Origin of the sequence: Pseudomonas sp. Irchel s3h17 (genome assembly GCF_900187505.1) — a bacterium.
Lineage (GTDB): Bacteria > Pseudomonadota > Gammaproteobacteria > Pseudomonadales > Pseudomonadaceae > Aquipseudomonas.
On sequence record NZ_FYDL01000010.1, the window covers coordinates 1 to 111,030 of the forward strand.

Sequence of the window (111,030 nt, forward strand, 5' to 3'; positions counted from 1 at the left end):
GAATTTCTTGACGACCATAGAGCATTGGAACCACCTGATCCCATCCCGAACTCAGCAGTGAAACGATGCATCGCCGATGGTAGTGTGGGGTTTCCCCATGTGAGAGTAGGTCATCGTCAAGATTAAATTCCGAAACCCCTATCTGCGTACGCAGGTAGGGGTTTTGTTTTTGTGCGCGAAAAAGTTGGCGATTACGGTTTCTATGCAACGGCCCGGGGCATGGCTATCATGCGGGCCTCATTGTGAGGCGATACGTGCATGCTGACGTTGTTGAAACTCTTGAAGGATGGTCGTTTCCACTCGGGGCAGGCGCTTGGCGCCGCTCTGGGTATCAGCCGCAGTGCTGTCTGGAAGCAACTCCAGCACCTGGAAGCAGAGTTGGGTCTGTCCATTCATAAGGTCCGGGGTCGTGGTTATCAGCTGAGCGCACCGTTGACACTCCTCGATGGCCTGGAAATTACCAGCTCTTCTGCGCAGGGCAATTGGCCGGCGCTGGTATTTGATTCGATTGACTCGACCAATGCAGAGGCGCTGCGTTCCATAGACCGCGGGGTACCGGCGCCCTTTCTCGTGCTGGCAGAGCGTCAAACGGCGGGGCGGGGTCGACGGGGTCGAAAGTGGGTGAGCCCTTTCGCGGAAAATATCTACTACAGCCTCGTCTTGCGCATAGAAGGCGGAATGCGACAGCTGGAGGGGTTGAGCCTGGTCGTCGGCCTCGCGGTGATGCAGACGCTACGCGATCTGGGTATCACTGCCGCTGGGTTGAAGTGGCCTAACGATGTCCTGGTCGGCGAGAAAAAGATTGCCGGTATATTGTTGGAGTTGGTCGGGGATCCGGCCGATGTGTGTCACGTCGTCCTGGGTGTCGGCATTAATGTGAATATGCAGGAGGCTGATGAGGTTGATCAGCAATGGACCTCCATGCGTCTCGAGGCGGGCAGGGCATTTGATCGCAACCTGTTGGTGGCGCGTTTGAACGATGTGCTGCAGGGCTATCTGGCGCGTCATCAATTGTCAGGTTTCTCGGCGCTTCAAGAAGACTGGGAGCGCGGCCACTTATGGCAGGGGCGCGCTGTTTCATTGATTGCGGGTGTGAACCGGATTGACGGTGTTGTCATGGGGATTGATGGGCAGGGTGCATTGCGCTTGAAAGTGGGTGATACCGAAAAGGTTTTCAGTGGTGGCGAGCTAAGTCTGAGGCTGCGCGATGATTCTTGAGCTCGACTGTGGTAACAGCTTTATCAAGTGGCGAGTGTTGCATGCAGATGCCGCAAAATTGTTTGCCGAAGGTGTTGTGGACTCGGATCTCGCGTTGCTGGAGAGTCTGCGTGGCTGTGTCGGGTTGAATCTCAAGCACTGCCGCCTGGTCAGTGTGAGAACCAATGACGAGACGACTGCGCTGGTGTCCATGCTGGTCGATGCGTTTGCTGTTTCGGTGTTGTGCGCAGCACCCGCTCGTGAAATGTCCGGCGTGCACAATGGCTATGACGATTTTCAGCGGTTGGGGCTTGATCGCTGGCTGGCAATGCTCGGGGCTTATCACCTGGCCTCGGGAGCATGCCTGGTTCTCGATTTCGGTACGGCACTCACTGCGGACTTTGTTGCGGCGGATGGCAGGCACCTGGGCGGCTTTATCTGTCCAGGAATGCCCTTGATGCGCCACCAGTTGCGTACCCACACGCGGCGCATTCGCTATGACGATGTCGCGGCATCCCGAGCCCTGGAAAGCTTTGAGCCGGGACGAAATACAGTAGAGGCTGTAGAGCGTGGATGTTCATTGATGCTAAGAGGGTTTGTCCTGACTCAGCTTGAGCTGGCGCGTGAGTATTGGGGGGAGGATTTCTCGGTGTTTCTCACCGGTGGCGATGCGAGCCTCGTTTCGGGCGTAGTGCCGCGGGCGAGGGTGATGCCGGATCTTGTCTTTGTAGGTTTGGCCATGGCGTGTCCATTGTCCTGAGGTCTATATGCGTTGGTTGTTTCTGCTTCTGCTCGTACTCAACGTGTTCTATTACGTCTGGCATCAACAGGAAGCCCCTTTGCGTGCCAAGGATGTCACTCCATTGAACTTGTATCGGGGCTCGCAGCAGGACATCCGGCTGTTGAGCGAAAAGCCTGAAGCCGCTGCTGCGCGGGACAAGGGGCGGTCGGCTGCGGTTGATGACAACTGCCTTTATCTCGGGGGCTTTGCTCGTCAGGAAACTGCAAGCGCATTCGAAGTGCGTTTGGCCTCGCTTGGCGTGAAGGTTCAACAGCTATCGACTTCGCTTGCCGATTCCGCGGGTTACTGGATGCGGGTGACTCCGGAAAGCCGGCGTTTGGCCGACGATTCCGTGCTACAGAACCTTGCTAATGAATTCAATGAGTTAAAACATAAAATAATGCGGTGCGAGGGGGTTGCAACTGCTCAATAGGTTGCATAGAATGGCGCCCGCTCCACAGTGAACGCCTTTAACGGCAGCCACCGCGGGACGATGTCAACGCAGCTAACCTCAGGTTTTTAATGAGAAAATGCTTGACAGAAGGCTGGCATGATGTAGAATGCCGGCTCGCTTAGGAGGGGTTCCCGAGCGGCCAAAGGGATCAGACTGTAAATCTGACGTCTACGACTTCGAAGGTTCGAATCCTTCCCCCTCCACCATTTTTAGCGTGAGCTGCAAGCTTACGCGGGTATAGTTTAGTGGTAGAACCTCAGCCTTCCAAGCTGATGATGCGGGTTCGATTCCCGCTACCCGCTCCAAGTTCGCAGGTTGTGCAAAGTGTTTCGCTCTTGTAGCTCAGTTGGTAGAGCACACCCTTGGTAAGGGTGAGGTCAGCGGTTCAAATCCGCTCAAGAGCTCCATATAACAAGGCAGATATGAAAATATCTGCCTTTGTTTTAATGGCTAGTGTGACTTGTTTAATTCTTCTCTGTAGGGGTGAATTCGATGGCTAAGGAAAAGTTCGAACGTAATAAGCCGCACGTCAACGTAGGCACCATTGGTCACGTCGACCACGGTAAAACTACTCTGACTGCTGCTCTGACTCGCGTCTGCTCCGAAGTGTTCGGTTCGGCGAAGGTTGACTTCGACAAGATCGATAGCGCCCCTGAAGAAAAAGCTCGTGGCATTACCATTAATACCGCTCACGTTGAATACGATTCGGCCGTGCGTCACTATGCACACGTTGACTGCCCCGGTCACGCCGACTACGTAAAAAACATGATTACCGGTGCTGCTCAGATGGATGGCGCGATCCTGGTTTGCTCGGCCGCTGATGGTCCGATGCCGCAAACCCGTGAGCACATCCTGTTGTCCCGCCAGGTAGGCGTTCCGTACATCGTTGTCTTCCTGAACAAGGCTGACATGGTTGACGACGCTGAGCTGCTGGAGCTGGTTGAGATGGAAGTGCGTGACTTGCTCAGCACTTACGATTTCCCGGGTGACGACACTCCGATCATCATTGGTTCGGCGCTGATGGCGCTGAATGGTCAAGACGACAACGAGATGGGCACCACTGCCGTCAAGAAGTTGGTCGAGACGCTGGACAGCTATATTCCGCAGCCTGAGCGTGCTATCGACAAGCCGTTCCTGATGCCAATTGAAGACGTATTCTCGATCTCTGGTCGTGGTACGGTAGTAACTGGTCGTGTTGAGCGTGGCATTGTTCGCATCCAGGAAGAAGTCGAGATCGTTGGTCTTCGTGACACGGTCAAGACGACTTGCACGGGTGTGGAGATGTTTCGCAAACTGCTGGACGAGGGTCGTGCTGGCGAGAACTGCGGCGTACTGCTGCGGGGGACCAAGCGTGACGACGTTGAGCGTGGTCAGGTTCTGGTCAAGCCAGGCACCGTCAAGCCGCACACCAAGTTCACTGCTGAAGTTTACGTTCTGAGCAAAGAAGAGGGCGGTCGTCATACGCCGTTCTTCAAGGGCTACCGTCCACAGTTCTACTTCCGGACCACTGACGTGACCGGTAACTGCGAACTGCCGGAAGGCGTCGAAATGGTAATGCCGGGTGACAACGTTCAGATGACGGTCACCCTGATCAAAACCATCGCGATGGAAGATGGTCTGCGTTTCGCTATCCGTGAAGGCGGTCGTACCGTCGGCGCTGGTGTCGTAGCAAAGGTTATCGAGTAAATTGTTGTAATGTCTTTTTCGGGCCGGCATAATGGTCGGCCTGATTTTGTTTTAGGTCAGTAGCTCAATTGGCAGAGCGACGGTCTCCAAAACCGTAGGTTGGGGGTTCGATTCCCTCCTGACCTGCCAGATTCACTCAGTGTGTCTGGCTTTCTTTTCACAGGATCTTCATAGATGACTCCTAAAGCTGAAGCTCAAGGCTCTCGCTTCGATCTGCTCAAGTGGCTAGTAGTAGCTGCTTTGGTGGTTGTTGGCGTTGTTGGCAATCAGTATTACTCTGCTTCGCCGATCCTGTACCGTGTACTCGCTTTGCTTGCCATTGCTGCTGTAGCTGCCTTTGTAGGCCTGCAGACGGCGAAGGGCAAGTCTTTCTTTGTACTGGTTAAGGAAGCTCGCGCCGAGATTCGTAAAGTCGTTTGGCCAACTCGCCAAGAAACCACGCAGACCACCCTGATTGTGGTGGCTGTTGTTCTGGTTATGGCGTTGCTGTTGTGGGGTCTTGATTCCCTGCTCGGCTGGCTTGTTTCCTTGATTGTCGGCTAAGGGTGTCCCGTGGCTAAGCGTTGGTATGTTGTGCATGCTTACTCGGGTTACGAGAAGCATGTGATGCGCTCGCTGGTAGAGCGCGTAAAGCTGGCAGGCATGGAAGATGGCTTCGGCGAAATTCTGGTTCCCACTGAAGAAGTGGTTGAAATGCGTAATGGCCAGAAACGCAAAAGCGAGCGCAAGTTCTTCCCTGGTTATGTGCTGGTTCAGATGGATATGAACGAGGGTACTTGGCACTTGGTCAAGGATACTCCTCGGGTAATGGGCTTTATCGGCGGTACAGCTGATAAGCCTGCGGCGATCACTGATAAAGAGGCAGAAGCGATTCTGCGTCGTGTTGCTGATGGTAGCGACAAGCCGAAGCCGAAGACGTTGTTCGAGCCAGGTGAAGTGGTTCGTGTTACCGACGGTCCGTTTGCCGATTTTAACGGCACGGTCGAAGAAGTTAATTACGAAAAGAGCCGGATCCAAGTGGCAGTGCTCATTTTCGGTCGCTCTACTCCGGTAGAGCTAGAGTTCAGCCAGGTCGAAAAGGTCTAGCCGAACAAGCATCCCAACCCCGCAGCCCTAGGCTGTGGGGTTTTGTCGTCACTGGGATAAACGCGCAAGTAACCGGGGAGCCTTTCGAGGCGTTTGAACCCGTAATTGGAGTGCCTCATGGCCAAGAAAATTACCGCTTACATCAAGCTGCAAGTGAAGGCCGCTCAGGCTAACCCAAGCCCACCTGTTGGTCCGGCCCTGGGTCAGCACGGCGTGAACATCATGGAATTCTGCAAGGCTTTCAACGCCCGTACCCAGGGTCTTGAAGCTGGTCTGCCGACTCCAGTGATCATCACTGTCTACAGCGACCGTAGCTTCACGTTCGAAACCAAGTCGACCCCGGCTTCGGTTCTGCTGAAGAAGGCTGCTGGTTTGACTAGCGGTTCCGCTCGTCCGAACACCGTTAAGGTTGGCACCGTAACTCGTGCTCAGCTGGAAGAAATCGCGAAAACCAAAAACGCGGATCTGACTGCAGCTGATATGGATGCAGCCGTGCGTACTATCGCCGGTTCTGCTCGTAGCATGGGCCTTAACGTGGAGGGTGTGTAATGGCTAAGCTGACCAAGCGCCAAAAGGCTATCGCCGGCAAAATCGAAGCGGGTAAAGCCTACAGCTTCGTTGATGCTGCAGCTCTCCTGACCGAGCTGTCGACCGTCAAGTTCAGCGAGTCGGTAGACATCGCTGTAAACCTGGGTGTTGACCCGCGTAAATCTGACCAGGTTGTTCGTAGCGCTACTGTGCTGCCACACGGCACTGGCAAGACTGTTCGCGTTGCAGTGTTCACCCAAGGCCCAGCAGCTGAAGCTGCTCTGGCCGCCGGCGCTGATCGCGTAGGCATGGACGACCTGGCTGCCGAAATGAAAGCCGGCAACCTGAACTTCGACGTAGTTATCGCATCCCCGGATGCCATGCGCGTTGTAGGTCAGTTGGGTCAGATCCTCGGTCCACGTGGTCTGATGCCTAACCCTAAAGTCGGCACCGTAACTCCAGACGTAGCTAACGCGGTTAAAAACGCCAAGGCTGGTCAGGTTCGTTATCGCACCGACAAAAACGGCATCATCCACACTTCCGTTGGCAAGGTTGGCTTCGACGCCGTCAAGCTGAAGGAAAACGTTGAAGCCCTGATCGCTGATCTGAAGCGCATCAAGCCAGCTTCCTCGAAAGGCATCTACGTCAAGCGCGTTACCCTGAGCACCACTATGGGCCCAGGTCTGGTCATCGACCAAGGCTCGCTGGACGTATAAGAAACACATTGGTGCGAGCGATCGCGCCAATTGAAAAAATTGGGGTCCCTGCCTGGCGGGGGCTATCCAAGACCGTAGGCGACGCAAGTCTTAAACCTCAAGCCTACGCAGATGGTGCTCCCGGTTCCTTACCGAATCAGACACCAAAACGACATCCGGCTTCGGCTGGATGAAACGGTAACAAGCAGGAGTTAAACCCGTGGCAATTAAACTCGAAGACAAGAAGGCCATCGTCGCTGAAGTCAACGAGGCTGCCAAAGTCGCTCTGTCCGCTGTCGTGGCTGATGCCCGTGGCGTAACAGTAAGCGCGATGACCGGACTCCGTAAAGAGGCTCGTGAAGCTGGTGTTTACGTACGTGTTGTACGTAACACCCTGCTCAAGCGCGCTGTTGCTGACACTGAATACAGTGTTCTCAACGACGTGTTCACCGGCCCGACCTTGATCGCGTTCTCCAATGAACATCCTGGCGCTGCTGCCCGTTTGTTCAAGGAATTCGCCAAAGGTCAGGATAAGTTCGAGATCAAGGCAGCTGCGTTCGAGGGCAAGTACCTCGCAGCTAATCAGATCGACGTACTGGCAAGCCTGCCGACCCGTGACGAAGCAATTTCTCAGCTGATGAGCGTGATTCAAGGCGCAACCAGCAAATTGGCTCGTACTCTGGCGGCCCTTCGCGACCAGAAAGAAGCTGTTGCAGCCTAAGGCTGAGCGACTCCTTTCAGCGTTTATTGTTTATTTCGATGGCCGCGTAGGCTGTCACCCCAATACAGGAATTTATAGTCATGTCTCTGACTAACGACCAAATCATCGAAGCAATCGGCGAAAAATCCGTTCTGGAAATCGTTGAACTGATCAAAGCAATGGAAGAGAAGTTCGGCGTTTCCGCTGCCGCTGCTTCCGCAGGTCCTGCTGCTGTTGCTGCTGTTGCTGAAGAGCAAACTGAATTCAACGTCATGCTGCTGGAAGCTGGCGAGAAGAAAGTTAACGTGATCAAGGCAGTACGTGAGCTGACCGGTCTGGGCTTGAAAGAAGCCAAGGCTGTAGTTGACGGCGCTCCTGGCATGGTTCTGGAAGCTGTTTCGAAAGACGCAGCTGACAAAGCAAAAGCCACTCTGGAAGAAGCAGGCGCTAAAGTCGAGCTGAAGTAAGCATCGACTTTGCGTCTCCAGCCCGAGCGTTAAGCGAAAGGCTGATGGCTGGTGGCTCTTGCCACCGGCCTTTTTCCGTTATTGGCAGCCGACTGGGTCGGTGCTGATAACGAGCTGTAACCACCCGATGTGGTGGCGCAAACCATGGGGTTTGCACGATTTTCTGGCTGCTCCCGTCGGGAGGGGCCAAACAAGCAGGTGACCAAGCTGGGGAACGCTGATGGCTTACTCATATACTGAGAAAAAACGTATCCGCAAGGACTTTAGCAAGTTGCCGGACGTCATGGATGTGCCGTACCTCCTGGCCATCCAGCTGGATTCGTATCGTGAATTCTTGCAAGCGGGAGCGACTAAAGATCAGTTCCGCGACGTGGGCCTGCATGCGGCCTTCAAATCCGTTTTCCCGATCATCAGCTACTCCGGCAATGCTGCGCTGGAGTACGTCGGTTATCGCCTGGGCGAACCGGCATTTGATGTCAAAGAATGCGTATTGCGCGGTGTAACTTACGCCGTACCTTTGCGGGTAAAAGTGCGCCTGATCATTTTCGACAAAGAATCGTCGAACAAAGCGATCAAGGACATCAAAGAGCAAGAAGTCTACATGGGTGAAATTCCCCTGATGACTGAAAACGGTACCTTCGTAATCAACGGTACCGAGCGTGTAATCGTTTCCCAGCTGCACCGTTCCCCGGGCGTGTTCTTCGACCACGACCGTGGCAAGACGCACAGCTCCGGTAAACTGCTGTACTCCGCGCGGATCATTCCTTACCGCGGTTCGTGGCTGGACTTCGAGTTCGACCCGAAAGACTGCGTGTTCGTGCGTATCGACCGTCGTCGCAAGCTGCCTGCATCGGTATTGCTGCGCGCGCTCGGCTATACCACTGAACAAGTCCTCGACGCGTTCTACACCACCAACGTTTTCCACGTGCAGGGCGAAAGCATCAGCCTGGAACTGGTGCCTCAGCGCCTGCGTGGTGAAATCGCTGTTATCGATATCCTCGATGACAAGGGCAAGGTTATTGTCGAACAGGGTCGTCGTATCACTGCTCGCCACATCAACCAGCTGGAAAAAGCCGGGATCAAAGAGTTGGTTATGCCCCTGGACTACGTCCTGGGTCGCACTACCGCCAAGGTCATCGTGCATCCGGCAACCGGCGAAATCCTGGCTGAGTGCAACACCGAGCTGAACACCGAGATCCTGGCGAAAATCGCCAAGTCCCAGGTTGTTCGCATCGAGACTCTGTACACCAACGATATCGACTGCGGTCCGTTCGTCTCCGACACCCTGAAGATCGACTCCACCAGCAACCAATTGGAAGCGCTGGTCGAGATCTATCGCATGATGCGTCCAGGCGAGCCGCCAACCAAAGACGCTGCCGAGACCCTGTTCAACAACCTGTTCTTCAGCCCTGAGCGCTATGACCTGTCTGCGGTCGGCCGGATGAAGTTCAACCGTCGTATCGGTCGTACCGAGATCGAAGGTTCGGGCGTGTTGTGCAAGGAAGACATCGTCGCGGTACTGAAGACCCTGGTCGACATCCGTAACGGTAAAGGCATCGTCGATGACATCGACCACCTGGGTAACCGTCGTGTTCGCTGCGTAGGCGAAATGGCCGAGAACCAGTTCCGCGTTGGCCTGGTACGTGTTGAGCGTGCGGTCAAAGAGCGTCTGTCGATGGCTGAAAGCGAAGGCCTGATGCCGCAAGACCTGATCAACGCCAAGCCAGTGGCTGCGGCGGTGAAAGAGTTCTTCGGTTCCAGCCAGCTGTCCCAGTTCATGGACCAGAACAACCCGCTGTCCGAGATCACCCACAAGCGTCGTGTTTCTGCACTCGGCCCTGGCGGTTTGACTCGTGAGCGTGCAGGCTTTGAAGTTCGAGACGTACACCCGACTCACTACGGTCGTGTATGCCCGATTGAAACGCCGGAAGGTCCGAACATCGGTCTGATCAACTCCCTGGCGGCCTATGCGCGCACCAACCAGTACGGCTTCCTCGAGAGCCCGTACCGTGTGGTGAAAGACGCCCTGGTCACCGACGAGATCGTGTTCCTGTCCGCCATCGAAGAAGCTGATCACGTGATCGCTCAGGCTTCGGCCACGATGAACGACAAGAAAGTGCTGATCGATGAACTGGTAGCTGTTCGTCACTTGAACGAGTTCACCGTCAAGGCGCCGGAAGACGTCACCTTGATGGACGTATCGCCGAAGCAGGTAGTTTCGGTTGCAGCGTCGCTGATCCCGTTCCTCGAGCACGACGACGCCAACCGTGCGTTGATGGGTTCGAACATGCAGCGTCAAGCTGTACCGACCCTGCGCGCTGACAAGCCGCTGGTAGGTACCGGCATGGAGCGTAACGTGGCTCGCGACTCCGGCGTTTGCGTCGTGGCTCGTCGTGGCGGCGTGATCGATTCCGTCGACGCCAGCCGTATCGTGGTTCGTGTTGCCGATGACGAAGTTGAAACCGGCGAAGCTGGTGTCGACATCTACAACCTGACCAAATACACCCGCTCCAACCAGAACACTTGCATCAACCAGCGTCCGCTGGTTCGCAAGGGTGATCGGGTTCAGCGCAGCGACATCATGGCTGACGGCCCGTCCACCGACATGGGTGAGCTGGCGCTGGGTCAGAACATGCGTATCGCGTTCATGGCCTGGAACGGTTACAACTTCGAAGACTCCATCTGCCTGTCCGAACGTGTTGTTCAGGAAGATCGCTTCACCACGATCCACATCCAGGAACTGACCTGTGTGGCGCGTGACACCAAGCTTGGGCCAGAGGAAATCACTGCAGACATCCCGAACGTGGGTGAAGCTGCACTGAACAAGCTGGACGAAGCCGGTATTGTTTACGTAGGTGCTGAAGTTGGCGCAGGCGACATTCTGGTCGGCAAGGTCACTCCGAAAGGCGAGACCCAGCTGACTCCGGAAGAGAAGCTGTTGCGTGCCATCTTCGGTGAAAAAGCCAGCGACGTTAAAGACACCTCCCTGCGCGTGCCTACCGGCACCAAGGGTACCGTCATCGACGTACAGGTCTTCACCCGCGACGGCGTTGAGCGTGATGCTCGTGCACTGTCGATCGAGAAGACCCAGCTCGACGAGATCCGCAAGGACCTGAACGAAGAGTTCCGTATCGTTGAAGGCGCGACTTTCGAACGTCTGCGTTCCGCTCTGGTCGGCCGTAAAGCCGAAGGCGGCGCCGGTCTGAAGAAAGGTCAGGAGATCACCGACGAAGTTCTCGACGGTCTTGAGCATGGTCAGTGGTTCAAACTGCGCATGGCTGAAGATGCTCTGAACGAGCAGCTCGAGAAGGCTCAGGCCTACATCGTTGATCGCCGCCGTCTGCTGGACGACAAGTTCGAAGACAAGAAGCGCAAACTGCAGCAGGGCGATGACCTGGCTCCAGGCGTGCTGAAAATCGTCAAGGTTTACCTGGCAATCCGTCGCCGCATCCAGCCGGGCGACAAGATGGCCGGTCGTCACGGTAACAAAGGTGTGGTCTCCGTGATCATGCCGGTTGAAGACATGCCGCACGATGCCAATGGCACCCCGGTCGACGTGGTCCTCAACCCGCTGGGCGTACCTTCGCGTATGAACGTTGGTCAGATCCTTGAAACCCACTTGGGCCTCGCGGCCAAAGGTCTGGGCGAGAAGATCAACCGTATGATCGAAGAGCAGCGCAAGGTTGCTGACCTGCGTAAGTTCCTGCACGAGATCTACAACGAGATCGGCGGTCGTAACGAAGATCTGGATAGCTTCTCCGACCAGGAAATCCTGGATCTGGCGAAGAACCTGCGCGGCGGCGTACCGATGGCCACTCCGGTGTTCGACGGTGCCAAGGAAAGCGAAATCAAGGCCATGCTGAAACTGGCAGACCTGCCGGAAAGCGGCCAGATGCAGCTGACCGATGGCCGTACCGGCAACAAGTTCGAGCGCCCGGTTACCGTTGGCTACATGTACATGCTGAAGCTGAACCACTTGGTAGACGACAAGATGCACGCTCGTTCTACCGGTTCGTACAGCCTGGTTACCCAGCAGCCGCTGGGTGGTAAGGCGCAGTTCGGTGGTCAGCGTTTCGGGGAGATGGAGGTCTGGGCACTGGAAGCATACGGTGCTGCATACACTCTGCAAGAAATGCTCACAGTGAAGTCGGACGATGTGAACGGCCGGACCAAGATGTACAAAAACATCGTGGACGGCGATCACCGTATGGAGCCGGGCATGCCCGAGTCCTTCAACGTGTTGATCAAGGAAATTCGTTCCCTCGGCATCGATATCGATCTGGAAACCGAATAACACGTGACGCGAATCGAGAGCGGGGCAGGATTGCCCGCTCTCTGCTCCGCCAGGAGGAAAGGCCTTGAAAGACCTACTGAATTTGCTGAAAAACCAGGGTCAAGTCGAAGAGTTCGACGCCATCCGTATCGGATTGGCATCGCCTGAGATGATCCGTTCGTGGTCGTTCGGTGAAGTTAAAAAGCCGGAAACCATCAACTACCGTACGTTCAAACCTGAGCGTGACGGCCTGTTCTGCGCCAAGATCTTTGGCCCGGTAAAGGATTACGAGTGCCTGTGCGGTAAGTACAAGCGCTTGAAGCACCGTGGTGTGATCTGCGAGAAGTGCGGCGTTGAAGTCGCGCTGGCCAAGGTTCGTCGTGAGCGCATGGCGCACATCGAACTGGCTTCGCCAGTTGCCCACATCTGGTTCCTGAAATCGCTGCCGTCGCGTATCGGCTTGCTGATGGACATGACCCTGCGTGATATCGAGCGCGTTCTCTACTTCGAGAGCTACGTCGTTATCGACCCAGGCATGACCACCCTTGAAAAAGGTCAGCTGCTCAACGACGAGCAGTACTTCGAAGCGCTGGAAGAGTTTGGCGACGATTTCGATGCCCGCATGGGTGCCGAAGCTGTCCGTGAACTGCTGCACGCTATCGACCTGGAGCACGAGATTGGTCGTCTGCGCGAAGAAATTCCGCAAACCAACTCCGAAACCAAGATCAAGAAGCTGTCCAAGCGTCTGAAGTTGATGGAGGCCTTCCTGGGTTCCGGCAACTTGCCAGAGTGGATGGTGCTGACCGTTCTGCCGGTTCTGCCGCCAGATCTGCGTCCACTGGTCCCGTTGGATGGCGGTCGTTTCGCGACTTCCGACCTCAACGACCTGTATCGTCGAGTGATCAACCGTAACAACCGCTTGAAGCGCCTGCTTGATCTGTCCGCTCCGGACATCATCGTGCGCAACGAAAAGCGTATGTTGCAGGAAGCTGTCGACGCCTTGCTCGACAACGGTCGTCGTGGCCGCGCTATCACCGGTTCCAACAAGCGTCCTCTGAAATCCCTGGCTGACATGATCAAGGGTAAGCAGGGTCGTTTCCGTCAGAACTTGCTCGGTAAGCGTGTTGACTACTCCGGTCGTTCGGTAATTACCGTAGGTCCGACCCTGCGTCTGCACCAGTGCGGCCTGCCGAAGAAAATGGCTCTCGAGCTGTTCAAACCGTTCATTTTCGGCAAGCTGGAAATGCGTGGTCTCGCGACCACCATCAAAGCTGCCAAGAAGATGGTCGAGCGCGAGTTGCCAGAGGTTTGGGACGTTCTCGCTGAAGTGATTCGCGAACACCCAGTGCTTCTCAACCGTGCACCGACCCTTCACCGTCTGGGTATCCAGGCGTTTGAACCGGTACTGATCGAAGGTAAGGCTATCCAGCTGCACCCGCTGGTCTGCGCTGCGTACAACGCCGACTTCGACGGCGACCAAATGGCCGTGCACGTACCGCTGACGCTGGAAGCCCAGCTGGAAGCGCGTGCGTTGATGATGTCGACCAACAACATTCTGTCGCCAGCCAACGGTGAGCCAATCATCGTTCCGTCGCAGGACGTTGTATTGGGTCTGTACTACATGACGCGTGAAGCGATCAACGCCAAGGGCGAAGGTCGTGTGTTCGCGGATCTGCAGGAAGTTGACCGTGTGTTCCGTGCCGGCGAAGCCGCACTGCACGCCAAGGTCAAAGTGCGGATCAACGAAACCGTCAACGACCGTGATGGCGGCAGTGTGAGCAACACCCGTATCGTCGACACCACTGTCGGCCGTGCACTGTTGTTCCAGGTTGTGCCAAAAGGTCTGTCGTACGACGTCGTCAACCTGCCGATGAAGAAAAAGGCGATCTCCAAGCTGATCAACCAGTGCTACCGCGTGGTTGGTCTGAAAGAGACCGTGATTTTCGCTGACCAGTTGATGTACACCGGTTTTGCCTATTCGACCATTTCCGGCGTTTCCATCGGTGTTAACGACTTCGTTATCCCGGATGAAAAAGCCCGCATCATCAGTGCTGCCACCGATGAAGTGAAAGAGATCGAAAGCCAGTACGCCTCCGGCCTGGTAACCCAGGGCGAGAAGTACAACAAAGTGATCGACCTTTGGTCCAAGGCGAACGACGAAGTGTCCAAGGCGATGATGGCCAATCTCTCGAAAGAGAAAGTCATCGACCGTCATGGCGTCGAAGTCGAGCAGGAATCCTTCAACTCGATGTACATGATGGCCGACTCGGGCGCACGGGGTTCTGCTGCGCAGATCCGTCAGCTCGCCGGTATGCGTGGCCTGATGGCCAAGCCGGACGGCTCCATCATCGAAACGCCGATTACCGCGAACTTCCGTGAAGGTTTGAGCGTACTCCAGTACTTCATCTCCACTCACGGTGCTCGTAAAGGTCTGGCGGATACCGCGTTGAAAACCGCGAACTCCGGTTACCTGACTCGTCGTCTGGTAGACGTTGCGCAAGACTTGGTTGTAACCGAAGTCGACTGCGGCACCGAACATGGTCTGCTGATGACTCCGCACATCGAAGGCGGCGACGTTGTAGAGCCGCTGGGTGAGCGCGTGCTGGGCCGTGTTATCGCTCGTGACGTGTACAAGCCGGGTACCGAGGAAATCATCGTTCCTGCGGGCACGCTGGTTGACGAGAAGTGGGTCGAGTTCATCGAACTCAACAGCATCGACGAAGTGATTGTACGTTCGCCGATCAGCTGCGAAACCCGCTATGGCATTTGCGCCAAGTGCTACGGCCGTGACTTGGCTCGTGGTCACCAGGTGAACATCGGTGAAGCTGTCGGCGTTATCGCTGCCCAGTCGATCGGTGAGCCGGGTACCCAGCTGACAATGCGTACGTTCCACATCGGTGGTGCGGCAAGCCGGACCTCCGCAGCCGACAGCGTTCAGGTGAAGAATGGCGGTACCGTCCGTCTGCACAACCTGAAACACGTTGAGCGAGTGGATGGTTGCCTGGTTGCAGTGTCCCGTTCCGGTGAGCTGGCCATCGCTGATGACTACGGTCGTGAGCGCGAGCGTTACAAGCTGCCGTACGGTGCGGTAATTTCGGTTAAAGAAGGTGACAAGGTCGACGCTGGCGCCATCGTGGCCAAGTGGGATCCGCACACTCACCCGATCGTTACCGAAATGAAAGGTACCGTGACCTACGTGGGCATGGAAGAAGGCATCACGATCAAGCGTCAGACTGACGAATTGACCGGTATGACCAACATTGAAGTACTTGACGCCAAAGACCGTCCGGCTGCCGGCAAGGACATCCGTCCTGCGGTGAAGATGGTCGACGACAACGGCAAGGATCTGTTGCTGCCAGGCACTGACGTAATCGCTCAGTACTTCCTGCCAGCCAACGCCCTGGTCGGTGTGGCGGATGGTGCGAAAATCGCGATCGGTGATGTTATCGCGCGTATTCCGCAAGAAACTTCGAAGACCCGTGACATCACCGGTGGTCTGCCGCGTGTTGCCGACTTGTTCGAAGCCCGCCGTCCGAAAGAAGCGTCGATTCTGGCTGAAGTCAGCGGCACCATCGCGTTCGGTAAAGAGACCAAAGGCAAGCGCCGTCTGGTTATCACCCCTAACGACGGTACCGATCCGTACGAAGAGCTGATTCCGAAGTGGCGTCACCTGAACGTCTTCGAAGGCGAACAGGTAAACCGCGGCGAAGTTATCTCCGACGGCCCGAGCGATCCACACGACATCCTGCGTCTGCTGGGTGTGAGTGCGCTGGCCAAGTACATCGTCAACGAGATCCAGGACGTTTACCGTCTGCAAGGCGTGAAGATCAACGATAAGCACATCGAGACCATCCTGCGTCAGATGCTGCGTAAAGTTGAAATCGCTGAATCCGGCGATTCCACTTTCATCAAGGGCGACCAGATGGAACTGACTCACGTCCTGGTAGAGAACGAGCGTTTGGCTGGCGACGACAAGTTCGTCTCCAAGTTCACCCGCGTTCTGCTGGGTATCACCAAGGCGTCGTTGTCCACCGAATCGTTCATCTCGGCGGCCTCCTTCCAGGAGACCACTCGCGTACTGACCGAAGCGGCGGTAACCGGCAAGCGGGATTACCTGCGCGGCCTGAAGGAAAACGTGGTCGTGGGTCGTCTGATCCCGGCCGGTACCGGTCTGGCTTATCACAGCGAGCGCAAGCGTCGCCGTGATGCTGACAAACCGTTGCGCGTAAGCGCCAGTGAAGTGGAAGCTGCACTGACCGAAGCGCTGAACTTGAGCGGTAACTGAGTTCTGCGATAAACAAGGGTGGGGCCCCGGCGGCCCCGCTCGTCAAATCGAGACAAAATGTCGAGGTTGGATGGGCGGGGAGGTCGGGGCCTTGTCTTGACTGGGGGCAAGATCCTCTTTAGACTCTTGTACCCCTAAATTTGGCGGGAACTCGTTCCTGCCATTTTGCTTTTCTTGCAAGACAATAGCGTCGCAAGACAACAGTGGAGCTAGTAGATGGCAACTATCAACCAGCTGGTACGTCAGCCGCGTAAGCGTATCGTCGAGAAATCCGACGTGCCTGCGCTGCAGAACTGCCCGCAACGTCGTGGCGTATGCACCCGTGTGTATACCACCACGCCGAAAAAACCTAACTCGGCACTGCGTAAAGTATGCCGTGTGCGTCTGACCAACGGTTTCGAGGTTTCCTCGTACATCGGCGGTGAAGGCCACAACCTGCAAGAGCACAGCGTGGTACTGATCCGCGGCGGTCGTGTAAAAGACTTGCCAGGTGTTCGTTACCACACCGTACGCGGCTCCTTGGATACTTCCGGCGTTAAAGGTCGTAACCAGGGTCGTTCGAAGTACGGTACCAAGAAGCCTAAGTAGTAGCGGCTTTTTGTAAAAACTGATTTTCTATTTTTCTGAGTCGATAAGAGTAAGGTCGGAGGCGTCCCGCAAGGGCACCGATTCCGAGCGAACCTGAAGACCGTTTGAGGGCTTATCCATGCCAAGAAGACGCGTAGCAGCCAAGCGCGAAGTGCTTGACGATCCAAAATACGGAAGCCAAATCCTGGCCAAGTTCATGAACCACGTGATGGAAAGCGGCAAGAAAGCCGTTGCCGAGCGTATCGTTTATGGCGCGCTGGAAAAGGTTAAAGAACGCAAGAACAGCGATCCCCTGGAAATCTTCGAGAAAGCTCTCGACGCCATCGCTCCGCTGGTCGAAGTGAAGTCGCGCCGTGTAGGCGGTGCTACTTACCAGGTTCCGGTCGAAGTTCGTCCGTCCCGTCGTAACGCCCTGGCAATGCGCTGGTTGGTAGACTTCGCCCGTAAGCGCGGCGAGAAGTCTATGGCCCTGCGTTTGGCTGGCGAACTGTTGGACGCTGCTGAAGGTAAAGGTGCTGCAGTTAAGAAGCGTGAAGACGTGCACCGTATGGCTGAAGCCAACAAGGCTTTCTCGCACTACCGCTTCTAATTTTAGCGTCAATAATTTTGCGAGGGCTTTATGGCTCGTACAACACCGATTAATCGCTACCGTAACATTGGTATCGTTGCTCACGTGGATGCTGGTAAAACCACCACCACCGAGCGCGTCCTTTTTTACACTGGCAAAAGCCACAAGATGGGCGAGGTGCATGACGGCGCCGCGACCACAGACTGGATGGTTCAGGAGCAGGAGCGTGGTATTACCATTACTTCTGCTGCTATTACCGCCTTCTGGCAGGGTTCCGAGAAGCAGCACAAAGACCAATACCGCTTCAACGTCATCGATACCCCGGGCCACGTTGACTTCACTATTGAAGTTGAACGTTCCCTGCGTGTGCTTGACGGTGCGGTCGTTGTGTTCTGCGGCACCTCGGGCGTTGAGCCTCAGTCGGAAACCGTATGGCGTCAAGCCAACAAATACGGCGTTCCGCGTCTTGTTTACGTCAACAAGATGGACCGTGCCGGTGCGAACTTCCTGCGCGTGATCGCTCAGATCAAGCAGCGTCTGGGTCACACTCCGGTGCCAATCCAGTTGGCTATCGGTTCCGAAGACAACTTCCAGGGTCAGATCGATCTGATGTCCATGGAAGCTGTTTACTGGAATGACGCTGATAAAGGCATGACTCCACGTCGCGAGCCTATCCCTGCAGAACTGCAGGAATTGGCTGACGAGTGGCGCGGCAATATGGTTGAGGCTGCGGCCGAAGCCAGCGAAGAGCTGATGAACAAGTACCTCGAAGGTGAAGAACTCACCAACGCGGAAATCAAGGCCGCTCTGCGTCAGCGTACTATCGCTGGCGAAATCGTCCTGGCTGTTTGCGGTTCTTCCTTCAAGAACAAGGGTGTTCCCCTGGTTCTCGATGCCGTTATCGATTACCTGCCGGCCCCAGTCGACATTCCAGCCATCAAGGGTACTGACCCGGATGACGAGACTAAAGAGCTGGAGCGTCATGCAGACGACAGCGAACCGTTCTCGGCGCTGGCGTTCAAGATCGCTACCGACCCATTCGTGGGTACCTTGACCTTCGTCCGCGTTTACTCGGGCGTGTTGGCCTCCGGCGACGGCGTGATCAACTCGGTTAAAGGCAAGAAAGAGCGCGTGGGTCGTATGGTGCAAATGCACGCAAACGCCCGTGAAGAAATCAAGGAAGTGCGCGCTGGTGACATCGCGGCCTTGATCGGCATGAAGGACGTCACCACTGGTGAAACTTTGTGCAACGCTGACAAGCCAATCATCCTGGTTCGCATGGACTTCCCGGAGCCGGTTATTTCGGTTGCCGTTGAGCCTAAAACCAAGGATGACCAGGAAAAAATGGGTATCGCTCTGGGCAAGCTTGCTCAGGAAGATCCATCTTTCCGCGTCAAGACTGATGAAGAGACGGGTCAAACGATCATCTCTGGTATGGGCGAATTGCACCTGGACATCCTGGTTGACCGGATGCGCCGTGAGTTCAACGTCGAAGCCAACATCGGTAAGCCTCAGGTTTCCTATCGTGAGCGCATCACGAAGAGCTGCGAAATCGAAGGCAAGTTCGTTCGTCAGTCCGGCGGTCGTGGCCAGTTCGGCCATTGCTGGATCCGTTTTGCTCCTGCTGACGAAGGTCAGGAAGGTCTGCAATTCGTGAACGAAGTGGTTGGTGGTGTGGTTCCTAAGGAATACATCCCGGCTATCCAGAAGGGTATCGAAGAGCAGATGAAGAACGGTGTTGTTGCCGGCTATCCGCTGATCGGCCTGAAGGCGACCGTGTTTGATGGTTCTTACCACGACGTCGACTCCAACGAGATGGCGTTTAAAGTGGCTGCTTCCATGGCGACCAAGCAATTGGCTACCAAAGGTGGTGGTGAGCTGCTTGAGCCGATCATGGCGGTAGAGGTTGTTACGCCTGAAGACTATATGGGTGATGTGATGGGCGACCTTAACCGTCGTCGCGGCATGATCCAGGGTATGGAAGACACAGTGTCCGGCAAGGTTATTCGTGCCGAAGTTCCGCTGGGTGAGATGTTCGGTTATGCGACCGACGTTCGCTCCATGTCCCAGGGTCGCGCAAGCTACTCTATGGAATTCAAAAAATACGATACAGCTCCGACACATATCGTCGAAACTGTTACCAAAAAACAAGGCTGATTCAGCCCTTTAGGCAAGGAGTTAATTGTCGTGGCTAAAGAAAAATTTGACCGTACCCTCCCGCACGTCAACGTTGGCACCATCGGTCACGTCGACCACGGTAAAACCACGCTGACTGCTGCTCTGACTCGCGTCTGCTCCGAAGTTTTCGGTTCGGCTGTTGTTGCTTTCGACAAGATCGACAGCGCTCCAGAAGAAAAGGCTCGTGGTATCACCATCAACACCGCGCACGTTGAATACAACTCGCTGATCCGTCACTACGCTCACGTTGACTGCCCAGGTCACGCTGACTACGTGAAGAACATGATCACCGGTGCTGCTCAGATGGACGGCGCTATCCTGGTTTGCTCGGCCGCTGATGGTCCGATGCCACAAACCCGTGAGCACATCCTGCTGTCCCGTCAGGTTGGCGTTCCGTACATCGTTGTCTTCCTGAACAAGGCTGACATGGTTGACGACGCTGAGCTGCTGGAACTGGTTGAGATGGAAGTGCGCGATCTGCTGAGCACTTACGACTTCCCAGGTGACGACACTCCGATCATCATCGGTTCGGCTCTGATGGCTCTGAACGGCCAAGACGACAACGAAATGGGCACCACTGCCGTTCGTAAACTGGTTGAGACTCTGGACAGCTACATCCCAGATCCAGTTCGTGTTATCGACAAGCCGTTCCTGATGCCAATCGAAGACGTATTCTCGATCTCCGGTCGCGGTACTGTTGTAACTGGCCGTATCGAGCGCGGTATCGTCAAGGTTCAGGATCCACTGGAAATCGTTGGTCTGCGTGACACTACCGTCACCACCTGCACCGGTGTTGAAATGTTCCGTAAGCTGCTCGACGAAGGTCGTGCTGGCGAGAACTGCGGCGTGCTGCTGCGCGGCACCAAGCGTGACGACGTTGAGCGTGGCCAGGTGCTGGTCAAGCCAGGTTCGGTTAAGCCGCACACTACCTTCGAAGCTGAAGTGTACGTGTTGAGCAAAGAAGAAGGCGGTCGCCACACTCCGTTCTTCAAAGGCTACCGTCCACAGTTCTACTTCCGGACCACTGACGTGACCGGTAACTGCGAACTGCCGGAAGGCGTTGAAATGGTAATGCCAGGCGACAACATCAAAATGGTTGTCACCCTGATCAAAACCATCGCAATGGAAGATGGTCTGCGTTTCGCTATTCGTGAAGGCGGTCGTACCGTCGGCGCTGGCGTCGTAGCCAAAATCATCGCTTAATAAGTGATGACTTGAAAAAGCCCCCGCCTAGCGGGGGCTTTTTTATTGGGTTGACACTGCAGTAGCCCGTCTATAGAATTGCGCCTCCTTTTAACGGGCGTATTGCGCTCGCTGGGAATAGCAGCCGGAGTCTGAAATCCAATGCAAAATCAGCAAATCCGTATCAGGTTGAAGGCTTTTGACCATCGCCTGATCGACCAATCCACCCAGGAAATCGTGGAAACCGCGAAACGTACTGGTGCTCAAGTGCGTGGTCCAATTCCACTGCCTACCCGTAAAGAGCGGTTCACCGTTCTGGTCTCCCCGCACGTCAACAAAGACGCGCGTGACCAGTACGAGATCCGTACTCATAAGCGTGTTCTGGACATCGTCCAGCCAACGGATAAAACCGTTGATGCTCTTATGAAGCTTGATCTTGCGGCCGGTGTGGAAGTGCAGATCAGCCTCGGCTAAGACTCGGTCTTAGTCGTGTAACGCTCTGAAATGGGCGGCCATAGCGGGTGAAAGCCCCGTACACTCATGAGGTTTACAACATGACTATTGGTGTAGTCGGTCGTAAATGCGGTATGACCCGTATTTTCACCGAAGAAGGTGTCTCCATTCCGGTCACGGTCATTGAGATCGAACCGAATCGCGTCACCCAGTTCAAAACTGAAGAGACCGATGGCTATCGTGCAGTGCAAGTCACTGTAGGCGAGCGTCGTGCTTCGCGTGTTACAGCTGCTCAAGCTGGCCACTTCGCTAAAGCGAACGTTGCCGCTGGTCGTACCGTAATGGAATTCCGTCTTGAAGAAGGCGAGTACCAGGCCGGCGATCTGATCAACGCTGAAATCTTCGCCGCTGGTCAACTGGTTGATGTAACCGGTCAGTCCAAGGGTAAAGGCTTCCAGGGTACGATCAAGCGTTGGAACTTCCGCGGGCAAGATAATACCCACGGTAACTCCGTGTCCCACCGCGTCCCAGGCTCTATCGGCCAGTGCCAGACTCCTGGTCGTGTATTCAAGGGCAAAAAAATGTCCGGTCATATGGGCGCTGAGCGCGTGACCGTGCAGTCCCTCGAAGTAGTGCGCGTGGACGCTGAACGCAATCTGTTGTTGGTCAAGGGCGCTGTTCCTGGCGCTACTGGCGGCAACTTGGTTGTACGTCCAGCAGCCAAGGCTCGCGGTTAAGGGGAAGCTGACATGCAATTAAATGTAAATGACGCTCAAGCGATCGAAGTTTCCGAACTGACATTTGGCGGCGAATTCAACGAGACGCTGGTTCACCAAGCAGTCGTGGCCTACATGGCCGGCGGCCGTCAAGGTAGCAAGCAGCAAAAGACCCGTTCCGACGTTCGTGGTGGCGGTAAGCGCCCATGGCGTCAGAAAGGTACTGGCCGTGCTCGTGCCGGTACTATCCGTAGCCCAATCTGGCGCGGCGGCGGTACCACTTTCGCAGCTCGTCCACAGGATCACACCCAGAAGCTGAACAAGAAGATGTATCGCGCAGCAATGCGTTCCATCCTTGCTGAGCTGGTGCGTACTGATCGTCTGGTCGTGGTTCAGGACTTCGCTGTTGATGCACCGAAGACCAAAGACCTGCTGAACAAACTGACCGGCATGGGCCTGACTGACGTCTTGATCGTGTCTGAAGTGGTTGATCAGAACCTGTACCTGGCTGCTCGCAACCTGCCACACGTTGATGTACGTGACGTGCAAGGTTCCGATCCAGTTAGTCTGATCGCATACGACAAGGTGTTGATCACCGTGTCGGCCGTGAAGAAATTCGAGGAGCTGCTGGGATGAACCAGGAACGCGTATTTAAAGTTCTGCTCGGCCCGCACGTTTCCGAGAAGGCTACGGTTCTGGCTGACAAGAAAGGCCAGTTCGTTTTCAAGGTTGCAACTGATGCAACCAAGCTGGAAATCAAGAAGGCCGTCGAAAGCCTGTTCAGCGTGAAAGTAGAGCGTGTTACTACCCTGAATGTTCTGGGTAAGAGCAAGCGCACTGCTCGCGGTCTGGGCAAGCGTAATGACTGGAAGAAGGCAGTTATCTCCCTTCAGCCAGGCCAAGATCTCGATTTCAGCAGCAGTGCTGAGTAAGGAAGGGGTGCATCATGGCAATCGTTAAATGCAAACCGACTTCCCCTGGCCGCCGTTTTGTGGTCAAGGTGGTCAACCAGGAGCTGCATAAAGGCGCTCCTCACGCACCGCTGCTCGAGAAAAAATCGAAGACTGGTGGTCGTAACAACAATGGCCGTATTACTACCCGTCATATCGGTGGTGGTCATAAGCAGCATTATCGTATGGTCGATTTCCGTCGCAACGACAAAGATGGCATCATCGCCACTGTCGAGCGTATCGAATACGATCCCAACCGTACTGCTCACATCGCACTGCTGTGCTACGCAGACGGCGAGCGCCGCTACATCATCGCCCCTAAAGGCGTGAGTGCTGGCGACCAGCTGATCGCAGGCGCACTGGCTCCAATCAAGCCAGGCAACGCTCTGCAACTGCGCAACATTCCAGTCGGTTCCACCGTACACGGCATCGAACTGAAGCCGGGTAAAGGCGCACAGATCGCTCGTTCCGCTGGTGCTTCGGCTCAGCTGATCGCTCGTGAAGGCGTTTACGTGACCCTGCGTCTGCGTTCCGGTGAAATGCGTAAAGTCCTGGCTGAATGCCGTGCGACCCTGGGCGAAGTCTCGAACTCCGAGCACAGCCTGCGTTCGCTGGGTAAAGCTGGTGCCAAACGCTGGCGTGGCGTTCGCCCAACCGTTCGTGGTGTTGCCATGAACCCGGTTGACCACCCACATGGTGGTGGTGAAGGTCGTACCTCTGGTGGTCGTCATCCGGTATCGCCATGGGGCTTCCCGACTAAGGGCGCGAAGACTCGTGGTAATAAGCGTACCGACAAAATGATCGTCCGTCGTCGCAAGTAAATAGAGGGATACGACAGTGCCACGTTCTCTGAAAAAAGGTCCTTTTATCGATCTTCACCTACTGAAGAAGATCGAAGTGGCGGCGGAAAAGAATGATCGCAAACCGGTGAAAACCTGGTCGCGTCGTTCGATGATCCTGCCACAAATGGTCGGTCTGACCATCGCAGTACACAACGGTCGTCAACACGTCCCAGTTCTCGTTAACGAAGACATGGTCGGCCACAAACTGGGCGAGTTCGCCGGTACCCGCACTTATCGTGGGCACGTGGCAGACAAGAAAGCCAAGCGTTAAGGGGTTAGGAAATGGAAGTAGCCGCTAAGTTGTCGGGCGCTCGAATCTCCGCCCAGAAAGCCCGCTTGGTCGCCGACCAGATCCGCGGGAAGAAGGTGGGCGAAGCGCTCAACCTGTTGGCTTTCAGCAGTAAGAAAGCCGCCGAGATCATCAAGAAAGTGCTGGAGTCGGCCGTAGCCAACGCCGAGCATAACGAAGGCGCAGACGTTGATGACCTGAAGGTCAGCACCGTTTTCGTCAACGAAGGGCGTTCGCTGAAGCGTATCATGCCACGTGCCAAAGGCCGTGCTGATCGCATCGTCAAGCGGTCTTGCCATATCACTGTCAAGGTTGCTGACAAGTAACGGAGTCGAAGAGATGGGTCAGAAAGTACATCCCATTGGCATTCGCCTGGGAATCGTCAAGGAGCACACCTCCGTCTGGTACGCAGACGGTCGGACTTATGCGGACTATTTGTTCGCTGATCTGAAGGTGCGTGAGTATCTCCAAGACAAACTAAAAAGCGCGTCCGTAAGCCGTATCGATATCCATCGTCCGGCCCAAACTGCACGTATCACCATCCACACCGCTCGTCCAGGTATCGTTATCGGGAAGAAAGGTGAAGATGTTGAGAAACTGCGTCAGGACCTGACCAAGCAAATGGGTGTGCCTGTGCACATCAATATCGAAGAGATCCGCAAGCCGGAGCTCGACGGTATGCTGGTTGCGCAGAGCGTAGCTCAGCAGCTGGAGCGTCGCGTAATGTTCCGTCGCGCTATGAAGCGCGCTGTTCAGAACGCCATGCGCATTGGTGCCAAAGGCATCAAAATCCAAGTGAGCGGTCGTCTCGGCGGTGCTGAAATCGCACGTACTGAATGGTATCGCGAAGGTCGTGTGCCACTGCACACCCTGCGTGCCGACATCGACTATGCCAACTACGAAGCTCACACCACTTATGGTGTGATCGGTGTAAAGGTTTGGATCTTCAAAGGCGAAGTAATTGGTGGTCGCCAAGAAGAACTGAAACCACAAGCACCAGCGCCTCGTAAAAAAGCTGCTAAGTAAGGGGTACGCCAAATGTTGCAACCAAAGCGTACGAAGTTCCGCAAGCAGATGACTGGCCACAACCGTGGCTTGGCTCAGCGCGGTAGCAAAGTCAGCTTCGGCGAATATGCGCTGAAGTCTGTAGCTCGTGGTCGTCTCACCGCTCGTCAGATCGAGTCAGCGCGTCGTGCACTGACCCGTCACGTAAAACGTGGCGGCAAGATCTGGATCCGTGTGTTCCCGGACAAGCCTGTCACCAAGAAGCCACTCGAAGTTCGGATGGGTAAAGGTAAGGGTAACGTGGAATATTGGGTTGCCCAGATTCAGCCAGGCAAAGTCCTGTATGAAATCGAGGGTGTTACTGAAGAGCTGGCGCGTGAGGCTTTCGCCCTGGCTGCTGCAAAGCTGCCACTCGCCACCTCCTTTGTTAAACGGACGGTGATGTGATGAAAGCGAATGAACTTCGTGAAAAATCCGCACAGCAGCTGAACGAGCAACTGCTCGGCCTGCTGCGCGACCAGTTCAATCTGCGTATGCAGAAAGCAACTGGCCAGTTGGGGCAGTCTCATCTGCTCTCGCAAGTTAAACGTGACATCGCTCGCGTGAAGACTGTGCTTAACCAGCAGGCAGGTAAGTAATCATGGCTGAAGCCGAAAAAACTGTCCGTACGCTGACTGGCCGTGTTGTCAGCGACAAGATGGACAAGACCATCACCGTTCTGATCGAGCGTCGCGTTAAGCACCCGATCTACGGTAAATACGTTAAGCGTTCGACTAAGCTGCACGCGCACGACGAAACCAATCAGTGCCACATCGGCGACAAAGTCACTATTCGTGAAACTCGTCCGCTGGCCAAGACCAAGTCTTGGGCACTGGTTGATGTTCTCGAACGCGCTGTGGAAGTCTAAGGACTAGGGGTCGGAGAAATTATATGATTCAGACTCAATCCATGCTCGATGTGGCCGATAACAGCGGCGCACGCCGCGTTATGTGCATCAAGGTGCTGGGTGGCTCCCATCGTCGTTACGCTGGTATCGGTGACATCATCAAAGTTACCGTGAAGGAAGCAATTCCTCGCGGTAAAGTGAAAAAAGGCCAGGTGATGACTGCTGTTGTAGTCCGCACTCGCCACGGCGTTCGCCGTGCTGATGGCTCCATTATCCGCTTTGATGGCAACGCTGCTGTTCTGTTGAACAACAAGCAAGAGCCGATCGGCACCCGTATCTTTGGGCCAGTGACCCGTGAACTTCGTACTGAGAAGTTCATGAAGATCGTCTCGCTCGCCCCAGAAGTGCTGTAAGGAGATCCGACATGCAAAAGATTCGTCGTGACGACGAGATCATCGTGATCGCCGGCAAAGACAAAGGTAAGCGCGGTAAGGTGCTTAAGGTTCTCGCCAACAACCGTTTGGTTATTGGTGGTCTGAACCTGGTTAAGCGTCATACCAAGCCTAACCCGATGTCGGGCGTGCAGGGCGGTATCGTCGAAAAGGAAGCTCCACTGGATGCTTCTAACGTCGCCATTTTCAACGGCGAAACCAACAAGGCTGACCGCGTTGGTTTCAAAGTAGAAGACGGCAAGAAAATTCGTGTCTTCAAGTCGACCCAAAAAGCGGTTGATGCTTGAACACTGCTAGGTAGATGAGACCATGGCACGACTAAAAGAGATTTACCGGAAGGAAATCGCACCGAAGCTTAAGGAAGAACTTAAGCTTTCGAACGTGATGGAAGTTCCGCGCGTTACCAAAATCACCCTGAACATGGGTCTGGGCGAAGCGATCGGCGACAAAAAAGTCATCGAGCACGCTGTTGCTGACCTGGAAAAGATCTGTGGCCAGAAAGTCGTTGTGACTTACGCTCGGAAATCCATCGCTGGCTTTAAAGTCCGTGAAGGTTGGCCGATCGGCGTCAAAGTGACCCTGCGCCGTGAGCGTATGTATGAATTCCTGGATCGTCTGCTGTCGATCTCCCTGCCTCGGGTTCGCGACTTCCGCGGCCTGAATGCCAAGTCCTTCGATGGTCGTGGTAACTACAGCATGGGCGTTAAAGAGCAGATCATCTTCCCGGAAATCGACTACGACAAGATCGATGCTCTCCGCGGTCTGGACATTACCCTGACCACCACTGCCAAGAACGATGATGAAGGTCGCGCGCTGCTGCGTGCTTTCAAATTCCCGTTCCGCAACTGATTGGAGTAGGAAAATGGCCAAGATGAGCATGAAAAACCGCGAGCTGAAGCGTCAGCTCACGGTTGCCAAGTACGCCAAAAAGCGTGCAGCACTGAAAGCTATCATCGTTGATCTGAACGCAAGTCCAGAAGCGCGTTGGGAAGCTACAGTAGCTCTGCAGAAGCAGCCACGTGACGCAAGCGCCTCGCGCATGCGTAACCGCTGCCGCCTGACCGGTCGTCCACACGGCGTTTACCGCAAGTTCGGCCTTGGCCGTAACAAACTGCGTGAAGCTGCAATGCGTGGTGACGTACCTGGTCTGGTTAAAGCCAGCTGGTAAGCACTGTCAAAGTCTCGGTGCCCGGGGTCGCAAGATCCTGACCGCCGGTGACCTTGAACTTGAATCAAGCCCCTTTTGGGGCTTGATTCATTTGTGGGGTGTGTCTAGAATACCCGGCTCGCCTGAGCCCGTACTTTTTACGTGCGGAGGTTCTCGGCGAAGGTAGTAGCCGCAAGGCTTATTTTTTTGTATTAGGAGCGTCTAGCCCATGAGTATGCAGGACCCGTTAGCGGACATGCTAACTCGAATCCGTAATGCCCAGATGGCTGAAAAGTCCGTCGTAAGCATGCCATCTTCCACGTTGAAGGTGGCTGTAGCCAAAGTCCTGAAGGACGAAGGTTACATCGCGGGTTATCAGATCAGCAGCGAAATCAAACCACTGCTGTCTATCGAGCTGAAATACTTCGAAGGCCGTCCGGTTATCGAAGAAGTGAAGCGCGTTAGCCGTCCAGGCCTGCGTCAGTACAAGTCCGTCGATGATCTGCCAAAAGTTCGTGGCGGTCTCGGTGTGTCTATCGTCTCCACCAACAAAGGTGTGATGACGGATCGTGCTGCGCGCGCTGCCGGTGTCGGCGGCGAAGTTCTTTGCACTGTGTTCTAAGGGGGGATAAGCATGTCTCGCGTCGCTAAGAACCCCGTTAAGCTGCCAGCCGGTGTCGAAGTAAAATTCGCAGGCCAACAGCTTTCGGTGAAGGGTGCCAAGGGTACTCTTGAACTGAACATCCATTCGTCCGTTGAGATCGTTGAAGAAGCTGGTGAGCTGCGTTTCGCTGCTCGCAATGGCGATCAACAAACTCGCGCAATGGCTGGTACCACTCGTGCGTTGGTTAACAACATGGTCCAAGGCGTAAGCCAAGGCTTCGAGCGCAAGCTCCAGCTGGTCGGTGTTGGTTACAAAGCGCAAGCAAAAGGCACAGTGCTGAACCTGGCTCTTGGCTTCTCGCACCCAGTGGATTATGAACTGCCGGAAGGCATCACCGCTGAGACTCCTAGCCAGACCGATATCCTGATCAAGGGCATCGATAAGCAGCTGGTAGGTCAAGTGGCCGCCGAGATCCGCGACTTCCGTCCACCAGAGCCGTACAAAGGCAAAGGTGTGCGCTACGCGGACGAAGTCGTCCGTCGTAAAGAAGCCAAGAAGAAGTAGGGCATAGCAAATGACCGACAAAAAAGTTACTCGACTGCGTCGCGCTCGCAAAGCACGCCTGAAAATGCACGAACTCGAAGTCGTGCGTCTCTGCGTGTTCCGCTCGTCGCAGCACATCTACGCCCAGGTCATTTCGGCCGACGGCAACAAAGTCCTGGCAAGTGCCTCGACTTTGGATAAAGAACTGCGTGATGGCGCCACTGGCAACATCGACGCGGCCACTAAGGTTGGCCAGCTGGTCGCTACGCGTGCTAAAGCCGCTGGCGTCTCGCAGGTGGCTTTCGACCGCTCTGGCTTCAAGTACCACGGCCGCGTCAAGGCGCTGGCTGATGCTGCTCGTGAAGCTGGGCTGGAGTTCTAAGTTATGTCAAATAACGACCAAAAGCGCGACGAAGGCTACATCGAGAAGCTGGTTCAAGTTAACCGCGTAGCCAAAACCGTTAAAGGCGGCCGTATCTTCACTTTCACCGCGTTGACCGTGGTGGGTGATGGTAAAGGGCGCGTTGGCTTCGGCCGTGGCAAGTCACGTGAAGTGCCTGCTGCGATCCAGAAGGCAATGGAAGCTGCTCGTCGCAACATGATCCAAGTTGATCTGAACGGCACCACGTTGCAGTACGCGATGAAGTCCGCCCATGGCGCTTCGAAGGTGTACATGCAGCCTGCTTCTGAAGGTACCGGTATCATCGCTGGCGGCGCTATGCGTGCTGTCCTCGAAGTTGCTGGCGTTCAGAACGTTCTGGCCAAGTGCTACGGCTCGACTAACCCGGTAAACGTGGTTCACGCCACTTTCAAAGGTTTGAAGGCTATGCAGTCTCCTGAATCCATTGCCGCCAAGCGTGGCAAAAGCGTCAAGGAGATCTTCTGATCATGGCTACCGTTAAAGTAACGCTGATCAAAAGCATGACCGGCCGTATCCCTAACCACAAACTGTGCGTTAAGGGTCTGGGTCTGCGTCGCATCGGTCACACTGTAGAAGTACTTGATACTCCCGAGAATCGCGGGATGATCAACAAGGCTTACTACATGCTGCGTGTCGAGGGTTAATCGATGAAACTCAATGATCTGAGTCCAGCGCCGGGTTCCCGTCGCGAAAAGCATCGTCCGGGCCGTGGTATCGGTAGTGGTTTGGGCAAGACCGGTGGCCGTGGCCACAAAGGTCAGTCCTCCCGCTCCGGTGGCACCATTGCTCCAGGCTTTGAAGGCGGCCAACAGCCGCTGCATCGTCGCCTGCCGAAGTTCGGTTTCGTTTCCCTGAAGGCCATGGATCGCGCAGAAGTGCGTCTGTCCGAGCTGGCTAAAGTGGAAGGCGACATCGTCACTGTGCAGTCCCTGAAAGATGCCAACGTGATCAACGTCAACGTACAGCGTGTGAAAATCATGCTGTCCGGTGAAGTGACTCGCGCTGTCACTATCGGCAAGGGAATCGGCGCCACCAAAGGTGCGCGTGCGGCTATCGAAGCAGCTGGCGGCAAGTTCGAGGAATAAATGGCTAAGCAAGGTGCTCTCTCTGCGCTCGGCAAAGGCGGTATGTCTGAACTCTGGGCTCGTCTGCGTTTTCTGTTCCTGGCGATTATCGTCTACCGAATAGGCGCACACATCCCGGTTCCAGGTATCAACCCGGACCGACTCGCGGACCTGTTTCGACAGAATGAGGGGACCATTCTTAGCTTGTTCAACATGTTTTCCGGCGGCGCGCTGGAACGGATGAGCATCTTTGCACTGGGGATCATGCCGTACATCTCGGCATCGATCATCATGCAACTGATGACCGCCGTCAGCCCGCAGCTGGAGCAGTTGAAGAAGGAAGGTGAAGCTGGCCGTCGCAAGATCAGCCAGTACACCCGCTACGGCACTGTCGTCCTCGCTCTTGTTCAGGCTATCGGCATGTCCGTAGGCCTGGCAGGGCAGGGCGTTGCGTTCACTGGTGACTTTGGCTTCCATTTCGTTGCGGTAACCACGTTTGTGGCGGGCGCAATGTTCATGATGTGGCTGGGTGAGCAGATTACTGAGCGTGGTGTTGGCAACGGTATCTCGATGTTGATTTTCGCGGGTATCGTGGCCGGTCTTCCGAGAGCAATCGGGCAGTCTTTCGAGTCTGCGCGTCAGGGTGATATCAACATCTTCGCCCTGGTTGCCATCGGTTTGCTGGCAGTAGCGATTATCGGTTTCGTGGTGTTCATTGAGCGTGGTCAGCGTCGTATTGCTGTTCACTACGCCAAGCGTCAGCAGGGCCGCAAGGTCTTCGCTGCGCAGACTAGCCACCTGCCGTTGAAGGTGAACATGGCCGGTGTTATCCCGGCTATTTTCGCAAGCAGCATTTTGCTGTTTCCGGCTTCGTTGGGTGCCTGGTTCGGTCAGTCTGAAGGTATGGGCTGGTTGCAGGACATCTCGCAGTCGATCGCTCCTGGTCAGCCGTTGAATATTCTGCTGTTTAGTGCAGGGATTATTTTCTTCTGCTTCTTCTATACGGCGTTGATGTTCAATCCGAAAGACGTAGCGGAAAACCTGAAGAAGTCCGGTGCCTTTATTCCGGGCATCCGTCCAGGTGAGCAGTCTGCGCGCTATATTGATGGCGTTCTGACCCGCTTGACCATGTTCGGTGCTCTCTATATGACGGCCGTGTGCTTGCTGCCCCAGTTCCTGGTGGTTGCGGCAAACGTTCCGTTCTACCTTGGCGGGACCTCGTTGCTGATCGTCGTCGTGGTTGTGATGGACTTCATGTCCCAAGTACAATCGCACCTCGTTTCGCACCAGTACGAATCCCTGATGAAGAAAGCCAACCTGAAGGGTTACGGCAGCGGCATGCTGCGCTGACCCATAAGGTTCGAGGAGTTGGTGATGAAAGTTCGTGCATCGGTGAAAAAGCTGTGCCGTAACTGCAAGATTATTCGCCGCGAAGGTGTTGTTCGAGTAATTTGCAGCGCGGAACCGCGTCACAAACAGCGCCAAGGCTGAGTGTGATTGTGCTTCAAGCCCGGCAGCTAGTGCGCTGCCGGGTTGATTATTTGTTATTACAGCGATATTATCTCGCGCCCTATTTCTTGGCTTCCGGGGCGTAGGTAGCTGTCAATTGGAGTCCCACTGAATGGCCCGTATTGCAGGCGTCAACATTCCAGATAACAAGCATACTGTTATCTCGCTGACCTACATCTATGGTGTTGGTCGCACTACTGCGCAGAAGATCTGTGCAGTGACTGGGGTAAACCCAGCAGCAAAGATCAAGGATCTGAGCGACGAGCAAATTGAACAGCTGCGTGGCGAAGTGGCGAAGTTCACCACTGAAGGTGATCTGCGTCGCGAAATCAACATGAAAATCAAGCGCTTGATGGACCTCGGTTGCTATCGCGGTCTGCGTCATCGTCGTGGTCTGCCAGTACGCGGTCAGCGTACCAAGACCAACGCGCGTACCCGTAAAGGTCCGCGTAAGCCGATCCGCAAGTAATCGCCCCAGCGAATCGACAGGAAAATTATCATGGCAAAACCTGCTGCTCGTCCTCGTAAAAAAGTTAAAAAGACAGTGGTTGATGGCATCGCCCACATCCATGCATCTTTTAACAACACCATCGTGACCATCACCGACCGTCAAGGTAACGCGCTTTCTTGGGCTACCTCCGGTGGTTCGGGTTTCCGCGGTTCCCGCAAGTCCACCCCGTTCGCTGCTCAAGTAGCTGCTGAACGTGCTGGTCAAGCTGCGCTGGAATATGGCCTGAAAAACCTCGACGTTAACGTCAAGGGTCCAGGTCCAGGTCGTGAGTCCGCTGTCCGTGCTTTGAACGGCTGTGGCTATAAGATCGCCAGCATCACCGACGTGACGCCAATCCCGCACAACGGGTGCCGTCCGCCGAAGAAGCGCCGCGTGTAATCCAGGAGATTGTAAAGAATGGCTCGTTACATTGGTCCAAAATGCAAACTCGCTCGTCGCGAAGGCACCGATCTCTTCCTGAAGAGCGGCGTGCGCGCGATCGAATCGAAGTGCAACATTGAAGCAGCACCTGGTATCCACGGCCAACGCCGCGGTCGCCAGTCCGACTACGGCACCCAACTGCGTGAAAAGCAGAAGGTCCGTCGTATCTACGGCGTTCTCGAGCGTCAGTTCAGCGGCTACTACAAAGAAGCTGCTGGCAAGAAAGGTGCAACCGGTGAAAACCTGCTGCAACTGCTCGAATGCCGTCTGGACAACGTTGTATACCGTATGGGCTTTGGTTCGACTCGTGCCGAATCCCGTCAGCTGGTATCGCACAAATCCGTCAGCGTTAACGGCCAGACCGTAAACGTGCCGTCGTACCAGGTTCGTGCTGGTGACGTGGTCGCGATTCGCGAGAAAGCAAAGAACCAACTTCGCATTGTCCAAGCTCTCGATCTGTGTGCCCAACGTGGCCGCGTAGAATGGGTAGAAGTAGACACTGAGAAGAAGTCGGGCGTTTTCAAGAACGTTCCAGCTCGCAGTGATCTGTCCGCCGACATCAACGAAAGCCTGATTGTCGAGCTCTACTCCAAGTAAGGGCTAGAAAATAGGTGCATCCATGCAGATTTCGGTAAATGAGTTCCTGACACCCCGCCATATTGATGTGCAGGTTGTCAGTCCAACCCGCGCCAAGATCACTCTCGAGCCTCTCGAGCGTGGTTTTGGCCACACCCTGGGCAACGCGCTGCGCCGCATCCTGTTGTCCTCAATGCCCGGCTGTGCAGTAGTCGAGGCCGAGATTGACGGTGTGCTCCACGAGTACAGCGCCATCGAAGGTGTACAGGAAGACGTCATTGAAATCCTGTTGAACCTTAAAGGTCTGGCTATCAAGCTGCACGGCCGTGACGAAGTTACGCTGACCTTGTCGAAGAAGGGTTCGGGGGTGGTTACCGCTGCCGATATTCAGCTGGATCATGATGTCGAGATCGTTAATCCCGATCACGTAATCGCTAACCTGGCGTCTAACGGCGCCCTGAACATGAAGCTCGTAGTAGCTCGTGGTCGTGGTTATGAACCGGCCGACTCGCGTCAGAGCGATGAAGACGAAAGCCGCAGCATTGGTCGCTTGCAGCTTGACTCTTCGTTCAGCCCGGTTCGCCGTATCGCATACGTGGTGGAAAACGCCCGTGTCGAGCAGCGTACTAACCTGGACAAGCTGGTTATTGATCTGGAAACCAACGGTACTCTGGATCCTGAAGAGGCTATCCGCCGCGCTGCAACCATCCTGCAACAGCAGTTGGCTGCGTTCGTCGACCTCAAGGGTGACAGTGAGCCAGTGGTAATCGAGCAAGAAGACGAGATCGATCCGATCCTGCTTCGCCCGGTTGACGATCTGGAACTGACTGTACGTTCGGCTAACTGCCTTAAGGCGGAAAACATTTACTACATCGGCGACCTGATTCAGCGTACCGAAGTAGAACTGTTGAAGACTCCGAACCTGGGCAAGAAATCCTTGACTGAAATCAAGGACGTTCTGGCCTCCCGCGGTCTGTCCCTCGGCATGCGCCTCGACAACTGGCCGCCTGCAAGTCTTAAGAAGGACGACAAGGCGACTGCCTGATCGTCGTAATCACCGAACGTGAGTTTGGTAAGGAATGAACCATGCGTCATCGTAAAAGTGGTCGTCACCTGAGCCGTACCAGCTCGCACCGCAAGGCCATGTTCCAAAACATGGCGGTGTCGCTGTTCGAGCACGAGCTGATCAAAACTACACTGCCGAAAGCCAAAGAACTGCGTCGCGTTGCTGAGCCGCTGATCACTTTGGCCAAGACAGACAGCCTGGCTAACCGCCGTCTGGCTTTCGACCGTACTCGTTCGAAAGCTATCGTTGGTAAGCTCTTCAACGACCTGGGCAAGCGTTACGCTACCCGTGAGGGTGGCTACCTGCGCATCCTCAAGTGCGGTTTCCGCGCTGGTGACAACGCGCCTATGGCGTACGTTGAGCTGATCGATCGTCCAGTTGGTGGTGAAGCTGTATCCGCTGAGTAAGACGTCAGATACGAAAAACCGGGCCTAGTGCCCGGTTTTTTGTGCGCGCTCGAAAAAGCGTCGGATGCCGAGGGTGCAATCCCCTGCTATCCATAAGGTATGACCATTAGTTAATTTCTATTGATGCTGATCAATTAATGAATTTGATGGTGTCATGTTCATGGTCAATACTCCTTTTCAGCCGATTAGCCGGCAGTTTCCAGGACTGAAGAGGAAGATTGAGCATGAGCCAGAACAAAACGCTGACTACCGCTAGCGGCGCCCCCGTCGCCGATAACCAGAATTCCCGTTCCGCTGGCCCTCGTGGCCCGCTGCTGCTCGACGATTTCCACCTGATCGAGAAGCTTGCCCACTTCAACCGTGAAAACATCCCGGAGCGCCGTGTACACGCCAAGGGCTCGGGTGCTTACGGTACGTTCACCGTAACGCGCGACATTACCCAGTACACCAGCGCCAAGCTGTTCGAATCAGTGGGTAAACAAACCCCTACGTTCCTGCGGTTCTCGACTGTCGGTGGCGAGCGCGGCTCGGCAGACACCGAACGCGATCCACGTGGTTTTGCGCTCAAGTTCTATACCGAGGAAGGCAACTGGGACATCGTGGGCAATAACACGCCAGTGTTCTTCATTCGCGACCCGTTGAAGTTCCCGGATTTCATCCACACCCAGAAACGCCTGCCGCAGAGCAACCTGAAAAGTGCACAGATGATGTGGGACTTCTGGTCGCACTCGCCTGAGGCGCTGCACCAGGTCACCATCCTGTTCTCTGATCGGGGTATCCCTGACGGCTACCGTCACATGCACGGCTTCGGCAGCCACACCTACAGCCTGATCAGCGCCCAGGGCGAGCGTCACTGGGTCAAGTGGCACTACAAGACCAAGCAGGGCATCAAGAACCTGGCGCCGGCCGAGGCGGCACGTCTGGCCGGTACGGATCCGGATTACGCTCAGCGTGATCTGTTTGGTGCGATCGAGCGCGGTGACTTCCCGAAATGGCGGGTATGCATCCAGATCATGACCGAGGCCCAAGCCGCGGCGCATTACGAAAATCCGTTCGACGTGACCAAGACCTGGTCGCAGAAGGAGTTCCCGCTGATTGAAGTGGGTGAACTGGAGCTCAACCGTAATCCGCAGAACTACTTCGCTGAAGTCGAGCAGGCAGCCTTTGGTCCAAGCAACATGGTGCCAGGGGTGGGGCTGTCGCCGGACCGCATGCTGCAAGGTCGGGTTTTTGCCTACGCGGATGCCCACCGCTACCGCGTCGGTACCAATCACCAGCAGTTGCCGGTGAATGCGCCTCGCAGCCCGGTCAACAGCTACCAGCGCGACGGCTCGATGGCGTTTGGCAGTAACGGTGGTGCGACACCTAACTATGAGCCCAACAGCTACGTGGAAGCGCCCAAGCAGGCCCCTCGTTTTGCCGAGCCGGCATTGGCATTGAGTGGCGCGGCTGATCGCTACGATCACCGTGAAGACACCGACTACTACAGCCATGCCGGTGCGTTGTTCCGGTTGATGAGCGATGAGCAGAAAGTCCTGCTGATCAGCAACATTGCCGGTGCCATGGCGGGTGTTTCCGGTGACGTGGTCGATCGCCAGCTGCAGCATTTCTTCAAGGCTGACCAGGCCTATGGCGAAGGCATCGCGAAGGCGTTGGGCGTACAGCTTAACTAAGTCTAAACGATAAGCAGAACCGCCCTCATTTGGGCGGTTTTTGCGTTATTTAAACTGATTTTCTCAGAATATCTTCGCTTTTATCGCGCGATTCGAGTGACCAAACGGTCGCCTTGGTTCAAACTACAGGCTTTCAAGCAGGGAGATGTAGGGCAATGCAAGGTCACCCGGACGTAATCGATTACCTCAACACATTGCTCACGGGCGAACTGGCAGCGCGTGATCAGTATTTCATCCATTCGCGGATGTATGAGGACTGGGGCTTTACCGAGCTCTACGAGCGCATCAATCACGAAATGGAAGAAGAGACTCAGCACGCCGATGCACTGATGCGCCGGATCCTGATGCTCGAAGGCACGCCACGCATGCGTCCGGACGACCTGGACATCGGGACTACAGTACCTGACATGTTCGCCGCCGACCTGCGCCTGGAGTACAAGGTGCGTGCTGCGCTCTGCAAGGGCATCGAACTCTGCGAGCGGCACAAGGATTACATCAGTCGCGACATGCTGCGCATTCAGTTGGCCGATACCGAAGAAGATCACACCTACTGGCTGGAAAAACAGCTGGGACTGATCAAGCTGATCGGTCTGGAGAACTACCTGCAATCGCAGTTCTAACGCGCCTGCAGAACGCACAAAAAAGCCCCTGGCACTGAATAAGTGCCAGGGGCTTTCTCATGGGGCAGTGTTAAGCCCGATCGCGTTCCAGCAGGGGCTTGAGGTAGTACCCGGTATGGGACTGCTTCATCTCGGCCACTTCTTCAGGCGTGCCCACGGCAATGATCTGGCCGCCCTTGGAACCGCCTTCCGGACCCAGGTCCACCAGCCAGTCGGCGGTCTTGATCACATCCAGATTGTGTTCGATCACCACCACGGTATTACCGTGGTCGCGCAGGCGATGCAGGACGTCGAGCAGTTGCTGGATGTCCGCGAAGTGCAGGCCGGTGGTCGGCTCATCGAGGATGTACAGGGTCTTGCCGGTGTCGCGTTTGGACAGCTCGCGGGACAGCTTCACCCGTTGTGCCTCACCTCCCGACAGCGTTGTCGCCGATTGCCCCAGCTTGATGTACGACAGGCCCACATCCATCAACGTCTGGAGCTTGCGCGCCAGGGCTGGAACCGCATCGAAGAACACCCGCGCCTCTTCAATGGTCATCTCCAGGGTTTCGTGGATGCTCTTGCCCTTGTACTTGATCTCCAGGGTTTCACGGTTATAGCGCTTGCTCTTGCAGACGTCGCACGGGACATAGATGTCCGGCAGGAAGTGCATCTCGACCTTGATCAGGCCATCGCCCTGGCACGCTTCGCAGCGTCCCCCCTTCACGTTGAACGAGAAGCGCCCCGGGCCATAGCCCCGGGAACGGGATTCCGGTACGCCGGCAAACAGTTCGCGAATCGGCGTGAACAGCCCGGTGTAGGTGGCGGGGTTGGAGCGTGGCGTACGACCGATCGGGCTTTGGTCGATGTCGACCACCTTGTCCAGGTGTTCCAGGCCCTTGATGCCGTCGTGAGCGGCGGCTTCCAGGGTGGTCGCGCCATTCAGTGCCGTGGCGCTGAGGGGGAACAGGGTGTTGTTGATCAGCGTCGACTTGCCGGAGCCGGATACGCCGGTCACGCAGGTCAGCAGGCCAATCGGGATATCCAGGTCGACATTGCGCAGGTTGTTGCCTCGGGCGCCCTTGAGCGACAGCGAGAGCTTCTTGTTGCGCGGCGTGCGCTTGGCCGGCACTTCGATCTTCACCCGGCCGGACAGGTACTTGCCCGTCAGCGAGTCCGGGTGGGCCATGACTTCGGCGGGTGTGCCTTCGGCGACGATATGCCCGCCATGCACACCCGCGCCCGGGCCGATGTCCACCACATAGTCGGCCAGGCGAATGGCGTCTTCGTCGTGCTCGACCACGATCACGGTGTTGCCGATGTCGCGCAGATGCTTGAGGGTCCCCAGCAAGCGGTCGTTGTCCCGTTGGTGCAGGCCAATCGACGGCTCGTCGAGGATGTACAGCACGCCCACCAGCCCGGCGCCGATCTGGCTGGCCAGGCGAATGCGTTGTGCTTCACCGCCTGACAGGGTGTCGGCGCTGCGGTCCAGCGACAGGTAGTCGAGGCCGACGTTGACCAGGAACTGCAAGCGCTCGCGGATTTCCTTGAGGATCTTGTCGGCGATTTCGCCGCGGCGACCGGGCAGGCTCAGCGTGCCGAAGTAGTCGCACGCATCACCGATCGGTAGGTTGGTCACGGCCGGCAGCGTTTTCTCGCCCACCCACACGTGCCGCGCTTCGCGACGCAAGCGGGTGCCACGGCAGTCCGGGCACGGCTGGGTGCTGAGGAACTTGGCCAGCTCCTCGCGTACCGAGGCGGATTCGGTTTCGCGGTAGCGACGGTCCAGGTTCGGCACGATGCCTTCGAACGGGTGTGAGCGTTTGACGATGTCGCCACGGTCGTTCAGGTACTTGAAATCGACGTTCTGCGTACCGCTGCCATGCAGGATGACTTTTTGCTGGTCCGCCGGCAGCTGGCCGAACGGCACTTCCAGGCTGAAGCCGTAATGCGAGGCCAGGGAGCCGAGCATCTGGAAGTAATAGACGTTTCGCCTGTCCCAGCCGCGTATCGCGCCTTCGGCCAGGGTCAGTTCGCTGTTGACCAGGCGCTTGATGTCGAAGAACTGCTTGACCCCCAGGCCGTCACAGGTCGGGCAGGCGCCGGCCGGGTTGTTGAAGGAGAACAGCTTGGGCTCCAGCTCACTGATGGCGTGGCCGCAGATCGGGCAGGCGAAGCGGGCGGAGAAGATCATCTCCTCGCCTGGCTCGTCGTCCATCGGAGCGACCAGGGCAATACCATCGGCCAGTTTCAACGCCGTTTCGAACGATTCGGCCAAGCGCTGTTGCAGGTCGTCGCGAACCTTGAAGCGGTCGACCACGACGTCGATCGTGTGCTTTTTCTGTTTATCCAGCTTCGGCAGTTCGTCCAGCTCGCAGAGCCTGCCGTTGACCCGGGCCCGGACAAAACCCTGGGCGCGCAGTTCTTCGAAGACCGACAGGTGTTCGCCTTTGCGCTCGCGGATCACCGGGGCCAGCAGCATCAGCTTGCTGCCTTCGGGTTGGGCCAGGACCAGGTCGACCATCTGGCTGACGGTCTGGGCTTCCAGTGGAATGTCGTGATCCGGGCAGCGCGGAATACCGGCGCGGGCGTAAAGCAGGCGCAGATAGTCGTAGATTTCGGTGATGGTGCCGACGGTGGAGCGCGGGTTGTGCGAGGTCGATTTCTGTTCGATGGAAATCGCGGGCGACAGGCCTTCGATGGTGTCGACGTCAGGCTTTTCCATCATCGACAGGAACTGTCGGGCGTAGGCCGACAGTGACTCGACATAGCGTCGCTGACCCTCGGCGTACAGCGTGTCGAATGCCAGGGAAGACTTGCCGGACCCGGACAAGCCGGTGATGACGATCAGCTTGTCCCGTGGCAGGGTCAGGTCGATGTTCTTCAGGTTGTGGGTTCGAGCCCCACGAATCAGGATCTTGTCCAAGATGGCCTCGCTTGGCGGGCGTCGAAAACCCAAGAGTATACGGCCAAATACTGGATGGATGCACACTGTCAAATGAGCGCGGCGCAGCCTTACATGAAGAGTCTGTCATCCGTGCGCGTCAAAGCGTCACCCTATACCCCGTCAACCGATGGGACTGGTAGAATCGCCGCCGGTTCACATGAGGTAATTCCATGCACGATCCCCACAGCGAACGCATGAGTGGTAGCGAGACCCGCGCAGCAAGCGGTCTGGCCCTGGTGTTCGCGTTCCGTATGCTTGGCATGTTCATGGTGTTGCCGGTACTGGCGACCTATGGCATGGACCTGGCAGGCGCGACCCCGGCCCTGATCGGCCTGGCGATTGGTGCCTATGGCCTGACACAGGCACTGTTCCAGATTCCGTTCGGGGTGATTTCCGACCGTATCGGTCGGCGCCCGGTGATTTACCTGGGGCTGATCGTCTTCGCCCTGGGCAGTGTGCTGGCTGCCAATGCCGATTCGATCTGGGGCGTGATCGCCGGACGCATCCTGCAAGGTGCCGGGGCGATCTCCGCCGCGGTCATGGCCTTGCTGTCCGACCTGACTCGCGAACAACACCGCACCAAGGCCATGGCCATGATCGGCATGACCATCGGCCTGTCGTTTGCCGTGGCCATGGTGGTCGGCCCGTTGCTGACCCGCGCATTCGGGCTGTCCGGCCTGTTCCTGGCGACGGGCGGCATGGCGCTGATCGGCATCCTGATCGTGATGTTCATGGTGCCGCGCTCCACCGGCCCGTTGCAGCACCGCGAATCCGGCGTGGCCCGCCAGGCCCTGATGCCGACGCTCAAGCATCCGGACCTGCTGCGCCTGGACCTGGGCATTTTTGTATTGCACGCGATGTTGATGTCGAGCTTCGTCGCCTTGCCGCTGGCGCTGGTCGAGAAGGCCGGGCTGCCCAAGGAGCAGCACTGGTGGGTGTACCTGACCGCGCTGCTGATTTCCTTCTTCGCCATGATCCCGTTCATTATCTACGGCGAGAAGAAACGCAAAATGAAACGAGTTTTGCTCGGTGCCGTCGCGACGCTGATGCTCACTGAGCTATTCTTCTGGCAGTTCGGCGACAGCTTGCGGGCTCTGGTGATCGGGACGGTGGTGTTCTTTACCGCGTTCAATCTGCTGGAGGCTTCGTTGCCGTCGCTGATCAGCAAGGTTTCACCGGCAGGCGGCAAGGGCACGGCGATGGGGGTTTACTCCACCAGCCAGTTCCTCGGTTCGGCACTCGGCGGGATCATGGGTGGCTGGATGTTCCAGCATGGCGGTCTGTCGGTTGTGTTCCTCGGATGCGCAGGTCTGGCTGCCCTCTGGCTGGCCTTTGCTGTTACCATGCGTGAACCTCCCTATGTGACGAGCCTGCGCTTGCCGTTATCGCCTGAAGCGGTCCGCGAAGCCGGTCTGGTCGAGCGCCTTTTGGCCGTTGTAGGGGTAACAGATGCCGTTGTTGTCGCCGATGAAGCGGCGATCTACATCAAATTGGACACCGAACTATTGGATCGCACCACCCTCGAGCGCCTGGTCAACAACCCGGCGCCGACAGCGTGCGAAGCCTAGGAGAACGTTATGGCCCGTGGGGTTAACAAAGTCATATTGGTCGGTACTTGCGGCCAGGATCCCGAAGTTCGCTACTTGCCTAACGGTAACGCCGTGACCAACCTGAGTCTGGCGACCAGCGAACAGTGGACCGACAAGCAAACCGGTCAGAAAGTCGAAAAGACCGAATGGCACCGTGTGTCGATGTTCGGCAAGGTTGCAGAGATCGCCGGCGAATACCTGCGTAAAGGTTCGCAGGTCTACATCGAAGGCAAGCTGCAGACCCGCGAGTGGGAAAAAGACGGTATCAAGCGTTACACCACCGAAATCGTGGTCGACATGCAAGGCACCATGCAGCTGCTGGGCGGCCGTCCACAGGGCGACCAACAAGGCCAGGGCGGCGGTAACAACTACCAGCAATCCGCTCCGCGCCAGCAGGCTCCGCGTCCTGCACCGCAACAACAGCCGCAGCGTGAGTCGCGCCCAGCGCCACAGCAACAGGCCGCACCGCAGCCGGCTGCGGATTTCGACAGCTTTGATGACGATATTCCATTCTAGAGAATACCTGAGAGCAATCTGTAAGGTTTCTACCGGAAAGCCCCTATCCAGGGGCTTTTTATGGCTTCGAAGTAAGACAGACTTTCAGTTTTAATGGATTGCGCAGAATAGTTTCTTTTTTGTGTGGGAGATTTCTGAATCTGTTTGTTCGGCATTTTTTTGCTGTTGCCATTGCTTAGTATTCACTTTTTCAATGGAAGTGGATCATGCAAGCAGGCACTGAAGAAAAGACAAAGGACCGAATAGAGTTGAAGTCGTCTGCCGAGGACTGTCATGTCGTCGGCTTTTCCAATAAGTATGCCGCTTACCTCGAGGGAGCAGATGGAGACGCTGTCTACAATGGTCGGCTGCTGATGGGAATCGGCCTTGTCATAGGTGCTGTAGGTGTTGCCACGCTGATTTTTGGTCCATCTACCATCACCTACGACAGACTGTCAGGTCCGACCTTTTTTCAGTACATCCAGCTGTACCCGGGCCCCATAACAACAGTCGGTTGCGTATGTGTTGCATGGGCTCGCAATCTGCTTTCAAAGGGACTCATGAGTCGCGAGTCTTACTTGCAAGCCCACTATCTTGTTATAGGGGCGGATGGCCGCGACGTCAGTAGTGAGATTCAAGTTCGCCACTTGAGTGATGACAGGTTTCATGTATCTGTGGATCCATCGCTCGTTTAATCAAATGCCACTTTAAACAAGCCACGCTTCGGTACCCCAAACATGGCTTGTTTGCGTTTACTTGTCGCTGAAAGCTGGTCGCCTACCCCTGCGCGAAGCGCAACATATCGGCATTCACCTGCTCTTTATGAGTATCCGTCAGTCCATGGGGCGCCCCCGGATAGACGATCAGTTCGGCATGCTCGATCAATCGCTTGCTCTCCAGCCCCGCCGCCTGGATCGGCACGATCTGGTCATCGTCGCCATGGATGATCAGGGTCGGTAGATCAAACTTCTTCAAATCCTCGCGAAAGTCGGTTTCCGAAAACGCCTTGATACTGTCGAGGGTGTTTTTGTGACCGCCCATCATGCCTTGCATCCAGAACGAATCGATCAGCCCTTGGGATGATGTCGCGCCTGGGCGGTTGAAGCCGAAGAACGGGCCGCCGGCAATGTCCTTGTACAGCTGCGAGCGGTCAGCGATGGAGCCGGCGCGGATGCCATCGAAGACTTCGATCGGCAGGCCCTTGGGGTTGGTTTCGGTCTTGAGCATCAAGGGCGGTACAGCGGAAATCAGCCCGGCCTTGGCCAGGCGCCGGGTGCCGTGGCGGCCAATGTAACGCGCGACTTCACCGCCGCCGGTGGAGAAGCCGAAGAGGATCACGTTGTTCAGGTCCAGGTGTTCGATCAACTCTGCGAGGTCGTCGGCGTAGTGATCCATGTCGTTGCCATCCCACGGCTGGCTCGAGCGCCCGTGACCGCGGCGATCATGGGCGATGGTGCGAAAGCCGTTGTTGGCAAAGTGCAGCATCTGCGATTCCCAGCTGTCGGCGCTCAGCGGCCAACCGTGGCTGAACACCACCGGTTGCCCGTGGCCCCAGTCCTTGTAATACAGGGTGTTGCCTTCGCGAGTGGTGAGAGTCGCCATGTCTTTCGTCTCCAATGAATGCTCAGGTGGGTGAGGCTCAGTGGTTGGCAGCCAGAAACGTTTCGGTGGACACCACATCGGCGTAGGCAAAGCCCAGGGCCGACATGAACGCGGCATGGACCTGGGCGGCCGGCACAACCAGGCCGTTGAACTCCAGGTCGCGGGTCGCACAGGCGTCGTGGATGACCGTCACGGTGTAGCCAAGATCGGCCGCGGCTCGAGTGATGCCATCGACGCACATGTGACTCATGCTGCCGACGATCACCAGGCGCTCGATGCCTTGCTGGTCGAGGATTGACTGTAGTTCGGTTTCGCGGAACGAGTTGACGAAGTGCTTGAGCACCACCGGTTCGTCATGGCGGTCGAGGACTTTGGGGTGCAGCTTCGCGCCTTCGGAGCCCGGGGTGAAAAACGGTGCCGCGTCGGCGGTGAATTCGTGGCGGATGTGCACCACCTGATCACCGGCCTCGCGAAAGGCCTGGACCAGTTTCGCCGCATTGTCGGCGGCCGCGTCTGCACCGACCAGCGGCCATTTGCCTTGGGGGAAGTAGTCATTCTGGATATCGACTAGGATGAGTGCTTGCTTGGCCATGGGTGTTTCCTCGAACGCGTGGGTGTGGCACGAAGTATCGGGTTTGGCAGGCGTTTCGAGGATTGGCCGCACCGACAATAGCAGGGGGAAAACTGACAATGGGCATGGCTCGCGCAGTCGCCGAATTGGGCGTGCTGATCTATCCCGGGGCACAGCTGGCCGCGGTACACGGCTTGACCGATCTGTTCGGCGTTGCCAACCGCATTGCCACCGAGCATCGGAGCGCGCAGTTGCCGCTGTTGCGGATCAGCCATTGGCAGGTGGACGCCGACCAGGCCCCCAGACGCACCTACGACAGTCATCCCGGTCCCGAAGGGGCGCTGGTGGCGCTGTTGATCCCGCCATCGATTGGCGGCTTTTCCGAAGGCCAGGCATCGCCCGCGCTGATCGAATGGATACGTCGGCAACATGCTGCTGGCGCGACCTTGGGCGGCGTGTGCGTAGGCTCGATCCTGCTGGCCGAAAGCGGTCTGCTTGACGGTCGCAGCGCCACCACCCACTGGACCTCGGCCAAACCGTTCGCCGCGCGTTACCCGAAGATCAAGCTCCATGCCCATAAGCCCATTGTCGACGATGGCGACCTGATCACTACCGCCGGTCTGATGGCGTGGTCCGAGCTGGGGTTGCGGCTGGTCGACCGCTTGCTGGGGCCGAGCATCGCCACCGGCACCGCGCGTTTCCTGGTGGTCGAGCACAGCGACAGCGCCAGTCAGTGCGGCAGCAACTTTGCGCCGATTCTGAGCCATGGCGACGCGGCGATTCTCAAGGTTCAGCACTGGTTGCAAGGCAATGGCGCGGTGGAGGTTTCAGTGAGCGTGATGGCGCAACAGGCCGGGCTTGAGGAGCGGACGTTCCTGCGGCGCTTTCGTGCGGCGACGGGTTTGAAACCCACCGAGTACTGCCAGCACCTGAGAGTCGGCAAGGCCCGGGAGATGCTCGAGTTCAGCAACGGCACCATTGATCACATTGCCTGGAGCGTGGGCTATGCGGATCCGGGGGCGTTTCGCGCCACGTTCAAGAAAATCACCGGGTTGGCGCCCAGCGATTACCGCGCACGGTTCGGTGTGAGCCCTTCGCCAGTAGTGTCGCGATAGCGGGGGCGAGCTGATCGTGCGACCTGCCGGAGTGCCGGTCGTCGTCGTGCAGAATAAAACGCAGCCGCAGCCACTACTGTTGTAACAGCGGGTGGAGGTTGCCCGTGTCGGGCTGTCGGCGGGGTTGGCCTGGTCCCAGCACCGCTTCAGCGACATTCATCGAATGCAGATGGCAGGGGGACGCATGACCCCGACAAATCGCAAAAAGCTGGTGGTTGCCCACTCGACCCGAGCCGAGGCGCCGCTTCACGAAGTCGAGACCAACCGTGCGCTGGCCCAATGGCTGGCGCAGATTCTCGGCTGGCCGTACGGTGGCAGCTTTGACCCGGACCTGCATGGCGGACACGACCTCTACCTGCTGCCCAGCCAGACCCTGGTGGGCGCTGCCGAGGCCCGGCAACTGGGGGTCAAGGGACCGGAAGATCTGTGGGGTGGCTACGTTGACCATGCTTTCATCTGCACCAAGGCCATTGTTCACGGTTTATTGAACCGGGATGCGCTGGCGCCTGAAGGCTGGGTCGCACTGTTCCCCGAGCGGGTGCGCAAGGTGGTGCTCGAGGGCATCAGCGTGTTTTCGCTGGCGGATGCGCGGCTGGCGGCCGAGCAGTTGCTCGAGCACGGTCCGATCCGCCTGAAGCCGATTCATGCCTGCGCCGGACGTGGCCAGGAGGTGATCCGCAGTCTCGACTTTTTCAGAAGGATCCTCACCCGTCCCGATACCGACGCGTTGTTCGCCGCCGGCGTGGTGCTGGAACAGGAGCTGAAAAACGTCGTGACCCACAGCGTCGGCCAGAGCTTCATCGGCGACAGGGTCCTGAGCTATTGCGGCCAGCAGCACCTGACCGAGGACGGGCAGGGCGAGAAGGTCTATGGCGGTTCGGACTTGCTGGTGGTGCAGGGCTACTACGACGACCTGCTCAAATTGCCGCTGGCCGATGACATACGCCTGGCAATCGAGCAGGCCCAGGTGTTCGACAGCGCGGCGGACGAGTCCTACCCCGGGTTCTATGCCTCGCGCCGCAACTACGATATTGCCCAGGGGCTGGATGCCAATGGCCAGAAGCGTAGCGGTGTCCTCGAGCAGTCCTGGCGCGTGGGCGGTGCCAGCAGCGCGGAGGTGGCGGCCTTGCAGAGCTTCGTCAACCACCCGGCGGTGGGCGCGGTCTGCGTGTCGGCGGTGGAAACCTACAGTGACCGCCCCTTGCCCGCAGGCGCCATCGAGGTCTATCGCGGCCCGGCAGCAAACAGTGAATGCCTGCTCAAGTACGTAACGGTCAAACCCTATGACGGCCAAAAGCGAAACCATTGACATCGAGGTCGACGGCGAATGCATGAGCGCGACCTTCCTCACCCCCAAGTCCAGGGTGCCCGGCGTGTTGTTCGTGCATGGCTGGGGCGGTAGCCAGGAACGGGACCTGGAGCGGGCCAAGGGTATCGCCGGCCTTGGCTGCGTGTGCCTGACCTTCGACCTGCGCGGGCACACCGGTGGCACGGGTATTCCCCTGTCCCGTGTCACCCGTGAAGACAACCTCAGGGATTTGCTGGCGGCCTATGACCGCTTGCTCGCACACCCGGCCATCGATACCTCGGCGGTGGCGGTGGTGGGGACCAGTTATGGCGGCTACCTGGCGGCCATCCTCAGCACGTTGCGGCCGGTACGCTGGCTGGCGTTGCGAGTCCCGGCGCTGTACCGCGACGAGCGGTGGGACGCCCCCAAGCGCGACCTCGATAAACAGGATCTGCTGGATTACCGCAGCCGACTGGTGCCCGCCGACAGCAATCGTGCGTTGCATGCCTGCTCGCAATTTACCGGCGATGTGCTGCTGGTGGAGTCGCAAAGCGATGAGCATGTGCCTCACGCGACGTTGATGAGTTATCGCGCGGCGTTTCAGCACACCCACTCCATGACTCACCGGATCATCGATGGCGCCGATCACGCCCTGAGCGAGCCGGTGGCGCAACAAGCCTATACGTCGATCCTGGTTGGCTGGATCACTGAAATGGTGGTGGGTGAGCGCCTGAGCATCATTCAGTCGAGCTGAAGGCTGCACTGTTGGCAGCCAGGAGGCGATCAGGCTCAATCAGGTCTTTTCTCGATGCGCAGCGCCTTGGCCCGGGCTTCGATCAGCAAGTACATGGCCACGGTGATCAGCAGCGGCAGGAGGAAATAGATCGCCCGATAGGCAATCAGCCCGGCAATCAGGCTGCCGCGCGAGGCCTGGTGTTGCAGCAGCGCGACGAACACCGCCTCAAGCACGCCGAGCCCGGCAGGAATGTGGGTGATGACCCCGGCGATGGCGCTGATCAGCAAGACCCCGAGTACCAGCGGGTAATCGAGCTTGCCGGGCAACAGGGTGAAGATTACTGCCGCCATCAACGACCAGTTCAGCGCACCCAATGCCAGTTGCAGTAATGCCATGCGCGCAGAGGGCAGGTTGATTTCCACACCGCGAACCACCCACCCGCGACGCCCGGAAAACCGGCAAGCTGCCAGATACCCCGTACTCACCAACAGCAACAGGACTCCTACGCCTTGCAGCGCGGCGCTGCTGAGTGTCCAGCCCGGCGGCATGCGCACCAGGCCGCTGCTGAAGATCGCACCGGCCACGACCATGTAGCCAAGCCAGTTGGTGGTCAGGCTCAGCCCCAGGATCCTGGCGATATTGCCCTTGCTCACGCCCAACCGCGAATACAAGCGATAGCGCATGGCGATGCCCCCGACCCAGGCGCTGAGGTTGAGGTTGAAGGCGTAGCTGATGACGCCCACGGGCAGGACTTGCCGCCAGCTCAGGCGTTGGTGCGTGTAGGTGCGGCCGATCAGGTCGTAGCAGGCGTAGGTCAGGAAGCTCAGCACAGTGAACATCGAGGCGATGATCAGCGTGCGCACTTTGAACGCGGCCAGGGTGTCGAACACTTCGTTCCAGTCGATGCGTTGGGCGAGCAGTGTGAACAGCACGATCAGCAGTAAAAAGAACAGCGCGGTGAGGGGCTTCTTCACGCGATGCCAGCGCGAGTGCCACTGTCCGGCATGGGACTCAAGGCGGTTCATGGGGCTCACCGGCATGTCGGGTGGGCGCTGTGAATGGCTGCAGGCGGGCTTTGTGCGCCGGTAGCCAGCCGGCCCAGGCAGGAAAATGGCGCAGGCAGTGAAAGACCAGGAAGCCGATGGTCATGCGCCACAGCAGCCCTCGGGGTGACGGGTTGACGGGCATGACGGTGCAATGCTCGTGGCTCAGTTGATCCAGGCGCTCGAACAGTTCGCGATTGAACGCCCGGTCGCGAATCAGCACGTTGGCTTCAAGGTTCAGCGACAGGCTCAAGGGGTCGAGGTTGCTGGAGCCGACGGTGCTCCAGTCTTCGTCCACCAGGGCCACTTTGCCGTGCAGCGGGCGGTCGCAGTATTCGTAGATCACCACCCCGGATTTTTGCAGGTAATCATAGGTCAGGCGCGCCGCGAGCTTGGCCACCCGCATGTCTGGCTGGCCTTGCAGGATCAGGCGCACCTCGACGCCACGGCGGGCGGCGTTGCGAATCTCGCGCAGCAGGTGGTAGCCCGGAAAGAAGTAGGCGTTGGCGATCAGCACACGGCGCTGGGCACTGCGCAGCGCCTGCAAGTACACGTCCTCGATGTCGCGCGGGTGGTCGCGGTTATCGCGGTAAACCAATCGCACCTGACCGCCGTGATCGTTGAGCGCCAGCTCCATACGCTGGCGCTTGCGCCGCCGCCAGCCATAGCGGGCCCTGGCACGGCGCCCGTTCTGCACCAGCACAAAGTGATGGATATCCACCACCGCCGGGCCTTCGATCAGGACGGCGTAATCCTGCTTGGCTTCGGGGCCGAAGTCGGCCAAGTGATCGGCACTGAAGTTGATCCCACCGATAAACGCGATGGCGCCGTCCACCACCACGATCTTGCGGTGCAGGCGGCGGAACCAATTGGTGCGAATGCCCAGGCGTCGTGGCGCAGGGTCGAACAGTTGCAATTGAACCCCGGCATCGCACATCGCCAGCAGGAATTCACTGGCCACTTCACCGCAGCCAAAGCCGTCCAGGCTGACGGTGACCCGCACGCCCCGCTGCGCGGCCTCGATCAGGATCTGCTGCAATTCGTTGCCGACCTTGTCCTCGAACAGGATGAAGGTCTCCAGCAGGATTTCGTTGGTGGCCTGACGCAACGCCTCGAACACCTTGGGGAAATAGGCCTCGCCGTTCTCCAGCAACTCGACACGGTTATTGCCGTGCCAGCCATAGTCGAGGTCGCTCAGCGCGCGGTCGCTGTTGGCCGGGCCCGGTGTCTCGGTGGTGGGCCTGAGGCCTGTTTTTTCCAGGGGCGCGCTGCTCATGGCTCGATCTCCACCGACAACGGGACGTGATCGGAAAGGTGTGACCACGGGCGCGCGGCCAGCACCTGCGGGCGGTGGGCCTTGAGGTTGCGCACATAGATGCGGTCCAGGCGCAGCATTGGCAGCCGTGCGGGAAAGCTACGTGCCGGTTTGCCGTGGTGTTCGGCAAACACTTCGCGCAGTCCCCAAGGTGTGAGCAGGGTGTCGGCGCGCTGGCGCCAATCGTTGAAGTCGCCGGCGACAATCACTTTCGCCTCCGCCGGCAAGCCGTCCAGACGCTGGATCAGCAGTGCGAGCTGTTGAGTCCGATGGCTTTCACGCAGGCCCAGGTGCACACAGATGGCATGCACGTACTGGCTGTCGGGCAGGCACAGCACGCAATGCAGCAGGCCTCGGCCCTCGTGGCCACTGATGGAGATGTCGAGGTTGTCATGGCCAATGATCTGGAATTTCGACAGCAGGGCGTTGCCGTGGTCACCCTCTGGATACACCGCGTTACGCCCGTAGGCAAACTGCGGCCACAGGCTGTCGGCCAGGAACTCGTACTGGGGCATGCTCGGCCAGCGGCTGTAGCGCCGGGAGTGGGGCTCGTGGGTGCCATGGACCTCCTGCAAAAACACCACGTCGGCGGACACGCTGTGCACCGCGTCGCGCAGTTCAGGCAGGATGAAGCGCCGGTTCAGCGCGGCGAAGCCCTTGTGGGTATTGACCGTCAACACGGTGAAGCGGCGCACGCTGGCGGGGCGTTCGATCAGTCCGTCCGGTTGACACGCGTGCTCACCGTTGCCACTGTCAAACGCCGCCATGTGTCCTCCCGCCGAATAGCCTTCGAGCCGCCCCTGTTTGTGGATGACCGCCGGGCGATCAAGAAAGTTTCGATGGGGCTACGGACGGTATCGGGGGGCGGGAAATGTGCGGGTGTCAGAGCGCCGATGGGCATCTACGCTTGTAGCGACCGCTCAAGGCTGCGATCTTCTGTGTCCATCACCCCTCGTCAATAGGAGCGCCGCGTTTTGGCTCATCTCAAGGCTGCGATCTGGCTCGCGTTACTGCTGTGCATCGGCAGCCCCCAATGGTCGGAGGCGGCACTGCCCGGGCTGGCGGCTGTGAAGGGGACCGCGACAACCGCGGCACCCGAACCGATCGTGCAGGGCGGCCTGCTTGGGGCAATCAGCAACAGCATCGATGACGTGCAGGAAAAGCTCGATCTCAACGAGCATCTGGTCGAAGCCTGGCGTGAGCGGGCGGACCGGGCGGTCGATGAAGTGGATCAACTGGTCAATGAGCCGTCGCCTCGTTCGAACTGGCGCGTGGTCGGCGACTTCGTGTTGTTGACCTGTGTGTGGATCGGTCTTTTTGTGCTGCTGCGGCTGCTGGGGGGCATGCTGGCTAGGCGCCTTGCAACGTCACGCATGTTGCGTGCCCGCGAACGCGGCCGGGCGTTGCTCGACTACTTGCTGGGCTACACCTTGCCGGCCGCGGTCAGCCTGCCCGTGACGCTCTACATCAGCCTGCTTCTGCAAGCCTCGGCCGGTCGGGCGCTGGCGCTGTGCCTGGCCTACGCCACCAGTGCCGGCCTGTTCGCGGCTTCGCTGCTGTTGTCGCTGGTGGTGCTGTTCAATGTCGGGCACAAACGTTGTGCGGTGCGCATCGTTCGCCAGCACTGCCCAAGACCGTTGTTCCTGATGGGGTTCCTGGTTGCCCTCAGCGACGCCTTGACCAGCCCGCAGATCGCCCATCGCCTGGGCGACAACCTCACCAGCAGTATCGCGGTGTTTACCGGGGTGACGGCTTCGATCATTTTCGGTCTGCTGGTGATTCGCCTGCGCCGGCCGGTCGGCCAGATGATCCGGATTCTGCCACTGGCCCAGCGGACCAGTCAGCCGGCATTACGCGAGACGCTGCGGGTCTTTTCCGGCGTCTGGTACTGGCCGATTCTGTTGATGGTGCTGGTCTCGGTGATCAACCTGATCGGCATTGGCGACGACAACCAGAAGGTGCTGCGTTGTGCGTTGTTCACCACCATCCTGCTGATTGCCACCGTGTTCATCAGCACCATGCTGCAACATATGTTCAAGTCCTCCGGTGCGCTGGCGGCGCAGCGCAGCAGTGCCTATAAAGAGCGTTTCCTCACCCTGTCCCACGCCTTGCTGCGGATCCTCATGGCGATTGCCTTCATCGACATCCTGGGGCGGATCTGGGGCGTGTCGCTGTTCGAGTTCGCGGTCAGCAATGCCGTTGGCCGGGCGATCAGCGATTCCCTGAGCCGCATCGGCCTGATCTTCCTGATCACCTGGCTGGTCTGGGTAGTGCTGGACACGGCCATCCATGAAGCGCTCAAGCCCCCGGTCAACAAGCGCAATGCGCGCCAGCCGAGCACTCGGATCAAAACCATCCTGCCGCTGCTGCGCAATGCGATCAAAATCATCCTGGTGGTGATCTGCGCGATCACCACCATGGCCAATCTGGGGATCAACGTCGCTCCCTTCCTGGCCGGTGCCGGGGTGGTGGGGTTGGCGATCGGTTTCGGTTCGCAGCAATTGGTGCAGGACGTGATCACCGGGTTGTTCATCATCGTCGAAGACACCCTGTCGATCGGCGATTGGGTGGTGCTCGACTCCGGCCATGCCGGCACGGTGGAAGGGCTGACCATCCGCACCCTGCGTCTGCGTGATGGCAAGGGGTTCGTGCACTCGGTGCCTTTCGGGCAGATCAAGGCCGTCACCAATCAGTCGCGACAATTCGCCTTTGCGTATTTCTCGGTGCAATTCACCTATGACACCGACGTCGACAAGGCCATCTTGTTGATCCGCGAGGCGGGCCGCTCGATCAGCGAGGACCCGTTCCTCAAGTACAACCTGCAGGGGCCGCTGGAGGTCTTCGGTGTCGACAAAATGGACCTCAACGGCATGGTCCTGACGGCGCAGTTCCGAACGGTGTCGGGCGGGCAGTATGCGGTGAACAGGGCGTTCAACCTGCGCTTGAAAAAGCTTGTGGATAACAGCCCCTGGGTGCATTTCGCGCAAACCTATCCACAGCAGGTGTTGTTGCATGAGCGGCACCTGGACAAACCCGAGGACAAGCATGACGAACACGCTGGTGCCAAGGACAGTCCGGGGGTGGTGCTGCCCCAGCCGACACGCAACCCATGACCCCCTTGCCACGACGCACTCATTGGCCAATGGGTGGGGGTGTAACCGGGCGATCTACACTTTACGGGTGACGGTTGCGCTTTAAACCCGCAAAATGCAAGGATTCTGGCAATTCACAACGGCAACGCCCGTGGGTGCTGTCGACACAACCATCGTTCCAAACAGACTGGGCCTGCTGACTCTATGCGAATGCGCCTTATGTTACTGGGTGGCGGAAATGCCCTTGGGCAGGCGCTGATTCGCCTCGGTGCGGAGGAAGACATCGGTTTCCTCGCGCCCCGTCCACCCCAAGACGGCTGGGACGCCGCGAGCCTGACACAACTGCTCGACGACACGCGCCCGGACGCGCTGATCAACCTCGCCTACTACTTCGACTGGTTCCAGGCCGAAACCGTGGCCGAGGCGCGTCTGGCGGCGCAGGAAAGAGCGGTCGAACGGCTGGCCGAACTGTGCCAGCACCACAATATCGTGTTGCTACAGCCTTCCAGCTATCGAGTATTCGATGGCTCGCGGGCAACGGCCTACAGCGAGAAAGACGAGCCCGTCCCCTTGGGCCTGCGTGGCCAGGCCTTGTGGCGTATCGAGCAAAGTGTGCGCGCCACCTGCCCGCAACACGTGATGTTACGTTTTGGCTGGTTGCTCGATGACAGTCTCGACGGCTCCCTTGGGCGTTTCCTGGCGCGTGCCGAATTGACCGAAGAGTTGCTGTTGGCTGATGACCGGCGTGGCAACCCGACACCGGTGGATGACGCCGCGCGGGTGATCATTTCGGTGCTCAAGCAACTCGATTGCGCCGCGCCACTGTGGGGCACATACCACTACGCCGGGCATGAGGCGACCACGCCGTTGGCGCTGGGCCAGGCGATCCTCGCCGAAGCCCGCAACCTGCACCCGCTGGCCATCGAGGCACCGACCGCCCAGGCTCATGCCGCGCGTTCGGATGCCGCCGAAGAACCGCAGCACGCGGTACTGGCCTGCAAGAAAATTCTACACACCTTCGGGATCAAGCCTCGCGCCTGGCGCGCAGCCCTCCCGGCCTTACTGGATAGGTTTTATCGTCATGGCTGATGGCCCTGTTTTGATCACCGGCGGTGCCGGTTTCATTGGCTCGCACCTCACCGATGCCTTGCTCGCCAAGGGCCATTCGGTGCGTATCCTCGATGACCTGTCCACCGGCAAACGCAGTAACCTGGCGCTGAATAATCCACGAGTCGAGCTCATCGAAGGCGATGTGGCTGACGCCGCGCTGGTGGCGAGGGCGATGGCCGGTTGCCGTGCGGTGGCGCACCTGGCCGCCGTGGCCTCGGTGCAGGCGTCGGTGGACGATCCGGTGCGTACGCACCAGAGCAACTTCATCGGCACCTTGAACGTCTGTGAAGCCATGCGCCAGGCGGGCGTCAAGCGCGTGTTGTTCGCCTCGAGCGCGGCGGTCTACGGCAACAACGGTGAAGGTGAGTCGATCGACGAAGACACCGCCAAGGCACCGCTCACACCCTACGCTTCGGATAAGCTGGCGAGTGAGTATTACCTCGACTTCTACCGCCGCCAGCACGGGCTGGAGCCGGCCATTTTCCGCTTCTTCAATATCTTCGGCCCGCGCCAGGACCCCTCGTCGCCGTACTCCGGGGTCATCAGCATTTTCAGCGAGCGTGCGCAAAAAGGCCTGCCGATTACCGTGTTCGGCGATGGTGAGCAGACACGCGATTTCGTCTATGTCGAAGACCTGGTGGACTTGCTGGTGCAGGCCATCGAGGCGCCGACACTGGAAGTGGGCGCGGTCAATGTCGGCTGGAACCAGGCGACCACCCTCAAGCAAATGCTCCAGGCCTTGAAAGAGGTGGTCGGTGACTTGCCTCCGATTACCTATGCACCGGCCCGCGCCGGTGACATCCGCCATTCCCGTGCCAATAACCAGCGGCTGTTGCAGCGTTTCACCTTCCCTGAGCAGACGCCGATGAGTGTCGGCCTGGCCCGGTTGTTGGGGCGCTGAGGGCGGTTCGACGGACAAAAAAAGGCGCCCCGAGGGGCGCCTTTTTTTGGTGTGACAGATAGCTTCTTGTGGCGAGGGTGTCGGGCTTAGAACTTGTAGCCCAGGCCCACCATGTAGACCCATGGATCCACGTCGATATCCACCTTGGCACGGGTGCCCGCGGCGAGAGCGTCGTTGTTCACGTAGCCGGTGGTGTCGATGTCGATGTAGCGCACCTGGCCGTTGATCATGATGTGGTCGGTCAGCATGTAGTCGGCACCGACCTGCCATGCCATGCCCCAGGAACTGTCCGCGCGGAAGTTGTCGAAACCTTTGGCGCTGGCCTCGCTGCCCACGTGCTCGTCGTAGATCCAGGTGTAGTTGATGCCGGCACCCACATAAGGTTGGAAGACCGACTTGTGGTCCAGCGGGTAGTACACCAGGCTCAGGGTGGGTGGCAGTTGCTTGATGGTACCGAGTTTGCCGTTGACCACGCCAAGCGCGGTGTTCTTGAGTTTGACGTCATGCTCGAACGGGGTGGCTGCCAGCAGTTCGATCGCCAGGTTATTGGTGATCATGTACGCGAAGTTCAGACCCAGCTGAGTGTCGCTGCTCAAGGTCGCCTTGCCGCCCAAGTCTGCACCCGCCAGCGGGCCTTGATCGACCTTGACGCTGGAACTGTCAGCGTCCGGGTTCACGGTGATGGCGCCGGCGCGGAGGATGATGTCGCCGGCTTCAAAGGCCTGGGCGAAGGGGGTTGCAAGCGCGAATGCAAGGAGGGAAGCGCTAAGCAATGACTTGTGCATGGGGGCTCCAAGGGACAATTTAAATTCTATGTCCCATTTTATGGAGCGCTCCAGCATGGGACGTTGACACAGCTCAATGAAAGCGTGATGGCGCATTAAGATCGTTGCAACAGCATGCGGTCATCGTGCGCGCTGGCTTGAGCGTAGACGTCAGGTCTGATCGGGCCATAAAAACTTACCGGACTTACTCCGGCAATTCGTACAGGTAAATCTTGTCCGCTTCCATCTGATACCCGGCATCCGCCAACTCGCTGGTGGATGCCTTGACCTGCATCGCGCCTTCAATCCAGTACGGCTGGTACAACTCCTCGAGCTTCACGCCGACTTCGCTTCTGACATGGACGATCTGGTTCGACGGCGGCGGTGGAACATGGATGCAGGCGCCGAAGTAGGGCACCAACAGAAACTCGGTGGTGCGGCCTGCCTCGCTGACCTCCAGAGGCACGATGTACCCCGGCAGCCGAATGTGCTGGCCGTCCAGGCTTTGCACCACCGGGGCATTGGGCATGTCCTGCCGGGCGGCTGGCGCGGACTCGGCCGACAGCGCATCGCTGATCTGCGACAGGTCGTGCAGCGGCTTCATGTTCGGTACTTCGACGGGCGCGTCCGGCGGGATCATTTGCGACCAGGTCAGGTCCTTGGGCTCGGCCGCCCACAGCGGCAGCGCGACCAGCATCAACAGCGCAAGCAAGGCGCGGGGCATCTTCAACATCCTCATAAACGGATCGACAGGCCATCGGCCAGGGATTGGCGATAGGCGCGCCAGGCCGGCACGCTGCCCATCAGCAGGGCGGCGAGCAGGATGCCAGCGAGCAGCGTCCATTCATACTCGCTTGGCCAGGCCAGCGGCAGGTACAAGCCGTAGTTGGACTGGACATACCCCTGGGCCACGGCGATCCCCAGGTACAGCAGGCCCAGCCCCGCGACCACCCCGGACACGGCCAGGGCAAAGGCTTCCAGCACCAGCAATGTCGCGATATGCCAGGGCCGGGCGCCGACCGAGCGCAGGATCGCCATTTCCCGGCGGCGCTCGTTGAGGCTGGTGAGAATCGCCGTGAGCATGCCGATCAATCCGGTCAGCACCACGAACAGCGATACCACGAACAGGGCTCTTTCGGCGGTGCCCATCAGGCTCCAGAGTTCCTGCAAGGCCACGCCAGGAAGGATCGCCAGCATCGGCTCGCCACGGAATTCGTTGATCTCGCGTTGCAGGGCGAACGTCGAGATCTTGTTGTTCAGGCCGAGCATGAACGCGGTGATGGCTTGCGGCGTGAGGTCCATGTTGCGCGCCTGGTCGGCGCTGACACGACCATCGCCCCGGGCCGGTACGCCGTTGTGCCAGTCGACATGGATCGCTTCCATGCCTCCCAGGCTGATGTGCAGCGTGCGGTCGACCGGCGTACCGGTGCGTTTCAGGATCCCGACCACGGTGAAGGGTTTGTCGTCGTGCTTGACCAGGCTGATCGCCGCCACGCCGTGGGCCAGTACCAGTTTTGCACCGAGTGTGTAGTGCAGCGCCTCAGCCACTTCGGCACCCAGCACCACCTCGAACGGGTCCGTGGCGAAGGCTCTGCCGCTGGCCAGTTGCAGGTTTTGCTGGCGCCCGTATTGATAGTGCTGGAAGTAGGCGTCGGTAGTGCCCATCACCCGGTAGCCGCGATGGGAATCTCCCAGGGACATCGGGATCGCCCATTTCACTTTCGGGTTGTTGGCGAAGTGCTCGAAGCTGTCCCAGCGGATGTTGTTGGTGGCGTTGCCGATGCGAAACACCGAGTACAGCAGCAGGTTCACCGAGCCGGAACGTGCGCCAACAATCAGGTCGGTGCCGCTGATGGTACTGGCAAAACTGGCGCGGGCCTCGGTGCGCACACGCTCCACGGCCAACAACAGGCACACGGACAGGGCGATGGCGAGTGCCGTGAGGATCGCGGTGAAGCGGCGGTTAGCCAGGCTGGCCATGGCCAGACGAAACAAATACATCTCAGACCTCTGCGGGCGTGGTGGCGCGGTTGAGTTCGGCCAGCGACAGGTGCCGATCGAACAGCGGTGCCAGGCTCTGGTCGTGGCTGACAAACAGCAGGCTCGAGCCGGCCTCGCGACACTCGGCAAACAGCAGGCGGATAAAAGCTTCGCGAGCGTCGTAGTCGAGGGCCGAGGTCGGTTCGTCGGCGATCACCAGTTCCGGCTGGCCGATCAGCGCGCGGGCGGCGGCGACCCGTTGTTGCTGGCCGATGGACAGCGAGTCGGCGCGACGGCTGAGGATGTTTTCGTCCTTGAGGCCCAAGTGCGCCAGCAAGGTCGCGGCGGCGCTGTCGACACTGCCATGGCGCTGGATCGCCCGGCGGGCGCGCAGTGTGGAAAAGTGGCACGGCAGCTCGACGTTCTCGCGTACCGACAGAAACGGCAGCAGGTTGAACTGCTGGAAGATGTAGCCGGTATGGTCGACCCGAAAGCGATCGCGGGCACCGGCCGAGAGTTGGGTCAGCTCCTGGCCGAGCAGGCGCAGGCTGCCGCGATCAGGTTTCTGCACGCCGCCGAGCAAGCCCAGCAGGGTGGTTTTGCCACTGCCGCTGGGGCCCTTGAGGAACAGCGTTTCGCCGGGTTCCAGGCGAAACGCCGGGATGTCCAGCAAGGGCGGGTGACCGGGCCAACTGAAACCCAGGTCCGACAGTTCGATGAGTGCTTGGGTCATGTGGAGCCGGTCCGGTTGGAGGTGAGCCCTGTGGGAGTGGGCGGCACTCAGAATTTCAGCGCAGCAGCGTTGGCGGTGACTTCAGCCCCTTGCTGGGCGCTCGGGCTGATGAGTTGTACCTGAATTTTTCGGGTGGCGGGGAAGGTCTTGAATACATTCGCCATATCCAGTGTCTTCAGTGCGCCCGGGGCGGCGCAGGTGAACTGGTAATGCGCGTGGATTTCGCTGTGATCAGGGTGATGTTCTTTAGACGCAGCCCCTTTGCCGTCGGTGGCGTGGTCATCGTCGTCGTGTTCATCGGCGTGGGGCGTGTCACCGAACAACGAGCTTTCCAGTTCCTGCTGGCTGACCACGCAGCGGGCGGCCTCGGGCAGGCTGAACAGGGCCAGCGGTTGCTCAAGCCGGGCGCGGACCGCCGCGATCTTGGCCTTGTCTTCTGCGCTGCTGGCCGCATGCTCGAAGCCCACCAGATTCATCGCCGGGCTTTCCAGTTCCAGCTCCAGGATCTGGCCATCGAGGGCCGCGTTCAAGCGCCCGACGCCATGTTCGTGAGCACCGAGGCTGGCATGTTCGTGGTCGTGATCGTGAACCTCTGCCGCCTGGGCGACAGCCAGCGGCAGCAGAGCAAACGGCAAAGCGAGGAGCAGGCGGCGCATGGGGAGTCTCCGGAAGATGAATATTTTGTTATGTAATCTTATAACAATATTGGCGAGAGTTTGACGGCATGCTTGGCGTTGCGCAAGACGCGTGGGAGCATGTTTCTCATAAACAGGAGGAAAGCCCAATGTTGCGCATACGGGGAAGCATCGGCGACTGGCCGGTGGATTTGACGCTGGAACTCGATGACAGCGATTGGGCGAAACTGGGCGCACAGCTGCAGGTCAGCCGAACCGATGGCGTCGCGCCGGCGGCCGGTACGCCGGTCAAGCCGGTGAATCAGGACGATTCGTTGTGGCAGCTTGCCAGGGAGTTGCTGCGCACGTCAGGGCAACTGACGGGGCCGGATCTGCTTGAGCAACTGGAGGGTTTGACCGGCAGCGCGGTGGCCGGCAAACGCTTGCTGGTGCGTTTGCGCCACTGTGCCGAGGTCAAGGTGCTGAGCGGCGGGGATACGCCGCTCTATAGTTGGATCGGGCAGGCTTAGTACAGCGCGGCGAACAACTTGCGGCGGTAGGTGGTCACCAGCGGGTGATCGTTGCCCAGCAGTTCGAACACTTGCAGCAAGGTCTTGTGCGGCAACCCTTCGCTGTAGCTGCGATTGCGGATAAACAGCTTGAGCAGGGAGTCCAGTGCCGGGTCGTATTGCTGGCGGGCCAGTTGCTGGATCGCCAGTTGGTAGATCGCCTCATCGTCCTGCGGATTTTGCGCCAGGCGGGATTTCAGGTCGGCGACATCCGGCAGGTCCGCGGCCTGGCCGAGGAACTGGATTTGCGCCTTGGCGCCTGCCAGCGCGGCTTTATGCTCATCGGTCTTGACGGCATCCAGCACGATCCGGGCTTCGCCCAGCTCACCGCGCTCTGTCAGGCAGCGGGCATAGAGAATCAGGGCGCGAGCGTTACTGTTGTCTTCCGTCAGCAGCGCTTTGAGCGTGGCTTCAGCCTCGGCGAAACGACCTTCGTCGAACAACGCCTGAGCCTGTTCGAGCGGGTCGGCGGCGGGCGGTGGTGGCATCTGCACATGGGGCTCGAGCAGGGTGCGTACCGCGGATTCAGGTTGCGCACCGGCAAAACCATCCACCGGCTGACCATCCTTGAACAACACCACGGTCGGCAGGCTGCGAATACCGAAGCGGGCAACGATATCTTGCTCGACGTCGCAATCGACCTTGGCCAGCAGCAACTCGCCCTGGTAGCTCTCGGCGATGGTTTGCAGCATCGGCATCAGCGCTTTACAGGGCGCACACCATTCGGCCCAGAAATCCACCAGCACCGGCTTGTGGAACGAGTTCTCGATCACCGACTGGTCGAAATCGGCGGTAGTGGCGTCGAAGATGTACGGCGTTTCCTGACTCATGGGGTCTCTCGAAAAACGTGGATGAGACAACTATACGGCTTGGCGGGGGCTGGCTGATAGCGGGAGCGCCGATCATTCCCACGTCCCCGCGTGGGAATACAGCACGGAACGATCCGCGTCCCTTTCAACGGCGAGTGGCGTGGTACAGGCTCACATGCCGAAACTCTTCGGGCTCGGCCAGATCCGGCAAGGTCATGGCTTCAAGCATCTCAAGCCGTTGATACAGGGGATGACGAAAGTCTCGAACCCGCGAATCCGCCACCAGTGCTTCACGGCCACGGCTGAGAAACTCATCGAGCAACGGCAGGTTGGCGCGGTCGTACAAGACGTCGGCCACCAGGATCAGGTCAAAGCGATCGGCCTCGGCGAAGAAGTCCGTCGAGTAACCGAGTTCGACCTGATTGAGCTCGGCATTCGCCCGGCAAGCGGCAATCGCCAGCGGATCCAGGTCGCAGGCCACCACTTCCAGGGCTCCGGCCTTGACGGCAGCAATCCCGGCAATCCCGGAACCGGCACCAAAATCCAGTACCCGCTTGCCGGCGACCCACTGTGGACGTTCGGCCAGGTAGCGGGCCATCGCCAGGCCGCTGGCCCAGCAGAAGCTCCAGTACGGCGGCTCATGCAGGATGCGCCGGGTTTCTTCCGGGCTGAAGGCGCGATCCATGTTGTCGCCATCGATCAGCCAGAGCTTCAGGTCGGTGGCGGGCAGCGGGCAGGGTACAAGCCGCGCGTCGCCGAGCAGTTCACTTAACGCCCGTTGCAGGTCGAGCGGTGCATTCATGGTGCTTTGACGAACTGCAACTGGCCCAGTGCCTGGGTGCTCGGTTGGAAGATGCGTTGCGCCGGCAGATGCAGGATCAACTGCCCGGACTGGCTGGCGCGACCACGCAATTCGACACGGGCACCAGCGGGAAAGGCGTCCGGGTTGAAGCGCAGATGAAACGGCAGCGCCTGGCTGGTACCGATCAGGTCGGCACTGGCGAGCAATTGCTGGGGGCGTGAGCGCTCGTCGATCACCAGCAGCGCCAGTTCAACCTCGGCACCGGCCGGAACGCCCAGCAAGGCGCCGCTCAGTTCGCGTTGGTACGCGGGCAGGGGACCCAGGTCGGCCGAGGCCCTGGCCTTCTTCTCGGCCATCTGTGGCGCGGGGCCGGGAGCAGGCTCGGAAGGTTTGGGCGCATCACTGCTACAGGCCGCCAGCAGGCTGACGAAACTGAGTAAAACAAGCGGACGTAGCGGCATTTGCGGCTCCAGCAAGGTGAAATCCATGGTTCAGGTAATATAGTCCGTCTGTATACCGTAAACCCTATGGCTTGTCTTGCCACCGGGATGCGCTACCATGGCCCTCCCTTTTTTTGTTGCCTGCCACCATGCACTGTCCCTTCTGCGGTGCCAACGACACCAAGGTCATCGACTCGCGACTGGTCGCCGAGGGCGAACAGGTGCGCCGCCGGCGTGAATGCCTGGCCTGCGGCGAGCGTTTCACCACGTTCGAGACGGCTGAACTGGTGTTGCCGCGCCTGATTAAAACCGACGGCAGCCGTCAGCCGTTCGACGAAGAAAAACTCCGCGCCGGCATGCAGCGCGCCCTGGAAAAACGTCCGGTGAGCGTCGAGCGCCTGGAATCCTCGCTGGCGCACATCAAGCACAAGCTGCGGGCAACCGGTGAGCGCGAGGTCAAGTCACTGGTGGTCGGCGAGCTGGTCATGGCCGAGCTGCAAAAGCTCGACGAAGTCGCCTACATTCGTTTCGCCTCGGTGTATCGCCGCTTCCAGGACCTCAACGAGTTCCGCGAAGAGATCGATCGCCTGGCCCGTGAGCCGGTCAAGCCATGACGATTTCTACAGAACAGGCAGTCCTTGACGCCCATTACATGGCGCGTGCCCTGGAACTGGCGCGCAACGGCCACTACACCACCCATCCCAACCCGCGGGTGGGCTGTGTGATCGTGCGTGACGGGCAGATTGTCGGCGAAGGCTGGCACGTGCGCACCGGCGAACCCCATGCCGAAGTCCATGCCCTGCGCGCGGCGGGCGAAAATGCGCGGGGCGCCACCGCCTATGTGACGCTGGAGCCTTGCAGCCATCACGGCCGCACCCCGCCGTGTGCCGATGCACTGGTCAACGCCGGGTTGGCACGGGTGGTGGCGGCCATGCAGGACCCGAACCCGGCAGTCGCCGGTCGCGGCCTGCAGCGCCTGGAACAGGCCGGCATTGCCACACAAAGCAGTGTGCTTGAAGGCGAGGCACGCAAACTCAATGAAGGTTTCCTCAAACGCATGGAGCATGGCTTGCCGTTCGTGCGGGTCAAGCTGGCGATGAGCCTGGATGGTCGAACCGCCATGGCCAGCGGCGAAAGCCAGTGGATCACCGGTCCCGCTGCCCGATCCGCGGTGCAGCGCCTGAGAGCGCAGGCCAGCGTAGTGCTGACCGGCGCGGACACGGTGCTGGCCGATGGCGCGCGCTTGACCGTGCGTGCCGATGAGCTGGGCCTGGATGCCGAACACACCGCCCTGGCCATGAGCCGTCCACCGTTGCGCGTGCTGATCGATGGCCGCCTGCGGGTGCCGCTCGACGCGCCGTTCTTCAAGGCGGGTCCGGCACTGGTCGCCACTTGTGTCGCGGTGGAAGAGCAGTATGCCAATGGCCCGGAATGCCTGATCGTGCCGGGCGACGATGGCCAGGTTGACCTGCGCAAGCTGCTGGTCGAACTGGCGGCCCGAGGTGTCAACGAAGTGCTGGTTGAAGCCGGCCCGCGCCTGGCCGGGGCGTTTGCCCAGCAAGGCCTGGTGGACGAGTACCAGATTTTCATCGCCGGCAAGTTCCTGGGCTCTTCGGCGCGGCCTCTGCTTGACTGGCCGCTCGCGCAAATGAAGGATGCGCCGGAGCTCAAGATCACCGAAATTCGCGCGGTTGGCGATGACTGGCGGGTCACTGCCATTCCTGTGCCAGCAGCGAGCGTATAATTCCCGGCTGCGGCCAAGAAGGTTTTGTTCTCGAGGAGGGCTTCATGTTTACCGGCATCATCGAATCCATCGGCAGCATCCGTGCAATGACCCCCAAAGGCGGGGATGTGCGGGTACATGTAGAAACCGGCAAGCTCGACCTGAGCGACGTCAAACTGGGCGACAGCATCGCGGTCAACGGCGTGTGCCTGACGGCGGTTGAACTGCCTGGTAACGGTTTTGCCGCGGACGTCAGTCGCGAAACCCTCGACTGCACCGCGATGAACGACCTCAAGAGCGGCAGCCCGGTCAACCTGGAAAAAGCCCTGACCCCGACCACCCGCCTCGGTGGACACCTGGTCAGCGGTCACGTCGACGGAGTCGGCGAAGTGGTGACCCGCACCGATAACGCCCGCGCCGTGGAATTTCGCATCCGCGCGCCGAAAGAACTGGCCAAGTACATCGCCCATAAAGGCTCGATCACCGTCGACGGCACCAGCCTGACGGTGAACGCGGTCGATGGCGCCGAGTTCCTGCTGACGATCATTCCGCACACCCTGAGCGAAACCATCATGGCGTCTTACCAGCCAGGCCGCCGGGTGAATCTGGAAGTGGACTTGCTGGCCCGTTACCTGGAGCGTCTGCTGTTGGGCGACAAGGCCGCGGAGCCGACTGCCGGCAGCACCATTACCGAAAGCTTTCTGGCCGCCAACGGCTACCTCAAATCCTGAAGCTCAAATTTCGAAAGAAGGGGGGTGCCTTGTGGCGCTCAATAGCATCGAAGAACTGGTTGAAGACATCCGCCAAGGCAAGATGGTCATCCTCATGGATGACGAAGACCGCGAGAACGAAGGCGACCTGATCATGGCCGCCGAGTGCTGCCAGCCAGAACACATCAACTTCATGGCCAAGCACGCCCGTGGCCTGATCTGCATGCCGATGAGCCGCGAGCGCTGCGAACTGCTCAAGCTGCCATTGATGGCGCCGCGCAACGGTTCCGGCTTTGGCACCAAGTTCACCGTGTCCATCGAAGCGGCCACCGGTGTCACCACCGGGATCTCCGCGGCCGACCGTGCGCGTACCGTGCAAGCCGCCGCTGCCCGTGATGCCAAGGCCGAAGACATTGTCAGCCCTGGCCACATCTTCCCGCTGATGGCCCAGGCCGGCGGTACCCTGGCCCGCGCCGGCCACACCGAAGCGGCGTGCGACCTGGCGCGCATGGCCGGTTTCGAGCCGAGCGGGGTGATCTGCGAGGTGATGAACGACGACGGCACCATGTCCCGTCGCGCCGAACTGGAAGCCTTTGCCGCGGAACACAACATCAAGATCGGCACCATTGCCGACCTGATCCACTACCGGATGATCCACGAACGTACCGTTCAGCGGATTGCCGAGCAGCCACTGGATAGCGAACTGGGCCAATTCAACTTGGTGACCTATCGTGATTCGGTGGAAGGCGACGTGCACATGGCACTGACCCTGGGCACCGTGTGCGCCGAAGAACCGACCCTGGTCCGGGTGCATAACATGGACCCGCTGCGCGACCTGCTGATGGTCAAGCAACCGGGGCGCTGGAGCCTGCGCGCCGCCATGGCCGCGGTGGCCGAGGCGGGTAGTGGCGTGGTGCTGTTGCTGGGTCACCCGCTCGATGGCGATGTATTGCTGGCGCATATTCGCGAAACGGCCGACCACGCCGCCGTGAAAAAACCGACCACCTACAGCATCGTCGGGGCCGGTTCGCAGATCCTGCGTGACCTGGGCGTACGCAAAATGCGCCTGATGAGTGCGCCAATGAAATTTAATGCGATATCCGGTTTCGACCTGGAAGTTGTAGAATACGTGCCCTCCGAATAAAGGCCGGTGTTTTTCACCCCTTGTTCGCGGTTCAAATATCACCGAGGGGCGCGTACTGAACGCGTCCCGGCTCTTTAAGAGATTTGTCGAATGACCCTGAAGACCATCGAAGGTACCTTCATCGCCCCCAAAGGCCGCTACGCTTTGGTTGTTGGCCGCTTCAACAGCTTTGTGGTTGAAAGCCTGGTAAGCGGTGCCGTGGATGCCCTGGTTCGCCATGGCGTGAGCGAAAGCGACATCACCATCATCCGTGCCCCTGGCGCCTTCGAAATCCCGCTGGTTGCGCAGAAAGTCGCTCAGAAGGGCGAGTTCGCGGCAATCATCGCCCTGGGCGCGGTCATTCGTGGCGGTACTCCGCACTTCGAATACGTGGCTGGCGAGTGCACCAAGGGCCTGGCCCAGGTGTCCATGGAGTTCGGCGTACCGGTTGCCTTTGGCGTCCTGACCGTTGATTCCATCGAGCAAGCCATCGAACGTTCCGGCACCAAGGCCGGCAACAAAGGTGCTGAAGCTGCCTTGTCCGCCCTGGAAATGGTCAGCCTGCTGGCGCAGTTGGAGGCCAAGTGATTAGCGACGAAAGCGATCGTTTCAACCCGCGCGATCCAAAGCCTGCGGATGCTGGTAAACCATCGAAAAGCGTCAAGCGCCGCGAAGCCCGTCAGCTCGCGACCCAGGCCCTGTATCAATGGCACATGGCCAAGCAGTCGCTGAACGAGATCGAAGCGCAGTTCCGGGTCGATAACGATTTCACCGATGTCGATGGCGCGTACTTCCGTGAAATCCTGCACGGGGTTCCGCAGTTCAAGACCGAAATCGACACCGCGCTCAAGCCTTGCATGGACTTGACCATCGAAGAGCTGGATCCGGTCGAGCTGGCGGTTCTGCGCCTGTCCACCTGGGAACTGCTCAAGCGCGTCGACGTGCCTTACCGCGTGGTGATCAACGAAGGCATCGAGCTGGCTAAAGTCTTTGGTTCCACCGACGGCCACAAGTTCGTCAACGGTGTCCTCGACAAACTGGCCCCGCGCCTGCGTGAAGCTGAAGTGAAGGCGTTCAAGCGCTGATTCGCGCTGCAGCTGCCATGGGCGAGTTTGAGCTGATCCGCAATTACTTCGCCGCCGCGCCTTGTGCGCAGGGCGGCGAGGGCGTTGCACTGGGGATCGGCGACGACTGCGCCTTGCTCGCTGTTCCCGCAGGGGAGCAGCTGGCCATTTCCACCGACACCCTCGTGGCCGGTGTGCATTTCGCGGATCCCTGCGACCCGTTTCTGCTTGGCCAGCGTTCGCTGGCCGTGGCGGTCAGCGATCTGGCTGCCATGGGCGCCACGCCCATTGCCTTTACCCTTGCCCTGACCTTGCCGACGGTGACCGCCGACTGGCTGGATGCCTATGCCCGTGGTTTGAACGCCATGGCGCAGAACTGCGGTGTGCGGCTGGTAGGTGGTGATACCACGCGTGGCCCGCTGAGCCTGACCATGACCGTATTCGGTCGTGTACCGGCGGGGCAGGCCCTGACCCGCAGCGGTGCCCGGGTGGGTGACTTGCTGTGCGTGGGCGGGGCGCTGGGTAATGCGGCCGGTGCTCTGCCGCTGGTGCTGGGGGAGCGCGTCGCGCCCGCCGAAGTGGCCGAGCCGTTGTTGGCACATTATTGGTCGCCCCAGCCGCAACTGGCGTTGGGGCAGGCGTTGCGTGGCAAGGCCACCTCGGCGCTGGATATCTCCGACGGTCTGCTCGCCGATTGCGGGCATATCGCCAAGGCGTCCGCTGTCAGTTTGCTGATCGACAACGAAAAGCTGCCGGTGTCCGCCGCACTGCTGAGCTTTCTCGGCGAGAATGCGGCCCGCGTGGCGGCCGTCAGTGGCGGAGACGACTACGTGCTGGCGTTTACATTGCCTCCTGTCCACCTACCGGCGCTGCTTGCCGCTGGCTGGCCGATTCATGTGGTCGGCCAGGTGGTGGCCGGGCAGGGCGTGACGTTGCTGGATGCCAATGGACAGGACATCACCCCGCAAACCCGGGGTTATCAACATTTTCAGGAGACACCGTGACAGATCATCCCAAACAGGTCCCGGCAGAGGTCGTGCCGCCCTCGGTCTGGCGTAATCCCTGGCATTTCCTGGCGTTCGGTTTCGGCTCGGGCACGTTGCCCAAGGCACCCGGCACCTGGGGCTCGTTAGTTGCACTGCCTTTTATTCCGCTCTGGCAGATGCTGCCCGACTGGGGCTATTGGCTGATGCTGGGCATCACCATGCTGTTCGGTTTCTGGCTGTGCGGCAAGGTCGCCGACGATTTGCGGGTACACGACCACGAAGGCATCGTCTGGGATGAAATGGTCGGGATGTGGATCACCCTGTGGCTGGTGCCGGAAGGTTGGTACTGGCTGTTGGCGGGGTTTCTGATGTTCCGTTTTTTCGACATTCTCAAGCCGTGGCCGATTCGCTGGATCGACCGCCATGTACACGGCGGTATCGGGATCATGCTCGACGACGTGTTGGCGGGGGTGTTTGCCTGGCTGGGCATGCAGGGGCTGGTCTGGTATTTCGCCTAGCAGGTTGAGGAGCTCGGGATGGTCGTTCGCTGGCTGTGGGGTGGGGTGCTTGCACTGTTCTGTACGTTTGCCGGTGCGGTCGAGGCGCCGGCGACACCGGCGGTGATTCATCTGGCCGGTGAAGACTGGGAAGGCTACACCGCAGCCGATGGCCATGGCCTGGGCTGGGACGTGTTGCGCCAGGTTTTCGAACCGGCTGGCGTGAAGCTGGACATTCGCACCGAACCTTACACCCGCTCCGTGGGCCTGGCCCGACGGGGCGAGGTGGATGCCTGTGTCGGTTCCTATCGTGATGAGGCCCGGGACCTGCATTATCCCCGCTGGAACTTCGATAACGATCACATCTACGCCCTGGGCCTGGCCGGCAGCCCGGTGCCGACCCCGCAAACGCTGGGTAGCTATCGCCTGGCATGGGTTCGCGGCTATGGCTACGAATCCTACCTGCCCAATGTCCACAGCTATAACGAAGTCATTCGCCGTACCGGGATTTTGTCGATGCTGATCCAGCACCGTGCCGACTATTACATCGACGGGCTGACGGAAATCGATTACGTCGTCAGCCAGGCCGAGGACCCTTCGCAGTTTCGCCGCACGCACGTCGCGGAACTGCCGCTGTACCTGTGCTTTGCCAGGACGCCCAGGGCTGAACAGTTGATGGCGCTGTTCGATCGGCGGATGGAACAGCTGGTGAAGAATGGTGAGTTGAAACCGATTTTCGAGCGCTGGAAACAGCCTTATCCGTTTGACTCGAACTGAGCGCGTAGCCTGTGCTAGGCGATGGGTTCGCTTGATCAGACTTTTTGATGGTTATGACCAGTAATTCAGCATAAGCGTGGTATGGAACCTTACTGTTACAATGCCGCCTCTGCGAATCTCCCGTACACAGATCAGGAGCACACCGGTGCCTGTCGTTTTTGTCGCCGCTTCCAAGCTGCCCACACCTTTTGCGCAATTCACCATGCATGGCTTTCTCGATGAGGCCACTGGCCGCGAGCACGTTGTGCTGAGCCTGGGTGAGGTTGCCGACGGTGCTCCGGTGCTCGGCCGGTTGCACTCCGAATGCCTGACGGGCGATGCCCTGTTCAGCCAGCGTTGCGACTGCGGCTCGCAACTTGAAGCCGCGTTGCGGGCCATCGCTCACGAAGGCCGTGGCGTGCTGCTCTACCTGCGTCAGGAAGGGCGGGGCATTGGCTTGCTGAACAAGATCCGTGCCTATGAGCTGCAGGACGGTGGCGCCGACACGGTTGAGGCCAACGAACGCCTGGGCTTTGCCGCGGATCAGCGCGATTACGCCATGTGCCTGCCGATGCTGGAGCACCTGGGGGTGAAGTCCCTGCGCCTGATGACCAACAACCCACGCAAGGTCAAGGCATTGACCGACATGGGCATCGAGGTTGCCGAGCGCGTGCCGTTGCACACCGGGCACAACCCGCACAACAAACTCTACCTGGCGACCAAGGCCAGCAAGCTCGACCACATGATGGGCAACGAGCATCAGGGCGAGGTAGACCGGGCGTGACGCGGGGTCAGGTTCGTCGGCGTCTGTCGGTCAATTGGTGGCAATACCTGGCGCTCGCCCTGTTGCCGTTGTTGGCGATCAACGCGCTGTTCGGTGACGGCGAGGCGATTGCGCCAGTACTGGCCATGCCGTTCTTCATCGCGGGCATGGCCTCGATGTTTGTCAGCCTGAAATTTTTTGGCGGCTACAAACACGGCTTGATCACGACCCAGAAAGCCCTCGATACCCCACAGGAACCGGCTGCCTGGACGGCCCTGGCGGTTGAGCGGCGCAAAGCCTTCCTGGCGGCCTCCTTGCCGGCCTGGATCGGTGCCCTGGCGGTCTTCGTCGGTCTTGAGGCGGTGCCGCTGGTGCTGTTGGCGCTGTCGACCGCGGTGCTGTTCTACCTCTACCGTATTCCGCGTCAACTCGCCTGATGCGCTACTGGCTGGCGGTTGTGCTGCTGGCCATCAGCGGCTCGGCGGCCGCAGTGGAGCGGGTGGTCAGCCTGGCGCCGTCCCTCTCGGAAATCGTCGTTGAACTGGGCTCGGCCGACCTGCTGGTGGGCGTGCTCGATGCCGGTGAGCGTCCCCTTGAGTTGAGCGACCTGCCTTCGGTGGGCCGTTATGGTCAACTGGACATGGAGAGCCTGCTCAGCCTCAAGCCGGATCTGTTGCTGCTCTGGCCCGGCAGCGTCGGCCCGGCGCAGCGCGAACAACTGAGTCGCCTGGGCATTCCTACCTACGTCGCCGAACCCCACAGCCTCGAACAACTCGCCTCGCAGATCGAAGCCATCGCCGGGCAATTGGGCCGGCCTGAGCGCGGGCGCACCTTGGCGGCTGACGTGCGCCAGCGGCTCGAGGCATTGCGCCAACGCTATCAGCGCTCCGAACCGCTGCGGGTGTTTTATCAGGTCTGGGACCAGCCCCTCTATACCGTGGGTGGAGGGCAGATCATCAGTGATGCGCTTGCGGTCTGCGGCGCGCGGAATGTGTTTGCCGACATGAGTTTGCCGGCGCCACAGGTCAGCATCGAGGCGGTGCTGGCGCGTAATCCCGAGGCGATTCTTGCCGGCAGCCAGGACCAACTGGATGCCTGGAGCGCTTGGCCGCAGGTGGCCGCGGTGACCCAGGGGCGTTTGTTGCTGGTGACGGACAAGGGCCTGGAGCGGCCGAGCGGGCAGATGATTGAGGCGACGGCCAAGCTGTGCCGGTTGATCGCGCCGAACCACTGATCAGCGGCCCGGGAGCGGCATGCCTGCCCTGTGGCGAGCGAGCTTGCTCGCGCTGGGCTGCGTAGCGGCCCCGGTACCGGGTGTCGACCTGTGCCAGGTTGGGGCCGCTTTGCGGTCCAGCGGGAGCAAGCTCCCTCGCCACACTGGTTAGAGCTGCGGCATCCATGTCACCCCGAACATCAGTGCCCGACCTTCTTCGCGATACCCATACGGGTTGCCGTCATGCTCATACAGTGCGCGGGTGTAGGCCTTGTCCAGCAGGTTGTCGACCTTCATCTGCAGCGTGACTTCATGGTTGACCGTCCAGCTGCTGCGCAGGCCGAGGAGGCCATAACCGCCCAGCGGCTGACGGTTCTCATTGTCGTCGTAGCTGCTGCTGACCGCTTGCCAGGTGGCGCCCAGGCCGAGCTGGTCGAATTGCCGGTCCAGGTCCAGGTTCAACGTCCGTCGGGCACGGCGGGCCAGGGTGTGGCCGGTGTCACGGTCCCGTGGATCAATGAGCGAAATCCCGAGGTTGCTCTGCCAACCGAACAGTTCCTGCTTGAGGGCGGCTTCGAAACCGTTGATCCGTGCCGAGGCGACGTTTTCCGGGCGTGAGTGGCTGCCGAAGATGATCGCGTCTTCAAGGTCGGTGCGGTATAGCGAGGCTTCCAGGCGACTGTAGTCACTCAGTTGGCTGCGCCACTGCAGCTCGTAGCTTTTCGAGGTTTCGGGTTTCAGGTCCGGGTTGCTGAAGTCCGGGTAGTACAGGTCGTTGAAGGTGGGGGCACGAAAGCCTTCGCTGTACGTCAGCAATACATCGTTGTCCGGATTGAGTGGCAGGGTGAAGGTGCCGCTCCAGCTGTTCTGGCCGCCGAATTGCTGGTTCTGGTCGCGGCGCAGGCCCAGCTCGGTGGAAAAATGCTCGCCCTGGAAGTGATGCTGAATGAAGCCCGCGCGGTTCCAGCGGCTGTCTTCTTCGAATGGGGTGCTGCTGTTGACCCGGTCTTCGTACCAGTCGCCGCCAAGCATCAGGCTGCTCTGGTCGTCGAGGCTCACATCGTTCTGCCAGTTCAGCGAGTTGCGGTAGGTGTTGAACACGCTGTGCTCGTCGCTGAGCTTATCGAAGGTTTCTTCGCGGTTTTCGCTGTGGCCCAGTTCCACCCGGGACTTCCACCCGTCGTTGAGGCGAGCGTCGAGGTAGCTGCTGACGCTGCTCACGGTGAAGTCGTTGTAGGGTTTTTGTTCGACGCTTTCCAAGGTGCTCATGTCGAAGCGGCCGAACGGGTTGTCGAACTCGCTTTTGCCACGGTTATCGAGGATGTTCAGCCCTGTTTCAAGGTCGTCGTTGAACGCGTGGCTCAGGCTCAGGCTCAAGGACTGGTTGCGATAGGCATCGTGATCGCCGTCGCTGGGGTACGACTCATGGGTGCGATTGATACCCGCAGTGTCATCCAGGCTGGCGCCGAGGTTGAAGCGGGTTTGCGCATCGCCGCCGGACAGGCCGAGGCTGCGCTCCCACGTCTGGTTGCTGCCAAAGCCTGCGTGCAGACGCGGTTGCAGGCCCGGTTCGGCGCTGCGCCGGGTAAAAATCTGGATCACCCCGCCAATGGCGTCGCTGCCATAGATCACCGAGCGTGAGCCACGCAGCACTTCCACACGCTCGATCTGCTCAATGTTCAGGTGTTGCAGGTTGCTGTCGCCCGATGTCGAGTTGCCGATGCGCTGGCCGTCCACCAGCACCAGGCTTTGTGCGGCCTTGGTGCCGCGGATGTAGATCCCCGGCAGGCTGCCTCGACCGCCGGATTGCGAGACCTGTACGCCCGGCACCCGGCTCAGCAGGTCGGTCACGCTGTCCGGCTGCAGGCGGTCGATGTCGTCGCGGGTGAACACGGTGTTGGCGGCGCTGCTGTCGTTGCGGGCCTCGACCTGGCGAGTGGCGCTGATCAGCACGTCGGGCAGTTTCAGGGCCTGTTCGCGCTCGAAAGTGTCGGCGAGGGCGCAGGCGGTGGGCAGCAGCGAGAGGGTCAGGGCGAGGCGGGGGAGGTTCATGGGCTGTCTATTGGCACGTTGGGCGAACACAACCTGGGTAGGTTCATACAACCCATGCGGGAGCGGGCTTGCTCGCGAAGGCGGCCGATCAGTCAATGGTCATGTCGACTGACACTCCGTCTTCGCGAGCAAGCCCGCTCCCACAGGGTTCTACATCTGTCTGGTAGTTAGAGGTCGAGCAGTTGCAGGCGCTGACGAATCGAGGCCTCGATCCCGGCTTCGTCCAGGCCACACTCGGCCAGCATTTGCGCGGGCTTGGCATGCTCGACGTAAACGTCCGGCAAGCCCAGGTGCAGCACCGACTTGAGGATGTTTTCGCGGGCCAGGAACTCGCTGATCGCGCCACCGGCGCCACCCATGATGGCGTTCTCTTCGATGGTCACCAGCAGCTCATGAGCGCCGGCAACCTCGCGAACCAACGCTTCATCCAGCGGTTTGACGAAGCGCATGTCGACCACGGTCGCATCCAGCTTCTCGGCCACTTTCAACGCCTCGGCCATTTGCACACCGAATACCAGCAGGGCGACAGTGTTGCCCTGGCGACGCATCACGCCCTTGCCGATTTCAATCGGTTCCAGGTCTTTGTCGATGGTGGCATTCGGGCCGGTGCCGCGTGGATAACGCACCGCTGCCGGGCCGTTATACAGATGGCCGGTGCTGAGCATCTTGCGCAGTTCGTTCTCGTCGCTCGGGGTCATCACCAGCATGCCGGGGATGCAACGCAGGAACGACAGGTCGAAGCTGCCAGCGTGGGTCGGGCCGTCTTCACCCACCAGGCCTGCGCGGTCGATGGCGAACAGCACGTCGAGGTTCTGCACCGCGACGTCATGCACCAACTGGTCGTAGCCGCGCTGCAGAAAGGTCGAGTAAATCGCTACCACCGGTTTCGCGCCTTCGCAGGCCATGCCGGCGGCGAGGGTCACCGCGTGCTGTTCGGCAATCGCCACGTCGAAATAACGCAGCGGGAAGCGCTCGCTGAAGGCCACCAGGTCGGAGCCTTCCTTCATCGCCGGGGTGATGCCCACCAGGCGCGGGTCGGCAGCAGCCATGTCGCACAACCACTCGCCGAACACGCCGGAGTACTTCGGCCCGCCGGCTTTTTTCGGCGTGGCGGCCGGAGCGTCCAGTGGTTCGAGCTTGGTGATGGCGTGATAGCCGATCGGGTCGACTTCCGCCGGGGCGAAACCTTTGCCCTTCTTGGTGACCACGTGCAGGAACTGCGGGCCCTTGAGGTCGCGCATGTTGCGCAGGGTGGCGATCAGGGTCGGCAGGTCGTGACCGTCGATCGGGCCGATGTAGTTCCAGCCCAGCTCTTCGAACAGGGTGCCGGGGACCAGCATGCCCTTGGCATACTCTTCGGTGCGCCGGGCGATCTCCCAGGCGCCGGGCAGGCGCGACAGGACTTTCTTGCTGCCTTCACGCATGCTCGCGTAGGTGCGGCTGGAAAGGATCTTCGCCAGGTAGTTCGACAGGCCACCGACATTGCGCGAGATCGACATGTCGTTGTCGTTGAGGATCACCAGCATGTTGGCGTCCACTTCGGGCGCATGGTTCAGCGCTTCGAACGCCATGCCGGCGGTCAGTGCGCCGTCACCAATCACGGCGATGGCCTTGCGATCACTGTTTTGCAGGCGGGCGGCGATGGCCATGCCCAGCGCGGCGCTGATCGAGGTGCTGGAGTGGCCGACGCCAAAGGTGTCGTACTCGCTCTCGGCGCGGCGCGGGAAGGCGGCGATGCCGTCCTTCTGGCGCAGGGTGCCCATGCGCTCGCGACGACCGGTGAGGATCTTGTGCGGATAGGCCTGATGACCCACGTCCCACACCAGCCGGTCGTCCGGGGTGTCGAACACGTAATGCAACGCGATGGTCAGCTCGATGACGCCCAGGCCGGCTCCGAAATGCCCGCCGGTCTGACCGACCGTGTAGAGCAATTCCAGGCGCAACTCATCAGCCAGGGTTTCCAGCTCGGCTTCGCCTAACCGGCGCAGGCCGTCCGGCGTGTTGGCACGGTCGAGCAGGGGCGTGGTCGGGCGCTTGCGGGGAATCTCATGAAACGTCGTGGGCATCAGGCGAATCGTTATAGGTATAAAAGAGGCGGCAGTTTACCTGATGCATCGCACGCTGCCCACGCAGAGCTCGGAACTTGGCCGATATGCGTAGGGTTTGTTGATGTTTGGTAGCCGCCGCGACGGGTTGTGTGCCAACGCGGCTCGCCACCAAGCGTCGATAGCCCCTGCCTGATCAGCTGCGGCGTTCGACGATATAGCGCGCCAGCTCACGCAGTGGCTCGGCCGACGCGTCAAACGGTCGCAGGGCGTGCAGGGCCTGATCGCGTAACTCCAGGGCATAGGCCTTGGCCGCGTCCAGGCCGAGCAGGGCCGGGTAGGTCGGCTTGTCCCGGGCGATATCGGCACCCTGGCGCTTGCCCAGGGTCTGGGTATCGCTCTCGACGTCGAGAATGTCGTCCTGCACCTGAAACGCTAGGCCGATGGCCTGCGCATAGGTCTGCAACGCTTTGAGTTCGGGTTTTTCGGCACGACCGCTGGCCAGGGCGCCCAGCTTGACGCTGGCTTCGATCAGCGCGCCCGTCTTGTGCCGATGCATGAATTCAAGGGCCTTCTGATCGAGCTTCAAGCCGACCGAGCCGAGGTCGATGGCCTGGCCACCGACCATCCCGGCCGGGCCCGCCGCCAACGCCAGGGTACTGACCATCTGCAGGCGAGTCTCGGCATCGGCGTTGTTCAAACGTGGGTCAAGCAGGGCGCTGAAGGCCAGGCTTTGCAGGCCGTCGCCGGCGAGAATCGCGCAGGCTTCGTCGAACTGCTTGTGGGTGGTCGGCTGGCCGCGACGCAGGTCGTCATCGTCCATCGCCGGCAAATCGTCATGCACCAGCGAGTACGCGTGGATCAACTCCACCGCACAGGCCGCGCCATTGGCGTGTTCGGCCTCACCGCCCAGCGCTTCGCAGGCCGCGTAGGCCAGCAACGGACGCACGCGCTTGCCGCCGTTCATCACGCTGTAGCGCATGGCTTCATACAAGCGTGCGAGCTCAGGGCTCGGCGCGCTGAACAGGGTTTCCAGCGCCGCATTGACCCGGGCCTGGCTGTTGGCCGAATACACCGCGATCATTCTGGCTGTTCCGCGTCGAAGGGGGCCTCGGCCAACTCGCCGTCGCGCTCAAGCAGCACCTGAACCTTCTGCTCGGCCTGCGCCAGCGCGGCCTGGCAGTCGCGGGTCAGGCCGATGCCTTGCTCGAAGGCCGTCAGCGAGTCTTCCAGCGACAGCTCGCCGTTCTCCAGACGCTCAACCAGCGTTTGCAGGTCGGCGAGGGATTGTTCGAAATCCAGTGCAGCTTTTTTGCGGGCCATGGCGGCTATCCAGGTGACGTTTGAACCGGCGCGACACTAGCAGATAGGGGGGTGTGGGGCAAATGAGCAGGCCTTTCAACCGGATCAGGCGATGGAATTGTCTGGATAGTTGATCTGATATCGGGTGCTACGTCCGCCTCCTGGCAGCCGCATCAGGCAACCCTTTTCCAACAACTCCACCAAATGCCGAGTCGCCGTCGCCTTGGACACTTTCGCCACGGCCTGATACTGCGCAGCGCTAATTCCCGCCTCAAACCCATTCTCGCCGCCATCCAGCAAGCGGTTTAGTACGTTCACCTGTTCAGCCGTGAACCCCTGGCTACGATAGTGTTGCCAGAATCGCGCTTTGCTCAGCACCCGTTCGATCCGGGTCATGGCCTGTTGCAAGCTGCGCAGCAACGTTTGCAGGAACCACAGCAGCCAGTCGGTAATGTCTGGTGTGGCTTGCTGGCTGTTTTCCAGTACCCGGTAATAACCTGCGCGGTCGTCGAGGATGCTGGCGGACATGGCATAAAAGCGGATGGCCTGATTCTCACCTTGAGCCAGTGCCAAGTCAGTGATGGCACGGGTCAGGCGGCCGTTGCCATCGTCGAATGGGTGGAGCGTGACAAACCAGAAGTGCGCGATGCCGGCGCGCAGTAAGGGGTCGAGCTGGGTGTCGGTCCGGCTGGTTTCGAACCAGTCGAGGAAGTCGCTCAGTTGTTGTTCCAGACCCTCGCGTGGTGGTGCTTCGAAATGCACGGTGGGGCGATCCACGCGGCCGGAGACCACCTGCATCGGTTCATCGCCGCGCAGCTCGCCGACACGGATATGCCGCGCGTTGAAGTCTTCTTCCTGAATGGGGAACAGCCATTGATGCCAGTGCAGCAAACGGGCGAAATCAAGCGGGGCGGCAAAGTGTTGGGTGGCATCGAGCATCAGGTCCGCCAACCCTTCGCTGCGCTTGCTGGCCCGACCTGCATCAACGTCTTCCAGGCCAAGGCGTCGAGCCAATGAGGAGCGAACCGAGCCCACATTCAGTTGCTCGCCTTCAATGGCGGATGAGGTCACGATGTTTTGCAGCAGCGAATCCAGCTCGTTTTGTGCGCTGAGTTCACCCCCTACAGAGCTCGACATCCCCAGCAACTGACCTTGGGCCTGCACGCACTCACGCAACAGCGACAACAGGCGTTCGGCTTGCCAGTGCAAGTGCGGCCAATCGGGTTGTTGCCAGATCCAGCGAGGTTGTTCCATGGGTGCTGTCCTTGGGGGTGAGCCGAATAGGAGAATTATTCGGCTCATGCCGTGAGCCGATTGTGTGAGTTATTCGGCTCATCGTCCAGCACTGCATCTATGCCGACAACAAGGCCTCCTCAAACATTCTGCCTGACCAGCTCTTTCAAGCCCGCAGCCTGCACCCGATTCCGCCCGTTGCTTTTGGCGCCATACAGCTCTTCGTCCGCCTGCGACAGCAACCGCACCAGGTCGTACCCCGACACGCGGGTCGTCACCACGCCAATGCTCACGCTGAGCAACCCCGGCTCCAGCAACGTCAGCTGCGAAAACGCCTGGCGAATCCGTTCGGCGACCAACACCGCCTGCTGTATGTCGGAGTCGGCCAGCAGGCAGGCGAACTCTTCACCACCGATACGGGCGAATACGTCCTGATGACGCAGGCTATCGGTCATGACCCGGCCGAACGCGATCAGGGCTTGATCGCCAAGATGATGGCCAAAGGTGTCGTTCAGGCGCTTGAAGTGATCCAGGTCGCAGAGCAGCAGGGCGGCAGGCTGACTGCGGCGCTGGCAGTCCTTGAGCTGCTGTTCGCCATGCAGCATGAAGGCTCGGCGGTTGCCGACACCGGTCAGCGAGTCGCAAAAAGCGGCGGCCTTGAATCGGAGCTCGGCGCGCTCCTTGACCATGGCCAGTGTCATGTAGGCGATGCCGATGACATACAGCATCGACTCGAACAGCATGAACGAAAAGAACGGCACGCCCGTGCCCGCGCCGGTCAGCGCTTGATCCAGGGGCAGGCCCAGATCGGTAACGCTGCGTACGCAGTAAAAGAGCGTGTGCAGCACCGTCAGGATCAGCGCCGGCAGATAGGCGACCTCGAGGGTCTTGCGGCTGCGTAGAAACTCCAGAATCGTCAGCAGCCCATAGCCGGCGGCCAACATCGAATAGGTGGACACACGAGCCGGCATCGCCTCATAGAAGGCTGGTACCAGGCACAACCCCAGCCAGATACCGGCTCCGGCGAGTATTCCCGGTACATTTGGCGAGCGCCCGGCGAACACGCGCATGGCCGTCCAGTTCATGGCCGCGCTCAACAACAGGATCACGTTGCCCAGCATGATCGCCACGACATCGAAGCCTTTGCCCCGCAGGCTGATCAGCACCACACCCAACGCTGCCAGCAGCATCATGCAGCCCAGGTACGCCAGCGGCCGCTCGCGGGTTTCTCGAAACCAGGCATGCACCGTCAACAGCCCCATCAAGGCAAAGACGAAGACCGAGACCACCAGCAGGGTCGGGATGTGCAACACCATGTCCTTGGTTCCCATTGAATGTCGTACCAGGGCCTCCGGAAAGCAACTCGAGCATAAGAGGCTGTGTTGCAAGGGCGGGGTTAAGCGATTGGGCGAGAGTTTAGCCGCAACCTTTGCTCAATGCGTGGGTTGTTTACTGAGATGGATCGATGGCTTGTCGCTGAAATGCGGGGTGGATCCGGCCGCTCAGGGTGTTCTTAGGGGGCACGGAAACAATCAAAAGGTTCGTCCGGTCTCAGGTCTGGTGACCCATTGGTCCTGGCGGATTTAACCGATTCGGCCCGATTTTGTGGATTTAGTATCAGTAGGCGGTTCGAGCGTCGATGGAAGCGTCGGAAAGCTTGTAGGTGGTTGAGCCCATATCAAATCGCGGACATTAAAAAGCCGGCTTGTGGCCGGCTTCTCGGGGACTGGCTTGGTCTATTTTTGGTAGACCGTACCAGCCTTCAAAACGTACATCCGGATCTTGCGTCCGGCTGTGGGACTTGGCGAGAAAGTCATCTGCCTTGTCGGGGCGATCGGACCGGCGCTGGGCGGGTCGATGCCAATGTGGGGCGCAGCATACTGATTTTTGTGGGCAATTCCCAGTGGGATCTGCGGTGTAGAGCCATCAAGCGGGTTTAATCGTGAAGGCTCGGCACCGGGGGTACCGCTTTGTTGGGTGGCCTGCTCATGCCAAAAGCGCGCGAAACCGTTGGCTGGGTGGGTTCAACCGAACGGCACGGGCGGTCGCTGTTTGTTGAGGGTGGACCACCAGAACACCCAGCCGAGGATCTCGATGTTTTGTATTTCAATCTGTTCTGCGCTGAAGATTTCGTCGGGATAGCCGCCGCTGTTGTGGCTGCGCAGGCGCAAGGCGCCGCCTGGGAGGCGGTGCAGGTATTTGATGCGCAACATGCCGTCGTGTTTCAGGGCGTAGATCTGGCCGTCGACGATTTGGGTCAGGCTGCGGTCGATGGCCAGGGTTGAGCCGTCTTCGATTTTCTCCGACATGCTGTCGCCGATCATGGGCACGCAAATGGCTTGGTGTGGTTCGACTTCGAGGCTTTCCAGGTAGTGGCGTGGCAGACGGACAAACGTGCCGGGTATTTCGGCGACTTCGGTGTCCCTGGCGCCGGGCGTCTTGGGAACTTCCTTGTACAGCGGGAGTTCGATGTCGAGGGGAGCGGGATGTACCTGGTAGATCTCGCGAGTGTCCTGGGCGTCGCACGCCGCGCCAGCCTGGATGGCGGGTTCGCAGGTGGGGTGTTTGGGGCCTTCGCCGTTCAGCAGCCACTGACTGTTCACGCTCAACAGGCGGGCGATTTCTTCCAGGCGTGGGTAGGGCACGCCGCGCAAGTACCAGTTGTTTACGTGCTGGGGCTCGACCTTGCAGAAGATCGCAAACTGGGAAGGGGTAATGCCCACTTCTTTCAGCAATGCCTTGAAGCGCGGGCCGCAATGATGTTTTTTCATAAACACGGAGTTTACCGACCGATGTGGCGCGGTTGAATAAACATGGCGTTCAAATTGCGCGGGAATATTCTGTTGTTTTGAGCGATAGAGTTAGTTTTAACTAAACGGCACTAAACTTTATTCCAAACTGTATTATTTTTAAGTGTGAGTTGATGTTTTAACGCGCATGAAAAACCCCGGCTAGCCGGGGTTCTTCGAGTGTTTGAAGCCTGCGGATGATCGCTGTTGCTTAGCCTTTGTAGGCGGCAACCGACTTCATGATTTCGGCGCGAGCGGCTTCAGCGTCGCCCCAACCTTCGATCTTCACCCATTTGCCTTTTTCGAGGTCTTTGTAGTTCTCGAAGAAGTGCTTGATCTGTTCCAGCAGCAGGCCTGGCAGATCAGTGTATTCCTTCACGTCAACGTACAGCTGGGACAGCTTGTCGTGTGGGACTGCGATGACTTTGGCATCGCCGCCGCCGTCGTCGGTCATGTTCAGGATGCCGACTGGACGCGCGCGGATTACCGAGCCTGGAGCAACCGGGTAAGGGGTGACAACCAGTACGTCGAGGGGATCACCGTCGTCCGCCAGGGTGTTCGGGATGAAACCGTAGTTGGCCGGGTAGAACATTGGGGTGGCCATGAAACGGTCAACGAACAGGCAATCGGTGTCTTTGTCGATTTCGTATTTGATCGGCGCGTGGTTGGCCGGAATCTCGATCGCGACGTAGATGTCGTTCGGCAGGTCTTTGCCAGCCGGAATCTTGCTGTAGCTCATTGGGCGGTGCCCCCGTAAGTGGCCAGATGACTGGCCGGATTGACCAAAAAGTGGCGGCGATTATAGGCATATTCCACCGCCGGTGCCACGTACCGGAGGTCGAATGGACCTAGGTCATAGACCAAGGTCGCGAACCAAGGTCGCGGACCTTACCCGTGTGTCTGATAGTCTGGATGCCCGGCTTGCAGGCACGCAAGCCTGGCCAGTGGGTCCTGGCGATAAAACAGCTGTAGCTGCTGATACACCTGTGGATAAGTGGCGTGCAGCAAATCCGGGGCGCTGAAGAAATACTCGCTGGTGACCGCGAAGAACTCCGCCGGGTTTTCCGCGGCGTAGGGGTCGATCGGCGTGTCGGCATCAGGGTTGTGGTCGAGTTGGCGGTTGAGGTCGTCGTAGGCATGTTGCATCACCCTGGCCCAGTCACTGACCCGCATGTCGCTGTGCAGTGGCGGCAAGCCGTTGGCGTCGCCATTGAGCATGTCGAGCTTGTGCGCCAGCTCATGGATCACCAGGTTGTAGCCTTCCCAGCCACCGCTGGCCATGACCCCCGGCCAGGCCAGGATGACCGGGCCCTGCTGCCAGGCTTCACCGCTGTGTTCGCCATCCCACTCGTGCTCGACACCGCTGGCATCGCGATGACGCTGGGGGCTGATAAAGTCATCGGGATAGAGCACGATTTCATGAAAGCCCTGGTACCAGTTCAAGTCCCCCAGGTGCAGTAACGGCAATTGGGCCTGGGCGGCGAGCAGCAGGCGCTGTTCCTGATGCAGCTCGACGCCGGTCAGGCAGGTCAGGTGCTTGTCTTGCAGGAAGAGCACGGAGGATTCGCGCAGCCACTGGTCTTCGGCCTCGCTCAGGCCGTCGAGAAAATGCAGGTGCTGGCGTACTCGCTGCCAGGTGTCATCGGTCACGGGGTGCTTGGCCAGTGTGCGCTGGCGACGCCAGGTGCTGAGGAGTCCCATGAGCGGTCAGCGCGGCTGGGCTTTGGAGCTCGAAGCGCCAAGGCGGCTGCGAATGACGCCAATGATCATCGGCACCAGGGACAGCAGAATGATGCCCACTACCAGCAACGACAGGTTTTGCTTGATGAACGGTACGTTGCCGAAGAAGTAGCCGAGGGTGACGAGACCGCCGACCCACAGCAGGGTGCCGAACACGCTGAACGCAAAGAAGCGTGGGTAAGGCATTTTCGCGACGCCGGCGACGAAGGGCGCAAAGGTCCGGATGATCGGCATAAAGCGGGCCAGGGTCACGGTCTTGCCACCGTGCTTGTCATAGAAATCGTGGGTTTGTTGCAGGTAGTCCCGGCGGAAGATTTTCGAGTCCGGATTACTGAACAGTTTTTCGCCCACCGTTCGACCGATGACATAGTTGGTGCTGTCCCCGAGTATCGCCGCGAGCATCAGCAGGCCGGCCAGCAGCACCGGGTCCATGCCACCACCGGCCGCGACGGCGCCGGCGATGAACAACAGCGAATCGCCCGGCAGGAACGGCATGACCACCAGGCCGGTTTCGCAAAAGATCACCAGAAACAGAATGGCGTAGATCCATGGCCCGTAATTGGTCACCAGCAAATCGAGGTAGACGTCGAGATGCAGGATTAGGTCGATCGGGTTGAAATCCATGGAGGGCACCTGGGTAGCGGCTCGGCTCGGCAAGCCTGTGCGGATAGTCTGGGAAGTAAGGCTACAGGGCTGTGGATGATTTCTTACGGCCCATAGATGTCGAAATTATACGGACAGAAGAGTGAAAAGCGTGTGGAGTTTGTAGCGAGGGGTTACAAGGGGGCAGTGAAGGTGTTGATGCGCGGGGTTGATCGTCGTGGCGAGGGGGCTCGTCGGAGCGCCGCCCCACCCCGTTCGGCCGCGAAGCAACCGCACTCCAGTAGCGGAGTCTGCCTGAAAGATCGAGTCCTGTGGTTTTGGGAGTGCTTTGCACTCCAACGGGGGCAAGCCCCCTCGCCACAGAAGCCCGTCTCACCATGGACTGTTACAGCTCGTCGCTGATCGGCAGCACGTAGTTCTTGAACTCGGTGTCTTCACGAAAACCGATGGACTCATAGGTTTTGCGTGCCACTTCATTGTTGCTGCTGGTGGACACTCGCATACGGACCGCCTGGGTTTCCTTGGCCATTTTCTTCGCGGTGCGCATCAGGTTGTCGGCGACCAGTTGGCGGCGCGCGTCTTCGGCGACGTAGATGTCATTGAGGATCCATACGCGCTTGAGCGACAGGGACGAAAAGCTCGGATACAGCTGGCAAAAGCCCAGCAGCCGGTTGTCCTCATCATCGGGCAGGGCCAGGTAGATGACCGACTCCTTGCGTCGCAGACGCTTTTCCAGAAAGGCCCTGGAGGAGTCTGGATAGGGGAGCGAGCCATAGAACTCGCGGTATTTGACGAACAACGGCGTCAGTAGGTCCAGGTGCTCGAGGGTGGCTTGAATAATCCGCATGCTAGGCCTCAACTTCAATGTAGATATGACGGCAGTTTCCAGTGGACTTGACGGCAATCGGTTCAAGACTCGGGCGGCCGTTCGTCGACTCTGCCTCAAAGCGGAACTAAAACGCAACGCGGATTCGGCTCAGGCATCCAGCGGGCTTAGCAGGAAGTTTCCTTTGATGGTGGCGTCATTTTTTGACTCGAGAGTCTGCACCTGGGCCTCATCTTTCAGATGAACGCCCGACAGCTGTCGCCGACATGCCTCACGCATCAGGTACAGCAAGCGGTGTACGGCCATGCCATAGCTCAAGCCTTCCAGCCGCACGTTGGAAATGCAGTTGCGATAGGCATCGGTCAGGCCGACTTTTGGATTATAGGTGAAATATAAACCAAGGCTGTCGGGCGAGCTGAGGCCTGGGCGCTCCCCGATCAGGATCACCACCATCCTGGCGCCCAGCCGTTCGCCGATTTCATCGGCCACGGCAACGCGACCCTGTTCCACCAGAATCACCGGTGACAACGACCAGCCTTCGGCCTGCGTCTGCTCCTCCATGCGTGCCAGGAACGGCAGGGTGTGTCGATGCACGGCCAATGCCGACAGACCGTCCGCCACCACCACCGCCAAATCAACGCCGCCAGGCGTGCTCGCGGCATGTTCGCGCAGTCTTTGCGCGGATTCATCGCTGAGCTTTCGGCCCAGGTCCGGGCGTTGCAGGTAGCTGTTGCGATCGGTGGCGGCGCTGTGCAGCAGCAGGCTGTCGCGTCCGCGTTCGGCCAGTTGGGCGCGCAGTCCTGCAGAGTCGAAGGGCAGGTGTACGGCATCGCGGGCTTGCGCGTGGGCGTACTGAAAGTCCAACTGAGCGCCGGTCGGCAGGCTGGTGCCGGTGCGTCCCAGGGCGATGCGCGCCGGTGTCAGGCGACGCAGTTCCAGTAACGGGTTTTGTGGATCCAGGGGTCGTTTGTCCATTAGCACGTCACTCATCCCAATTGCCCCATGGCCTGGCGAAAGGCCGGTGGCAGGCCGTTGCCGAAGTGAACCTTGCCGTCGCCCTGGGTGAAAATACCCATTTTTGCCAGCCACGCCTCGAACTCCGGTGCCGGTTTCAGGCCCAGGGTCTGACGCGCGTAGAGGGCATCGTGAAACGAGGTGGTCTGGTAGTTGAGCATGATGTCATCGGAGCCGGGAATGCCCATGATGAAGTTGATGCCGGCCACGCCCAGCAGGGTCAACAGGGTGTCCATGTCATCCTGGTCCGCTTCGGCGTGGTTGGTGTAGCAGATGTCACAGCCCATCGGCACGCCCAGCAACTTGCCGCAGAAGTGATCTTCCAGGCCGGCGCGAATGATCTGTTTGCCGTTGTACAGGTATTCGGGACCGATAAAGCCGACTACGGTGTTGACCAGGAATGGCTTGAAGTGCCGGGCCACGGCATAGGCACGGGTCTCGCAGGTTTGCTGGTCGATGCCATGGTGGGCGTTGGCCGACAGCGCGCTGCCCTGGCCGGTTTCGAAGTACATCAGGTTCTGTCCCAGGGTCCCGCGATTGAGGCTCAACCCCGCGTCATAGCCTTCCTGCAACAGGCTCAGGCTGATACCGAAACTGGCATTGGCCGCCTCGGTGCCGGCGATCGACTGGAACACCAGGTCCAGCGGCACGCCCCGGTTGATCGCCTCGATGGAGGTGGTGACGTGGGTCAGCACGCAGGCCTGGGTCGGAATCTCGTAGCGCTGGATGACCGCGTCGAGCATTTCCAGCATCGCGCAGATCGACGCGATGCTGTCGGTGGCCGGGTTGATGCCGATCATCGCGTCGCCATTGCCGTACAGCAGGCCGTCGAGAATGCTCGCGGCGATGCCGGCCGGCTCGTCGGTGGGGTGGTTGGGTTGCAGGCGGGTCGACAGGCGCCCGCGCAGGCCCAGGGTGCCGCGAAATTGCGTGACGACCCGGATCTTCTGCGCCACCAGCACCAGGTCCTGCACGCGCATGATCTTGGAGACCGCCGCGGCCATTTCCGGTGTCAGGCCAGGAGCCAGAGCCCGCAGGCTGTGCTCGTCGGCGGCGTCGCTGAGCAGCCAGTCGCGAAAGCCGCCGACGGTGAGATGGCTGACGGTGGCAAACGCGGCGGCGTCGTGGGTGTCGATGATCAGTCGGGTGACTTCATCGACTTCATATGGGATCAGCACTTCTTGCAGGAAGTGCTTGAGCGGGATGTCGGCCAGGGCCATTTGCGCCGCCACCCGCTCGCCGTCGTTCTGCGCGGCGACACCGGCCAGGAAGTCCCCGGAGCGTGCCGGGCTGGCTTTGGCCATGACGTCCTTGAGGTCGTCGAAGCGGTAGGTCTGGGCGCCCACGCTATGGGAAAAACTTGCCATCTCAGTCTCCGTTTCAAATAGGACAGTGCGCTGCCCGGGGCCGGCCGTGGCTGAGAATGCCACGCTCGGTGTGGGCCGCGCACTTCAATACAGCGGACTCAGGCCGTTGCCTTGGTACCATCGGGGTGCAGGGTTTCCGGCAGCGGCAGGCCCAGGTATTCGCCCTTGGCAATGATCCCGGCGGCGCGGTCCTCGGCTTCCAGTTGCAAGGCCTTGGGTACCGACAGCCAATACGCCAGGCCCACGGCAATGAAACCTGCACTTATCTTGCCAATCAGCACCGGCAGGATGATGGTGGGCTGGAAGTTGGCGGTGAAGGACAGGTGGTCGCCCAGCAGGAAGGCCGCGCACACGCCAAAGGCAATGTTGATCACCTTGTCTTTTGGCGGCATGAAACGCACCAGGCGGAACATGGCCAGGATGTTGGCGATAGTCGCCAGCATGCCGGCACTGCCGACGGCGCTCAGTCCGATCTTGCTGCCCAGGCTTTCCAGCGGTTTGCCCAGGTATTTGCGCAGCAGGTAGACCATCGGGAAGGCACCGGCCAGCATGATGCCGATGTAACCGGCGGTCTCCAGGGCGCGGGTCTGGTCTTCGGCGTCGGCGATGATCGGGTGGAACCCCCAGCTGCCGAACACCAGGGTGAACACCCCGGTGAAGTACTCGACGATGGAGAACACCAGCACCAGTTTGATCGCCGCGTCCAGGGTGCGGCCGAAGATGATGAAGCCCTTGATCATCATGTCCGGCAAAAAGCGCAGGCCCAGGGCCAAGGCCACCACGAAAATCAGGATCGGCAGCAGGTTGGCGAAGATGCTACCCAGGCCCAGTGCCAGTTGATAGGTGGCTTCGCCGTTGGTGGACACCAGGTCCCGTACCAGCGGGTTACTGAACGCGAGGATGACGCTGGCGATCAACACGCCCAGCGGGATAGTCAAAATACCCGACATGATGCCCAGGGCCATGTATTTGTGGTCACGTTTGTCGAGCATCGCCAGGCCCATGGGGATCGAGAACACGATGGTCGCGCCGCCCATGAAACCGGTGATCAGCGCCATCACCAGCGCTTCTTTGCTGGCGGCCAGGGCCGAGGCCAGGTGATAGCCGCCCATGTCCGAGGCGATGATCATGGTCGCCGCCAACGCCGGGTCGGCGCCCAGGGAGCTGAAAAACGGGCCGAATGCTTTTTCGATGATCACGGTCAGGTAGGGGATGGAGGCCATGATGCCCGCCGCCGGCACGAAGATGTGGCCCGTGGCGTGGATGCCTTCCATGAATTCTTTACCAAGCCCTTCATCGCTGTTGTAAATCGCCGCGAAGGCACCGAGTACGGCGCAGAGCATGATGAGATAGAGCACGTAATTGCCGATCTGATCCATTGCGTTGTCCTTTCTTATTGTTGTTTTTTAAAGCGCGGATGTTGTGTGCACGATTGACGCAGTACGGTTTGGGAGTTTCTGGTTGCAACATTGCATTCGGCCGCTGATGGGCGCCGAATCCGATGCGAGAGTGAGTAGGGGCTGATGGCAAAGCGCCTCCCGGCGACCGAAGCCGCCGGGAGGATCGATCAGAAGAAGCCCAGCGGGTTGATGTCGTAGCTCACCAGCAGGTTTTTGGTCTGCTGATAGTGATCGAGCATCATTTTGTGGGTCTCACGGCCGACGCCGGACTTCTTGTAACCGCCGAACGCGGCGTGCGCCGGGTACAGGTGGTAGCAGTTGGTCCACACACGGCCGGCCTTGATGGCGCGGCCCATGCGATAGGCGCGGTTGATGTCGCGGGTCCAGAGGCCGGCGCCCAGGCCGAACTCGGTGTCGTTGGCGATGGCCAGGGCTTCGGCTTCGTCCTTGAAGGTAGTGATGCTCACTACCGGGCCGAAGATTTCTTCCTGGAATACACGCATTTTGTTGGTGCCCTTGAGCAGGGTTGGCTGGATGTAATACCCGCTTGCCAGGTTGCCCTCGAGTTTTTCCACCTTGCCGCCGGTCAGCAGTTCGGCGCCTTCGCCCTTGGCGATTTCCAGGTACGAGAGGATTTTGTCGAACTGCTGCTCGGACGCCTGGGCGCCGACCATGGTGTCGGTGTCCAGCGGGTCGCCACGTTTGATTTGCAGGACCTTGTTCATGACCACTTTCATGAACTCGTCGTAGATCGACTCTTGCACCAGGGCACGGGACGGGCAGGTGCAGACTTCGCCCTGGTTGAAGAACGCCAGCACCAGGCCTTCAGCGGCTTTTTCGATGAAGGACGGTTCGGCCTGCATGATGTCGGCGAAGAAGATGTTCGGCGATTTGCCGCCCAGTTCCACGGTGGACGGAATGATGTTTTCGGCAGCGCATTTCATGATGTGCGAGCCGACCGGCGTCGAGCCGGTAAAGGCGATCTTGGCGATGCGCTTGCTGGTGGCCAGGGCTTCGCCGGCTTCTTTGCCGAACCCTTGCACCACGTTCAGCACGCCGGGTGGCAGCAGGTCGCCGATCAGCTCCAGCAGCACGGTGATGCCCAGCGGCGTTTGCTCGGCGGGCTTGAGTACCACGCAGTTACCGGCCGCCAGGGCCGGAGCCAGTTTCCAGGCAGCCATCAGGATCGGGAAGTTCCACGGGATGATCTGCCCGACCACGCCCAGGGGTTCATGGATGTGATAGGCCACGGTATTGCCGTCGATTTCCGCGGCGCTGCCTTCCTGGGCCCGCAGGCAACCGGCGAAGTAGCGGAAGTGGTCCGCGGCCAGCGGGATGTCGGCGTTGAGGGTCTCGCGCACGGCTTTGCCGTTGTCCCAGCTTTCGGTGATTGCCAGGACTTCCAGGTTCTGTTCGATGCGGTCGGCAATTTTCAGCAGCACCAGCGAACGCGCCTGGGCAGAAGTGCTGCCCCAGGCATCGGCGGCTGCGTGGGCAGCGTCCAGGGCCTTTTCGATGTCTTCGGCCGTGGAACGGGGGAATTCGGCAATCGGTTGGCCGTTGACCGGCGAGGTGTTGGTGAAGTACTGGCCTTTGACAGGCGCGACGAACTCGCCGCCGATGTAGTTACCGTATTTGCTCTTGAACGAAACGATAGCGCCTGCAGTACCGGGGTGAGCGTAACGCATGATGAGTGTCTCCTTGGCTTTTGTGCTTATAAGGGAGTACGCGCAATAAGCGCTTGTATAAGCGTAGAGCAAAGGTCGGGCCACTGCGCTGCAGGTCAGGTAAATCAAGGGCTTGCGTGATTGTTGAAGGCGCTGTCATCAGGGCCTGTGACGGATGCGGTACAAGGCCTGTGACACTTTGTACCGCTTGTGGCACAGCCTGTGACTGGCAGGTCGGGCCGGCATTGCAATACGGGTGAGGCTGGAGGATGCTGGGCGTCACCTCACACAAGGCCTTCCAGCCCCGGGGAGAACAATAAGAAATGCACGACAATCATTTGAGTCGCCATGCCCGGCAAGTCCTGACGGTCACTCAAGGCAAGCACCAGTTGCATGGGCCGGGCAGTGATCCGTCCATTGCCCGTTCGTGGCTGCGTTGCCTTGAGGACTATCACCTCGACCCGGCCCTGACCATGGCGCCGACGGTGCTTGAACACGGTCGCGTGCTTGAGAGTCGTGAACGCCTGCAGCAAGTGCTGCACATCGCCGGCGGCGAAATGACCAGCCTGCATCAGCAATTGTCCGGGGCCGGCCACGCGGTGCTCCTGACCGACGCCCGCGGAGTCATCCTCAACTGCGTCACGGCGCCCGCCGAACGCAAGATCTTCGAGCGCGCCGGTCTCTGGCTGGGCGCCGACTGGAGTGAGGCCTGCGAAGGCACCAATGGCATCGGCACCTGCCTGGTGGAGCGCCAGGCGCTGACCATTCACCAGGATGAACACTTTCGCGGTCGCCATACGGGGCTGACCTGCTCGGCGAGCCCGGTGTTCGACCCCCATGGCGAACTTCTGGCGGTGCTCGACGTGTCGTCGGCGCGCCACGATGTCTCGCGGCAGAGCCAGTTCCACACCATGGCGCTGGTCAACCTCTCGGCGAAGATGATCGAGAGCTGCTACTTCCTGCGCTATTTCGACAATCAATGGTTGTTGCGTTTTCACCTGCAAGCCGAATCCGTGGGGCTGTTCAGTGAAGGGTTGCTGGCGTTCGATGGGGAAGGGCGGATCAGCGCGGTCAACCAGAGTGCGCTGAACCTGTTGGGGCATATTCGCGGCGGGCTGCTGGGCAAGCCGGTGGAGGCGTTTTTCGACTGCTCACTGGATGACCTGTTGGGCCGGGCGAGCGCCAATGCCAGTGCCAGTTGGCCGTTGCGTACCCGCGACGGGCGGCATCTGTTTGCCGTGGTGCGGGGCCAGGCGCGCCGTGCTCCGGTGCCGGTGATGCCGGCAGCGGTGGCCCCCGAACGTTCGGCGTTGTCGGGTATTTGTCTGGGCGACGAAGGCTTGCAGACGGACTTTCGCAGAGCCTTGCGGGTGTTTGAGCGCGATGTGCCGCTGCTAATCAATGGCGAAACCGGCTCCGGCAAGGAAGCGTTCGCCAAGGCCGTGCATCAGGCCAGTCAGCGTGCCGAAAAAGCCTTCGTCGCCCTCAACTGTGCGGCGATCCCTGAAAGCCTGATCGAGAGCGAACTGTTCGGTTATCGCGGCGGCAGCTTTACCGGTGCACGCAAAGAGGGCATGCGCGGCAAGTTGCAGCAGGCCGATGGCGGTACCTTGTTCCTCGATGAAATCGGCGACATGCCCCTGGCCTTGCAGACCCGGTTGTTACGGGTGCTGGAAGATCGCCAGGTGGTCCCGATCGGGGGGGAGCCGGAACCGGTCAATGTGCGGATCATCAGTGCGACCCACCGGGATCTGCTGGGGCGGGTGCAGGACGGCAGCTTCCGTGAAGATTTGTATTACCGGCTCAATGGACTGGAAGTCGCGCTACCGGCATTGCGTGACCGAACGGACAAATCCCTGTTGCTCGATTTCCTGCTGGCCGAAGAAGCAGGGGGAGAAGGGGTCGTGATCGAGGCGTCGGCGCGTCAGGCCCTGCTGGGATTTGACTGGCCGGGCAACGTGCGTCAGCTGCGCAACGTGTTAAGGACCTTGGCGGCCTTGTGTGAGGACGGGCGAATCAGGGTGGAGGACTTGCCGGCAATCATCCGTCAGGCCCGCCCCGTGGTGGCGCTGGTCGCCGAGGCGATGTCGGAGCATCCACTGGACGATGCCGAACGCCTGGCCCTGCTCAATGCCCTGGAGCAACAGCGCTGGCACATGACCCACACCGCCGAACAGCTGGGGGTCAGCCGTAACACCCTCTATAGAAAGCTGCGCAAGCACGGGATTACGCGGTAGAGAGTACGGCCTTGAATAACACTGAGCGACAGTTGCTCAGCGAAAGAATATGTCCGGGAGGTCATCAAATAGATCATCGTCAAAGTCCATGGCCTTCTGATACTCCCTTTGCGCCTTGAGCCAGGCTTTCAGGGTTTTGGGATCCTTCAGTTCTTCACACAGGATGCTCAGCTCTTCGGTGTCGATGAGTAGCGTATTGAGTTGATATTGGTACTTGCCAGACAGATTCCGAGGAGTCACCTCATCGAACGGATCGAGGTTGAATTGCTGTTTGAACGCCCGCTCCTGGGCAATCACCTCCTGCTGCAACTCGTTGAGCTGTTCGGTGAGTACCTGGTTGTAGTGCTTGAGCCGGTCGGCGGAAAGTGTGCCGAGGGTGTCCGCGTCGATGTGCTCTATTTCCAACTGCAGGTGCAATAGTTCAAGCAGGTTCCGTTCGCTATAAGCGTGGTTGACACGTTGCATCAGTACGGTCTTGCGTTCGCGCTCGTCGGGATCGGTTTCTCGGTCAGGGTGTAGGGCACTGGCCAGCTTGCGGTAAACTTCGCGCACCGATTGGCTGGCTTGGGCGGCCTCTGCTTCCTCGCGCAGTTGGCGCGCGGTTTTTTTACCCGGTTTTTGTTGCTGTGCCGTTTGCTCGGCTTGTTGTCGCTCGTAGATTTTTTGCGCAATGTCATCAGCAGACTGCATGTCGATATCGTTGTCCAGCTCAACGCCGAACATCTCTTGCAGTCCCTGCATGAATAGCTCGTCTTCTTCACGTTCATCGGCATCGAAGTCACGGCCGCTGTGTTTGTTGTACAGCGCTTTGAGGATGGCCTCTTGCTCATCGTTGCAACTGTCGCTATCGATCAATGAGAAGGCTTGGGAGCAAATCTCCTGAGTCAATGTCTTGCGATCGGCTTTCGAGAGCTTGGTCCGTTCGCTGAGGTCATCAAGGACATGCACGAGCTCAAGAGTCTGTTGATGAAGTTTGTCGAGTTGGGGGGTGAACTCAGAGTGCCAGCGTTCGATATAAAGCGGGGTTGAGGTTTCCCATGCCTGGAGAATCGGCCTCTGTTTTTCGATTTTCTTGACAAGCCCGTTGAATTTTCGTTGCCCGGCGGACAGTTTTTTAATTCCTGAGTCAGGAGCGATGCTGAGCTGAGTAGTGTTGTTATTCATGAGAGGGCTCAAGGTGATCTACCCCAAGGTAGAGGCGGTATGATCGCGGCTGATCATGCCAAAGGTGTTGCCATTTAGCGCGGGACGATTCTGAATGTTGTATAGCGTGATGGGAAGCCATCGTCGAGCCGCCTAAACACAAGGTGCGATTTTTGGCCCTCTACGCTAACCTGCCTCGATGTTTTACGAGGTTGACTATGCACATTCATATTCTGGGTATCTGCGGCACTTTCATGGGTTCGATGGCGGTTCTGGCCAAAGAGCTGGGCCATCGTGTGACCGGCTCCGACGCCAACGTCTATCCGCCGATGAGCACTCAGCTGGAGGCTCAGGGTATTGAGCTGACGCAAGGCTACGATCCGGCCCAACTCGATCCGGCACCGGACCTTGTGGTGATCGGCAACGCCATGTCCCGCGGCAACCCGGCGGTCGAATACGTGTTGAACAAAGGTTTGCCTTACGTCTCCGGCCCGCAATGGCTAGCCGACCATGTGCTGCAAGGGCGCTGGGTACTCGCCGTCGCCGGTACCCACGGCAAGACCACCACCAGCAGCATGCTCGCCTGGGTGCTGGAGCACGCGGGCATGAGCCCGGGTTTCCTGATCGGTGGCGTGCCGCAGAATTTCTCGGTGTCGGCCCGCCTGGGCGACACGCCATTCTTCGTGATCGAAGCCGACGAATACGACAGCGCCTTCTTCGACAAACGCTCGAAGTTCGTGCACTACCGCCCGCGGACCGCGATCCTCAATAACCTTGAGTTCGATCACGCCGACATTTTCCCCGATCTGCCGGCCATCGAGCGGCAGTTCCACCATCTGGTACGGACCATCCCGAGTGAAGGCCTGGTGATTCACCCGACCACCGAGCCGGCTTTGCAGCGGGTGATCGAGATGGGCTGCTGGACCCCGGTGCAAACCACGGGGGTGGGCGGGCAGTGGCAGGTCAAGTTGTTGAGTGAAGATGGCTCCCGTTTCGAAGTGCTGTTCGAAGGCGTCGCGCAAGGTGTGGTCGACTGGGACATGACCGGTCAGCACAACGTGGCCAACGCCCTGGCAACGCTGGCGGCCGCTCGTCATGTGGGCGTGGTTCCGGCCATGGGCATCGCGGCATTGAGCGCGTTCAAAAGCGTGAAGCGCCGGATGGAAGTCGTGGCGCAGGTTAACGGCATTACCATTTACGATGACTTTGCCCACCACCCGACCGCCATCGCCACCACCCTCGACGGCCTGCGCAAACGCATTGGCGACGCGCCGTTGATCGCGATCATCGAGCCGCGCTCCAACTCGATGAAGCTCGGTGCACACCGTGACGGTTTGCCGGAAAGCGTGGTCGATGCCGATCAGGTGATCTGGTATGCCCCGGCCAACCTGGGCTGGGACCTGGCCGGTACCGCCGCGCAGTGCACGGTGCCCTCGATCGTCAGCGATTCACTGGAAGGCATCATCGAGCGGGTCAAGGGCCAGGCCCGGCCAGGCACGCATGTGGTGATCATGAGCAACGGCGGCTTCGGCGGCCTGCACGGCAAACTGGCCGAGGCGCTTAAATGAACAACGGTCCGGACCGCGTCACGCTGGCCATGACCGGCGCCTCTGGCGCCCAGTACGGCTTGCGGCTGCTTGACTGCCTGGTGCGCGAAGACCGGGAGGTGCATTTCCTGATCTCCAAGGCCGCGCAACTGGTGATGGCCACCGAGACCGATGTCACGCTGCCGGCCAAGCCGCAAATGATGCAGGCCTTCCTCACCGAGTACACCGGTGCGGTGGCCGGGCAGATTCGGGTCTACGGCAAGGAAGACTGGATGTCGCCGGTGGCCTCGGGCTCTGGCTCGCCAGCGGCGATGGTGGTGGTGCCGTGTTCCACCGGGACGTTATCGGCAATCGCGATGGGCGCCTGCAACAACCTGATCGAGCGCGCCGCCGACGTGACGTTGAAAGAGCGTCGGCAGTTGATTCTGGTGCCGCGCGAGGCACCGTATTCCAGTATTCACCTGGAAAACATGCTCAAACTGTCGAACATGGGCGTGACCATTCTTCCCGCGTCACCGGGTTTCTATCACCAGCCACAGACCATCGATGACCTGGTGGATTTTGTCGTCGCGCGGATTCTCAACGTGCTGAACATCCCGCAAGACATGCTGCCACGCTGGGGCGAGCACCATCTCAGCAGCGATGAATAAGCTGCTGGTGATCCTGCTGGCATTGCAACTGGCCGGCTGCGCCACCGTGCGCACCCTGGACGCCGCCAAGCCGGGAGCGCCGCTGGTGTACTCCGGAACCCGGCTCGATCTGTATGTGATGCAGGGCGGATGTTGCGCGATGGACCGGTTTGGTGCTGAAGCGCCGAGCTATCCAGGCCTTGATTTGCCGGCCAGCGCACTGCTCGACACATTGCTGTTGCCGTTGTCGCTCTTGACGGTGCTGGGCGTTGGGTTTCAGGCGACGGGCGGGTTGTAGCGGTCAGCCCGGTTCCTTGATACATGGCCTGTGGCTTGCTCGCGCTGGGCTGCGCAGCCGCCCAAAAAAGGGTCGCCGAGGTTCATCTGAAAGACAGTAATCATCTTGTTGGGGGGGCGCTGTGCAGCCCAGCGGGAGCAAGCTCCCTCGCCACAGGGACGGTGTTGGTCTGCGAAATTACTTGCCTAACTTGCGCAACTCATCCGATTCGACAATCCGCACGCCATCCTGTTCTTCCAGTGCCAGGCGCCACATGGCGCGGGCCAGTTGGCAGGCTTCGATACCATGGTATTTGCCGGGAAGCAGCCGCGACAACGGGCCGGCCACTTTCTCGGCCAGGCGTGGCTCCAGGCGTTCGCCCAGCAGCAGGGAAGGCCGGCAGATGGTCAGTTGTGGCCAGTCCTGGGCGCGCAGGGCCTGCTCCATTTCACCTTTGACGCGGTTGTAGAACACCGATGATTTCGGGTCGGCCCCCAAGGCGCTGATCACGATCAGGTGCCGTGCGCCCATTTCGCGCGCCCGTTTGGCGAAGGCCACCACCATGTCCAGGTCGACGGCGCGGAAGGCCTGCTCGGAGCCGGCCTTCTTGATGGTCGTGCCCAGGCAGCAGTAGGCGGTATCCACCCGCCCGCTGAGCTGTGGCAGGAACACCGTCGGCTCGCCGACCGGGTTTTCAAGGTGGGGATGTTCTGCCAGTGGCCGGCGTGACGGTGCCAGCACGCGGCTGACAGTCGGTTCACTGAGCAGGCGATCGAGCAAATGTTCACCGGTCAGGCCGGTGGCTCCAGCGAGGAGTATGTGCTGAGGCGTCAAGTACATAGTGTTTCTCCCTTGATACTGTTCAGCTTAGTTGCTCTTTGTTTCCTTGCTGTCCGAGGCGGCACTTTGCAGGGCTTTTCTTGCTTGTTGCTTGCGCAGGGCTTGCCAGCGCGCTAGAACGCCCTTGGGCGCCCAGATTTGTGGTTCGGAGGCTTCGAAGCTGTCCGCCAGCTCGCGCTCGGCGACTGCTGCCTTGGCCAGCTTGAACGCTTGCTCCAGATCGTCGCTCTGGTTCAGGGCCTGGGCGAACAGGGCATCGCCGAAGTAAGTGAAGTCCGCTTCCTCCGAGCAGCCGAAGGACACCCGATCGGCGCGGGAGGCGGTCATGATCAGGGTGCGTTCGTCTTTGAGCGCCGGGATGAAACCGCCGGAATAGCAGGCGGAAATCACGATGATCTTGTCGCGGTTTTTCAGCGGGGCCAGCACGCTGGCCAACTCATCGGCCGGCAGGTCGGCCAGTTCCATTCGGGGTTGGTCGAGTACCAGTTCGTGTTCTTGAGTGCCATGACTGGTCAGGTAGATGAACAGCAAGTCTTCCGGTCCGCTGCGTTCGGCCAGGGTCAGGGCGGCGCGGCGCAGGTTCTCGCGGGTGGCCATCGGCCGGTCACCGAGGTGTTCGCGATGATTGACCAGGCGGATCTGGCCGTAGGCGCCGAAGCGGCTGGCGAGCATGTTGCTGACGTAGTCGGACTCACGCAGGAACACGCTCTGCTTGCCATCGCCGCCCAGTGTCAGGCTGTACAGCTCGATCGCGGGTGTTGAGGCCGGCACATTGGCCAGTGCCGCTTCGAGCAGCCGTCCTTGCGCGAGCAGTCCCAGTTCGAGGGTGTCGGGCAGCAATTTGCCATCGGCATCGCGTACGCGTTGACCGTTGATCCACTCACCGCTTTGCACTGTGCCATCGGTCAGCACCAGGGTGCCATGCCCCTGATAACTGTCATTGTCGAACTGGCCGATGTAAAAACTGCCGTCGGCCAGGTTCAGGCGGCCTTGCCCAGTGAAGCGCCAGTCGCTGAAGTGGCCGATATAGTGGCTGTTGTCAGCGCCGATCAGCTCGCCCTTGCCATTGAGCGCGCCTTCCTTGAATTGGCCGATCCAGACATCGCCGTCGGCATTTTCGTAGCGGCCCTTGCCATGTAGCTGATTCTGTTTGAAACCGCCGACATAGGCGTCGCCTTCGGCGCTGCTGAAGGTGCCGTTGCCGTCCAGTTGACCCTCGACGAAGTGCCCGCTGAACTGATTGCCGCTGACATCGCTGCGCTGGCCTTCGCCATTGGGCTTGCCATGGGCGAACTGGCCCTGGTACTGGCTGCCGTCTTCGAGTTCCAGTCGCCCGAGGCCGGAATACTGATCGGCCTTGAACTCGCCGCGATAGGTCATGCCGCTTTCCTTGAGCGTGCCTTCACCCTCGCGTCGGCCCAACTTGAAACCGCCGGTGTAGCTGTTGTCATGGGTAGTCAGCATGCCCTGGCCATGGAACAGGCCCTGGTGGAAGCCACCGCGATAGACCTCGCCGTTGCTGCCGTGCCATTCGCCCTGGCCATGCCACTGGCCCTTGTCGAATTGGCCGGCGTACCAGGCGCCGTTCGGGTAGTCGATGCGACCCTCGCCTTGCAGCAACCCATTGACCAGATCGCCCCGATACCGACCGCCATCGGGCAGGCGTGCGTCAGGCGGCAACAGCGATTCGCCGTCGCCGCATGCGGTGAGCAACAGGGTCAGTGCAAGAGGTGCAAGTGAGCGCATAGCAGGATCCGGGCAATTAGGCGACCGAGTATGCCGCAGCTATGTGTCTGATATATAGAGACGCGGTGCGAAACAGCTACAGCCGCCTCGCACCCGACAAGGGTTACACGAACGCCAGCGACAGCGATTCAGCGACGTACGCCGGTTTTTCCTGACCTTCGATTTCCAGCGTGGCGATGGCCTTGAGCAGCCACTGGCCGGGTTTCTTCTCGGTCACTTCTCCCAGCTCGACCTTGAGGCGAACCCTGGAATTGACTTTCACCGGTTGGATGAAACGCACGCTGTCCAGGCCGTAGTTGACTAACATCTTCGCGCCTTGCGGCAGGATGAGGATGTCTTCCATCAGTTTCGGAATCAGTGACAGCGACAGGAAACCGTGGGCAATTGTGCCGCCAAACGGGGTCTGTGCTGCCTTGACCGGATCAACGTGGATGAACTGAAAATCGCCTGTGGCTTCAGCGAACAGGTTGATGCGTTCCTGATCGATGGTGAGCCATTCGGAACGTCCGAGTTCCTTGCCGACATAATCATTGAGCTCTGCAACTGGAACATAGGGCATTGAGACTCTCCTTGAGTTCATCACTTTTGTAGTTTTTGAGTGGGGGTCGGGCCCCGAACAACCACTTTAGATCATCATGGCGGTTTGTTCCGGTCAAGCTTCCATACCTTTGGCGAATACCCATGCATAGCAGATGCCATGCTTATAATGTCCGGCCCGCTTGTGGGGGGACAAGTTTTGCTGGAGATGTCGAATGTTGCTTCGCGGCCTGACCTGGCTGGTGCTGTTTCAGTTGCTCGGCACTGCCATCAACCATCTGTTTGTGCCGGTGTTGCCGGGGCCGATTGTCGGTCTGCTGCTGTTGCTGGTGTTCTTGATCATCCGCGGTGAAGTGGGCGAGCCGTTGAACCTGGCGGCCGGGAGCCTGCTGCGTTACTTGCCACTGCTGCTGGTACCGCCGGCCGTGGGTGTGATGGTGTATGCGGCCGATATCGCCGCCGATTTCTGGGCCATCGTTGGCGCACTGGTCCTGTCGCTGCTGTTGTCCATGGCCTTTGCTGGCGTGCTGATGCAACGCATGGTCAAGCGTCAGGCGCAGCGGGGGAACAGGCCATGATGATGGATTGGCAAGGTGCATTGGCGGCGGTCATTCATCACCCATTGTTCGGCATCGGGATTACCCTGGGGGCCTATCAACTGGTGCTGGCGGCATTCGAGAAAACCCGCTGGATCTTTCTGCAGCCGGTGCTGGTCTCGATGCTGCTGGTGATCGGCGTGCTGCTCGCCTGTGGGTTGACCTACGCCGAGTACCGTAAAAGTACGGAAATCCTCAGCATCCTGCTGGGACCGGCGACCGTTGCGCTGGCGGTACCGCTCTATCTTAATCTGCGGCGGATTCGCCAACTGTTCTGGCCAGTGTTTACTACGCTGGTGATAGGTGGCGTGGTCGCCACCGGCATGGGGGTGTTGCTGGGCTGGTGGTTTGGCGCCGAGCACATGATCCTGATGACCATGGCGCCGAAGTCGGTGACCTCGCCGATCGCAATGCTGGTGGCCGAACAGATTGGCGGGGTAGCGGCGTTGGCCGCGGTGTTCGTATTGATTACCGGGGTGATCGGGGCGATTTTCGGTCCGGCCCTTTTGACCCGGCTGGGTGTCCATGGGCCCGAGGCGCGTGGCATGGCGCTAGGCATGACCGCCCATGCGGTCGGCACTTCGGTGGCCTTGCAGGAAAGTGAAGAGTGCGGTGCATTTGCCGCGTTGGCGATGAGCCTGATGGGCGTGGCCACGGCAGTGCTCCTGCCGTTGGCGGTGTCGATGGTGGTTTAAGGAAATCTTTATGAGTCTGGCGCTTTTCCCTCTGAACACGGTGCTGTTCCCTGGTTGCACCCTCGATTTGCAGATTTTCGAGGCGCGCTACCTGGACATGATTGGCCGCTGCATGAAACAGGGCGAAGGCTTTGGCGTGGTGTGCATCCTGGAGGGCGAGGAAGTCGGTGCTGCCGCCAGCGGCTGTGCGGTTTTCGGATGCGAGGCGCGGATCACCGATTTCACCCAGCAGGACAATGGTTTGTTGGGGATTCGTGTGCAGGGCGGGCGACGCTTTCATGTGCTGGGGGCCGACGTCCGCCAGGATCAGTTGATCGTCGCAGACGTCGAGTGGCTGGAAGAGGCGCCTGAACAATCGTTGCAGGATGACGATTCCGACTTGATCGCCTTGCTCAGGGCATTGGCCGAACACCCGATGGTCGAGGCCCTGAACATGGGCGGCGAGGTTTCAGGTCGGCAATCGCTGGCCAATCAGTTGGCCTATCTGCTGCCGTTTTCGGAGCTGGACAAGATTGACTTGCTGCAACTCGACGACCCGCAGCAACGCCTGGATGCGATTCAGGCGTTGCTGGATAAATTGCAGGGAGAGTTGTTTGTCTGATGTTGTGTCAGTAGGCATACCGCGCCATCGCATGGGGCAAATGCCACAACGCGAAAAAACCGAACAATGCCACCATCGTTGGCACTACCAGCCACCAGGCTTTTGCCGGCATCGCCTTCAGTGGTGTCTGGCGTTGACTCAGCCACAGGCTGGCGGCGCAGACACAGGCTGCCAGCATGGCGCCAGCCAGCACGTCGGTCGGCCAGTGGGCCCCCAGATAAACACGCGACAAGGCAATCGTCAGGGCTGGCAAGCAACCAAGCAGTAGCCAGGTCAGGCGCATCCGCTGCGGTTGGCCGCGACCGGCCAGCACGGCCAGCGTCAGGAACAGCGCAAACGAGCCTGAGGCGTGGCCGCTGGGCATGCTGTAGCTGGTCAGCGGGTCGCTCAGCACTTCCGGGCGCACGCGGGCAAGCAGGTGCTTGGTGCCGGTATTGGCCAGCGCGGTGATCAGCAGGGTGGCGCCGGCGAAGACCATGTGTCGCCATTGTCGAGTGACCAACAGCAGGATCGTCAGTGCCGCGCTGATCACCAGCATGTGCTTGAACTCACCGAGCTGGGTGAACATCACCGCCAGTTCATCCAGCAAGGGGCTGCGGTGTTCCTGGACCAGTGTCATCAAGCCCTGGTCGAAGGCCGTGAGGTGCGAGTAGCCGATGAACAGCCCGCCCAGTATCACCAGGCTGAGGCCGGAAATCAGCAGGGTGGCCCGGCGATGGCTGCGCAAGCTGCTGTTGATGCTCAGGCCGATCAATACCGCAATGCTGCCGACCACCAGCCCGGCCTGGGGCCAGAATCCTTCGGGCAGCGGCAGGCGAATGGCGGCTCCCGTGGCCCAGCCCGGCAACAGGTACGCCACTGCCCAACCCGCGCCGGCGAGCAGGCTCACCGCAAAAAAGCGCGGGAAGGGCATGTCGAACATCCCGGCTACCATGGGCAGCATCGGCCGCAATGGCCCGATAAAGCGCCCGACCAGCAGGCTGGCGATCCCGTAGCGCTGGAAATAGGCTTCGGCGCTGCCGATCCACTCGGGGTGGTGGCGCAGTCCGGGCAGGCGGCGGATGTTCTGGTGGAAGTGCCGCCCCAGGAAGTACGACACCACGTCACCCAGCATGCCGCCGAGAAAGCCCAGTAGCAGGGTTTCGCCCAATGACAGGGCGCCACTGCCGGCCAGGACCGCCACGGCAAACAGCAGCACGGTGCCGGGTACGATCAGGCCGGCAATCGCCAGGCACTCGACACAGGCGACGATGAATACCGCCGCCGCCAGCCATTGCGGGTTTGCCGTCAACCAGACGGTCACGCTATCGAGCCAAGGGCCCATAAAGACAACTCCATTGTTTTTCGTTAGTCCGCAGGGCGGTGGTTCAGATCAGCAAATAGTCGCGGCCTTCGACCTGGCCCCGGCGCAGAGGGTTCCGCGAGCAGTAGGGGGCGTAGGCACTGTCGACGAAGCGGTACATCAGGTGTTCGTCACGGCCATGGGGGATGCCCAGGCGCGTGGTCTGGATGACGCGATTGGGCGGCCTGCCGATGTCTTCGACAAACAGCACTTCATGATCGAAGCGCTTGGCATCCCAGATCGGTACCTTCAACCCCAGCGCCTTGCATAGCAGCGTCTGGCCGGCGCAGAGCTTTTGCGATGCGCGTGGCCGGCCATTGGCATCGGGGTTGTTGAGCAGCATCTGGGCCAGGCTCGCCGGCCCGGATACGTCATCGACCCAAGGGTAGGCCGACTTGATCAGCACCGCATTGCCCGGCCCGTGAGCGCTGAAGTTCAGTGAGTCACCGCCCCGGGCGTAATACATATAGATGTGGCCTCCATCCAGAAACAAAGCCTTACGCTTTTCTGTATAGCCGAGGGAGGCGTGGCTGCCCTTTTCATCACAGTAATAGGCTTCTGTCTCGATAATGCGCGCCGAAAGCCATAGATCGCCAACCCGATGACGAATCACTTTGCCCAGCAGTTCACAGGCCAGTAGCTGGGCATCGCGGTTGAAAAAGCTGTCGGGCAGGGCTTTTGGCGGCTTCGGAGTGCTCGGCTTGGGCATGGGGGCAGCGTTATAGAGACCAAATATGACGTTATGATAACAACGACGGCCTTTATCGAGGCTGAATGCTGTCTATTTTGACCATCCGCCCGTCACCGCTGTTAGTAGGCGGGCGCGGCAGCTATAATCTTCCGTTTCCTCTTTGCCAAGACCACACCAGACCATGACTGAGTCCGTTCTTGACTACATGACCCGTTTGGGTCGCGCTGCCCGCGACGCTTCCCGCGTGATCGGCCGCGCCAGTACCGGGCAGAAAAACCGTGCCCTGCTGGCGGCCGCCAACGCGCTGGATGCCGCTCGCGACGAGTTGACCGCCGCCAATGAACTTGACCTGGCCGCTGGCCGGGCCAATGGGCTTGAGCCGGCCATGCTCGAACGTCTGGCCCTGACCCCGGCACGCATCGACGGCATGATCGTCGGTTTGCGCCAGGTGGCGGCGTTGCCCGACCCGGTAGGCTCGATCCGCGACATGAGTTATCGGCCGTCAGGTATCCAGGTCGGCAAGATGCGCGTGCCCCTGGGTGTGGTCGGGATCATCTATGAGTCGCGGCCGAACGTGACCATCGATGCCGCGAGCCTGTGCCTGAAGTCGGGTAACGCGACCATCCTGCGCGGTGGTTCCGAGGCGATTCACTCCAACCGTGCCATTGCCGCCTGCATTCAGCGCGGCCTGGCCGAGGCCGGCTTGCCGGCGGCCGTGGTGCAAGTGGTCGAAACCACCGACCGCGCCGCCGTTGGCGCGCTGATCACCATGCCCGAGTATGTCGATGTGATCGTGCCGCGCGGCGGCAAGGGCCTGATCGAACGCGTCAGCCGCGATGCCCGCGTGCCGGTGATCAAGCACCTGGACGGCATCTGCCATGTCTACGTCAGTGCTCACGCCGAGCTGGCGAAGGCCCAGCGCATTGCGTTCAATGCCAAGACGTACCGCTACGGCATCTGCGGCGCCATGGAAACCCTGCTGGTCGACCAGGCGGTCGCCAAGGACTTCCTGCCGGCCATGGCTGCCCAGTTCCGCGAAAAAGGCGTTGAACTGCGTGGCTGCGAGCGTACCCGCGGCATCATCGACGCCGTGGCGGCGACCGAGGAAGACTGGAGCACCGAATACCTGGCGCCGATTTTGTCGATCCTGGTGGTCGATGGCCTGGACCAGGCAATTGAACACATCAACCATTACGGCTCGCACCACACCGACTCGATTGTCAGCGAACACCAGGGCGAAGCCCGGCGTTTCGTGGCTGAAGTCGACTCGGCCTCGGTGATGATCAACACGCCAACGTGCTTTGCCGATGGATTCGAATACGGATTGGGTGCCGAGATTGGCATTTCTACTGATAAGCTGCACGCCCGCGGCCCGGTGGGTCTCGAAGGTCTGACCTGCGAGAAGTACATTGTGGTCGGTGATGGCCAGTTGCGCGGTCAGGAGTCGGTCTGACTTGGGCGACCTCGGCAAAAGCGCCGCTGCGACTGCCCTCGAACCTCGGCCTCGGCGCATTGGTGTCTTGGGCGGGACCTTCGATCCGGTGCACGTTGGCCATTTGCGCGGTGCGCTGGAAGTGGCCGAGTCATTGACGCTCGATGAGGTGCGCCTGACGCCCAGCGCCAGGCCGCCACATCGGGATACGCCGCAGGTATCGGCGCTTGACCGTCTGGCGATGGTCGAATGCGCGGTAGTTGGGGTTGCACCGTTGAAGGTGGACGACCGCGAGCTCAAGCGCGACAAACCGTCCTACACTATCGACACCCTGGAGCTGATGCGCGCGGAACTCGCCGCTGACGACCAGTTGTTTCTGCTTTTGGGCTGGGACGCATTTTGCGGCCTGCCCACTTGGCACCGCTGGGAAGAGTTGCTCCAGCATTGCCACATCCTGGTGCTGCAACGCCCGGATGCCGACAGCGAACCGCCGGATGCCTTGCGCAACCTGCTGGCAGCGCGCTCGGTGAGCGACCCGCTGGCCCTTGATGGGCCGAGTGGACAGATTGCATTCGTCTGGCAGACACCGCTCGCGGTATCCGCCACCCAGATCCGTCAACTGCTGGCCAGCGGTAAGTCGGTACGTTTCCTGGTGCCCGACGCGGTCCTGGCCTACATCGATGCGCACGGGCTTTACCGTGCGTCGAACTGAATAGGAGTGCTTCAAGGCACGTGGCAACAACGTGTATTGAAGCGCCCGAACATACGAGCAAAACGAGTTTTATATGACTGACAAAGACGTAACTAAAGTAAAGCGCAAAGGCACGTTCAAGAGCGCCCCGCTGCCAGTAGAGGCTGCCACCGGCCCGGCGCTTGTCGGCGAAGCGTTGGTCAAGGTCTCCGTGGCGGCCCTGGAAGACGTCAAGGCCCAGGACATCCTGGTGATCGACGTTCGTGAAAAGCAGAGCATCACAGACTTCATGATCATCGCGACAGGTACTTCCAACCGTCAGATCGGCGCGATGCTGGACAAAGTCCGCGAAGCGGTCAAAGCCCAGGGCGTCAAGCCGCTGGGTGAAGAAGGCAAGGGCGACAGCGACTGGGTGCTGCTGGACATGGACGATGTCATCGTGCACATGATGACCTCCAATGCCCGCCAGTTCTACGACCTGGAGCGCCTGTGGGAAGGTGCCGAGCAGAGCCGTGCCGCCGATGGCAAGCACCACAGCCCTGAAGTCGGCCACGAGCACTTCACCAAGCTCAACAAAGACCAGCAATAAGGGCTCGCTGTGCGACTGCGACTGATCGCCGTCGGTTCACGCATGCCCAAGTGGGTGGAAGAAGGCTGGCATGAATATGCCAAGCGTCTTCCTTCCGAGCTGGCGCTGGAACTGGTGGAAATACCGCTCAATACCCGTGGCAAGAATGCTGACGTGGCGCGTTTCATTCGCCAGGAAGGCGAAGCCATGCTGGCCAAGGTCGGCCCCAACGAGCGCATCGTCACCCTCGAAGTCCATGGCAAGCCGTGGAGCACGGAGCAGTTGGCCGTGGAACTCGATCGCTGGCGGCTGGACTCACGCACGGTCAACTTCATGGTCGGCGGCCCCGAGGGGCTGGCACCGGAAGTGTGTGCGCGGGCGGATCAGCGCTGGTCGTTGTCGCCACTGACCTTGCCGCACCCGCTGGTGCGGATCCTGATCGGTGAACAGCTGTATCGTGCCTGGACAGTCTTGTCCGGCCACCCTTACCACAAGTAGTTCTACGCGCTCATGTCTCAGCCGATCCGCATCAAGGACCACGAAAAAGACGCCCGTCTGGTGCGTAGTCGCGTCGTGTTCGGTGCCATTGCGGTCGTGGTGCTGATCTGCGTGCTGATTGCGCGGTTGTATTACTTGCAGGTGATTCAATACGAGTACCACTCGACCCTGTCGGAAAACAACCGCGTCCACGTTCAGCCGATTCCACCGACTCGCGGCTTGATCTTCGACCGTAATGGCGTGGTGATTGCCGATAACCGGCCCAGCTTCAGCCTGAGCATGACGCGCGAGCGCTCCGGCGATTGGCAGCAAGTACTCGATGTAATCGTCGAAGTGCTGCAGCTGACACCCGAAGACCGGGCGATTTTCGAAAAACGCATGCGCCAGGGGCGCCGGCCTTTCGAGCCGGTGCCGATCCTGTTCGAACTGACGGAAGAGCAGATTGCCCGCATTGCGGTCAATCAGTTCCGCTTGCCAGGCGTTGAAGTGGTTGCGCAGTTGGTACGTCACTACCCGCAGGGGGCGCATTTCGCGCACTCGGTCGGGTACATGGGGCGGATCAACGAAAAAGAGCTCAAGACCCTCGACCCGGTGAACTACAGCGGTACCCATCACATCGGCAAGACCGGTATCGAGCGCTTCTACGAGCCTCAGTTGCACGGGCAGGTCGGCTACGAAGAGGTCGAGACCAACGCCCGTGGCCGTGTGTTGCGGGTGCTCAAGCGTACCGATCCGATTCCCGGCAAGGACATCATCCTGAGCCTGGACATCAAGCTGCAGGAAGCCGCCGAGGCGGCACTGGGCGGACGTCGTGGCGCGGTGGTTGCACTGGACCCGAACACCGGCGAAGTGCTGGCGATGGTCAGCCAGCCCAGTTTCGACCCGAACCTGTTCGTGACCGGCATCAGTTTCAAGGCCTACGCCGAGCTGCGTGATTCCATCGATCGGCCGTTGTTCAACCGCGTACTGCGCGGCTTGTACCCACCGGGTTCGACCATCAAGCCGGCCGTGGCGATTGCCGGGCTGGACGCCGGCGTGGTGACCGCCTCGTCCAGGGTTTACGACCCGGGCTACTACCAGCTGCCCAATTACGATCACAAGTATCGCAACTGGAACCGTTCGGGTGATGGCTATGTCGATCTGGACACGGCGATCATGCGGTCCAATGACACCTACTTCTATGACCTGGCCCACAAGCTGGGGATTGATCGGTTGTCGACGTACATGAACAAGTTCGGCATTGGCCAGAAGGTCTCGCTGGACATGTTCGAGGAATCGCCAGGCCTGATGCCGTCCCGCGAGTGGAAGCGCGCCACCCGTCGCCAGGCCTGGTTCCCGGGCGAAACCTTGATTCTGGGGATCGGCCAGGGCTACATGCAGTCGACTCCGTTGCAACTGGCGCAGGCCACAGCACTGGTGGCGAGCAAGGGCAAATGGATCCGTCCGCACCTGGCCAAGACCATCGAGGGCGAAAAGCCGGTGGATGAAAACCCGATCCCGGACATCGTCCTGCGCGATCCGGCGGACTGGGCCCGAGTCAACCACGGTATGCAGCAAGTGATGCATGGCGCCCGTGGTACGGCGCGTAAAGCCGCCATCGGAGCGCAGTATCGGATCGCGGGCAAGTCGGGTACCGCCCAGGTGGTGGCGATCAAGCAAGGCGAGAGGTACGACCGCTCCAAGGTCCAGGAACGCCACCGTGACCACGCCTTGTTCGTCGGCTTTGCCCCGGCCGACAACCCGAAAATCGTGGTGTCGGTGATGGTCGAGAACGGTGAGTCCGGCTCCGGCGTCGCGGCACCGGTGGTGCGACAGATCATGGACGCCTGGCTCCTGGACCAGGACGGCCGGCTCAAGCCTGAGTTCGCCAGCCCTATCAGCGCGGAGGCTACGGCCCGTGAAGAGTAATTTTGATCGCATCCTCTCCAGTGAAGATGTGATGCGTCGCCGCGCGACACTGCTGCAACGCATGCACATCGACGGCCCGTTGCTGATCCTGCTGTTGATCCTCGCCGCCGGTAGCCTGTTCGTGCTGTATTCGGCCAGCGGCAAGAGCTGGGACCTGCTGGCCAAGCAAGCCACGTCGTTCGGTATCGGCCTGGTGTCGATGATCGTGATCGCCCAGTTCGAGCCGCGTTTCATGGCGCGCTGGGTGCCGTTGGGCTATGTGGTCGGCGTTGTGTTGCTGCTGGTGGTGGACATCATGGGCCACAACGCCATGGGGGCAACGCGCTGGATCAACATTCCCGGGGTGATTCGCTTCCAGCCCTCGGAATTCATGAAAATCATCATGCCGGCGACCATTGCCTGGTACCTGGCCAAGCGCAGCTTGCCGCCGCAGCTCAAGCACGTTGGCATCAGCCTGCTGTTGATTGGCGTGCCGTTCATCCTGATCGTGCGCCAGCCGGACCTCGGGACCTCGCTGCTGATCCTGGCAGGCGGTGCTTTCGTGCTGTTCATGGGCGGGCTGCGCTGGCGCTGGATTGTCAGTGTGCTGGCCGCGGCGGTGCCCGTGGCGATTGCCATGTGGTTCTTCGTCATGCACGACTACCAGAAGCAGCGTGTGCTGACCTTCCTCGACCCGGAAAGCGATCCGCTGGGTACCGGCTGGAACATCATTCAGTCCAAGGCCGCCATCGGTTCCGGTGGCGTGTTCGGCAAGGGCTGGTTGCTGGGCACCCAGTCGCACCTGGACTTCCTGCCGGAAAGCCACACCGACTTCATCATCGCGGTGATGGGCGAGGAGTTCGGCCTGGTGGGCATCTGTGCCTTGTTGCTGGTTTATCTGTTGTTGATTGGCCGTGGGCTGGTGATTACCGCCCAGGCGCAGACATTGTTTGGCAAATTGCTGGCCGGTGCGCTGACGATGACGTTTTTTGTTTACGTTTTCGTCAACATCGGTATGGTCAGTGGCCTGTTGCCGGTAGTGGGGGTGCCGTTGCCGTTCATTAGCTACGGCGGAACTTCGCTGGTAACACTGCTGTCAGCGTTTGGGGTTTTGATGTCGATCCATACCCATCGTAAGTGGATCGCGCAAGTTTGAATAAGGTGAAGATTTCAATGCAAGTAATGCGTGGCTGGGCGACTCGATACGCACCCTGGGTCGGCCTGGTAAGCATCCTTGGCACGGCGCCGCAGGCGCTGGCCGGCGAATATGAAGGCTCGCCCCAGGTGGCCGAATTTGTCGGTGAAATGACCCGCGACTACGGCTTCGCCGGAGAGCAGTTGATGGGCGTGTTCCGTGAGGCGCAGCGCAAGCAGTCGATTCTCGACGCGATCTCACGGCCCGCCGAGCGGGTCAAACAATGGAAAGAATATCGCCCGATGTTCCTCACGGACGCGCGAATTGCCCGCGGCGTGGACTTCTGGCGTCAGCATGAGGCCGTCCTGGCCCGTGCCGAGCAGGAATACGGTGTGCCGGCCCAGGTGATCGTCTCGATCATCGGTGTCGAGACCTTTTTTGGTCGTAATACCGGCAATTACCGGGTGATCGACGCCTTGTCGACCCTGGGTTTCGACTACCCTCCACGTGCCGAGTTCTTCCGCAAGGAATTGCGTGAGTTCCTGCTGCTGGCCCGGGAAGAGCAGGTCGACCCGCTGACGCTCAAGGGGTCGTACGCCGGCGCCATGGGGCTGCCACAATTCATGCCGAGCAGTTTCCGCGCCTATGCGGTGGATTTCGACGGCGATGGCCACATTAATATCTGGACCAACGCCGACGACGCCATCGGCAGCGTTGCCAGCTACTTCAAGCGCCACGGCTGGGAAGCCGGGCAACCGGTGGTCAGTCTCGCTGAAGTGCGTGGCGATCAGGTCGACGAAGGTTTGACCGTTGGCATTGAACCGGTGAAAACCGTCGGGGAGTTGCGAGCCCTGGGCTGGTCGAGTCATGATGCGCTGCGCGACGATATGCCGGTCACCGCGTTTCGTCTGGAAGGCGACAATGGCCCGGAATACTGGATGGGCCTGAAGAATTTCTACGCGATCACGCGTTATAACCGCAGCGTGATGTACGCCATGGCCGTACATCAGTTGTCTGAGCAGTTGGTCCAAGCACGGGGCGTCAAGTAATGCCAGCATCGCCAATCCGCACACCCTTGAAGCTGGTGGCTTTCGCTGCGTTGTCGATGCTCGTGGCCAGTTGTTCGACCAGTCGCGCGCCGCAACCCAAGGCACCGGCCGCGGCACGCCCCGCGCCGGGCCTGGACATCAACCGCGCCCACAAAGACGGCGCGCCGTGGTGGGATGTGGACGTTTCACGCATTCCCGATGCGACACCGACCCTGCACAGCGGCGCCTACAAGGCCAACCCCTACACGGTGCTGGGCAAGACTTATTACCCGATGCCCGAGTCCAAGCGCTATGTCGCCACGGGCACGGCGTCCTGGTACGGCACCAAGTTCCATGGCCAGAACACGGCCAACGGCGAGGTGTATGACCTGTACGGCATGAGCGCCGCCCACAAGACGCTGCCGCTGCCCGCGTATGTACGCGTCACCAACCTGGACAACCATCGTACGGTGATCCTGCGGGTCAACGATCGCGGGCCGTTCTACTCCGATCGCATCATCGACTTGTCCTATGCGGCAGCGAAGAAGCTCGGCTATGCCGAAACCGGCACGGCGCGGGTCAAGGTCGAGGGCATCGATCCTCAGGAGTGGTGGGCGGCCAAGGGCCAGCCGGCGCCGCTGATGCTCAAGGAGCCACAAATCGCGCAGAATAGCGCCCCGGTCATCACCGCTTCCGCCGGCAAGGTTGAACAATGGACGCCGCCGCCGCAGCAACACGCGGCCGCCGTGATACCGGTGCAGCTTGAAACAAAGAAAAACGCTTCGGTAGCAGCCTCTGGCCAGTATCTGCAGGTGGGCGCGTTCGCCAACCCGGACGCTGCGGAGCTCCTGAGGTCGAAGTTGAGTTCGATGGTGAGCGCCCCGGTGTTCATCAGCTCCATCGTGCGTAATCAACAGACGCTGCATCGGGTTCGCCTGGGGCCAATCGCCTCCCAGGGCGAAGTTGCCCAAGTGCAAAACAGTGTGCGCCTGGCCAATCTCGGTTCGCCGAGCCTGGTGACGGCCGAGTAAGCAATGCCTGATTCAAGGTTCACTTGCAGTGTGAGGGGTGAACCTGGTTGTTGGCTCGTTGTAGAACAAGAACCCGGCAAGGGTCGCAGAGTGAACAACTGAACACGCGACAACCCTCAGGCCTCGTGCGGTGAAGGTTGTCAGATTAGTTTTGCCCGCAAGGGCAAGTTTCCATTAGCGATTTCGAGAGACGGATGAACATCACCACCTTTGCCAAACGCCTGTTCCTGCTAGTCCCGCTGCTCCTCTCACCGGCCGCCTTCGCGGTCGAGATGATGCCGTCGCCACCGCAACTGGCCGCCAAAGCCTATGTGCTGATGGACGCCAGCAGCGGCAACGTGCTTGTCGAGAACAACGGTGACCAGCGTCTGCCGCCCGCCAGCCTGACCAAGCTGATGACCGCGTACATCGCGACGCTGGAAATCCGTCGTGGCCAGATCGGTGAAAACGATCCGGTGACCGTCAGCGAAAACGCCTGGCGTACCGGTGGCTCGCGGATGTTCATCAAGGTCGGCTCCCAGGTCTCTGTCAGCGACCTGTTGCACGGCATCATCATCCAGTCGGGCAACGACGCCAGTGTTGCGCTCGCCGAGCACATCGCCGGCAGCGAAGACGCCTTCGCCGACATGATGAACAAAACCGCTGCCGACCTGGGCATGACCAACAGCCACTTCATGAACCCGACCGGTTTGCCAAATCCTGAGCACTACTCGTCGGCTCACGACATGGCCATCCTGGCTCGCGCGATCATCCACGAAGACCCGACTCACTACGCGATCTACTCGCAGAAAGAGTTCTTCTGGAACGGTATCAAGCAACCGAACCGCAACCTGCTGCTGTGGCGCGACAAGACTGTCGACGGTCTGAAAACCGGTCACACCGACGAAGCCGGCTACTGCCTGGTGTCCTCGGCGGTACGTGATGGCATGCGCCTGGTCTCCGTGGTGTTCGGCACCAACAGTGACACCGCGCGTGCAGCCGAAACCCAGAAGCTGCTGACCTACGGTTTCCGTTTCTTCGAAACCCAGACCTTCTACCAGAAAGGCGCCGAGCTGGCTCAGGCTCCTGTCTGGAAGGGCACCACCAACCAGGTCAAGGCCGGCCTGGCGCAAGACCTGACCATGACCCTGCCAAAAGGCCAGCTGAAAAAGCTCGCTGCCAGCATGACCATGAATCCACAGCTGATCGCGCCGATCGCCAAAGGCGACGTGATTGGTAAAGTCGAAGTCAAACTGGACGACAAGGTGGTGCACAGCGCTGACCTGATCGCACTGGACGGGGTCGACGAAGGTGGTATCTTCCGCCGCATGTGGGATAGCATCCGTCTATTCTTCTACGGCTTGTTCAACTGATTAGTGTGGACCTGCATGGCCCCGCTCCCACCCGGAGCGGGGCCATGTCCGTTGCCACGGCTTACGAGGCCGTTACGCCATGACAGATACCGAAGTAAAGGCGCCAAAGATCGAATTCCCTTGCGAGGATTACCCGATCAAGGTGATCGGCGATACCGGTGTGGGCTTCAAGGACAAGATCATCGCGATCCTGGAGAAGCACGCCACCGTTGACCACAAGACCCTGGCCGAGCGCCAGAGTACCAATGGCAAGTACACCACCATCCAGTTGCACATCATCGCGACCGGCCAGGAACAGCTCTACGACATCAACAGCGAGTTGCGGGCGACCGGTTTCG

120 protein-coding genes, 4 tRNA genes and 1 rRNA gene (1 of these 125 only partly in view) are annotated in these 111,030 nt (G+C 59.6%); 90 read left to right on the forward strand and 35 right to left on the reverse strand.

The window, feature by feature from the left end:
* Positions 1–6: 6 nt before the first annotated feature.
* From rrf to bfr, 51 genes are all read left to right on the forward strand, one after another.
* Positions 7–122, forward strand: a 5S ribosomal RNA gene (gene rrf, locus CKW25_RS15605).
* Positions 123–258: 136 nt separating this feature from the next.
* Positions 259–1,218 (forward strand): bifunctional biotin--[acetyl-CoA-carboxylase] ligase/biotin operon repressor BirA, encoded by a 960-nt coding sequence (gene birA, locus CKW25_RS15610; protein WP_095080413.1) that lies wholly within the window; start codon positions 259–261, stop codon positions 1,216–1,218.
* Positions 1,208–1,957, forward strand: a complete 750-nt coding sequence (locus tag CKW25_RS15615) for a pantothenate kinase (RefSeq protein ID WP_095080414.1) — start codon at positions 1,208–1,210, stop codon at positions 1,955–1,957. The genes birA and CKW25_RS15615 overlap by 11 nt, the downstream gene beginning before the upstream one ends.
* 7 nt (positions 1,958–1,964) lie before the next feature.
* Positions 1,965–2,411, forward strand: coding sequence for a hypothetical protein (locus CKW25_RS15620; RefSeq protein WP_095080415.1), 447 nt, complete (start codon positions 1,965–1,967; stop codon positions 2,409–2,411).
* 142 nt (positions 2,412–2,553) lie between these two features.
* Positions 2,554–2,638, forward strand: a tRNA-Tyr gene (locus CKW25_RS15625).
* 25 nt (positions 2,639–2,663) lie between these two features.
* A tRNA-Gly gene (locus CKW25_RS15630) sits at positions 2,664–2,737 on the forward strand.
* A gap of 26 nt (positions 2,738–2,763) precedes the next feature.
* Positions 2,764–2,839 (forward strand) — tRNA-Thr (locus CKW25_RS15635).
* An 85-nt stretch (positions 2,840–2,924) separates the two neighbouring features.
* Positions 2,925–4,118 carry an elongation factor Tu gene (gene tuf / locus CKW25_RS15640; protein WP_007896619.1) on the forward strand — a complete coding sequence of 398 codons (1,194 nt, stop codon included), beginning with the start codon at positions 2,925–2,927 and terminating at the stop codon, positions 4,116–4,118.
* Between the two features lie 53 nt (positions 4,119–4,171).
* Positions 4,172–4,247 (forward strand) — tRNA-Trp (locus CKW25_RS15645).
* Between the two features lie 45 nt (positions 4,248–4,292).
* Positions 4,293–4,661 carry a preprotein translocase subunit SecE gene (gene secE / locus CKW25_RS15650; RefSeq protein ID WP_095080416.1) on the forward strand — a complete coding sequence of 123 codons (369 nt, stop codon included), beginning with the start codon at positions 4,293–4,295 and terminating at the stop codon, positions 4,659–4,661.
* Between the two features lie 9 nt (positions 4,662–4,670).
* The gene (nusG, locus tag CKW25_RS15655) at positions 4,671–5,204 is read left to right on the forward strand and encodes a transcription termination/antitermination protein NusG (RefSeq protein ID WP_095080417.1); all 534 of its coding nucleotides are present in this window, start codon (positions 4,671–4,673) and stop codon (positions 5,202–5,204) included.
* Between the two features lie 117 nt (positions 5,205–5,321).
* A complete protein-coding gene (gene rplK, locus CKW25_RS15660) occupies positions 5,322–5,753 on the forward strand; it encodes a 50S ribosomal protein L11 (protein WP_003228756.1) in 432 nt (143 codons plus the stop codon).
* A complete protein-coding gene (gene rplA / locus CKW25_RS15665) occupies positions 5,753–6,448 on the forward strand; it encodes a 50S ribosomal protein L1 (protein WP_095080419.1) in 696 nt (231 codons plus the stop codon). The genes rplK and rplA overlap by 1 nt, the downstream gene beginning before the upstream one ends.
* A 199-nt stretch (positions 6,449–6,647) precedes the next feature.
* Positions 6,648–7,148, forward strand: coding sequence for a 50S ribosomal protein L10 (gene rplJ / locus CKW25_RS15670; RefSeq protein WP_095080420.1), 501 nt, complete (start codon positions 6,648–6,650; stop codon positions 7,146–7,148).
* An 80-nt stretch (positions 7,149–7,228) separates the two neighbouring features.
* Complete coding sequence (gene rplL / locus CKW25_RS15675) at positions 7,229–7,594, forward strand: 50S ribosomal protein L7/L12 (RefSeq protein WP_095080422.1); 366 nt, start codon at positions 7,229–7,231, stop codon at positions 7,592–7,594.
* A 220-nt stretch (positions 7,595–7,814) separates the two neighbouring features.
* Positions 7,815–11,888 (forward strand): DNA-directed RNA polymerase subunit beta, encoded by a 4,074-nt coding sequence (gene rpoB / locus CKW25_RS15680; protein ID WP_095080423.1) that lies wholly within the window; start codon positions 7,815–7,817, stop codon positions 11,886–11,888.
* 64 nt (positions 11,889–11,952) lie between these two features.
* Positions 11,953–16,152 carry a DNA-directed RNA polymerase subunit beta' gene (gene rpoC, locus CKW25_RS15685; RefSeq protein WP_095080424.1) on the forward strand — a complete coding sequence of 1,400 codons (4,200 nt, stop codon included), beginning with the start codon at positions 11,953–11,955 and terminating at the stop codon, positions 16,150–16,152.
* Positions 16,153–16,368: 216 nt separating this feature from the next.
* Entirely contained in the window at positions 16,369–16,740 is a 372-nt protein-coding gene (gene rpsL, locus CKW25_RS15690; protein WP_002555494.1) for a 30S ribosomal protein S12, read from the forward strand.
* A 118-nt stretch (positions 16,741–16,858) separates the two neighbouring features.
* On the forward strand, positions 16,859–17,329 hold the full coding sequence (gene rpsG / locus CKW25_RS15695) for a 30S ribosomal protein S7 (RefSeq protein WP_002555493.1): 471 nt from the start codon (positions 16,859–16,861) through the stop codon (positions 17,327–17,329).
* Between the two features lie 30 nt (positions 17,330–17,359).
* Complete coding sequence (fusA, locus tag CKW25_RS15700) at positions 17,360–19,465, forward strand: elongation factor G (protein ID WP_095080426.1); 2,106 nt, start codon at positions 17,360–17,362, stop codon at positions 19,463–19,465.
* A gap of 30 nt (positions 19,466–19,495) precedes the next feature.
* On the forward strand, positions 19,496–20,689 hold the full coding sequence (gene tuf, locus CKW25_RS15705; protein ID WP_008145495.1) for an elongation factor Tu: 1,194 nt from the start codon (positions 19,496–19,498) through the stop codon (positions 20,687–20,689).
* Between the two features lie 141 nt (positions 20,690–20,830).
* Positions 20,831–21,142: a 30S ribosomal protein S10 gene (gene rpsJ / locus CKW25_RS15710; RefSeq protein ID WP_003186070.1), complete on the forward strand. Its 312-nt coding sequence runs from the start codon at positions 20,831–20,833 to the stop codon at positions 21,140–21,142.
* Positions 21,143–21,222: 80 nt separating this feature from the next.
* On the forward strand, positions 21,223–21,858 hold the full coding sequence (gene rplC / locus CKW25_RS15715) for a 50S ribosomal protein L3 (RefSeq protein WP_003186059.1): 636 nt from the start codon (positions 21,223–21,225) through the stop codon (positions 21,856–21,858).
* Between the two features lie 12 nt (positions 21,859–21,870).
* The gene (gene rplD, locus CKW25_RS15720) at positions 21,871–22,473 is read left to right on the forward strand and encodes a 50S ribosomal protein L4 (protein WP_007896707.1); all 603 of its coding nucleotides are present in this window, start codon (positions 21,871–21,873) and stop codon (positions 22,471–22,473) included.
* Positions 22,470–22,769, forward strand: a complete 300-nt coding sequence (rplW, locus tag CKW25_RS15725) for a 50S ribosomal protein L23 (RefSeq protein ID WP_002555488.1) — start codon at positions 22,470–22,472, stop codon at positions 22,767–22,769. The genes rplD and rplW overlap by 4 nt, the downstream gene beginning before the upstream one ends.
* A 14-nt stretch (positions 22,770–22,783) precedes the next feature.
* Positions 22,784–23,608, forward strand: coding sequence for a 50S ribosomal protein L2 (rplB, locus tag CKW25_RS15730; RefSeq protein WP_095080427.1), 825 nt, complete (start codon positions 22,784–22,786; stop codon positions 23,606–23,608).
* 16 nt (positions 23,609–23,624) lie between these two features.
* Positions 23,625–23,900: a 30S ribosomal protein S19 gene (gene rpsS / locus CKW25_RS15735; RefSeq protein WP_002555486.1), complete on the forward strand. Its 276-nt coding sequence runs from the start codon at positions 23,625–23,627 to the stop codon at positions 23,898–23,900.
* Positions 23,901–23,911: 11 nt separating this feature from the next.
* Positions 23,912–24,244: a 50S ribosomal protein L22 gene (gene rplV, locus CKW25_RS15740; RefSeq protein WP_003210077.1), complete on the forward strand. Its 333-nt coding sequence runs from the start codon at positions 23,912–23,914 to the stop codon at positions 24,242–24,244.
* Positions 24,245–24,257: 13 nt separating this feature from the next.
* Positions 24,258–24,944: a 30S ribosomal protein S3 gene (rpsC, locus tag CKW25_RS15745; protein WP_003176422.1), complete on the forward strand. Its 687-nt coding sequence runs from the start codon at positions 24,258–24,260 to the stop codon at positions 24,942–24,944.
* A gap of 12 nt (positions 24,945–24,956) precedes the next feature.
* Positions 24,957–25,370: a 50S ribosomal protein L16 gene (rplP, locus tag CKW25_RS15750; protein WP_095080428.1), complete on the forward strand. Its 414-nt coding sequence runs from the start codon at positions 24,957–24,959 to the stop codon at positions 25,368–25,370.
* On the forward strand, positions 25,370–25,561 hold the full coding sequence (gene rpmC, locus CKW25_RS15755; protein ID WP_002555481.1) for a 50S ribosomal protein L29: 192 nt from the start codon (positions 25,370–25,372) through the stop codon (positions 25,559–25,561). Before rplP ends, rpmC begins: the two co-directional genes overlap by 1 nt.
* Before the next feature lie 2 nt (positions 25,562–25,563).
* Positions 25,564–25,830 carry a 30S ribosomal protein S17 gene (gene rpsQ / locus CKW25_RS15760; RefSeq protein WP_003176419.1) on the forward strand — a complete coding sequence of 89 codons (267 nt, stop codon included), beginning with the start codon at positions 25,564–25,566 and terminating at the stop codon, positions 25,828–25,830.
* A 23-nt stretch (positions 25,831–25,853) separates the two neighbouring features.
* Entirely contained in the window at positions 25,854–26,222 is a 369-nt protein-coding gene (rplN, locus tag CKW25_RS15765; RefSeq protein WP_002555479.1) for a 50S ribosomal protein L14, read from the forward strand.
* Between the two features lie 11 nt (positions 26,223–26,233).
* Positions 26,234–26,548: a 50S ribosomal protein L24 gene (rplX, locus tag CKW25_RS15770; protein WP_003176416.1), complete on the forward strand. Its 315-nt coding sequence runs from the start codon at positions 26,234–26,236 to the stop codon at positions 26,546–26,548.
* Positions 26,549–26,570: 22 nt separating this feature from the next.
* The gene (gene rplE / locus CKW25_RS15775) at positions 26,571–27,110 is read left to right on the forward strand and encodes a 50S ribosomal protein L5 (protein ID WP_095080430.1); all 540 of its coding nucleotides are present in this window, start codon (positions 26,571–26,573) and stop codon (positions 27,108–27,110) included.
* A 13-nt stretch (positions 27,111–27,123) separates the two neighbouring features.
* Positions 27,124–27,429 carry a 30S ribosomal protein S14 gene (rpsN, locus tag CKW25_RS15780; protein WP_003176414.1) on the forward strand — a complete coding sequence of 102 codons (306 nt, stop codon included), beginning with the start codon at positions 27,124–27,126 and terminating at the stop codon, positions 27,427–27,429.
* A gap of 208 nt (positions 27,430–27,637) precedes the next feature.
* Positions 27,638–28,030 carry a 30S ribosomal protein S8 gene (rpsH, locus tag CKW25_RS15785; RefSeq protein ID WP_003186040.1) on the forward strand — a complete coding sequence of 131 codons (393 nt, stop codon included), beginning with the start codon at positions 27,638–27,640 and terminating at the stop codon, positions 28,028–28,030.
* 12 nt (positions 28,031–28,042) lie between these two features.
* A complete protein-coding gene (gene rplF, locus CKW25_RS15790) occupies positions 28,043–28,576 on the forward strand; it encodes a 50S ribosomal protein L6 (protein ID WP_003176412.1) in 534 nt (177 codons plus the stop codon).
* A 10-nt stretch (positions 28,577–28,586) separates the two neighbouring features.
* Positions 28,587–28,937 carry a 50S ribosomal protein L18 gene (gene rplR, locus CKW25_RS15795; RefSeq protein ID WP_003186037.1) on the forward strand — a complete coding sequence of 117 codons (351 nt, stop codon included), beginning with the start codon at positions 28,587–28,589 and terminating at the stop codon, positions 28,935–28,937.
* A 3-nt stretch (positions 28,938–28,940) separates the two neighbouring features.
* Positions 28,941–29,441 carry a 30S ribosomal protein S5 gene (gene rpsE / locus CKW25_RS15800; protein WP_003186035.1) on the forward strand — a complete coding sequence of 167 codons (501 nt, stop codon included), beginning with the start codon at positions 28,941–28,943 and terminating at the stop codon, positions 29,439–29,441.
* 2 nt (positions 29,442–29,443) lie between these two features.
* Positions 29,444–29,620 (forward strand): 50S ribosomal protein L30, encoded by a 177-nt coding sequence (rpmD, locus tag CKW25_RS15805; protein ID WP_003186033.1) that lies wholly within the window; start codon positions 29,444–29,446, stop codon positions 29,618–29,620.
* Positions 29,621–29,623: 3 nt separating this feature from the next.
* The gene (gene rplO / locus CKW25_RS15810) at positions 29,624–30,061 is read left to right on the forward strand and encodes a 50S ribosomal protein L15 (protein WP_007896782.1); all 438 of its coding nucleotides are present in this window, start codon (positions 29,624–29,626) and stop codon (positions 30,059–30,061) included.
* Positions 30,062–31,390: a preprotein translocase subunit SecY gene (gene secY / locus CKW25_RS15815; protein ID WP_095080431.1), complete on the forward strand. Its 1,329-nt coding sequence runs from the start codon at positions 30,062–30,064 to the stop codon at positions 31,388–31,390.
* A gap of 24 nt (positions 31,391–31,414) precedes the next feature.
* Positions 31,415–31,531 (forward strand): 50S ribosomal protein L36, encoded by a 117-nt coding sequence (gene rpmJ, locus CKW25_RS15820; RefSeq protein ID WP_002555468.1) that lies wholly within the window; start codon positions 31,415–31,417, stop codon positions 31,529–31,531.
* Positions 31,532–31,661: 130 nt separating this feature from the next.
* Positions 31,662–32,018: a 30S ribosomal protein S13 gene (gene rpsM, locus CKW25_RS15825; protein WP_003186020.1), complete on the forward strand. Its 357-nt coding sequence runs from the start codon at positions 31,662–31,664 to the stop codon at positions 32,016–32,018.
* Between the two features lie 30 nt (positions 32,019–32,048).
* Positions 32,049–32,438 carry a 30S ribosomal protein S11 gene (gene rpsK / locus CKW25_RS15830; RefSeq protein WP_002555466.1) on the forward strand — a complete coding sequence of 130 codons (390 nt, stop codon included), beginning with the start codon at positions 32,049–32,051 and terminating at the stop codon, positions 32,436–32,438.
* Positions 32,439–32,456: 18 nt separating this feature from the next.
* The gene (gene rpsD, locus CKW25_RS15835) at positions 32,457–33,077 is read left to right on the forward strand and encodes a 30S ribosomal protein S4 (RefSeq protein WP_003210056.1); all 621 of its coding nucleotides are present in this window, start codon (positions 32,457–32,459) and stop codon (positions 33,075–33,077) included.
* Positions 33,078–33,099: 22 nt separating this feature from the next.
* A complete protein-coding gene (gene rpoA, locus CKW25_RS15840) occupies positions 33,100–34,101 on the forward strand; it encodes a DNA-directed RNA polymerase subunit alpha (protein ID WP_007924176.1) in 1,002 nt (333 codons plus the stop codon).
* Positions 34,102–34,142: 41 nt separating this feature from the next.
* A complete protein-coding gene (rplQ, locus tag CKW25_RS15845) occupies positions 34,143–34,529 on the forward strand; it encodes a 50S ribosomal protein L17 (protein ID WP_003210053.1) in 387 nt (128 codons plus the stop codon).
* Between the two features lie 224 nt (positions 34,530–34,753).
* Positions 34,754–36,202, forward strand: coding sequence for a catalase (locus CKW25_RS15850; RefSeq protein WP_095080433.1), 1,449 nt, complete (start codon positions 34,754–34,756; stop codon positions 36,200–36,202).
* 155 nt (positions 36,203–36,357) lie between these two features.
* Positions 36,358–36,822: a bacterioferritin gene (gene bfr, locus CKW25_RS15855; RefSeq protein ID WP_095080434.1), complete on the forward strand. Its 465-nt coding sequence runs from the start codon at positions 36,358–36,360 to the stop codon at positions 36,820–36,822.
* A gap of 70 nt (positions 36,823–36,892) precedes the next feature.
* On the opposite strand, the gene uvrA is transcribed toward bfr, so the two are convergent.
* Positions 36,893–39,727 carry an excinuclease ABC subunit UvrA gene (gene uvrA / locus CKW25_RS15860; protein WP_095080436.1) on the reverse strand — a complete coding sequence of 945 codons (2,835 nt, stop codon included), beginning with the start codon at positions 39,725–39,727 and terminating at the stop codon, positions 36,893–36,895.
* A 191-nt stretch (positions 39,728–39,918) separates the two neighbouring features.
* Here uvrA and CKW25_RS15865 point away from each other — a divergent pair, with 191 nt between their 5' ends.
* The 3 genes from CKW25_RS15865 to CKW25_RS15875 all read left to right on the forward strand — a co-directional run bounded on the left by CKW25_RS15865 (position 39,919) and on the right by CKW25_RS15875 (position 42,527).
* Positions 39,919–41,316: an MFS transporter gene (locus CKW25_RS15865; RefSeq protein ID WP_095080437.1), complete on the forward strand. Its 1,398-nt coding sequence runs from the start codon at positions 39,919–39,921 to the stop codon at positions 41,314–41,316.
* Between the two features lie 9 nt (positions 41,317–41,325).
* Positions 41,326–41,853: a single-stranded DNA-binding protein gene (locus CKW25_RS15870; protein ID WP_095080439.1), complete on the forward strand. Its 528-nt coding sequence runs from the start codon at positions 41,326–41,328 to the stop codon at positions 41,851–41,853.
* Between the two features lie 206 nt (positions 41,854–42,059).
* Positions 42,060–42,527 carry a hypothetical protein gene (locus tag CKW25_RS15875; protein ID WP_095080441.1) on the forward strand — a complete coding sequence of 156 codons (468 nt, stop codon included), beginning with the start codon at positions 42,060–42,062 and terminating at the stop codon, positions 42,525–42,527.
* Positions 42,528–42,609: 82 nt separating this feature from the next.
* Here the strand turns inward: CKW25_RS15875 and CKW25_RS15880 are convergent, their stop codons facing one another.
* The gene (locus CKW25_RS15880) at positions 42,610–43,434 is read right to left on the reverse strand and encodes an alpha/beta fold hydrolase (protein ID WP_095080442.1); all 825 of its coding nucleotides are present in this window, start codon (positions 43,432–43,434) and stop codon (positions 42,610–42,612) included.
* Between the two features lie 37 nt (positions 43,435–43,471).
* Entirely contained in the window at positions 43,472–44,026 is a 555-nt protein-coding gene (locus tag CKW25_RS15885; RefSeq protein WP_095080444.1) for a cysteine hydrolase family protein, read from the reverse strand.
* Positions 44,027–44,124: 98 nt separating this feature from the next.
* On the opposite strand from CKW25_RS15885, the gene CKW25_RS15890 reads away from it, so the two are divergent.
* From CKW25_RS15890 to CKW25_RS15900, 3 genes are all read left to right on the forward strand, one after another.
* The gene (locus CKW25_RS15890) at positions 44,125–45,120 is read left to right on the forward strand and encodes a GlxA family transcriptional regulator (protein ID WP_095080446.1); all 996 of its coding nucleotides are present in this window, start codon (positions 44,125–44,127) and stop codon (positions 45,118–45,120) included.
* A gap of 184 nt (positions 45,121–45,304) precedes the next feature.
* Complete coding sequence (locus tag CKW25_RS15895) at positions 45,305–46,429, forward strand: DUF3182 family protein (RefSeq protein WP_095080448.1); 1,125 nt, start codon at positions 45,305–45,307, stop codon at positions 46,427–46,429.
* Complete coding sequence (locus CKW25_RS15900; protein WP_095080454.1) at positions 46,404–47,162, forward strand: S9 family peptidase; 759 nt, start codon at positions 46,404–46,406, stop codon at positions 47,160–47,162. Before CKW25_RS15895 ends, CKW25_RS15900 begins: the two co-directional genes overlap by 26 nt.
* A gap of 35 nt (positions 47,163–47,197) precedes the next feature.
* Here CKW25_RS15900 and CKW25_RS15905 read toward each other — a convergent pair whose 3' ends face one another.
* From CKW25_RS15905 to CKW25_RS15915, 3 genes are read right to left on the reverse strand one after another with little or no spacing between them, the layout of a single operon-like run.
* Complete coding sequence (locus tag CKW25_RS15905; RefSeq protein WP_095080459.1) at positions 47,198–48,169, reverse strand: lysylphosphatidylglycerol synthase domain-containing protein; 972 nt, start codon at positions 48,167–48,169, stop codon at positions 47,198–47,200.
* Positions 48,156–49,463 (reverse strand): cardiolipin synthase ClsB, encoded by a 1,308-nt coding sequence (gene clsB, locus CKW25_RS15910; RefSeq protein ID WP_095080465.1) that lies wholly within the window; start codon positions 49,461–49,463, stop codon positions 48,156–48,158. Before clsB ends, CKW25_RS15905 begins: the two co-directional genes overlap by 14 nt.
* The gene (locus tag CKW25_RS15915; RefSeq protein WP_095080474.1) at positions 49,460–50,269 is read right to left on the reverse strand and encodes an endonuclease/exonuclease/phosphatase family protein; all 810 of its coding nucleotides are present in this window, start codon (positions 50,267–50,269) and stop codon (positions 49,460–49,462) included. The genes clsB and CKW25_RS15915 overlap by 4 nt, the downstream gene beginning before the upstream one ends.
* A gap of 207 nt (positions 50,270–50,476) precedes the next feature.
* On the opposite strand from CKW25_RS15915, the gene CKW25_RS15920 reads away from it, so the two are divergent.
* From CKW25_RS15920 to CKW25_RS15930, 3 genes are all read left to right on the forward strand, one after another.
* Positions 50,477–52,615: a mechanosensitive ion channel family protein gene (locus tag CKW25_RS15920; RefSeq protein ID WP_095080476.1), complete on the forward strand. Its 2,139-nt coding sequence runs from the start codon at positions 50,477–50,479 to the stop codon at positions 52,613–52,615.
* 183 nt (positions 52,616–52,798) lie between these two features.
* A complete protein-coding gene (locus tag CKW25_RS15925; RefSeq protein ID WP_095080478.1) occupies positions 52,799–53,683 on the forward strand; it encodes a sugar nucleotide-binding protein in 885 nt (294 codons plus the stop codon).
* Entirely contained in the window at positions 53,676–54,605 is a 930-nt protein-coding gene (locus tag CKW25_RS15930) for an NAD-dependent epimerase/dehydratase family protein (protein ID WP_095080481.1), read from the forward strand. Before CKW25_RS15925 ends, CKW25_RS15930 begins: the two co-directional genes overlap by 8 nt.
* 86 nt (positions 54,606–54,691) lie before the next feature.
* Here the strand turns inward: CKW25_RS15930 and CKW25_RS15935 are convergent, their stop codons facing one another.
* From CKW25_RS15935 to CKW25_RS15955, 5 genes are all read right to left on the reverse strand, one after another.
* A complete protein-coding gene (locus tag CKW25_RS15935) occupies positions 54,692–55,390 on the reverse strand; it encodes an OmpW family protein (protein WP_095080483.1) in 699 nt (232 codons plus the stop codon).
* 184 nt (positions 55,391–55,574) lie between these two features.
* Entirely contained in the window at positions 55,575–56,093 is a 519-nt protein-coding gene (locus CKW25_RS15940) for a DUF3299 domain-containing protein (protein ID WP_095080875.1), read from the reverse strand.
* A gap of 11 nt (positions 56,094–56,104) precedes the next feature.
* Positions 56,105–57,370, reverse strand: coding sequence for an ABC transporter permease (locus CKW25_RS15945; protein WP_095080485.1), 1,266 nt, complete (start codon positions 57,368–57,370; stop codon positions 56,105–56,107).
* A 1-nt stretch (position 57,371) separates the two neighbouring features.
* Complete coding sequence (locus tag CKW25_RS15950) at positions 57,372–58,082, reverse strand: ABC transporter ATP-binding protein (RefSeq protein ID WP_095080487.1); 711 nt, start codon at positions 58,080–58,082, stop codon at positions 57,372–57,374.
* A gap of 47 nt (positions 58,083–58,129) precedes the next feature.
* Positions 58,130–58,738: a DUF2796 domain-containing protein gene (locus CKW25_RS15955; protein WP_095080489.1), complete on the reverse strand. Its 609-nt coding sequence runs from the start codon at positions 58,736–58,738 to the stop codon at positions 58,130–58,132.
* 128 nt (positions 58,739–58,866) lie between these two features.
* Here CKW25_RS15955 and CKW25_RS15960 point away from each other — a divergent pair, with 128 nt between their 5' ends.
* A complete protein-coding gene (locus CKW25_RS15960) occupies positions 58,867–59,226 on the forward strand; it encodes a hypothetical protein (RefSeq protein WP_095080490.1) in 360 nt (119 codons plus the stop codon).
* On the opposite strand, the gene trxA is transcribed toward CKW25_RS15960, so the two are convergent.
* The 3 genes from trxA to CKW25_RS15975 all read right to left on the reverse strand — a co-directional run bounded on the left by trxA (position 59,223) and on the right by CKW25_RS15975 (position 61,337).
* Positions 59,223–60,095 carry a thioredoxin gene (gene trxA / locus CKW25_RS15965; protein ID WP_095080492.1) on the reverse strand — a complete coding sequence of 291 codons (873 nt, stop codon included), beginning with the start codon at positions 60,093–60,095 and terminating at the stop codon, positions 59,223–59,225. The two genes, CKW25_RS15960 and trxA, sit on opposite strands and share 4 nt — an antisense overlap.
* 124 nt (positions 60,096–60,219) lie before the next feature.
* Positions 60,220–60,876: a methyltransferase gene (locus CKW25_RS15970; RefSeq protein WP_095080494.1), complete on the reverse strand. Its 657-nt coding sequence runs from the start codon at positions 60,874–60,876 to the stop codon at positions 60,220–60,222.
* Complete coding sequence (locus CKW25_RS15975; RefSeq protein ID WP_095080877.1) at positions 60,873–61,337, reverse strand: hypothetical protein; 465 nt, start codon at positions 61,335–61,337, stop codon at positions 60,873–60,875. Before CKW25_RS15975 ends, CKW25_RS15970 begins: the two co-directional genes overlap by 4 nt.
* Positions 61,338–61,465: 128 nt before the next feature.
* Between CKW25_RS15975 and nrdR the strand changes: the two genes are divergently transcribed.
* From nrdR to CKW25_RS16035, 12 genes are all read left to right on the forward strand, one after another.
* A complete protein-coding gene (gene nrdR, locus CKW25_RS15980) occupies positions 61,466–61,930 on the forward strand; it encodes a transcriptional regulator NrdR (protein ID WP_166590477.1) in 465 nt (154 codons plus the stop codon).
* On the forward strand, positions 61,927–63,060 hold the full coding sequence (gene ribD, locus CKW25_RS15985) for a bifunctional diaminohydroxyphosphoribosylaminopyrimidine deaminase/5-amino-6-(5-phosphoribosylamino)uracil reductase RibD (protein WP_095080496.1): 1,134 nt from the start codon (positions 61,927–61,929) through the stop codon (positions 63,058–63,060). Before nrdR ends, ribD begins: the two co-directional genes overlap by 4 nt.
* 44 nt (positions 63,061–63,104) lie before the next feature.
* Positions 63,105–63,770: a riboflavin synthase gene (locus tag CKW25_RS15990; RefSeq protein WP_095080498.1), complete on the forward strand. Its 666-nt coding sequence runs from the start codon at positions 63,105–63,107 to the stop codon at positions 63,768–63,770.
* A gap of 31 nt (positions 63,771–63,801) precedes the next feature.
* The gene (gene ribBA / locus CKW25_RS15995; protein WP_095080500.1) at positions 63,802–64,893 is read left to right on the forward strand and encodes a bifunctional 3,4-dihydroxy-2-butanone-4-phosphate synthase/GTP cyclohydrolase II; all 1,092 of its coding nucleotides are present in this window, start codon (positions 63,802–63,804) and stop codon (positions 64,891–64,893) included.
* Positions 64,894–64,983: 90 nt separating this feature from the next.
* The gene (gene ribE / locus CKW25_RS16000) at positions 64,984–65,460 is read left to right on the forward strand and encodes a 6,7-dimethyl-8-ribityllumazine synthase (protein ID WP_003228649.1); all 477 of its coding nucleotides are present in this window, start codon (positions 64,984–64,986) and stop codon (positions 65,458–65,460) included.
* Positions 65,457–65,957 (forward strand): transcription antitermination factor NusB, encoded by a 501-nt coding sequence (gene nusB, locus CKW25_RS16005; RefSeq protein WP_095080503.1) that lies wholly within the window; start codon positions 65,457–65,459, stop codon positions 65,955–65,957. The genes ribE and nusB overlap by 4 nt, the downstream gene beginning before the upstream one ends.
* Before the next feature lie 17 nt (positions 65,958–65,974).
* Complete coding sequence (gene thiL, locus CKW25_RS16010; protein WP_095080505.1) at positions 65,975–66,940, forward strand: thiamine-phosphate kinase; 966 nt, start codon at positions 65,975–65,977, stop codon at positions 66,938–66,940.
* Positions 66,937–67,440: a phosphatidylglycerophosphatase A gene (locus tag CKW25_RS16015; protein WP_095080507.1), complete on the forward strand. Its 504-nt coding sequence runs from the start codon at positions 66,937–66,939 to the stop codon at positions 67,438–67,440. Before thiL ends, CKW25_RS16015 begins: the two co-directional genes overlap by 4 nt.
* An 18-nt stretch (positions 67,441–67,458) precedes the next feature.
* On the forward strand, positions 67,459–68,196 hold the full coding sequence (locus tag CKW25_RS16020; protein ID WP_095080509.1) for an ABC transporter substrate-binding protein: 738 nt from the start codon (positions 67,459–67,461) through the stop codon (positions 68,194–68,196).
* A gap of 145 nt (positions 68,197–68,341) precedes the next feature.
* A complete protein-coding gene (gene ribA, locus CKW25_RS16025) occupies positions 68,342–68,959 on the forward strand; it encodes a GTP cyclohydrolase II (protein ID WP_095080511.1) in 618 nt (205 codons plus the stop codon).
* Positions 68,956–69,375 carry an MFS transporter gene (locus CKW25_RS16030; protein ID WP_095080512.1) on the forward strand — a complete coding sequence of 140 codons (420 nt, stop codon included), beginning with the start codon at positions 68,956–68,958 and terminating at the stop codon, positions 69,373–69,375. Before ribA ends, CKW25_RS16030 begins: the two co-directional genes overlap by 4 nt.
* On the forward strand, positions 69,372–70,172 hold the full coding sequence (locus CKW25_RS16035) for a cobalamin-binding protein (protein ID WP_095080514.1): 801 nt from the start codon (positions 69,372–69,374) through the stop codon (positions 70,170–70,172). Before CKW25_RS16030 ends, CKW25_RS16035 begins: the two co-directional genes overlap by 4 nt.
* Before the next feature lie 147 nt (positions 70,173–70,319).
* Here the strand turns inward: CKW25_RS16035 and CKW25_RS16040 are convergent, their stop codons facing one another.
* The 15 genes from CKW25_RS16040 to CKW25_RS16110 all read right to left on the reverse strand — a co-directional run bounded on the left by CKW25_RS16040 (position 70,320) and on the right by CKW25_RS16110 (position 88,210).
* Entirely contained in the window at positions 70,320–72,203 is a 1,884-nt protein-coding gene (locus CKW25_RS16040) for a TonB-dependent receptor domain-containing protein (protein WP_095080516.1), read from the reverse strand.
* Positions 72,204–72,370: 167 nt separating this feature from the next.
* A complete protein-coding gene (gene dxs / locus CKW25_RS16045) occupies positions 72,371–74,269 on the reverse strand; it encodes a 1-deoxy-D-xylulose-5-phosphate synthase (protein ID WP_095080518.1) in 1,899 nt (632 codons plus the stop codon).
* A gap of 175 nt (positions 74,270–74,444) precedes the next feature.
* A complete protein-coding gene (ispA, locus tag CKW25_RS16050; RefSeq protein ID WP_095080520.1) occupies positions 74,445–75,332 on the reverse strand; it encodes a (2E,6E)-farnesyl diphosphate synthase in 888 nt (295 codons plus the stop codon).
* The gene (locus tag CKW25_RS16055) at positions 75,329–75,571 is read right to left on the reverse strand and encodes an exodeoxyribonuclease VII small subunit (RefSeq protein WP_095080522.1); all 243 of its coding nucleotides are present in this window, start codon (positions 75,569–75,571) and stop codon (positions 75,329–75,331) included. Before CKW25_RS16055 ends, ispA begins: the two co-directional genes overlap by 4 nt.
* An 84-nt stretch (positions 75,572–75,655) precedes the next feature.
* Positions 75,656–76,804, reverse strand: a complete 1,149-nt coding sequence (locus CKW25_RS16060; protein WP_095080524.1) for a Fic family protein — start codon at positions 76,802–76,804, stop codon at positions 75,656–75,658.
* Between the two features lie 119 nt (positions 76,805–76,923).
* Positions 76,924–78,099: a diguanylate cyclase gene (locus tag CKW25_RS16065; RefSeq protein ID WP_095080878.1), complete on the reverse strand. Its 1,176-nt coding sequence runs from the start codon at positions 78,097–78,099 to the stop codon at positions 76,924–76,926.
* A gap of 708 nt (positions 78,100–78,807) precedes the next feature.
* The gene (locus CKW25_RS16070; protein WP_095080526.1) at positions 78,808–79,554 is read right to left on the reverse strand and encodes a helix-turn-helix transcriptional regulator; all 747 of its coding nucleotides are present in this window, start codon (positions 79,552–79,554) and stop codon (positions 78,808–78,810) included.
* A 229-nt stretch (positions 79,555–79,783) separates the two neighbouring features.
* On the reverse strand, positions 79,784–80,311 hold the full coding sequence (ppa, locus tag CKW25_RS16075; RefSeq protein ID WP_095080527.1) for an inorganic diphosphatase: 528 nt from the start codon (positions 80,309–80,311) through the stop codon (positions 79,784–79,786).
* A gap of 149 nt (positions 80,312–80,460) precedes the next feature.
* Positions 80,461–81,273 (reverse strand): zinc-dependent peptidase, encoded by an 813-nt coding sequence (locus tag CKW25_RS16080; protein WP_095080529.1) that lies wholly within the window; start codon positions 81,271–81,273, stop codon positions 80,461–80,463.
* A gap of 6 nt (positions 81,274–81,279) precedes the next feature.
* Positions 81,280–81,936, reverse strand: a complete 657-nt coding sequence (locus CKW25_RS16085; protein WP_095080531.1) for a DedA family protein — start codon at positions 81,934–81,936, stop codon at positions 81,280–81,282.
* A 364-nt stretch (positions 81,937–82,300) separates the two neighbouring features.
* Complete coding sequence (locus CKW25_RS16090) at positions 82,301–82,762, reverse strand: N-acetyltransferase (RefSeq protein WP_095080534.1); 462 nt, start codon at positions 82,760–82,762, stop codon at positions 82,301–82,303.
* Between the two features lie 129 nt (positions 82,763–82,891).
* Positions 82,892–83,716 carry an ethanolamine ammonia-lyase subunit EutC gene (eutC, locus tag CKW25_RS16095; protein WP_095080538.1) on the reverse strand — a complete coding sequence of 275 codons (825 nt, stop codon included), beginning with the start codon at positions 83,714–83,716 and terminating at the stop codon, positions 82,892–82,894.
* An 11-nt stretch (positions 83,717–83,727) separates the two neighbouring features.
* Positions 83,728–85,122, reverse strand: coding sequence for an ethanolamine ammonia-lyase subunit EutB (locus tag CKW25_RS16100; RefSeq protein ID WP_095080541.1), 1,395 nt, complete (start codon positions 85,120–85,122; stop codon positions 83,728–83,730).
* Between the two features lie 98 nt (positions 85,123–85,220).
* Positions 85,221–86,501, reverse strand: coding sequence for an ethanolamine utilization protein EutH (gene eutH / locus CKW25_RS16105; RefSeq protein WP_095080543.1), 1,281 nt, complete (start codon positions 86,499–86,501; stop codon positions 85,221–85,223).
* A gap of 188 nt (positions 86,502–86,689) precedes the next feature.
* Positions 86,690–88,210, reverse strand: a complete 1,521-nt coding sequence (locus CKW25_RS16110; protein ID WP_095080550.1) for an aldehyde dehydrogenase family protein — start codon at positions 88,208–88,210, stop codon at positions 86,690–86,692.
* Positions 88,211–88,512: 302 nt separating this feature from the next.
* Between CKW25_RS16110 and CKW25_RS16115 the strand changes: the two genes are divergently transcribed.
* Complete coding sequence (locus CKW25_RS16115) at positions 88,513–90,426, forward strand: sigma-54-dependent Fis family transcriptional regulator (RefSeq protein WP_095080555.1); 1,914 nt, start codon at positions 88,513–88,515, stop codon at positions 90,424–90,426.
* Between the two features lie 36 nt (positions 90,427–90,462).
* On the opposite strand, the gene CKW25_RS16120 is transcribed toward CKW25_RS16115, so the two are convergent.
* Positions 90,463–91,590: a molecular chaperone DnaJ gene (locus tag CKW25_RS16120; protein ID WP_143497353.1), complete on the reverse strand. Its 1,128-nt coding sequence runs from the start codon at positions 91,588–91,590 to the stop codon at positions 90,463–90,465.
* A 197-nt stretch (positions 91,591–91,787) separates the two neighbouring features.
* Here CKW25_RS16120 and mpl point away from each other — a divergent pair, with 197 nt between their 5' ends.
* Genes mpl through CKW25_RS16135 form a run of 3 tightly spaced genes read left to right on the forward strand, consistent with a single transcriptional unit; the run spans position 91,788 to position 94,043 of the window.
* Positions 91,788–93,137: a UDP-N-acetylmuramate:L-alanyl-gamma-D-glutamyl-meso-diaminopimelate ligase gene (gene mpl / locus CKW25_RS16125; RefSeq protein ID WP_095080562.1), complete on the forward strand. Its 1,350-nt coding sequence runs from the start codon at positions 91,788–91,790 to the stop codon at positions 93,135–93,137.
* Positions 93,134–93,766 (forward strand): flavin prenyltransferase UbiX, encoded by a 633-nt coding sequence (gene ubiX / locus CKW25_RS16130; protein ID WP_095080564.1) that lies wholly within the window; start codon positions 93,134–93,136, stop codon positions 93,764–93,766. The genes mpl and ubiX overlap by 4 nt, the downstream gene beginning before the upstream one ends.
* Positions 93,759–94,043, forward strand: a complete 285-nt coding sequence (locus CKW25_RS16135; protein WP_095080566.1) for a YceK/YidQ family lipoprotein — start codon at positions 93,759–93,761, stop codon at positions 94,041–94,043. The genes ubiX and CKW25_RS16135 overlap by 8 nt, the downstream gene beginning before the upstream one ends.
* A gap of 177 nt (positions 94,044–94,220) precedes the next feature.
* On the opposite strand, the gene CKW25_RS16140 is transcribed toward CKW25_RS16135, so the two are convergent.
* The 3 genes from CKW25_RS16140 to CKW25_RS16150 form a co-directional block, all read right to left on the reverse strand.
* Positions 94,221–94,862 carry an oxidoreductase gene (locus tag CKW25_RS16140; RefSeq protein WP_095080567.1) on the reverse strand — a complete coding sequence of 214 codons (642 nt, stop codon included), beginning with the start codon at positions 94,860–94,862 and terminating at the stop codon, positions 94,221–94,223.
* A 27-nt stretch (positions 94,863–94,889) separates the two neighbouring features.
* Positions 94,890–96,608, reverse strand: coding sequence for a C13 family peptidase (locus CKW25_RS16145; RefSeq protein WP_095080569.1), 1,719 nt, complete (start codon positions 96,606–96,608; stop codon positions 94,890–94,892).
* A 103-nt stretch (positions 96,609–96,711) separates the two neighbouring features.
* Complete coding sequence (locus tag CKW25_RS16150) at positions 96,712–97,167, reverse strand: MaoC family dehydratase (protein WP_095080571.1); 456 nt, start codon at positions 97,165–97,167, stop codon at positions 96,712–96,714.
* A gap of 193 nt (positions 97,168–97,360) precedes the next feature.
* On the opposite strand from CKW25_RS16150, the gene CKW25_RS16155 reads away from it, so the two are divergent.
* From CKW25_RS16155 to CKW25_RS16165, 3 genes are read left to right on the forward strand one after another with little or no spacing between them, the layout of a single operon-like run.
* Complete coding sequence (locus CKW25_RS16155) at positions 97,361–97,723, forward strand: CidA/LrgA family protein (RefSeq protein ID WP_095080573.1); 363 nt, start codon at positions 97,361–97,363, stop codon at positions 97,721–97,723.
* A 2-nt stretch (positions 97,724–97,725) separates the two neighbouring features.
* Positions 97,726–98,436, forward strand: a complete 711-nt coding sequence (locus CKW25_RS16160; RefSeq protein ID WP_172736545.1) for an LrgB family protein — start codon at positions 97,726–97,728, stop codon at positions 98,434–98,436.
* 10 nt (positions 98,437–98,446) lie between these two features.
* Positions 98,447–99,037, forward strand: a complete 591-nt coding sequence (locus tag CKW25_RS16165) for an LON peptidase substrate-binding domain-containing protein (RefSeq protein ID WP_095080577.1) — start codon at positions 98,447–98,449, stop codon at positions 99,035–99,037.
* 7 nt (positions 99,038–99,044) lie between these two features.
* Here the strand turns inward: CKW25_RS16165 and CKW25_RS16170 are convergent, their stop codons facing one another.
* Positions 99,045–100,361: a bifunctional DedA family/phosphatase PAP2 family protein gene (locus CKW25_RS16170; RefSeq protein ID WP_095080579.1), complete on the reverse strand. Its 1,317-nt coding sequence runs from the start codon at positions 100,359–100,361 to the stop codon at positions 99,045–99,047.
* 43 nt (positions 100,362–100,404) lie between these two features.
* On the reverse strand, positions 100,405–101,088 hold the full coding sequence (locus CKW25_RS16175; RefSeq protein ID WP_095080581.1) for a DNA-3-methyladenine glycosylase: 684 nt from the start codon (positions 101,086–101,088) through the stop codon (positions 100,405–100,407).
* Positions 101,089–101,251: 163 nt separating this feature from the next.
* On the opposite strand from CKW25_RS16175, the gene CKW25_RS16180 reads away from it, so the two are divergent.
* The 10 genes from CKW25_RS16180 to CKW25_RS16225 form a co-directional block, all read left to right on the forward strand.
* The gene (locus CKW25_RS16180) at positions 101,252–102,523 is read left to right on the forward strand and encodes a glutamate-5-semialdehyde dehydrogenase (protein ID WP_095080583.1); all 1,272 of its coding nucleotides are present in this window, start codon (positions 101,252–101,254) and stop codon (positions 102,521–102,523) included.
* Positions 102,492–103,214, forward strand: coding sequence for a nicotinate-nucleotide adenylyltransferase (gene nadD / locus CKW25_RS16185; protein WP_371850655.1), 723 nt, complete (start codon positions 102,492–102,494; stop codon positions 103,212–103,214). The genes CKW25_RS16180 and nadD overlap by 32 nt, the downstream gene beginning before the upstream one ends.
* A gap of 73 nt (positions 103,215–103,287) precedes the next feature.
* Entirely contained in the window at positions 103,288–103,782 is a 495-nt protein-coding gene (gene rsfS, locus CKW25_RS16190) for a ribosome silencing factor (RefSeq protein WP_095080587.1), read from the forward strand.
* A gap of 9 nt (positions 103,783–103,791) precedes the next feature.
* A complete protein-coding gene (gene rlmH, locus CKW25_RS16195; protein WP_003185785.1) occupies positions 103,792–104,259 on the forward strand; it encodes a 23S rRNA (pseudouridine(1915)-N(3))-methyltransferase RlmH in 468 nt (155 codons plus the stop codon).
* 12 nt (positions 104,260–104,271) lie between these two features.
* Positions 104,272–106,167, forward strand: coding sequence for a penicillin-binding protein 2 (mrdA, locus tag CKW25_RS16200; RefSeq protein WP_095080589.1), 1,896 nt, complete (start codon positions 104,272–104,274; stop codon positions 106,165–106,167).
* Between the two features lie 31 nt (positions 106,168–106,198).
* A complete protein-coding gene (gene rodA, locus CKW25_RS16205) occupies positions 106,199–107,302 on the forward strand; it encodes a rod shape-determining protein RodA (RefSeq protein ID WP_172736546.1) in 1,104 nt (367 codons plus the stop codon).
* Between the two features lie 17 nt (positions 107,303–107,319).
* The gene (gene mltB, locus CKW25_RS16210; RefSeq protein ID WP_095080593.1) at positions 107,320–108,330 is read left to right on the forward strand and encodes a lytic murein transglycosylase B; all 1,011 of its coding nucleotides are present in this window, start codon (positions 107,320–107,322) and stop codon (positions 108,328–108,330) included.
* Entirely contained in the window at positions 108,330–109,340 is a 1,011-nt protein-coding gene (locus CKW25_RS16215; RefSeq protein WP_095080596.1) for a septal ring lytic transglycosylase RlpA family protein, read from the forward strand. Before mltB ends, CKW25_RS16215 begins: the two co-directional genes overlap by 1 nt.
* A 194-nt stretch (positions 109,341–109,534) precedes the next feature.
* A complete protein-coding gene (locus CKW25_RS16220) occupies positions 109,535–110,692 on the forward strand; it encodes a D-alanyl-D-alanine carboxypeptidase family protein (RefSeq protein ID WP_095080598.1) in 1,158 nt (385 codons plus the stop codon).
* A gap of 79 nt (positions 110,693–110,771) precedes the next feature.
* Positions 110,772–111,030 carry the 5' portion of a DUF493 domain-containing protein gene (locus CKW25_RS16225; protein ID WP_095080600.1) on the forward strand. 17 nt of this gene lie beyond the right edge of the window, so the window shows 259 of its 276 coding nt (coding positions 1–259); the start codon lies at positions 110,772–110,774; the stop codon falls past the right edge of the window.

Excerpts from the sequence above, each read along its gene's own strand:
- ribD (WP_095080496.1), top strand. The coding sequence starts at position 61,927 with ATGACGATTTCTACAGAACAGGCAGTCCTTGACGCCCATTACATGGCG.
- CKW25_RS15850 (WP_095080433.1), top strand. The coding sequence starts at position 34,754 with ATGAGCCAGAACAAAACGCTGACTACCGCTAGCGGCGCCCCCGTCGCC.
- rpsM (WP_003186020.1), top strand. The coding sequence starts at position 31,662 with ATGGCCCGTATTGCAGGCGTCAACATTCCAGATAACAAGCATACTGTT.
- CKW25_RS15885 (WP_095080444.1), bottom strand. The coding sequence starts at position 44,026 with ATGGCCAAGCAAGCACTCATCCTAGTCGATATCCAGAATGACTACTTC.
- rpsH (WP_003186040.1), top strand. The coding sequence starts at position 27,638 with ATGAGTATGCAGGACCCGTTAGCGGACATGCTAACTCGAATCCGTAAT.
- mrdA (WP_095080589.1), top strand. The coding sequence starts at position 104,272 with ATGTCTCAGCCGATCCGCATCAAGGACCACGAAAAAGACGCCCGTCTG.
- rpoB (WP_095080423.1), top strand. The coding sequence starts at position 7,815 with ATGGCTTACTCATATACTGAGAAAAAACGTATCCGCAAGGACTTTAGC.
- CKW25_RS16175 (WP_095080581.1), bottom strand. The coding sequence starts at position 101,088 with ATGCCCAAGCCGAGCACTCCGAAGCCGCCAAAAGCCCTGCCCGACAGC.
- CKW25_RS15890 (WP_095080446.1), top strand. The coding sequence starts at position 44,125 with ATGGGCATGGCTCGCGCAGTCGCCGAATTGGGCGTGCTGATCTATCCC.
- CKW25_RS15925 (WP_095080478.1), top strand. The coding sequence starts at position 52,799 with ATGCGAATGCGCCTTATGTTACTGGGTGGCGGAAATGCCCTTGGGCAG.
- rplF (WP_003176412.1), top strand. The coding sequence starts at position 28,043 with ATGTCTCGCGTCGCTAAGAACCCCGTTAAGCTGCCAGCCGGTGTCGAA.
- CKW25_RS16170 (WP_095080579.1), bottom strand. The coding sequence starts at position 100,361 with ATGGGCCCTTGGCTCGATAGCGTGACCGTCTGGTTGACGGCAAACCCG.
- CKW25_RS15865 (WP_095080437.1), top strand. The coding sequence starts at position 39,919 with ATGCACGATCCCCACAGCGAACGCATGAGTGGTAGCGAGACCCGCGCA.
- eutH (WP_095080543.1), bottom strand. The coding sequence starts at position 86,501 with ATGGATCAGATCGGCAATTACGTGCTCTATCTCATCATGCTCTGCGCC.
- rplD (WP_007896707.1), top strand. The coding sequence starts at position 21,871 with ATGCAATTAAATGTAAATGACGCTCAAGCGATCGAAGTTTCCGAACTG.
- ispA (WP_095080520.1), bottom strand. The coding sequence starts at position 75,332 with ATGATCGCGGTGTATTCGGCCAACAGCCAGGCCCGGGTCAATGCGGCG.
- rplN (WP_002555479.1), top strand. The coding sequence starts at position 25,854 with ATGATTCAGACTCAATCCATGCTCGATGTGGCCGATAACAGCGGCGCA.
- secY (WP_095080431.1), top strand. The coding sequence starts at position 30,062 with ATGGCTAAGCAAGGTGCTCTCTCTGCGCTCGGCAAAGGCGGTATGTCT.
- CKW25_RS15620 (WP_095080415.1), top strand. The coding sequence starts at position 1,965 with ATGCGTTGGTTGTTTCTGCTTCTGCTCGTACTCAACGTGTTCTATTAC.
- CKW25_RS15875 (WP_095080441.1), top strand. The coding sequence starts at position 42,060 with ATGCAAGCAGGCACTGAAGAAAAGACAAAGGACCGAATAGAGTTGAAG.
- CKW25_RS16040 (WP_095080516.1), bottom strand. The coding sequence starts at position 72,203 with ATGAACCTCCCCCGCCTCGCCCTGACCCTCTCGCTGCTGCCCACCGCC.
- bfr (WP_095080434.1), top strand. The coding sequence starts at position 36,358 with ATGCAAGGTCACCCGGACGTAATCGATTACCTCAACACATTGCTCACG.
- tuf (WP_007896619.1), top strand. The coding sequence starts at position 2,925 with ATGGCTAAGGAAAAGTTCGAACGTAATAAGCCGCACGTCAACGTAGGC.
- CKW25_RS16150 (WP_095080571.1), bottom strand. The coding sequence starts at position 97,167 with ATGCCCTATGTTCCAGTTGCAGAGCTCAATGATTATGTCGGCAAGGAA.
- rpsJ (WP_003186070.1), top strand. The coding sequence starts at position 20,831 with ATGCAAAATCAGCAAATCCGTATCAGGTTGAAGGCTTTTGACCATCGC.
- eutC (WP_095080538.1), bottom strand. The coding sequence starts at position 83,716 with ATGGACAAACGACCCCTGGATCCACAAAACCCGTTACTGGAACTGCGT.
- CKW25_RS16065 (WP_095080878.1), bottom strand. The coding sequence starts at position 78,099 with ATGGTGTTGCACATCCCGACCCTGCTGGTGGTCTCGGTCTTCGTCTTT.
- CKW25_RS15990 (WP_095080498.1), top strand. The coding sequence starts at position 63,105 with ATGTTTACCGGCATCATCGAATCCATCGGCAGCATCCGTGCAATGACC.
- CKW25_RS16140 (WP_095080567.1), bottom strand. The coding sequence starts at position 94,862 with ATGTACTTGACGCCTCAGCACATACTCCTCGCTGGAGCCACCGGCCTG.
- CKW25_RS16100 (WP_095080541.1), bottom strand. The coding sequence starts at position 85,122 with ATGGCAAGTTTTTCCCATAGCGTGGGCGCCCAGACCTACCGCTTCGAC.
- CKW25_RS16115 (WP_095080555.1), top strand. The coding sequence starts at position 88,513 with ATGCACGACAATCATTTGAGTCGCCATGCCCGGCAAGTCCTGACGGTC.
- clsB (WP_095080465.1), bottom strand. The coding sequence starts at position 49,463 with ATGAGCAGCGCGCCCCTGGAAAAAACAGGCCTCAGGCCCACCACCGAG.
- CKW25_RS16110 (WP_095080550.1), bottom strand. The coding sequence starts at position 88,210 with ATGCGTTACGCTCACCCCGGTACTGCAGGCGCTATCGTTTCGTTCAAG.
- rplK (WP_003228756.1), top strand. The coding sequence starts at position 5,322 with ATGGCCAAGAAAATTACCGCTTACATCAAGCTGCAAGTGAAGGCCGCT.
- CKW25_RS16135 (WP_095080566.1), top strand. The coding sequence starts at position 93,759 with ATGAATAAGCTGCTGGTGATCCTGCTGGCATTGCAACTGGCCGGCTGC.
- CKW25_RS16090 (WP_095080534.1), bottom strand. The coding sequence starts at position 82,762 with ATGCGGATTATTCAAGCCACCCTCGAGCACCTGGACCTACTGACGCCG.
- CKW25_RS15970 (WP_095080494.1), bottom strand. The coding sequence starts at position 60,876 with ATGAATGCACCGCTCGACCTGCAACGGGCGTTAAGTGAACTGCTCGGC.
- CKW25_RS15915 (WP_095080474.1), bottom strand. The coding sequence starts at position 50,269 with ATGGCGGCGTTTGACAGTGGCAACGGTGAGCACGCGTGTCAACCGGAC.
- CKW25_RS16220 (WP_095080598.1), top strand. The coding sequence starts at position 109,535 with ATGAACATCACCACCTTTGCCAAACGCCTGTTCCTGCTAGTCCCGCTG.
- rsfS (WP_095080587.1), top strand. The coding sequence starts at position 103,288 with ATGACTGACAAAGACGTAACTAAAGTAAAGCGCAAAGGCACGTTCAAG.
- thiL (WP_095080505.1), top strand. The coding sequence starts at position 65,975 with ATGGGCGAGTTTGAGCTGATCCGCAATTACTTCGCCGCCGCGCCTTGT.
- rplA (WP_095080419.1), top strand. The coding sequence starts at position 5,753 with ATGGCTAAGCTGACCAAGCGCCAAAAGGCTATCGCCGGCAAAATCGAA.
- mltB (WP_095080593.1), top strand. The coding sequence starts at position 107,320 with ATGCAAGTAATGCGTGGCTGGGCGACTCGATACGCACCCTGGGTCGGC.
- mpl (WP_095080562.1), top strand. The coding sequence starts at position 91,788 with ATGCACATTCATATTCTGGGTATCTGCGGCACTTTCATGGGTTCGATG.
- CKW25_RS16165 (WP_095080577.1), top strand. The coding sequence starts at position 98,447 with ATGAGTCTGGCGCTTTTCCCTCTGAACACGGTGCTGTTCCCTGGTTGC.
- CKW25_RS15950 (WP_095080487.1), bottom strand. The coding sequence starts at position 58,082 with ATGACCCAAGCACTCATCGAACTGTCGGACCTGGGTTTCAGTTGGCCC.
- CKW25_RS16055 (WP_095080522.1), bottom strand. The coding sequence starts at position 75,571 with ATGGCCCGCAAAAAAGCTGCACTGGATTTCGAACAATCCCTCGCCGAC.
- fusA (WP_095080426.1), top strand. The coding sequence starts at position 17,360 with ATGGCTCGTACAACACCGATTAATCGCTACCGTAACATTGGTATCGTT.
- CKW25_RS15945 (WP_095080485.1), bottom strand. The coding sequence starts at position 57,370 with ATGTATTTGTTTCGTCTGGCCATGGCCAGCCTGGCTAACCGCCGCTTC.
- CKW25_RS16180 (WP_095080583.1), top strand. The coding sequence starts at position 101,252 with ATGACTGAGTCCGTTCTTGACTACATGACCCGTTTGGGTCGCGCTGCC.
- dxs (WP_095080518.1), bottom strand. The coding sequence starts at position 74,269 with ATGCCCACGACGTTTCATGAGATTCCCCGCAAGCGCCCGACCACGCCC.
- CKW25_RS15895 (WP_095080448.1), top strand. The coding sequence starts at position 45,305 with ATGACCCCGACAAATCGCAAAAAGCTGGTGGTTGCCCACTCGACCCGA.
- rplX (WP_003176416.1), top strand. The coding sequence starts at position 26,234 with ATGCAAAAGATTCGTCGTGACGACGAGATCATCGTGATCGCCGGCAAA.
- CKW25_RS16155 (WP_095080573.1), top strand. The coding sequence starts at position 97,361 with ATGTTGCTTCGCGGCCTGACCTGGCTGGTGCTGTTTCAGTTGCTCGGC.
- trxA (WP_095080492.1), bottom strand. The coding sequence starts at position 60,095 with ATGAGTCAGGAAACGCCGTACATCTTCGACGCCACTACCGCCGATTTC.
- rplV (WP_003210077.1), top strand. The coding sequence starts at position 23,912 with ATGGAAGTAGCCGCTAAGTTGTCGGGCGCTCGAATCTCCGCCCAGAAA.
- rpmD (WP_003186033.1), top strand. The coding sequence starts at position 29,444 with ATGGCTACCGTTAAAGTAACGCTGATCAAAAGCATGACCGGCCGTATC.
- rplP (WP_095080428.1), top strand. The coding sequence starts at position 24,957 with ATGTTGCAACCAAAGCGTACGAAGTTCCGCAAGCAGATGACTGGCCAC.
- nadD (WP_371850655.1), top strand. The coding sequence starts at position 102,492 with ATGGCCAGTTGCGCGGTCAGGAGTCGGTCTGACTTGGGCGACCTCGGC.
- rpsD (WP_003210056.1), top strand. The coding sequence starts at position 32,457 with ATGGCTCGTTACATTGGTCCAAAATGCAAACTCGCTCGTCGCGAAGGC.
- rpsG (WP_002555493.1), top strand. The coding sequence starts at position 16,859 with ATGCCAAGAAGACGCGTAGCAGCCAAGCGCGAAGTGCTTGACGATCCA.
- rpmJ (WP_002555468.1), top strand. The coding sequence starts at position 31,415 with ATGAAAGTTCGTGCATCGGTGAAAAAGCTGTGCCGTAACTGCAAGATT.
- CKW25_RS15900 (WP_095080454.1), top strand. The coding sequence starts at position 46,404 with ATGACGGCCAAAAGCGAAACCATTGACATCGAGGTCGACGGCGAATGC.
- CKW25_RS15880 (WP_095080442.1), bottom strand. The coding sequence starts at position 43,434 with ATGGCGACTCTCACCACTCGCGAAGGCAACACCCTGTATTACAAGGAC.
- rplC (WP_003186059.1), top strand. The coding sequence starts at position 21,223 with ATGACTATTGGTGTAGTCGGTCGTAAATGCGGTATGACCCGTATTTTC.
- birA (WP_095080413.1), top strand. The coding sequence starts at position 259 with ATGCTGACGTTGTTGAAACTCTTGAAGGATGGTCGTTTCCACTCGGGG.
- CKW25_RS16120 (WP_143497353.1), bottom strand. The coding sequence starts at position 91,590 with ATGAATAACAACACTACTCAGCTCAGCATCGCTCCTGACTCAGGAATT.
- rpsE (WP_003186035.1), top strand. The coding sequence starts at position 28,941 with ATGTCAAATAACGACCAAAAGCGCGACGAAGGCTACATCGAGAAGCTG.
- CKW25_RS15935 (WP_095080483.1), bottom strand. The coding sequence starts at position 55,390 with ATGCACAAGTCATTGCTTAGCGCTTCCCTCCTTGCATTCGCGCTTGCA.
- CKW25_RS16020 (WP_095080509.1), top strand. The coding sequence starts at position 67,459 with ATGGTCGTTCGCTGGCTGTGGGGTGGGGTGCTTGCACTGTTCTGTACG.
- rpsK (WP_002555466.1), top strand. The coding sequence starts at position 32,049 with ATGGCAAAACCTGCTGCTCGTCCTCGTAAAAAAGTTAAAAAGACAGTG.
- rplR (WP_003186037.1), top strand. The coding sequence starts at position 28,587 with ATGACCGACAAAAAAGTTACTCGACTGCGTCGCGCTCGCAAAGCACGC.
- ubiX (WP_095080564.1), top strand. The coding sequence starts at position 93,134 with ATGAACAACGGTCCGGACCGCGTCACGCTGGCCATGACCGGCGCCTCT.
- rpsN (WP_003176414.1), top strand. The coding sequence starts at position 27,124 with ATGGCCAAGATGAGCATGAAAAACCGCGAGCTGAAGCGTCAGCTCACG.
- CKW25_RS16060 (WP_095080524.1), bottom strand. The coding sequence starts at position 76,804 with ATGGAACAACCTCGCTGGATCTGGCAACAACCCGATTGGCCGCACTTG.
- CKW25_RS16215 (WP_095080596.1), top strand. The coding sequence starts at position 108,330 with ATGCCAGCATCGCCAATCCGCACACCCTTGAAGCTGGTGGCTTTCGCT.
- ppa (WP_095080527.1), bottom strand. The coding sequence starts at position 80,311 with ATGAGCTACAGCAAGATTCCGGCTGGCAAAGACCTGCCGAACGACATC.
- rpsQ (WP_003176419.1), top strand. The coding sequence starts at position 25,564 with ATGGCTGAAGCCGAAAAAACTGTCCGTACGCTGACTGGCCGTGTTGTC.
- CKW25_RS16160 (WP_172736545.1), top strand. The coding sequence starts at position 97,726 with ATGGATTGGCAAGGTGCATTGGCGGCGGTCATTCATCACCCATTGTTC.
- CKW25_RS15975 (WP_095080877.1), bottom strand. The coding sequence starts at position 61,337 with ATGCCGCTACGTCCGCTTGTTTTACTCAGTTTCGTCAGCCTGCTGGCG.
- secE (WP_095080416.1), top strand. The coding sequence starts at position 4,293 with ATGACTCCTAAAGCTGAAGCTCAAGGCTCTCGCTTCGATCTGCTCAAG.
- rplW (WP_002555488.1), top strand. The coding sequence starts at position 22,470 with ATGAACCAGGAACGCGTATTTAAAGTTCTGCTCGGCCCGCACGTTTCC.
- rplE (WP_095080430.1), top strand. The coding sequence starts at position 26,571 with ATGGCACGACTAAAAGAGATTTACCGGAAGGAAATCGCACCGAAGCTT.
- rplQ (WP_003210053.1), top strand. The coding sequence starts at position 34,143 with ATGCGTCATCGTAAAAGTGGTCGTCACCTGAGCCGTACCAGCTCGCAC.
- CKW25_RS15960 (WP_095080490.1), top strand. The coding sequence starts at position 58,867 with ATGTTGCGCATACGGGGAAGCATCGGCGACTGGCCGGTGGATTTGACG.
- CKW25_RS15940 (WP_095080875.1), bottom strand. The coding sequence starts at position 56,093 with ATGCCCCGCGCCTTGCTTGCGCTGTTGATGCTGGTCGCGCTGCCGCTG.
- nrdR (WP_166590477.1), top strand. The coding sequence starts at position 61,466 with ATGCACTGTCCCTTCTGCGGTGCCAACGACACCAAGGTCATCGACTCG.
- rpsL (WP_002555494.1), top strand. The coding sequence starts at position 16,369 with ATGGCAACTATCAACCAGCTGGTACGTCAGCCGCGTAAGCGTATCGTC.
- rpoA (WP_007924176.1), top strand. The coding sequence starts at position 33,100 with ATGCAGATTTCGGTAAATGAGTTCCTGACACCCCGCCATATTGATGTG.
- CKW25_RS16085 (WP_095080531.1), bottom strand. The coding sequence starts at position 81,936 with ATGGATTTCAACCCGATCGACCTAATCCTGCATCTCGACGTCTACCTC.
- rodA (WP_172736546.1), top strand. The coding sequence starts at position 106,199 with ATGCGTCGCCGCGCGACACTGCTGCAACGCATGCACATCGACGGCCCG.
- CKW25_RS15930 (WP_095080481.1), top strand. The coding sequence starts at position 53,676 with ATGGCTGATGGCCCTGTTTTGATCACCGGCGGTGCCGGTTTCATTGGC.
- CKW25_RS16145 (WP_095080569.1), bottom strand. The coding sequence starts at position 96,608 with ATGCGCTCACTTGCACCTCTTGCACTGACCCTGTTGCTCACCGCATGC.
- rplO (WP_007896782.1), top strand. The coding sequence starts at position 29,624 with ATGAAACTCAATGATCTGAGTCCAGCGCCGGGTTCCCGTCGCGAAAAG.
- rpsC (WP_003176422.1), top strand. The coding sequence starts at position 24,258 with ATGGGTCAGAAAGTACATCCCATTGGCATTCGCCTGGGAATCGTCAAG.
- CKW25_RS15955 (WP_095080489.1), bottom strand. The coding sequence starts at position 58,738 with ATGCGCCGCCTGCTCCTCGCTTTGCCGTTTGCTCTGCTGCCGCTGGCT.
- rpmC (WP_002555481.1), top strand. The coding sequence starts at position 25,370 with ATGAAAGCGAATGAACTTCGTGAAAAATCCGCACAGCAGCTGAACGAG.
- ribE (WP_003228649.1), top strand. The coding sequence starts at position 64,984 with ATGACCCTGAAGACCATCGAAGGTACCTTCATCGCCCCCAAAGGCCGC.
- rplL (WP_095080422.1), top strand. The coding sequence starts at position 7,229 with ATGTCTCTGACTAACGACCAAATCATCGAAGCAATCGGCGAAAAATCC.
- CKW25_RS15615 (WP_095080414.1), top strand. The coding sequence starts at position 1,208 with ATGATTCTTGAGCTCGACTGTGGTAACAGCTTTATCAAGTGGCGAGTG.
- CKW25_RS15870 (WP_095080439.1), top strand. The coding sequence starts at position 41,326 with ATGGCCCGTGGGGTTAACAAAGTCATATTGGTCGGTACTTGCGGCCAG.
- CKW25_RS15905 (WP_095080459.1), bottom strand. The coding sequence starts at position 48,169 with ATGAACCGCCTTGAGTCCCATGCCGGACAGTGGCACTCGCGCTGGCAT.
- rplB (WP_095080427.1), top strand. The coding sequence starts at position 22,784 with ATGGCAATCGTTAAATGCAAACCGACTTCCCCTGGCCGCCGTTTTGTG.
- CKW25_RS16070 (WP_095080526.1), bottom strand. The coding sequence starts at position 79,554 with ATGAAAAAACATCATTGCGGCCCGCGCTTCAAGGCATTGCTGAAAGAA.
- CKW25_RS16080 (WP_095080529.1), bottom strand. The coding sequence starts at position 81,273 with ATGGGACTCCTCAGCACCTGGCGTCGCCAGCGCACACTGGCCAAGCAC.